112 protein-coding genes and 1 tRNA gene (1 of these 113 running past the window's edge) are annotated in these 115343 nt (G+C 31.0%); 35 read left to right on the top strand and 78 right to left on the bottom strand.

Annotated features, from left to right (window positions below; translation table 11 throughout):
* The 8 genes from GQF29_RS13140 to GQF29_RS13105 form a co-directional block, all read right to left on the bottom strand.
* Positions 1–365 carry the 5' portion of an ABC transporter permease gene (locus GQF29_RS13140; RefSeq protein ID WP_054688470.1) on the bottom strand. Its footprint begins 442 nt before the window's first position, so the window shows 365 of its 807 coding nt (coding positions 1–365); its start codon is at positions 363–365; the stop codon falls past the left edge of the window.
* Positions 366–441: 76 nt separating this feature from the next.
* Entirely contained in the window at positions 442–789 is a 348-nt protein-coding gene (locus GQF29_RS13135; RefSeq protein WP_054325259.1) for an EamA family transporter, read from the bottom strand.
* Positions 786–1148, bottom strand: a complete 363-nt coding sequence (locus GQF29_RS13130) for a DUF2304 domain-containing protein (protein WP_054688473.1) — start codon at positions 1146–1148, stop codon at positions 786–788. Before GQF29_RS13130 ends, GQF29_RS13135 begins: the two co-directional genes overlap by 4 nt.
* Before the next feature lie 3 nt (positions 1149–1151).
* A complete protein-coding gene (locus GQF29_RS13125) occupies positions 1152–1856 on the bottom strand; it encodes a glycosyltransferase family 2 protein (RefSeq protein ID WP_054688475.1) in 705 nt (234 codons plus the stop codon).
* Position 1857: 1 nt separating this feature from the next.
* The gene (locus tag GQF29_RS13120) at positions 1858–3777 is read right to left on the bottom strand and encodes a DUF6020 family protein (RefSeq protein WP_117598720.1); all 1920 of its coding nucleotides are present in this window, start codon (positions 3775–3777) and stop codon (positions 1858–1860) included.
* A 150-nt stretch (positions 3778–3927) separates the two neighbouring features.
* Entirely contained in the window at positions 3928–4560 is a 633-nt protein-coding gene (pyrE, locus tag GQF29_RS13115) for an orotate phosphoribosyltransferase (RefSeq protein ID WP_054325266.1), read from the bottom strand.
* Positions 4561–4563: 3 nt separating this feature from the next.
* Positions 4564–5274: an orotidine-5'-phosphate decarboxylase gene (pyrF, locus tag GQF29_RS13110; RefSeq protein WP_117598721.1), complete on the bottom strand. Its 711-nt coding sequence runs from the start codon at positions 5272–5274 to the stop codon at positions 4564–4566.
* A gap of 544 nt (positions 5275–5818) precedes the next feature.
* On the bottom strand, positions 5819–6835 hold the full coding sequence (locus GQF29_RS13105) for a hypothetical protein (RefSeq protein WP_117598722.1): 1017 nt from the start codon (positions 6833–6835) through the stop codon (positions 5819–5821).
* 148 nt (positions 6836–6983) lie between these two features.
* Here GQF29_RS13105 and GQF29_RS13100 point away from each other — a divergent pair, with 148 nt between their 5' ends.
* Positions 6984–8573: a putative polysaccharide biosynthesis protein gene (locus GQF29_RS13100; protein ID WP_117598723.1), complete on the top strand. Its 1590-nt coding sequence runs from the start codon at positions 6984–6986 to the stop codon at positions 8571–8573.
* Between the two features lie 32 nt (positions 8574–8605).
* Here GQF29_RS13100 and GQF29_RS13095 read toward each other — a convergent pair whose 3' ends face one another.
* The 7 genes from GQF29_RS13095 to gpr form a co-directional block, all read right to left on the bottom strand.
* Positions 8606–9463: an aminoglycoside phosphotransferase family protein gene (locus GQF29_RS13095; protein ID WP_117598724.1), complete on the bottom strand. Its 858-nt coding sequence runs from the start codon at positions 9461–9463 to the stop codon at positions 8606–8608.
* Positions 9464–9475: 12 nt separating this feature from the next.
* A complete protein-coding gene (locus GQF29_RS13090) occupies positions 9476–10330 on the bottom strand; it encodes a Cof-type HAD-IIB family hydrolase (protein ID WP_117598725.1) in 855 nt (284 codons plus the stop codon).
* 98 nt (positions 10331–10428) lie between these two features.
* Positions 10429–11730 carry a pyrimidine-nucleoside phosphorylase gene (locus tag GQF29_RS13085; RefSeq protein WP_054688486.1) on the bottom strand — a complete coding sequence of 434 codons (1302 nt, stop codon included), beginning with the start codon at positions 11728–11730 and terminating at the stop codon, positions 10429–10431.
* A 68-nt stretch (positions 11731–11798) separates the two neighbouring features.
* A complete protein-coding gene (gene fmt / locus GQF29_RS13080; RefSeq protein ID WP_054688489.1) occupies positions 11799–12752 on the bottom strand; it encodes a methionyl-tRNA formyltransferase in 954 nt (317 codons plus the stop codon).
* 22 nt (positions 12753–12774) lie between these two features.
* A complete protein-coding gene (locus tag GQF29_RS13075) occupies positions 12775–13074 on the bottom strand; it encodes a hypothetical protein (RefSeq protein WP_008787846.1) in 300 nt (99 codons plus the stop codon).
* On the bottom strand, positions 13071–13781 hold the full coding sequence (gene spoIIP, locus GQF29_RS13070) for a stage II sporulation protein P (RefSeq protein ID WP_008787845.1): 711 nt from the start codon (positions 13779–13781) through the stop codon (positions 13071–13073). Before spoIIP ends, GQF29_RS13075 begins: the two co-directional genes overlap by 4 nt.
* A gap of 62 nt (positions 13782–13843) precedes the next feature.
* Positions 13844–14812 (bottom strand): GPR endopeptidase, encoded by a 969-nt coding sequence (gpr, locus tag GQF29_RS13065; protein WP_008787844.1) that lies wholly within the window; start codon positions 14810–14812, stop codon positions 13844–13846.
* A 123-nt stretch (positions 14813–14935) separates the two neighbouring features.
* Here gpr and rpsT point away from each other — a divergent pair, with 123 nt between their 5' ends.
* From rpsT to pepF, 3 genes are all read left to right on the top strand, one after another.
* Positions 14936–15199, top strand: coding sequence for a 30S ribosomal protein S20 (rpsT, locus tag GQF29_RS13060; protein ID WP_008787843.1), 264 nt, complete (start codon positions 14936–14938; stop codon positions 15197–15199).
* A gap of 72 nt (positions 15200–15271) precedes the next feature.
* Positions 15272–15643, top strand: coding sequence for a hypothetical protein (locus GQF29_RS13055; RefSeq protein WP_054688491.1), 372 nt, complete (start codon positions 15272–15274; stop codon positions 15641–15643).
* A gap of 829 nt (positions 15644–16472) precedes the next feature.
* Positions 16473–18239, top strand: a complete 1767-nt coding sequence (pepF, locus tag GQF29_RS13050; protein WP_054688493.1) for an oligoendopeptidase F — start codon at positions 16473–16475, stop codon at positions 18237–18239.
* An 8-nt stretch (positions 18240–18247) separates the two neighbouring features.
* On the opposite strand, the gene GQF29_RS13045 is transcribed toward pepF, so the two are convergent.
* Together GQF29_RS13045 and GQF29_RS13040 are read right to left on the bottom strand one after the other, a co-directional pair.
* On the bottom strand, positions 18248–18736 hold the full coding sequence (locus tag GQF29_RS13045; RefSeq protein ID WP_054688495.1) for a DUF6512 family protein: 489 nt from the start codon (positions 18734–18736) through the stop codon (positions 18248–18250).
* Between the two features lie 66 nt (positions 18737–18802).
* The gene (locus GQF29_RS13040; protein ID WP_054688498.1) at positions 18803–19996 is read right to left on the bottom strand and encodes a hypothetical protein; all 1194 of its coding nucleotides are present in this window, start codon (positions 19994–19996) and stop codon (positions 18803–18805) included.
* Positions 19997–20140: 144 nt separating this feature from the next.
* On the opposite strand from GQF29_RS13040, the gene ispG reads away from it, so the two are divergent.
* Both ispG and GQF29_RS13030 read left to right on the top strand, forming a co-directional pair.
* Entirely contained in the window at positions 20141–21199 is a 1059-nt protein-coding gene (ispG, locus tag GQF29_RS13035) for a flavodoxin-dependent (E)-4-hydroxy-3-methylbut-2-enyl-diphosphate synthase (protein ID WP_160340820.1), read from the top strand.
* 136 nt (positions 21200–21335) lie between these two features.
* On the top strand, positions 21336–21596 hold the full coding sequence (locus GQF29_RS13030) for a hypothetical protein (RefSeq protein ID WP_117598729.1): 261 nt from the start codon (positions 21336–21338) through the stop codon (positions 21594–21596).
* Here GQF29_RS13030 and GQF29_RS13025 read toward each other — a convergent pair.
* Positions 21569–22432, bottom strand: coding sequence for a deoxyribonuclease IV (locus GQF29_RS13025; protein ID WP_054325269.1), 864 nt, complete (start codon positions 22430–22432; stop codon positions 21569–21571). The two genes, GQF29_RS13030 and GQF29_RS13025, sit on opposite strands and share 28 nt — an antisense overlap.
* Before the next feature lie 5 nt (positions 22433–22437).
* Positions 22438–23805: a DEAD/DEAH box helicase gene (locus GQF29_RS13020; RefSeq protein ID WP_160340819.1), complete on the bottom strand. Its 1368-nt coding sequence runs from the start codon at positions 23803–23805 to the stop codon at positions 22438–22440.
* 166 nt (positions 23806–23971) lie between these two features.
* Here GQF29_RS13020 and GQF29_RS13015 point away from each other — a divergent pair, with 166 nt between their 5' ends.
* From GQF29_RS13015 to GQF29_RS13000, 3 genes are read left to right on the top strand one after another with little or no spacing between them, the layout of a single operon-like run.
* Complete coding sequence (locus GQF29_RS13015) at positions 23972–25018, top strand: DUF1048 domain-containing protein (RefSeq protein ID WP_236916436.1); 1047 nt, start codon at positions 23972–23974, stop codon at positions 25016–25018.
* Between the two features lie 24 nt (positions 25019–25042).
* Positions 25043–25366, top strand: coding sequence for a PadR family transcriptional regulator (locus tag GQF29_RS13005; protein WP_054325271.1), 324 nt, complete (start codon positions 25043–25045; stop codon positions 25364–25366).
* A 54-nt stretch (positions 25367–25420) separates the two neighbouring features.
* Positions 25421–25780 (top strand): hypothetical protein, encoded by a 360-nt coding sequence (locus GQF29_RS13000; RefSeq protein ID WP_017143857.1) that lies wholly within the window; start codon positions 25421–25423, stop codon positions 25778–25780.
* Here the strand turns inward: GQF29_RS13000 and GQF29_RS12995 are convergent.
* A complete protein-coding gene (locus GQF29_RS12995; protein ID WP_160340818.1) occupies positions 25777–27342 on the bottom strand; it encodes a MutS-related protein in 1566 nt (521 codons plus the stop codon). The two genes, GQF29_RS13000 and GQF29_RS12995, sit on opposite strands and share 4 nt — an antisense overlap.
* Positions 27343–27394: 52 nt before the next feature.
* Complete coding sequence (locus GQF29_RS12990; protein WP_054688499.1) at positions 27395–27970, bottom strand: MerR family transcriptional regulator; 576 nt, start codon at positions 27968–27970, stop codon at positions 27395–27397.
* Between the two features lie 83 nt (positions 27971–28053).
* Between GQF29_RS12990 and GQF29_RS12985 the strand changes: the two genes are divergently transcribed.
* Positions 28054–28974, top strand: coding sequence for a 4-hydroxy-3-methylbut-2-enyl diphosphate reductase (locus GQF29_RS12985; RefSeq protein WP_117598731.1), 921 nt, complete (start codon positions 28054–28056; stop codon positions 28972–28974).
* A gap of 9 nt (positions 28975–28983) precedes the next feature.
* Positions 28984–30267, top strand: coding sequence for an FRG domain-containing protein (locus tag GQF29_RS12980; protein ID WP_117598732.1), 1284 nt, complete (start codon positions 28984–28986; stop codon positions 30265–30267).
* 140 nt (positions 30268–30407) lie between these two features.
* Here GQF29_RS12980 and GQF29_RS12975 read toward each other — a convergent pair whose 3' ends face one another.
* On the bottom strand, positions 30408–31757 hold the full coding sequence (locus tag GQF29_RS12975) for an MATE family efflux transporter (protein WP_054325272.1): 1350 nt from the start codon (positions 31755–31757) through the stop codon (positions 30408–30410).
* A gap of 461 nt (positions 31758–32218) precedes the next feature.
* Here GQF29_RS12975 and GQF29_RS12970 point away from each other — a divergent pair, with 461 nt between their 5' ends.
* Positions 32219–33070 carry a Cof-type HAD-IIB family hydrolase gene (locus tag GQF29_RS12970; RefSeq protein ID WP_160340817.1) on the top strand — a complete coding sequence of 284 codons (852 nt, stop codon included), beginning with the start codon at positions 32219–32221 and terminating at the stop codon, positions 33068–33070.
* Between the two features lie 58 nt (positions 33071–33128).
* On the opposite strand, the gene GQF29_RS12965 is transcribed toward GQF29_RS12970, so the two are convergent.
* From GQF29_RS12965 to GQF29_RS12870, 20 genes are all read right to left on the bottom strand, one after another.
* Complete coding sequence (locus GQF29_RS12965) at positions 33129–34745, bottom strand: GH25 family lysozyme (RefSeq protein ID WP_054325273.1); 1617 nt, start codon at positions 34743–34745, stop codon at positions 33129–33131.
* A 58-nt stretch (positions 34746–34803) separates the two neighbouring features.
* A complete protein-coding gene (locus tag GQF29_RS12960; RefSeq protein ID WP_054688502.1) occupies positions 34804–35379 on the bottom strand; it encodes a DUF6434 domain-containing protein in 576 nt (191 codons plus the stop codon).
* Positions 35380–35426: 47 nt separating this feature from the next.
* Entirely contained in the window at positions 35427–35861 is a 435-nt protein-coding gene (locus GQF29_RS12955) for an NUDIX hydrolase (RefSeq protein WP_236916435.1), read from the bottom strand.
* Between the two features lie 25 nt (positions 35862–35886).
* The gene (locus GQF29_RS12950; protein ID WP_054325274.1) at positions 35887–36633 is read right to left on the bottom strand and encodes a Nif3-like dinuclear metal center hexameric protein; all 747 of its coding nucleotides are present in this window, start codon (positions 36631–36633) and stop codon (positions 35887–35889) included.
* Positions 36623–37306 carry a tRNA (adenine(22)-N(1))-methyltransferase gene (locus tag GQF29_RS12945; RefSeq protein WP_054325275.1) on the bottom strand — a complete coding sequence of 228 codons (684 nt, stop codon included), beginning with the start codon at positions 37304–37306 and terminating at the stop codon, positions 36623–36625. The genes GQF29_RS12950 and GQF29_RS12945 overlap by 11 nt, the downstream gene beginning before the upstream one ends.
* Before the next feature lies 1 nt (position 37307).
* Positions 37308–38576 (bottom strand): RNA polymerase sigma factor RpoD, encoded by a 1269-nt coding sequence (gene rpoD, locus GQF29_RS12940; RefSeq protein WP_117598738.1) that lies wholly within the window; start codon positions 38574–38576, stop codon positions 37308–37310.
* Positions 38573–40330: a DNA primase gene (gene dnaG, locus GQF29_RS12935; protein WP_054688505.1), complete on the bottom strand. Its 1758-nt coding sequence runs from the start codon at positions 40328–40330 to the stop codon at positions 38573–38575. Before dnaG ends, rpoD begins: the two co-directional genes overlap by 4 nt.
* Positions 40331–40346: 16 nt before the next feature.
* Complete coding sequence (locus GQF29_RS12930) at positions 40347–41723, bottom strand: glycine--tRNA ligase (RefSeq protein WP_117598740.1); 1377 nt, start codon at positions 41721–41723, stop codon at positions 40347–40349.
* A gap of 150 nt (positions 41724–41873) precedes the next feature.
* Positions 41874–42791 carry an alpha/beta fold hydrolase gene (locus GQF29_RS12925; protein ID WP_017143859.1) on the bottom strand — a complete coding sequence of 306 codons (918 nt, stop codon included), beginning with the start codon at positions 42789–42791 and terminating at the stop codon, positions 41874–41876.
* A 2-nt stretch (positions 42792–42793) separates the two neighbouring features.
* On the bottom strand, positions 42794–44608 hold the full coding sequence (locus GQF29_RS12920) for a YgiQ family radical SAM protein (protein ID WP_054688507.1): 1815 nt from the start codon (positions 44606–44608) through the stop codon (positions 42794–42796).
* A gap of 72 nt (positions 44609–44680) precedes the next feature.
* Positions 44681–45418, bottom strand: coding sequence for a DNA repair protein RecO (gene recO, locus GQF29_RS12915; protein WP_054688508.1), 738 nt, complete (start codon positions 45416–45418; stop codon positions 44681–44683).
* Complete coding sequence (gene era / locus GQF29_RS12910) at positions 45402–46295, bottom strand: GTPase Era (RefSeq protein WP_054688510.1); 894 nt, start codon at positions 46293–46295, stop codon at positions 45402–45404. The genes recO and era overlap by 17 nt, the downstream gene beginning before the upstream one ends.
* Complete coding sequence (locus GQF29_RS12905) at positions 46292–46687, bottom strand: cytidine deaminase (protein ID WP_008787811.1); 396 nt, start codon at positions 46685–46687, stop codon at positions 46292–46294. The genes era and GQF29_RS12905 overlap by 4 nt, the downstream gene beginning before the upstream one ends.
* A gap of 3 nt (positions 46688–46690) precedes the next feature.
* A complete protein-coding gene (ybeY, locus tag GQF29_RS12900; RefSeq protein WP_236916434.1) occupies positions 46691–47167 on the bottom strand; it encodes an rRNA maturation RNase YbeY in 477 nt (158 codons plus the stop codon).
* Complete coding sequence (locus GQF29_RS12895) at positions 47157–49190, bottom strand: cysteine peptidase family C39 domain-containing protein (protein WP_160340816.1); 2034 nt, start codon at positions 49188–49190, stop codon at positions 47157–47159. Before GQF29_RS12895 ends, ybeY begins: the two co-directional genes overlap by 11 nt.
* 52 nt (positions 49191–49242) lie before the next feature.
* Positions 49243–50427: an aspartate aminotransferase family protein gene (locus tag GQF29_RS12890; protein WP_117598741.1), complete on the bottom strand. Its 1185-nt coding sequence runs from the start codon at positions 50425–50427 to the stop codon at positions 49243–49245.
* 2 nt (positions 50428–50429) lie between these two features.
* Positions 50430–51551, bottom strand: a complete 1122-nt coding sequence (locus tag GQF29_RS12885) for a M20 metallopeptidase family protein (RefSeq protein WP_117598742.1) — start codon at positions 51549–51551, stop codon at positions 50430–50432.
* A 10-nt stretch (positions 51552–51561) separates the two neighbouring features.
* Complete coding sequence (gene dapD, locus GQF29_RS12880; protein ID WP_054688512.1) at positions 51562–52266, bottom strand: 2,3,4,5-tetrahydropyridine-2,6-dicarboxylate N-acetyltransferase; 705 nt, start codon at positions 52264–52266, stop codon at positions 51562–51564.
* On the bottom strand, positions 52259–53101 hold the full coding sequence (dapF, locus tag GQF29_RS12875; RefSeq protein WP_008787805.1) for a diaminopimelate epimerase: 843 nt from the start codon (positions 53099–53101) through the stop codon (positions 52259–52261). Before dapF ends, dapD begins: the two co-directional genes overlap by 8 nt.
* 215 nt (positions 53102–53316) lie before the next feature.
* The gene (locus tag GQF29_RS12870; RefSeq protein WP_054325276.1) at positions 53317–54240 is read right to left on the bottom strand and encodes a zinc ribbon domain-containing protein; all 924 of its coding nucleotides are present in this window, start codon (positions 54238–54240) and stop codon (positions 53317–53319) included.
* 148 nt (positions 54241–54388) lie between these two features.
* On the opposite strand from GQF29_RS12870, the gene nrdD reads away from it, so the two are divergent.
* Positions 54389–54670, top strand: a complete 282-nt coding sequence (gene nrdD / locus GQF29_RS19100; protein WP_054325277.1) for an anaerobic ribonucleoside-triphosphate reductase — start codon at positions 54389–54391, stop codon at positions 54668–54670.
* 116 nt (positions 54671–54786) lie between these two features.
* Positions 54787–54862, top strand: a tRNA-His gene (locus tag GQF29_RS12860).
* Positions 54863–55508: 646 nt separating this feature from the next.
* Here GQF29_RS12860 and GQF29_RS12855 read toward each other — a convergent pair.
* Genes GQF29_RS12855 through GQF29_RS12845 form a run of 3 tightly spaced genes read right to left on the bottom strand, consistent with a single transcriptional unit; the run spans position 55509 to position 56657 of the window.
* The gene (locus GQF29_RS12855) at positions 55509–55964 is read right to left on the bottom strand and encodes a hypothetical protein (protein WP_054688516.1); all 456 of its coding nucleotides are present in this window, start codon (positions 55962–55964) and stop codon (positions 55509–55511) included.
* A gap of 2 nt (positions 55965–55966) precedes the next feature.
* Positions 55967–56332, bottom strand: a complete 366-nt coding sequence (locus GQF29_RS12850; protein WP_054688518.1) for a DUF6120 family protein — start codon at positions 56330–56332, stop codon at positions 55967–55969.
* Positions 56322–56657, bottom strand: a complete 336-nt coding sequence (locus tag GQF29_RS12845) for a PadR family transcriptional regulator (protein WP_054688519.1) — start codon at positions 56655–56657, stop codon at positions 56322–56324. Before GQF29_RS12845 ends, GQF29_RS12850 begins: the two co-directional genes overlap by 11 nt.
* Positions 56658–56999: 342 nt before the next feature.
* Between GQF29_RS12845 and GQF29_RS12840 the strand changes: the two genes are divergently transcribed.
* The 5 genes from GQF29_RS12840 (at position 57000) to GQF29_RS12820 (ending at position 62766) form a co-directional block, all read left to right on the top strand.
* On the top strand, positions 57000–57596 hold the full coding sequence (locus GQF29_RS12840; protein WP_054688521.1) for a hypothetical protein: 597 nt from the start codon (positions 57000–57002) through the stop codon (positions 57594–57596).
* 17 nt (positions 57597–57613) lie between these two features.
* Positions 57614–58195: a hypothetical protein gene (locus tag GQF29_RS12835; RefSeq protein WP_160340815.1), complete on the top strand. Its 582-nt coding sequence runs from the start codon at positions 57614–57616 to the stop codon at positions 58193–58195.
* Positions 58196–58888: 693 nt separating this feature from the next.
* Positions 58889–59959 (top strand): tetratricopeptide repeat-containing glycosyltransferase family 2 protein, encoded by a 1071-nt coding sequence (locus GQF29_RS12830; protein ID WP_008787802.1) that lies wholly within the window; start codon positions 58889–58891, stop codon positions 59957–59959.
* 153 nt (positions 59960–60112) lie between these two features.
* On the top strand, positions 60113–61702 hold the full coding sequence (locus GQF29_RS12825; protein ID WP_160340814.1) for an exosporium glycoprotein BclB-related protein: 1590 nt from the start codon (positions 60113–60115) through the stop codon (positions 61700–61702).
* A gap of 149 nt (positions 61703–61851) precedes the next feature.
* On the top strand, positions 61852–62766 hold the full coding sequence (locus tag GQF29_RS12820; protein WP_008787800.1) for a collagen-like triple helix repeat-containing protein: 915 nt from the start codon (positions 61852–61854) through the stop codon (positions 62764–62766).
* Between the two features lie 466 nt (positions 62767–63232).
* Here GQF29_RS12820 and GQF29_RS12815 read toward each other — a convergent pair whose 3' ends face one another.
* The 6 genes from GQF29_RS12815 to GQF29_RS12790 all read right to left on the bottom strand — a co-directional run bounded on the left by GQF29_RS12815 (position 63233) and on the right by GQF29_RS12790 (position 70602).
* A complete protein-coding gene (locus GQF29_RS12815) occupies positions 63233–64222 on the bottom strand; it encodes a Gfo/Idh/MocA family protein (RefSeq protein ID WP_008787799.1) in 990 nt (329 codons plus the stop codon).
* A gap of 2 nt (positions 64223–64224) precedes the next feature.
* Entirely contained in the window at positions 64225–65247 is a 1023-nt protein-coding gene (locus GQF29_RS12810) for a Gfo/Idh/MocA family oxidoreductase (RefSeq protein WP_008787798.1), read from the bottom strand.
* Positions 65248–65885: 638 nt separating this feature from the next.
* Positions 65886–67808: an oxidoreductase gene (locus GQF29_RS12805; protein WP_054688530.1), complete on the bottom strand. Its 1923-nt coding sequence runs from the start codon at positions 67806–67808 to the stop codon at positions 65886–65888.
* Positions 67809–67820: 12 nt separating this feature from the next.
* A complete protein-coding gene (locus tag GQF29_RS12800) occupies positions 67821–69161 on the bottom strand; it encodes a PTS transporter subunit EIIC (RefSeq protein WP_008787796.1) in 1341 nt (446 codons plus the stop codon).
* 126 nt (positions 69162–69287) lie between these two features.
* The gene (locus tag GQF29_RS12795) at positions 69288–70115 is read right to left on the bottom strand and encodes a PRD domain-containing protein (protein WP_008787795.1); all 828 of its coding nucleotides are present in this window, start codon (positions 70113–70115) and stop codon (positions 69288–69290) included.
* Between the two features lie 4 nt (positions 70116–70119).
* The gene (locus tag GQF29_RS12790) at positions 70120–70602 is read right to left on the bottom strand and encodes a PTS sugar transporter subunit IIA (RefSeq protein ID WP_017143862.1); all 483 of its coding nucleotides are present in this window, start codon (positions 70600–70602) and stop codon (positions 70120–70122) included.
* Positions 70603–71016: 414 nt separating this feature from the next.
* Here GQF29_RS12790 and GQF29_RS12785 point away from each other — a divergent pair, with 414 nt between their 5' ends.
* Complete coding sequence (locus GQF29_RS12785; RefSeq protein WP_008787793.1) at positions 71017–71802, top strand: MurR/RpiR family transcriptional regulator; 786 nt, start codon at positions 71017–71019, stop codon at positions 71800–71802.
* Positions 71803–72110: 308 nt separating this feature from the next.
* Here the strand turns inward: GQF29_RS12785 and GQF29_RS12780 are convergent, their stop codons facing one another.
* From GQF29_RS12780 to GQF29_RS12730, 11 genes are all read right to left on the bottom strand, one after another.
* Positions 72111–72620 (bottom strand): VOC family protein, encoded by a 510-nt coding sequence (locus tag GQF29_RS12780; RefSeq protein ID WP_008787792.1) that lies wholly within the window; start codon positions 72618–72620, stop codon positions 72111–72113.
* Entirely contained in the window at positions 72610–73974 is a 1365-nt protein-coding gene (locus tag GQF29_RS12775) for a glycoside hydrolase family 1 protein (RefSeq protein WP_008787791.1), read from the bottom strand. The genes GQF29_RS12780 and GQF29_RS12775 overlap by 11 nt, the downstream gene beginning before the upstream one ends.
* Positions 73967–74935 (bottom strand): Gfo/Idh/MocA family protein, encoded by a 969-nt coding sequence (locus GQF29_RS12770; RefSeq protein WP_008787790.1) that lies wholly within the window; start codon positions 74933–74935, stop codon positions 73967–73969. Before GQF29_RS12770 ends, GQF29_RS12775 begins: the two co-directional genes overlap by 8 nt.
* A complete protein-coding gene (gene deoC / locus GQF29_RS12765) occupies positions 74928–75614 on the bottom strand; it encodes a deoxyribose-phosphate aldolase (RefSeq protein ID WP_008787789.1) in 687 nt (228 codons plus the stop codon). The genes GQF29_RS12770 and deoC (GQF29_RS12765) overlap by 8 nt, the downstream gene beginning before the upstream one ends.
* 272 nt (positions 75615–75886) lie before the next feature.
* The gene (locus tag GQF29_RS12760) at positions 75887–76141 is read right to left on the bottom strand and encodes a DUF4867 family protein (protein ID WP_008787788.1); all 255 of its coding nucleotides are present in this window, start codon (positions 76139–76141) and stop codon (positions 75887–75889) included.
* The gene (gene rpiB, locus GQF29_RS12755) at positions 76138–76599 is read right to left on the bottom strand and encodes a ribose 5-phosphate isomerase B (protein WP_008787787.1); all 462 of its coding nucleotides are present in this window, start codon (positions 76597–76599) and stop codon (positions 76138–76140) included. Before rpiB ends, GQF29_RS12760 begins: the two co-directional genes overlap by 4 nt.
* A 22-nt stretch (positions 76600–76621) precedes the next feature.
* Positions 76622–77569, bottom strand: coding sequence for a DUF7916 family protein (locus tag GQF29_RS12750; RefSeq protein ID WP_008787786.1), 948 nt, complete (start codon positions 77567–77569; stop codon positions 76622–76624).
* A gap of 27 nt (positions 77570–77596) precedes the next feature.
* Positions 77597–79051: a glycoside hydrolase family 1 protein gene (locus tag GQF29_RS12745; RefSeq protein WP_008787785.1), complete on the bottom strand. Its 1455-nt coding sequence runs from the start codon at positions 79049–79051 to the stop codon at positions 77597–77599.
* A 16-nt stretch (positions 79052–79067) separates the two neighbouring features.
* Positions 79068–79367: a PTS sugar transporter subunit IIB gene (locus GQF29_RS12740; protein ID WP_008787784.1), complete on the bottom strand. Its 300-nt coding sequence runs from the start codon at positions 79365–79367 to the stop codon at positions 79068–79070.
* Positions 79368–79380: 13 nt separating this feature from the next.
* Complete coding sequence (gene rpe / locus GQF29_RS12735; protein WP_008787783.1) at positions 79381–80031, bottom strand: ribulose-phosphate 3-epimerase; 651 nt, start codon at positions 80029–80031, stop codon at positions 79381–79383.
* 56 nt (positions 80032–80087) lie between these two features.
* Positions 80088–81506 (bottom strand): glycoside hydrolase family 1 protein, encoded by a 1419-nt coding sequence (locus GQF29_RS12730; RefSeq protein ID WP_008787782.1) that lies wholly within the window; start codon positions 81504–81506, stop codon positions 80088–80090.
* 213 nt (positions 81507–81719) lie between these two features.
* On the opposite strand from GQF29_RS12730, the gene GQF29_RS12725 reads away from it, so the two are divergent.
* The gene (locus GQF29_RS12725) at positions 81720–82745 is read left to right on the top strand and encodes a LacI family DNA-binding transcriptional regulator (protein ID WP_008787781.1); all 1026 of its coding nucleotides are present in this window, start codon (positions 81720–81722) and stop codon (positions 82743–82745) included.
* Between the two features lie 44 nt (positions 82746–82789).
* Here the strand turns inward: GQF29_RS12725 and deoC (GQF29_RS12720) are convergent, their stop codons facing one another.
* From deoC (GQF29_RS12720) to GQF29_RS12695, 6 genes are all read right to left on the bottom strand, one after another.
* Entirely contained in the window at positions 82790–83473 is a 684-nt protein-coding gene (gene deoC / locus GQF29_RS12720; protein ID WP_008787780.1) for a deoxyribose-phosphate aldolase, read from the bottom strand.
* A 172-nt stretch (positions 83474–83645) separates the two neighbouring features.
* Positions 83646–85064, bottom strand: coding sequence for a glycoside hydrolase family 1 protein (locus GQF29_RS12715; RefSeq protein ID WP_008787779.1), 1419 nt, complete (start codon positions 85062–85064; stop codon positions 83646–83648).
* Positions 85065–85074: 10 nt separating this feature from the next.
* On the bottom strand, positions 85075–86001 hold the full coding sequence (locus GQF29_RS12710; RefSeq protein ID WP_008787778.1) for a type I phosphomannose isomerase catalytic subunit: 927 nt from the start codon (positions 85999–86001) through the stop codon (positions 85075–85077).
* Positions 86002–86153: 152 nt separating this feature from the next.
* Entirely contained in the window at positions 86154–86621 is a 468-nt protein-coding gene (locus tag GQF29_RS12705) for a zinc ribbon domain-containing protein (RefSeq protein WP_008787777.1), read from the bottom strand.
* Between the two features lie 12 nt (positions 86622–86633).
* Positions 86634–87101, bottom strand: coding sequence for a zinc-ribbon domain-containing protein (locus GQF29_RS12700; protein ID WP_008787776.1), 468 nt, complete (start codon positions 87099–87101; stop codon positions 86634–86636).
* Between the two features lie 58 nt (positions 87102–87159).
* Positions 87160–88506, bottom strand: a complete 1347-nt coding sequence (locus tag GQF29_RS12695; protein ID WP_008787775.1) for a PTS sugar transporter subunit IIC — start codon at positions 88504–88506, stop codon at positions 87160–87162.
* Between the two features lie 252 nt (positions 88507–88758).
* Here GQF29_RS12695 and GQF29_RS12690 point away from each other — a divergent pair, with 252 nt between their 5' ends.
* Complete coding sequence (locus GQF29_RS12690) at positions 88759–90672, top strand: BglG family transcription antiterminator (RefSeq protein WP_008787774.1); 1914 nt, start codon at positions 88759–88761, stop codon at positions 90670–90672.
* Positions 90673–90697: 25 nt separating this feature from the next.
* On the opposite strand, the gene GQF29_RS12685 is transcribed toward GQF29_RS12690, so the two are convergent.
* From GQF29_RS12685 to GQF29_RS12660, 6 genes are all read right to left on the bottom strand, one after another.
* The gene (locus tag GQF29_RS12685) at positions 90698–91342 is read right to left on the bottom strand and encodes a hypothetical protein (protein ID WP_054325683.1); all 645 of its coding nucleotides are present in this window, start codon (positions 91340–91342) and stop codon (positions 90698–90700) included.
* A 6-nt stretch (positions 91343–91348) separates the two neighbouring features.
* Positions 91349–91990 (bottom strand): hypothetical protein, encoded by a 642-nt coding sequence (locus tag GQF29_RS12680; RefSeq protein ID WP_008787772.1) that lies wholly within the window; start codon positions 91988–91990, stop codon positions 91349–91351.
* Entirely contained in the window at positions 91987–93114 is a 1128-nt protein-coding gene (locus tag GQF29_RS12675; RefSeq protein WP_008787771.1) for an SPFH domain-containing protein, read from the bottom strand. Before GQF29_RS12675 ends, GQF29_RS12680 begins: the two co-directional genes overlap by 4 nt.
* 392 nt (positions 93115–93506) lie before the next feature.
* Positions 93507–93965 (bottom strand): DUF1307 domain-containing protein, encoded by a 459-nt coding sequence (locus tag GQF29_RS12670; RefSeq protein ID WP_008787770.1) that lies wholly within the window; start codon positions 93963–93965, stop codon positions 93507–93509.
* A 654-nt stretch (positions 93966–94619) separates the two neighbouring features.
* Entirely contained in the window at positions 94620–95438 is an 819-nt protein-coding gene (locus GQF29_RS12665) for an Mrp/NBP35 family ATP-binding protein (RefSeq protein WP_017143864.1), read from the bottom strand.
* Between the two features lie 118 nt (positions 95439–95556).
* Positions 95557–96417 (bottom strand): YitT family protein, encoded by an 861-nt coding sequence (locus tag GQF29_RS12660; protein WP_008787768.1) that lies wholly within the window; start codon positions 96415–96417, stop codon positions 95557–95559.
* Positions 96418–96580: 163 nt separating this feature from the next.
* On the opposite strand from GQF29_RS12660, the gene GQF29_RS12655 reads away from it, so the two are divergent.
* Together GQF29_RS12655 and GQF29_RS12650 are read left to right on the top strand one after the other, a co-directional pair.
* Positions 96581–98347: a DUF885 domain-containing protein gene (locus GQF29_RS12655; RefSeq protein ID WP_008787767.1), complete on the top strand. Its 1767-nt coding sequence runs from the start codon at positions 96581–96583 to the stop codon at positions 98345–98347.
* Positions 98348–98446: 99 nt separating this feature from the next.
* On the top strand, positions 98447–99643 hold the full coding sequence (locus GQF29_RS12650; RefSeq protein ID WP_008787766.1) for a S8 family peptidase: 1197 nt from the start codon (positions 98447–98449) through the stop codon (positions 99641–99643).
* 102 nt (positions 99644–99745) lie between these two features.
* Here GQF29_RS12650 and GQF29_RS12645 read toward each other — a convergent pair whose 3' ends face one another.
* Entirely contained in the window at positions 99746–100714 is a 969-nt protein-coding gene (locus GQF29_RS12645; RefSeq protein ID WP_008787765.1) for an AraC family transcriptional regulator, read from the bottom strand.
* A gap of 111 nt (positions 100715–100825) precedes the next feature.
* Here GQF29_RS12645 and GQF29_RS12640 point away from each other — a divergent pair, with 111 nt between their 5' ends.
* From GQF29_RS12640 to GQF29_RS12620, 5 genes are all read left to right on the top strand, one after another.
* Positions 100826–101644, top strand: coding sequence for an HAD family hydrolase (locus tag GQF29_RS12640; protein WP_017143865.1), 819 nt, complete (start codon positions 100826–100828; stop codon positions 101642–101644).
* The gene (locus tag GQF29_RS12635) at positions 101644–102231 is read left to right on the top strand and encodes a sugar O-acetyltransferase (protein WP_008787763.1); all 588 of its coding nucleotides are present in this window, start codon (positions 101644–101646) and stop codon (positions 102229–102231) included. The genes GQF29_RS12640 and GQF29_RS12635 overlap by 1 nt, the downstream gene beginning before the upstream one ends.
* A 34-nt stretch (positions 102232–102265) precedes the next feature.
* Positions 102266–102856 carry a DUF1349 domain-containing protein gene (locus tag GQF29_RS12630; RefSeq protein ID WP_008787762.1) on the top strand — a complete coding sequence of 197 codons (591 nt, stop codon included), beginning with the start codon at positions 102266–102268 and terminating at the stop codon, positions 102854–102856.
* Positions 102857–103117: 261 nt separating this feature from the next.
* Positions 103118–104668: a sensor domain-containing diguanylate cyclase gene (locus GQF29_RS12625; protein ID WP_017143866.1), complete on the top strand. Its 1551-nt coding sequence runs from the start codon at positions 103118–103120 to the stop codon at positions 104666–104668.
* Positions 104669–104692: 24 nt separating this feature from the next.
* On the top strand, positions 104693–106375 hold the full coding sequence (locus GQF29_RS12620; protein ID WP_008787759.1) for a GGDEF domain-containing protein: 1683 nt from the start codon (positions 104693–104695) through the stop codon (positions 106373–106375).
* 355 nt (positions 106376–106730) lie between these two features.
* Here the strand turns inward: GQF29_RS12620 and GQF29_RS12615 are convergent, their stop codons facing one another.
* The 3 genes from GQF29_RS12615 to GQF29_RS12605 form a co-directional block, all read right to left on the bottom strand.
* Positions 106731–107972 (bottom strand): IS256 family transposase, encoded by a 1242-nt coding sequence (locus tag GQF29_RS12615; RefSeq protein ID WP_008789773.1) that lies wholly within the window; start codon positions 107970–107972, stop codon positions 106731–106733.
* Between the two features lie 230 nt (positions 107973–108202).
* Positions 108203–109270 (bottom strand): tyrosine-type recombinase/integrase, encoded by a 1068-nt coding sequence (locus tag GQF29_RS12610; RefSeq protein WP_054690528.1) that lies wholly within the window; start codon positions 109268–109270, stop codon positions 108203–108205.
* Positions 109271–109435: 165 nt separating this feature from the next.
* Entirely contained in the window at positions 109436–109681 is a 246-nt protein-coding gene (locus tag GQF29_RS12605; protein ID WP_054690531.1) for a hypothetical protein, read from the bottom strand.
* Between the two features lie 584 nt (positions 109682–110265).
* Here GQF29_RS12605 and GQF29_RS12600 point away from each other — a divergent pair.
* The 6 genes from GQF29_RS12600 to GQF29_RS18980 all read left to right on the top strand — a co-directional run bounded on the left by GQF29_RS12600 (position 110266) and on the right by GQF29_RS18980 (position 115237).
* Positions 110266–110586, top strand: coding sequence for a transposase (locus GQF29_RS12600; RefSeq protein WP_054690568.1), 321 nt, complete (start codon positions 110266–110268; stop codon positions 110584–110586).
* Positions 110550–111125 carry a DDE-type integrase/transposase/recombinase gene (locus GQF29_RS18985; RefSeq protein ID WP_333562973.1) on the top strand — a complete coding sequence of 192 codons (576 nt, stop codon included), beginning with the start codon at positions 110550–110552 and terminating at the stop codon, positions 111123–111125. The genes GQF29_RS12600 and GQF29_RS18985 overlap by 37 nt, the downstream gene beginning before the upstream one ends.
* A gap of 730 nt (positions 111126–111855) precedes the next feature.
* The gene (locus GQF29_RS12590; protein ID WP_236916433.1) at positions 111856–112152 is read left to right on the top strand and encodes a hypothetical protein; all 297 of its coding nucleotides are present in this window, start codon (positions 111856–111858) and stop codon (positions 112150–112152) included.
* A gap of 361 nt (positions 112153–112513) precedes the next feature.
* Entirely contained in the window at positions 112514–113656 is a 1143-nt protein-coding gene (locus GQF29_RS12585) for an ArgE/DapE family deacylase (protein ID WP_117599193.1), read from the top strand.
* A gap of 721 nt (positions 113657–114377) precedes the next feature.
* Positions 114378–114698: a transposase gene (locus GQF29_RS12580; RefSeq protein ID WP_054690568.1), complete on the top strand. Its 321-nt coding sequence runs from the start codon at positions 114378–114380 to the stop codon at positions 114696–114698.
* Positions 114662–115237, top strand: a complete 576-nt coding sequence (locus GQF29_RS18980) for a DDE-type integrase/transposase/recombinase (protein WP_333562973.1) — start codon at positions 114662–114664, stop codon at positions 115235–115237. The genes GQF29_RS12580 and GQF29_RS18980 overlap by 37 nt, the downstream gene beginning before the upstream one ends.
* Positions 115238–115343 lie beyond the last annotated feature (106 nt).

Below are 115343 nucleotides of genomic sequence, written 5' to 3'. Positions count from 1 at the left end.
AATAATTCCTTAATAACAACAGTGGCTGGAAGAATACTTACAGGAAATTTCATTTTTGTTATAACATTTACTTTTGAAAAAATAGCATTACATCCATTAGTAATACAAGGAGATATAAAAAACCAAACAACCATTCCTCCTAACATCCAGTACAGGTATGGAATATGGGAAACAGCTTTTTTTTGCATAATTAATCCAAATACAAACCAATAGGTTAAAACTTGAATAACAGGATTTGCAAAATTCCAAAACAATCCTAATTTTGAGTCTCTCATGTCAGCTACTAATTCATATTTAGAAATAGAATAAATTCTAAACAAATTTGTAAAATTCTCATGTAAGACATATTTCATACTTTTAAACATAAATTCTCCTCCAATAGAGTTACCTATTTCATTCCTATTTTACTTGTATAATCATAAAATTGCAATGTATTCATGATTATTTTTGAACAACAAGTAAAACACCAATAAAAATAATTGCCACTCCAATCCATCTCATAGCTGGAATTTGTTCATGAAACATAAACGCTGATACAATCATAACTACTGGAAATGCAAGTGCTTGAATTGGATATGCAAAGCTAATATCTACCTTACTCAATATGTATAGCCAAAGCATTGTTGTTCCAGCATATAGGCATAAAGCTACTAAAACAACTGGAGAAAACATTAATCGAACCATATCAGATATACTAGATAATGTTTTTCCCTGACTACCAACTTTAAATAATATTTGACCAGTAACCATTAAACCAGTATTTAGTAAACATAATAATGTCATTTTCATTGCGATTCTCCTCGTTCTTCTAATTGTCTTAACTTATATTCATAAATAGCCATTTTTTGAGCCATATCTCGTTGCTTTTCACTAATATCTGATAAGATTGTTGTCAAAGACATAACAATAATAATTAAAAAGAAAAATATTACTGCAAAAAGCCCGTTGGTAAACTCAACAATTCCCAACCAATGCAAAGGTGTTTCTAAAAGGGTTGGAAAAATTGCTATAAATAGCATAATAATTCCTGTAACAAACCACAAAAGTATATATTTTAAAGTTACTTTATTTTTTCTCAAAAGAGTAAATAAACAAATAAAATAAAAAGCAATTGCAATAATCATTGCGACTTGAAGTATACTATTCATTTTTTATGGCTCCTTTCGCAATGTTAATTTACGACAAATAATAGCTAATGAAACTTTTATCATATAATAAATAGATTTAAAACTATGTATAGAACTAGTTCCACCTAATCTTTCTCTCATCTCAACTGGTACTTCAATAATTTTTTGATGATGAAGAATAGCTGTTACTAATGCTTCAGGTTCAGGATAATCTTGTGCATAATCTTGCGCATAAATCTCAATTAACCCTTTATTGACAGCTCTAAACCCACTTGTAACATCATGTATTTTTTGACCATAAAATAAAGATATACAACCACTTAAAAGATTAATTCCAAATCTACGTAACCAAGAGGACTGAAAGCCCTCCTTTTCGATAAAGCGTGAACCTATGCAAGCATCAGCTTTACCATCTAATATTGGTTGAACAAGATTATGAATATATTCAGGGTTATGTTGTCCATCACCATCAATTTGTATAGCTATATCATATCCATTTTCTTTTGCAAATTTATAGCCAGCTTGGACTGCACCACCAATACCTAAATTCACTGGTAAGTCAAGATAGTTTGTACCATTCTTTTGTAAAATCTCTTTTGTATCATCTTTAGAACAATCATTGACAACAACATAATCTAAAGGCAACGGCAACTCTTTTAAACTCTTGATAACCTGAAGAATACTTTCTCTTTCATTATATGCCGGTATAATCACTAGAATTTTAGTCATTTTATTCACATCCTTTTTCAAACTGCATATGCAGAATATAGCATATTAAAATAGGTACAGATAATATCATTGGATAGATATATCTTAACATGGTGTTTGCTGGAGATAAAACACAAGTCAACAAAAGAATAAGTAATGGTGTATACATATAAATAAATTTCTTATTATGAGTATAGACAAGATATGCAATACTTAAAATAAGTAACCAAGTATAAAAGCCAATACTCTCAATTAATCCTACAATCGGTATATTTCGTACAAATTCTGGAATCGCATTAACAAATTCACGTATAGGTGTTAACAATTTTGGACTAGATACTCTATAATCCTTACCTGGAGGTGTAATTTCTGTATATGCTATCCAACTTTTTGCATCAGGATAGAAATAACCATAACAATTATTCATTGTTGCTTGAATATATACATCAGGATAAATAAACAACCATTTAGCCCAAACATTTAAGTATTGACTCATATCTTCAGACGTAGAATATTTCTTATAAGTTGCTTTAACCTTATCTGATAACTCAGGATTATATCGTTCAGCAATCTTATCATATGCAAGAACTTTATTGATTATATCTCTATCCTCTTGAGGAATTTCATCACCATGTTCCTTAACTAATCTGGCTGTCTGCTGAAAAGGAACTGAATACATTTCTCTTTTACTACCTGGAGCTATCTTCAAAGCTGGATATAGAACATTAGAAATTAATACTATAAATATAAATAAAGGAGTAAGTGTTGATATAGCAGTTTGTTTCCAGTATTTTCTATAAACAATTAATAAAACTATATCTGTTGGAATTAATATATACGACCCATTGTTTCTCAATAACATTAATAATAAATTTATCCCAGCAAAATAAAACAATTTCTTTTTTTGATTAAAAAATTCTTGAGGAGATTTTACCATCTCTAATAAACAAATCAAATATAATAAAAACACAAAGGCAAAATTAACATCTTTTAATGTTGTTACAGCATAATTCGCATTCATTGGTGCTAACCCAAAAATAAGCAATAACCCTATACGCAAATATTGGTGAACACCTATTTTTGCTAAATAATAAATAACATAAGATAGTACGAGGGCAAATAGAATAGCTTGACTATAACAAAATATAAATAATCCTATCCAAGGTAAATTAAAAAATGTTCCTATTTTCATACATCCAACGGCAAGTAAAGTTTGTAGAACTGGATTATTATTATTTAGTGTAACTGATGGATCAATGAGTGTAACAGCTCTTAAACTATATGTTTCATGTCCATAAAAACTATTTAACATATCAAAAAAATCATAATTTGTAATACCAGGAAAATTAGAAATTAATGATGGGGCCCAGAATAGCAAAATAATTGCCATAACAACTAAAATTGATTTCTTATTATCTGTAAACCATTGAAATTCCTTTGTTGATTGAATCATTTTACACTTTTTAAGGTATTTAAATAATAAACCTATAATAATTATAAACAAAACAGTATATCCAGTAAATAAAAAACATGCTTTTAAAACTGTTCTATAATTTTCAAAAATCAATCTCCAACTGTCCGTTTGTTGAAATGATTGTCCAAACACTTGAAAAAAGGCAAACAATATTGAAGGAACAATAGTACATTTTAGCAAATCTTTAGTCATAATTTGCTGATACTTTCTTACAAGAAAAACAGCAATCATAAATACACATAACATCAGTATTGATTGCCCATGAAATGACATCAAAAAGTCACCTAAAAGTATTTGTAATTTAAAACCTACATTTTGTAATAAATCTGCATCTGCTTTCACACCTAAATAATTACAAATTGATGAAAAGGAATTAATCTTTAATTGAAAAAACATAGGTGTTATCATAAAAAAAGAAGCAGTCAATATTTTTATCTTATGCCAAAAAAAGCCTTTATTATATTTCATAATATTTACCTCACTATAATTCTTATGCCATTTTACATCAATATTATACTTTATGCAATGATAAAGTATAATATATGGCTATAAGAATAGTATAATTCACATATCAATAAAATTATATTTAAAAAAGAATAAGTTTAGTCAATACTAAACTTATTTTTCCATCCAAGATTCATCATTTGGATTCTCTTTCCATGATTTCAACTTTATAAGATCGCTTTCTTGAATATATTGATTTTCAACAGCAACTTCAATAAGTGCATCATAATTTGTTAATGTATGGAAACTACACTGTTTATCATTAAAATTAGCAGTCGCTTTTGGTAAGCCATATGTAAAAATGGCAACCATTCCAATAACTTCACACCCAGCGTCTTTTAGTGCATCAACACATTCTAGAGAAGACCCTCCTGTTGAAATTAAATCTTCTACTACAATAACCTTCATTCCTGGTTTAACTAAACCCTCTATACGATTATTTCTTCCATGAGATTTGGCACCACCACGAACATACCCCATAGGTAAGCCTAAAATATTTGCAACTAACGCTGCATGAGCTATTCCGGCAGTTGCAGTTCCCATCAAACATTCACATTCTGGATAATACTCTCTAATTAGTTTTGCTAAACCTTGTTCAATATCATCTCTAACATTAGGATAAGATAATGTTAGACGATTATCACAATAAATTGGTGATTTTATACCAGAAGCCCACGTGAATGGCTCATTAGGTCTTAAAAAGACAGCTTGAATATCTAATAAATCTTTTGCAATTTTTCTTTCCATTTTCTACTCTCCTTGAAATTGTCTATATACTTCATAATAAGTCTGAACAGGATCCTTAGCACGAGTAATTGTTCTTCCTACAACAATATATGTAGAAGTTAACTCCTTTGCCATTGCTGGGGTTGTCACTCTTTTTTGATCATTAACACTATCACTAGCAAGTCTAATTCCTGGTGTTACAGTAATAAAATGCTCTCCCAGTTGTTCGTGAATAATTTTTGACTCAAGAGGTGAGCAAACAACTCCATCCAATCCAGCTATCTTTGCATTTTGTGCCCATCTTAATACGACATCAGGCAATGGATCGTGAATTAATAACTCATCATCTAAGACTTTTTGATCTAAAGAAGTTAAACATGTCACAGCTATACATAAAGGTCTTTTTCTATGAGCAGAGCCTTCTTCTAGTCCTTCCCTAGCAGCCTTCATCATAGCTATACTTCCAGAAGCATGAACATTAACCATATCCACATCCAATTTAGCCAATTGCTTCATTGCACTTTTTACAGTATTAGGAATATCATGTAGCTTAAGATCCAGGAAAATCTTATGTCCTCTTTTTTTGATAGACTTAATTATTTCAATACCTTCACCATAAAAAAGTTCCATTCCTACTTTGACATAAAGTTGTTCATTCCCAAACTGGTCCAAGAAATTCTCCACCTCATTTTTAGTTTGAAAATCTAACGCTATACAAATTTGACTTTCTTTCATAACAATCCTCCGCGATATATTTTTTTTATTATATCATATATTTTTAGAAAACAATAACCAAAATCATTATTTCTATAATGAATATCCAAAAATTAATAGTTGACTTACTGTATAATTAATAATAATGACTATAATATTTGAAAAAATTTATAAGTGTGATATTTAAAATATCTATAATGCCTATTACTAAATGTTCCCCAAAAAATTAATACTATCTTTAATTATTCTAATGATTTTTTATTTTTTTTCACTTAAATAAAATAGTCTAACTTTTGTCTCTAACTAAATAAGACTTCCAAAGATATCATTCTTCTCAAACACATTCACTTCTTTAACGCACTTAAATCCCTTAAGACTTTTAAAAGATTAAATAATAATCATTATAATTAAAAACAACTTCATTATTCAAAATATTACCTATAATTACGACTTTGAGTTAATCTAGGCGAATATACATTGACTCTAACAGATAATTATATAATTTCCCACTTTTATTTTCCTTGATATAGTGTATCAAGGAAAAATTATACTTTGTTTTTATATTTCAATTCTTAATAAGTTCTTTAATAAAATTGTCATAATCTTCATTCCAAGATGTGTATAAGGAATCATTCCTTTTATCTTTAATTTGATAGTTATTTTTTATATATTGTCCTAAGAAATGAGTCATTTTTGTTGCACCTGAATAATTTAAATGATTACCACCATCACGTGAATCAGATAACCAACTAAAACCTGTATCATATTGTTCAATATTCAAATCAATAAAGGGAATACTATATTTTTTAGCATAATCGCTTACTGTATTATGTCTTGCATAACTCCAAGAAGATTCAGATGGAAAACAGATAAATAAGATTTGACAATTATTCTCATATGCTAACTGAATAATTTTATTTAAATACTTTTTTGTATAAGATGAAACAGTTGTTCGGTTTTGACTTTTTTTCATATATGAGAAACCTGTTGTACACTTTTCAACTGTTTTATCATAGTAATAACCATATAATCTCATACGATTTTGTAAATATTCACTTTTCATATATGGTTCATCTTTAATTATGCTCCACTCCTCTTTATTTTCAAAAAGTTTATAACAATATTTTTGAGCAGTATATTGGTAGCCTTTTGAATCAATTTCTTCATACTCGCCAAAAAAAGCATCAACCTCTAATACCACCAACTTTGGTTTCTCAATTTTCAATACTTCTTTTAACATATAATAGGATAATTTTGTATTTTGTTTTGGTCCTGCTGCTACAAATGAGGTTATTCCTTGCTCATTCCATAACTGTAAAGAGTTCCATCCACTATAAAGATCACTATTTCCAATAGCCACAATATCTATAGAGGTATCCTTTGTATCTTTTACTTTATTATTCTCTGGTTTCTTTTGTGCTTGTATATATTGATTGTTTTGTTCTTCAATATTGTCATTTATATTAGTTAATATACGATATACATAATAAAAAGATATCATCAAAATAGACATTGCACAAATAGCAAAAAAAGCCATATGCATTCTATATTGTTTTTTTAAACGAAAATTCTTTTTTTTCATCTTTCTTATACTCCTAAATGTTTATGTAACAATCAGTATTATAACAAATAAATGTGTAAAACATATGAAAATAACATAAAAGTCGAAATGATTTTTGCTTTTACGTTATTTAATGTTATAATAAAATTTATAGAAAGTGAGGTCCAGTATGAATCGAACACGTTCCATTGTCAAACAAGCATCTATTTTAGCTATTGCTGGAATACTCGTACGTATCATAGGTGTTTTATATAGAAGTCCATTAAAAGCTTTAATTACCTCAGAAGGAATTGGTTATTATTCAACATCATATACCATATATGCTTTGATTTTATTAATCTCTTCATACAGTATTCCAACCGCAATATCTAAATTAATCTCTGAAAAACTTGTTTTAAACCAATATAATAATGTACAAAAAATATTAAAATGCTCTTTTATTTATATTTGTGCAATAGGGGGTGGAGCTGCAATTGTTACCTTCTTTATCGCACCATTTATTGTACAGGAAAATGCAGTGAATGCTTTAAGAGTTCTATGTCCTACCATTTTCCTATCAGGGCTATTAGGTGTATTTAGAGGTTATTTCCAAGCTCATCAAACAACCCTTTATACATCTGTATCACAAATTATTGAACAGGTTTTTAATGCTATTGTCTCTGTAGGAGCCGCTTATCTTTTTATCCAGCCATATTTAAGTACTGGTGGCAGTCCATTAGCTTCTGCTGGAGCAGCAGGTAGTGCTTTAGGTACTGGGGCAGGGGTTTTAATAGGTCTACTTTATATGACTTTCATGTATATGAAACGTAAAAATAATATAATTATCGAAAATGAACCTGATGATTACGAAGATTCTTACAAAGATATTTTTAAAATGATTTTAAGTATTGTAACACCAATTATTTTTGCAACGTGCATCTATAACCTTGTAACAACTATTGATATGTATATTTTCTATGCAGCAATGGGAACAGGTGTCAATGCAACAACATTATATGGTGTATACTCTGGTGAATATATTGTCTTACAGAACGTTCCTGTAGCTTTAGCGGCAGCTATGTCAACAGCCTCTATTCCTGCCATATCATCTTCTTGGTCTTTAAGAGATTACAGACAAACAAAAGAACATATAAGATCAGGTATTCGTATCACGATGTTAATTCTTATTCCTTCAGCGGTTGGGATGAGTGTATTGGCTTATCCAATTATTGGTATGATTTTTCCTCAAAAAGAAACAATCATAACTTCTACTATGCTTTTAGCTGTTGGAAGTCCAGGAGTTGTTTTCTTTGGATTATCTACATTAACAAATGGAATCCTACAAGCTATTGGAGAAGTGAAAGCACCATTAAAGAATTCAGCTATCGCCTTAGTTTGGCATTGTATAATTACATTTGCTTTACTCTTTTTCACACCATTAGGTCTTTATTCACTCGTAATTGGAAATTGTATTTATGGTCTTCAGGTTTGCTATTTAAATCAAAAGTCTTTACGTAAAAAAACACATTATAAACAAGAAATTAGACGTACATATGTTTTACCATTACTTGCAGCAATACTTATGGGAATTGTTGTTGGAGCCTGTTATTTTGGTTTATTTATATTAACACGAAAGGTTTTTATTCCATTAATCATTTCTGTTATCATTGGAGTGATTGTTTACTTTACTGTAATCCTTTACCTCTATGCAGACCATCCACAAGAACTCTCAGCTATTCCTTATGTGAATCGTCTCGTTTATAAATTTAAGAAACGTTAACGCGTTTCTTTTTTTTACAAAAAAAAGAAAGATCAATCATAATCCTTCTCTATTTGTGCAATTGTATATTTTGCTTGAACTCTTCTTTCCTCTTCATCACTTTCATATGTAATAAGTGCTTTCCATAAAGCCCATCCCATTGCTCGATTTCGCATTGCTTGTGATAATCCTTTTAAAAAGACTTCGCGACCTTGACTATTAAAAAATGTCCATGCCATAGCATAATCACAGGCTGGATCGCCAACCCCTAAAATACCAAAATCAATCACCGCACAAAGATGTCCGTTTTTAATCAATAGATTGCCAGGTGCTACATCACCATGTACCCACACATTCTTCATCTGCTCATTTGATGCCAATGCCAAATGCCATAAATCCAAAAGTTTGGCATTATTGATATTATTTGATAAGGTATTTAATGCCTCTACTGTTTCATGATTATAAACCTTTAAATTTCCACCACGATAAAAATTATGTTTACCAGCATCTGGTCCATTCTCACAAGGTATCTGTTGAAATTCATCTAAGAATTTTCTTAATTCTACAGCAAATATCTCTTGATTTTCAATATTATCATATGATAACGTTTCTCCTTCTAAATAACTTAAAATAGACCAAGGATATGGATAATACTCTGTCTCTTTCCCTAGATACAAAGGCTTTGAAATAGGTAAAGAGAGATGCTTTGCCAAATATAATAACCATTGGTTTTCTTTTTTTGCCTGCATCGCATAATCTTTTCCACTAGGCAATCTTATAATCATATCCTCACCTAAATGAAATGTTCTATTATCATGTCCACTTTTTTCAACTGGCTTGATATTCAACCCCATAAATTCAGGATATTGTTCATTAATTAATCTTTGTACCATTTCTATACAAATTTCCATTTTACCTCCTCATTAGAACAATTCATCAGATATCAACCCCATCTCTTTCATGACTTTATAAATGCCATCTTGATCAGGATCAGTAAAATAATATTGTCCTAATTTCTTTAAATTTTCTGGTGCATCTTCATAAACAACACCAATACTAACTTCTTCTAACATTTGATAATCATTCATGCTATCACCAAATCCTACAGTATCTTCCATATTGCCATGGAAATACTCAACAACACGTTTAATACCATCTGCTTTTGTGCAATGTTTAAGGATGATTTCACCATTCACAAAATCATCAGCATCTTTTGAAAAAATCACAACATTGAAAAATTCCTCTAAAAAAGGAATACATTGATAAAAGCGGTCTTTTTCAGGTGCAATAAAACAGACTTTTGTCACTCCTGTCGTCAATATATCAAAATCTCTAACAGGTTTTCTATTCTCACTCTGCCTTCTTATTTCAAAAAATCTTGCAAGTTCCAAATTTTCTTTACAATCTAACTGATGTCTTTGATCAAAAAATTCATTAACACCTGGTGTCTGATAAAGTGCTTTTTTCGTTTCCAATGTAAACAAAATATGATTGTTTATAAATAATGTCATCACTTCTGATAAAATATACTGATTCATAAAATTTTCAAAAATAAATTCACCATTAACAATAACAAATCCACCAGCACTACAAACAATTCCATCAAAATCAATTTCCTTCAAATCATCTGAGATGGATGTTGGTGCCCTTCCAGTACATAAAAACGCTCTATGTCCTTGTCTTTTGGCTTCTTCTATAGCCCATTTTGTTTTTTCAGTTACTTTGCGTGATGGTCCCATTAATGTTCCATCAATATCATAAAATAAATATTTTCCCATCTTCATCACCTTTTTTATTATACTGAATTCCTTATAGAAATACATAAAAAGAACAAAATATGAAAAAGAGAGTTTTACCTCAAACTCTCTTTCATCATCTAAGATAAAATTTCATCGATTAATATTGGTTTCTTTACAAAATCATTCGTAAAATGATAAGCACCTAAAATTTCATTTTTAAGTTCCTCACTTAATCCCGTATTTGTGTGTACATAAACCAAAACATCATCACGCTTAACAAAATCTCCAATTTTTTTATTTAAGACTAAGCCAACACTATGATCTATTTGGTCCTTTGTTGTTTGTCTTCCGCCACCTAGTTTCATGCTTACAAGTCCAAGCGATAAAGCCTCCAACTCTTTGACATAACCATCATGTTCAGCTCTAACAGCAATGACTTCTTTAGCTTTTTCAAACATACCAGGATGTTTAATATATTCATCATCACCACCCTGAGCTTTCACCATTGCACATAAAACATGTAATGCCTTTTTACTGGTAATAGTGTCTTCTAACATCTGTCTGGCTATTAACTCTGAATCAGTTTTCTTAGCTTGAACTAACATGTGACTGCCTGCTTGTAAACAAAGTTCTAGCAAATCCTCTGGTCCATTTCCATTTAAAGTTTCAATAGCCTCTTTAACTTCTAAACTGTTTCCAATTGCATTTCCTAATGGTTGAGACATATTTGAAATTGTTGCTCGTGTATCTTTTCCTAAAGATTCACCAATTTCAATCATTGTACGTGCTAAAACTTTAGCATCTTCAATTGTTTTCATAAAAGCTCCATCACCATATTTAACATCTAATAAAATAGCATCACTTCCAGCTGCTAATTTCTTTGACATAATTGATGAGGCAATTAATGGAATACAAGAAACCGTACCGGTGACATCACGAAGTGCGTACATCTTTTTATCAGCAGGGTCAAGATGAGCACTCTGTCCAATAATTGCCAATTGACAATCATTAACTTGTTTCACAAAAGCTTCTTCACTAATCATAATATTTAATCCTGGGATAGATTCTAACTTATCCAAAGTTCCACCAGTATGTCCAAGTCCACGTCCACTCATTTTAGCTACTGGAACACCACAGGCCGCAACAATTGGTCCTAATACTAATGACGTTTTATCACCAACTCCTCCAGTACTATGCTTATCCACCTTAATTCCCTGAATTGCACTTAAATCAATAATATCTCCACTATGCATCATTTCCAGAGTTAAAGAAGCCGTTTCACGTTTATTTAAACCTTGAAAACAAATAGCCATCATCCATGCACTCATTTGATAATCAGGAATAATATCCTTTGTATAACCATCAATAATAAAGTGAATTTCTTCATCTGTTAATTCTAAGCCATCTCTTTTCTTTTGAATTAAATCAACCATTCTCATTTTTTATCACTCCTCGTAAATATTATTATACATTGAAAAGAAAAGATAGTCATGTGAAAACGACTATCTTATTCAAACTTTGTATCAACTTCAAATATATTATGCCCATTTAAATAATCTTTGACAGACATTTTCTTCTTTCCCTCTAACTGAAATTCAGTAATCAGATAAACACCATCACAAACTTTCACACCAATTGCATCTTTAAAAATTTTAACAATCGTACCATTGTCCTGATGTGCATGATGTGTTATGGCATTCTCACATTGATGAACTTGACCAGCCCAGATTTTAACGACTTTTCCTTGATAGGTTGTATAACTTCCTGGCCAGGGATTTGTCCCTCTCACTTTGTTATAGACTTGTAAAGCACCTAAATTCCAGTCAATCCGTTCATCTTCTCTTGACAGTGTCGGTGCATATGTAACCAAACTTTCATCCTGAGGAAGACTTTGATTTGTTCCCTCAAGAATTGATGGAAGAGTGTCCTTTAAGAGTTGAGCCCCCACTTCACTTAAACGCTCATACAAATCACCAACAGTATCTTCAATATGAATTGGAATCACCTGCTGACTAATGATATTTCCAGCATCCATTTTCTTGACCATATACATAATTGTCACACCAGTTTGATCCTGACCATCAATAATGCATTGATGAACTGGTGCTCCTCCTCGATACATAGGCAATAAAGATGCATGTACATTGACACATCCTAAAGTTGGTGCATCTAATACTGCCTGAGGAACCAGTTGACCATATGCTGCTGTAATAATCAAATCAGGTTTCAAATCTAAGATAGCTTGATACTCTTCTCTAATCTTTTGAGGCTGAATAACTGGAACATCATGCTTTAAAGCTTCTATCTTTACATCAGGCATTGTTAGAATTTTCTTTCTGCCAACATATCTATCAGGTTGAGAAACAACCCCTACAACATTATAATCTTCTTCAAACAGCATTTTTAAAATTGCTAAAGAAAAAGATGCTGTTCCCATAAATACAATTCTTTTTTTGTTCATTCTTACCAACTCTCTTTCCTTATTAGTATACCATAACAGTTAATATCATACTAACAAAATTAGAGAAAATCAAAACAATATACTGAATCACCTGTACACATCCATCACTCATAGTTTTGAGGAATGATGACACATGATTATCAGAAGAATCTTGAATAGTCACATACTGATCTTTTGGCTTTTCACCTGAAGAAACTGACTCTTCAAAATCATCAATCGACCTTTGAAACATTGTCTGAGATACATTATAATCTCCAAAAAACAATGAAATAACACATATTAAAAGCAAAACCAAACATAAATCTGTCCAAAATTGTTTCATGCACTTAAATATTCATCAAGAACTAATGCTAAAATATTGAGTGAATTTTGAACTTCTTCATATGTGTTTTCATTGGCTCCAACTTCAATCAAGACCATATTTTTAGTTACACCTTGATTATAATGACTTTGTTTTAACATAACACCTCGTGATAATTTAGGTATTTTTTTATTAATCATTGATGATAATTTCTCACAACACTTATTTACAGCTGGATAATTGCCACTTCCCTTTCCTACTACAAACATTAGCTTTGCGTAATTCTTATTATCAACAGTAATTGTTGATAATGATTTTTTTATAGAATCACGATGAAAATCAATGACCAAATCATATCCTCCATGATCTTTTAAGGCATTATTCAAATATTTCTTTGAAACTGTATAAGAATATGCATAATCAATATGATTCTTCATCTTATACAATTCAAAATCTGTTGTTTCATAATCAACACTATACCCTCTTTGTTCTAATAATTGCATCAGATATTTGCTCCCTTCTTTGACCGAATTACTTGCATATTTTTCCCCTTGGTGAGTGTTATAGATATAAATCGATTTTCCATTAGACTGCTTCTTAACATCTGTTGTTGTTAAAGAAGATACGATATTCTCTACGTTTTCACTGTATACCTTTTGGAAAGGAAGATTTAATAAAATTACAACCACAACAATCACTTTCAAAACAATTTTCAAATTGTTATTCATAGTTCTTCCCCCTATTACTATACAACAGAATATATGCAAAAAAAGGTGTATTTAGTACACCTTTAATACCTTAAATGATTTATTCCTGAAGATAGTATCTTAGAAATCATTTCAATATCAAAATCAATATCTTTATCACTCATTACAAATTGACTTTCAATAGGGTTTAAAACCTCATTTAATAATTGAATACGCTTTTGTTCATCAAGTTGACCAATTTCCCCTAGGATCAATCGTCTTTGAACCTCATTGAGTCTTCCTTCATATCTCCTACGTTTCCCCACCTTCAAAGATGTTGATGGGTCCAGTGATTCTTTGAAATAACCTTCCAATAAGTTGTAAACATCACTTACCAGACTGGATACATGAATAACCGTTGGAATCCCAATTGCAACAACTGGGACACCCATCGATGATTCTGTAATACTTTTACGATGATTTCCAATACCACTACCAGGATAAATACCAACATTATTCATTTGAATAACATGACAAATTTTTTCATAACTTTGTGCACACAATGCATCAATTGCAATAATCATATCTGGATGAAATTCTTCTACTAAACATTGAACAATATCAGCAGTTTCCATACCAGTGCGCGCCATAACACCTGGAGCCACACACATACTATCATAATATTGATTCTGATGCCTTTCATCCAATGGATAATGATGTGTAGCTCGAATATGTTTTAAAGTTCTAGGCCCAATAGCATCACTTGTTAAAGTTTCATTTCCTAAACCTACAAAAAGAATTAATGGGTCAATTGTATTCGTTTTAGCTTTAATAAATGTAGAGAGTTGTTTCTCAAATTGTTCAGTTAAAGTTGAAATATCTTGATAATCAGGAAAACTAATTTCTACATATTGTCCAACTTCATGTGGATAGAGTTCACTTGTTTGTAAAATTTCAAATGTTTCAATTGTAACATTTCCTTCTTTTTTTTCACTATGTTTATAATCTTTGTCTTTAACAGCATGGGCTAATGATTCAATAGCCAAATCACTTCGTGTATAATATTTTTTCATGTTCTCACCACATTAATCATTACCATTTTAAAAAAATATAATCATTTCACAATAAAACATTGCATTTATCGTCTATTTTTGATAGAATAACATGGCGAAATACAAAAGCGAGGTGAAAGAACAATGGCAAACATGAAACAACAAATCAAACGTTATAAAAACGATAACAAAAAACGTGAATTAAACAATTCTTATAAAAGTGCTTTAAAAACTGCAATTAAGAAAGTAAAAACTGCAGTTGAAGCTGGAGATAAAGAAGCTGCAGTTGCTGCTTACAATGTCGCTGCATCTAAATTAGATGCATCTGTAAGTAAAGGTATTCATCATAAAAACTATGCTAGCAGACAAAAATCAAGATTAGCTACATTGGTTAACTCTATCGCTTAATTTGTGATAGAGTTTTTTATTTGACAAAAACTGTTTTAAAAACATGTTAAAGTATTCATTGGGGTGATACATATGATTTGTAGTTTGATAGGCTCTTTTTTATTAGTCTATGTTGCAGTTATTACTTTTATGAATATATTAGGATATCCTTTGGGAGAATTTATGATTATGAGAAAAACAACTCATTTCTCACTTAAAAAAATTTATGCTATATCTTTTATCTTACAATTGATTGCTATGTTTGTGTTACTAGAAGAAGGCCATATCACAACATTACGATTACCACAAAGTTTTGTTCAATTAATTTGTCTTCTTTTTGCTATCATACTTACTTTTATAACTTGTAAAAATTTACAATCACAATGTGAAGAAAGAAGATATTTTATGGCTCCACTTTTTTCCATCATAACACTCTGCTTTTGGTTTACACTCTTCAATGCTTAAATGAAGAGTTTTTTTATTTTAGAATATATATCTTACTTTTCAAAAATCCATTCCATCACCTTATATTTAAGAATAACTATTTTTTATAATCGAAAATGAAAATAAATTAAATCAAACATTTATCTTTCTAAAACAGAATATCAGTACAAATAAATTTTAAAACATCACAGGTTACTATTTAACCCTAATAAAATCAACATATTCATAATTGCTTATCATTAAATACTGTTGATATAATCAATGTTTTCTTGATTTTTTACTAAGTAAAAATTAGAATATTCAAAACGAATAAAATAATTAATCTTTATCTGATATATTCAATACTTTTTTAAATTTAACCATTATTTTACCTGATAAAATATATAATCAATTCATACCTGTAATCATACTACTCATTCAAAATAAGGCAAAAAAAGTCATCTTTTTGTACTACAAACCATCAGCATTCATTTAATTGAAACAAAATCGCCTAATGGAATTGATGAGTTTAAACATCAAAAATAGTACATTTCTCCTTTGAATGTCCTATATCCTAATACTTCAATCATTCAATACCAAATTCTCTCTTACCCATAAATCAATTTGCTTATGATGCTCATAACACATGAATTCACATCATCATTATACATAATCCTTAAGAAATCATTATATATATGATATTCTGTAGATTTGCAAATGTGGCAATAACCATTATTAGAACACTTGCTCTAACTTCTTTAAGGATAGTATAAGTATCCCCTCTTCTTTCTTTTTAGTATACCATACATTCGTAGGCATTGACAAAATTTTAGGAAAGACATATCATATATTCTATACAAGGAGGAAACATATGGAACGAGAAAGTATTGAAACAAAAGATACATGGAATCTCTCTTCGATTTATAAAGATGAGCAAGAGTTTTACAATGATTTAAACGAAGCAAAACAATTATTAGATCAGTTAGTTCTACAAAAAGAGCACTTTTTAAGTGATGTTGAACATTTTATCAACTTTCATGAAGAGTATATAAGAATGTCACGATATATTCAAAAACTACATTGTTTTGCACATTTACACTGTGATGTTGAACCAAATCAACAGAAATATCAAACAATGTATGCAGCCATTCTCTCATTTTATGAACAAGTCACTTCTGCATTAGATTTTTATACAGTGGAGATGATTGCTGCACATACAAAAGTTGAAAACTTCTTAAAGGATGAAAGGCTGGCGGATTATCGCTATTCTATTTCTGAGATTCTCAGACAAAAGAAACATGTCCTTTCTCAAGAAATGGAAACTCTCATTTCTAAAACATCTTCTATTTCTGATGTTTCTTCACAAGTTTTTGATGCTTTTCGTCTTGATTATGACCCTGTCCATATTAATGGAGAAGAGAAATTCTTAAACAGTGCAACTTTATCAGAGTTTCTTAAAAATCCTGATCCAAATGTCAGACAAGAAGCTTATCATAACTTTTTTAAAGAATACAAAAAATATGAAAATGTCTTTGCTGCAACTTTAGCAGGTGTTATGAAAAAAGATGCTTTCTATGCTGATGTAAAAAAATTCAATAGTCCATTAGAAGCAAGTCTTTTTGATGATAATGTACCAACATCATTATTCTTTAAAATTTTAGAAAAAGCGAATAAAGAATATAGACCTTTATTTCATCGTTACAATGCTCTTAAGAAAAAAGTTCTTAATCTTGAAACAATGTATAATTACGATTTAAATATACCACTTGTTGAATATGATACAAAAAAATACACAGTTGATGAATGTTTTGATATTATCTTAGATGTTGTCAAAGTTTTTGGAAATGATTATGTTGAAATCATTCAAAAAGCAAGAGATGAAAGATGGATTGATTATTATCCACATGCCGGCAAACGTGTTGGTGCTTATTCAAGCGGATGTTATGATACCAATCCATATATATTAATGAATTTCATTGGTGACTATAACTCATTATCAACAATGATACATGAACTTGGTCATAGTGCTCACACTTATCTTTCATGTCATCATCAATCACCTATTAATTGTGATTATCGCATTTTTGTGGCAGAAGTTGCCTCAACCGTTAATGAAACATTATTAATCAATTATATGCTTGAACATGCTTCGTCTAAAGAAGAAAAAGCCTATTTCCTTTATGAATTATTAGAAAATTGTGTTGGACTTATTTTTAGACAACCAATGTATGCTGACTTTGAACATATTCTGCATACTTGGGCTCAAGAAGGAAAACCCATGTCAGCTCAAATGATTACTGATTTATATATGAGTAAGAATGCTGAATATTTTGGACCTGATGTTACTATGGACCAATATGTGAGTCATTCATGCTTCTATATTCCTCACTTCTATTATAATTATTATGTATATAAATACACATTGGGTATGACTGTTGCCTTAGCAATTGTTTCTCGTATACTTGATGGAGATCAAAAACAGAAAGAGGCATACTTGAATTTCCTAAAATCTGGAGGTAGCAAAGATCCAGTTGATTTATTAAAGGATGCTCTTGTCAATCCATTAGAAAATCAACTCTATGATGATGCCTTCCATTATTTTGAAAATATTCTTAATCAATTTGAAGAACTCATTTAAAAGCAGTGCTATGATAGCACTGCTTTACTGTTATCTATGAAAATAGGCAAATCAGGTGGATAAAAAGTCCATACACTAAAAAGAACAATCAATGCAACAAGAATAATAAGATTAATGCGCCAATCCATATTCCAATGATGTTTATCAACAATAATCATCATTACATTTCCAAGCAGGATTCCCACAAATAATAATACAATATCTACAATAAGGCTTTCAATGCCTAAACCATAATGATAGAAGTAATAAATTAGTACCACACTTAATATACCAGTGATTATCCCCACTAACATACTTGTCAATGAATATGTTTTTTTATTTCTCAATAACAAAATAATATCAATAAATAGCATAGGATACAAAACTAACTTTAAGTGTTCAAAAATACTTTCATTGACTGGAGCTATAAGAGCAACCACAGAATAAGGAAAGATATCATATACAAAATGCAAAACTGAACCAATTAAAAATTCTATAATTGTTATAATCCATAACATATAATGATCACCACTATATATTATGATAAAAATATTAAATTATAGCAAAAAGATAAAAAATATTCTCTAGTCGTTAAATACCCATTTGCTTTTATAAACATACGCATAAAAACTTTGAGATTTGTAGTTATGCATATCACCAAAATAAGTATCTCCATATTCATAATATTTAAATTCACCAGTTATAGCAATACTCTGCTCTTCGTCATCTTCGTTATAAATTGTTGAAACAGGTGCTAGAATCTCTAATGTTACATTAAGAGTTTCATCAAATGGATTTACAAATACGCGATAGTATCTTCGTCCCGAAGATGAACTATTAAAAAACGAATCAATTTGAGTTAAATAATCAGGTATTCTCTCATCAATTTGATACGATTGTTCACCATTCGCAAAATCTATCATACCAACTTCAACATCATACTTATCATGTCCATAATTACAATATATCTCTGAATCAATCATTGCATATCTTTTATCTAATTTCTCCTGCTTATGAAATACATAAAGATTTTGATACTCATTCATATTATAAATAGTTGCACTATCCCATCCTTCAATTTGATTGGTGACATCTAAAACATCTAAATTATGATAAGTAGGTTTATAAAGATCATGGTAATTATATGAAATAAGAGGCCAGATCCAAATAATGATATAACCAACCACAAAAAGACTTATACAATATCCAATAATAATGACGCCTGTAGAAATTCTATTGTTTGATTCCATAACTAGATGACAGTCTATAGCATCTTGCTTACACTTTTTTAATTGACGATAAACTATATATATGAATAACAGTACACTTCCCCAAATGAGAAATGATACATCATCTCCACCAAGAAAAGTACCAATTAAACAAATCATATAATAAGAAAATAAAGTGATATCTAAACGCATGGAAGAAGAATTTTCTTTCATCCCTAAAAACACTAAAGTCATTTGTATAACTTTTAAAATAGCATGAGTAGTATAGTAATAACTAGGTAATGTGAGCGGTGTTTGAATATTAACAATTGTTGTTAATAAGTATGCAAACAAAAAATAGAGACTAAGATAATATGCATATTTGAATTTCCAATTGAGACCTTTAGTCATTCTTAATCCAATAAAAAACCATAAAACAGAAATAAGCCCTTCAATTTCAGGTATCCACCCTATATCAATAGTTAAACTGGCAAATAGGAAACCAGTTATAATATATTGAATAGCAGATTTCAGTTGTTGTGTTTCGCTCATACTCGTATGATTATCCATAATATCCCTCCAATTCAACACCTACCTTACTTTCATTTTAGCATATTCCCTAAATATTGACGACAAAATTATGCGTTATGACTTCTTTTATTGGCTAGATGATAAAATATGGTATAATAAGAGTAGAAACGAGGTTAGATAATTATGTTAAGACATGAAACGAAATCATTTAAAGTTGGAAATTTAACATTAGGTGGAAATCAACATGTGATTATTCAATCAATGTGCAATACAAAAACCAAAGATACAAAAAATACAATAAACCAAATTCTCAAATTGGAAGAAGCTGGTTGTGAAATGGTAAGAGTTGCTGTCTTTGATAAAGATGATGCAAAAGCAATATCTACTATCAAAAAAAGCATTCATATACCTTTAATTGCTGATATTCACTTTGATTATAAACTTGCACTGACTGCGATTGAAAATGGTATTGATAAAATCAGAATCAATCCTGGAAATATAGGTTCAATAGACAAGGTCAAAACTGTTGTAGAAGCTTGTCAAAAAAAACATATTCCCATCCGTATTGGTGTTAATAGTGGTTCATTAGAAAAAGATATTCTTCAAAAATATGGTAAACCTACAGCTCAAGGAATGATTGAAAGTGCTAAGAAACATATTGATATACTAGAATCACTAAATTTTCATGACTATGCAATCTCATTAAAATCTTCAAATACATTATTAACTATTGAAGCTTATCAATTAGCAAGTCAAACTTTTGATTGCCCTCTCCATATTGGTGTTACTGAAGCAGGGACTAAACTTGGTGGAACGATTAAATCAAGTTTGGGGATTGGAACACTTCTTTATCAAGGTATTGGAAACACTATTCGTGTCTCTTTAAGTGATGACCCTGTTGAAGAAATCAAAGTTGCGAAAACTTTATTAAAAGAATTAGAATTGATTGAAAATGTTCCTACGCTAGTCTCTTGTCCAACGTGTGGAAGAATTCAATATGATCTCATTCCCATTGCAAGTGAAATAGAAGATTTCTTAAATACTATTCATAAAGATATTACAGTTGCTATCATGGGCTGTGCAGTTAATGGTCCTGGTGAAGCAAAACATGCTGATATCGCAATTGCTGGTGGTGTAAAGGAGGGACTCCTTATTAAAAAAGGAGAAATTATTAAAAAAGTCAGACAAGAAGATATGGTTAAAGTATTAAAAGAAGAAATTATAAATATGACAAAGGTTTGAGTATTTACTTAAGCCTTTTTTCGTATTTAAAATTCATAAACTTACATAACAGGTTCTTTATTTTCAAAACTTTTTATATGGGAATAGTCATTCTTTAGAGATTTTTTACATAGTTTATATGTAGGAGGAACAAAAGATGCGAGACCAAAATAGTGAATATATATCTAAATTAAAACTTGAAGACTTTAAGATTTTATTACAAGAATTTGATATTGAATTAGATGAGGAAACTCAGGAGACAGTTTTATCAATCATTAAAAATAACCAATATGCTTTGGTTCATGATCAATATCAATTTGTACTAGAAAACTATATAAAAAAATTGACAAGTGAATTCACTTGTCAAAAGATTATTGGTTTATTAAACAATTATTTCAAACCATTATTGAAGATTTGATTTTTTAACATATCAATTTCTTCTTTATATGGAGCATGTTCATCTATGTAAGGTGTTTCTAATATCTTAGGAACATCTTTTAATTTTGGATGATGAACAATCGAATTCAATGTCTCAAATCCAATATAACCATATCCAATATTTTCATGTCTATCTTTATGAGCTCCTCTTTCATTCTTAGAATCATTCACATGAACAACAAGCAAACGATCCAAACCAATCTTTTCATCAAACTCATCAAGAATATCTTCAAATTTTGTTAAATCATAACCGCCATCATGTAAATGACATGTATCTAAACAAACCCCTAACAATTCATTATGTTCAACATGTTCAATAATATATTTTAACTGATCAAAATCACGCCCCAATTCACTGCCCTTACCTGCCATTGTTTCTAAAGCAATATGCACAGTTTGATCTTTATCAAGAACTTGATTTAAACCATTCACAATCTGTTGAAGTCCAATTTCGTCGCCAGCTTTGACATGTGCTCCTGGATGTAAAACCAATTTTGAAATACCAATAGCTTCACATCGTGCAATTTCCTGTTTTAAAAAACGAACAGCCAATTCAAAAGTTTCAGGTTTTATTGTATTTGCCAAATTAATTATATAAGGAGCATGAACAACAACATCATCTATATTAATATTGTTTTCTGCCATCAATGCCTTTGCTTCATCAATTCTCAATTGATCAATTGGTTTTCTAGCAGTGTTCTGTGGTGCTCCTGTATAAAACATAAAAGTTGTTGAACCATATGATAATGCTTCTTTTACAGAACCTAACATCATTTCTTTTCCACTCATGGAAACATGACTACCAATTTTCAACATTCATTTTATTCCTCTCTTTCACGTTTTTCCCTTTGTGCTTGTTTTGCACGTTCTTTTTTCTGTCGCTTAATATCTTGTTTAATCATTGCTCTTTTTTCTTGCTTAACCATTTTTTCAATAACTCTTTTACGCTTTTTCTTATAGCCTGGTTTCACTTTTGTTGGCTTTCTTACAATAGACGTAATTTTCTTTTCTAATTCTGTTTGATGTTTTTCACGTGATTTACGTTTTTCACGATCTTTAGTATCAACGAATTGATCACCTTTGACTTCTTTCATTTCAAAAGTAATCCCCTTCTTTTCTAATGCCTGAACAATATTCTGATTGCTTGTATCATACATACTATAACATTCACCAGTATATTTTCCACGACCACAACGACCGCTTCTATGAATATAGAAATCAAGTTCAGTTGGGAATTCCATATTAATAATATGGCTTGCACCATCAATATCAATACCTCTTGCTGCAATATCAGTAGCAACAATATATTGATAGTCCATATTTTTAATACGTCTCATCATTTGACGACGTTCTCTTGGTTCTAAGTCCCCATGAATCTCTCCAACCTTATAACCATCATTTCTTAATTTCATAGTCAAGTCAGCAGCTTCCGTTCTCTTATTACAGAAAATCAAACAAATGTAAGGATCAATAATACCCATAATTTGCTTTAAAACTTGATAACGGTCACGATGTTTTGTTGGAACTAAATAATGTGAAACATTACGAGTTGTTGTTAATTGTTCATCAATTTCAACCATTTTAGGATTTTGCATATATTTTTGTAAAAAAGGTCTTAACATTTGTGGAATTGTTGCTGAAAAAACCATCATCTGAAGATTTTCTTTCATCTTTCCTAAAACAGCATCAATATCTTCCAGATATCCAAATTCCAATGTCATATCTGCTTCATCAATGACAAAGATATCTGCTGTAGTGATTTTTAAAGCTTGTTCATCTAATGATAAATCTTTAATTCTTCCTGGTGTTCCAATAACAATATGAGGTTGAATCGTTAATTTATCAATAGCCTTTTGTTTATCACTTCCACCAATAATTAAAGAAACACGTAAATCTTGATTATACTTCATAAAAAGTTTGGCATGTTCATATATTTGTGAAGCTAATTCTCTCGTTGGTGCTGTGATAACTGCTTGCACACAGTCTGATGTGACATCAATCATATCCATAATTGGAATCAAAAAAGCATGTGTTTTCCCTGTTCCAGTTTGTGAGATTCCAATAATATCTCTTTGTTTATATACTAAAGGTATAATTTCTTTTTGAATTTTTGTAGGCGATTCAAATTTTAATTCAGTAATTGTCTCTTTGACAAATGGGTTAAATTGATATTGTTCATATAATTTCATTATAACGCCTCCTTTCAAGCCTTTTGATTATACTATAATTCAATTCAAAAAGCAAAATACTTTGCTTGAATAGTTACTTTTTTGTATTTTCACGTTACTACTTGACATAGCATAGTAGTATGTTATACTCATACTAGGTACTATGTATAAACAAGGAGTAGGAGGAATGATAAATGATATTAACTACGATGACTATGCTCAAAAGTTAACAAACGAATACAAATCAGCTTATGAGAAAATGGCTATATATATTGAAGCCATCCTATTTCCCGGTGATAATTTAAGTGTCATTATGAATGAAGTTGTAGATTTATTGTTATCTGCTCAAGAAGATTCTCGTCCACTTGAAGATGTGATCGGCTCTGATATGAAACTTTTCTGCGACCAATTGGTAAAAAGCCACACCAATACTCCTCTTCATAGAATATTTCAATTTTTAAATGCCTATCGTATATTATCCCTTATCGCATTTATATTAACAACTATAGGATTAATTGTAGATTTTTTTGATGGTGTTTATTCGCCATGGACAACTCATGTAAAGATGGGTGCCTTCTTTTGTTCCATGTTTATTTCTTTATTTATTTTCATTCTCTTTAAATTATTAACCAGAAAACTTATTTTTAAATATTCATGGTATACAAAAAAAGTTGATAATATCATCACAGTGATTCTCTTTTTTATTATTTTTATAAGCATATTTTTTATACCAGAACAAATTGATTCTTTGATTCCTTTACCACGATGGCTTTTCTTATTCCTCACATTGAGTATATATACAATATGCACCTTACACAAGAACCAGCAAAAACGTATTGATCAACAGGAAGAAAACTATTTTTCTTTTGATGATAGTGTTATGAACGAGAATATTATGCAAATGCGAAAGAAATATAATAAATATTGTGTAAAACAAAAAAAGAAGAATTTAATCCCTTTAGATGTCCAGACATGGTATGAGGAAAGATTTCAAAAAGATAAGCGCATGGATCATTATGGAAGTATATGCTTTATAATTATGGTGCTCATTATTATTATTGGCACTTTTATAACAAGTGAAACTCCTAATGCAATGCTATTTACAAGCTTACTCCTCATTATAGAAATTCCTATCTATAAGCTTCTTGACAAAGGCAGAATAGCAAGACTAAAATTATATCAAATGATACATGAAAAACAAATTGATATCTTTGATCAAAGTCTTAATCAATGAAATAATTAGAAAAGAGGGAAATGTATGGACGAAAGTCAACTACTTAAAGGGATATTAGAAGGATGTGTGCTTAAAATTATTAGTCAGGAAGAAACATATGGCTATGATATTCTATTAAAATTAAGTGATGCAGGACTTAAAAATATTATTGAAGGAACACTTTATCCCATATTATCACGTTTGGAGAAAAAAGAGTTTATTCGATGTCGTAAAGCAAAATCTCCACTTGGTCCAACTCGAAAATATTATTCGATAACACAGTTAGGAATAAACCATCTAGAAAAATATCTCACCATGTATCAAAACATAATTCAAATATCAAATCAAATCTTATTTCATAAATCATGATAAATAACTAACACCTTTATAAAATAAACATATACTAATATAGGAGGTGTTATGATGTATCCACAATTTCCAGGTAATCCTTATCCATATCCTTATATGCCACAGCAATCTATGATGTATCCTATGGGAATGATGGGGATGAAACCATCACTGCTTCAATCAATGAAATATTCACTGAATCAATTATCAATGTCTTCAACAATTAGGACTGCTCAAAAAACACTTTATACAGCCAATCAAATTATTCCTATTGTGAATCAATTAAGACCAGTCCTGCACAATGCAACAACTGCATTTAGAGTTGTAAAGGCTGTCAAGCAATTTGATTTTGATGATTTAGATGAAGAAATAGATCAAAGTATCAATCAAGAATCTGAAGTCTTTGAAAACATGTTGCCACAAGAAAAAGCCTAATAAGGCTTTTTTAACTGTTCTACAATTTTGCTATCAAAACCATATACCTCTAAAAGCTTAATAGCATTTCCAACTTTACAAACTCCTGCTTTTATTTTATAATCACTCTTCCATATCTTATCAACAATGTCATCATTAAAACAATATTGAGAGATATTGCTAAAAGCATCAACAATAGATAAATCATGTGTTGTTACAAATATCAAGGATTGACTTTCAAACATATACTTTAATACAACTTTGGAAATCGCAATTCTTTCTTTCTCATTGGTACCTCTTAAAATTTCATCAATAAGTATTAAACACTGGTGTGTTGACATCATGTTTAAAATTGTTTTCAAAGTTTTTATCTCCCTTATATAATAACTTTCACCAGTCTTTAGATTATCTTGAATATGAATTGATGTGTAAAGCTGAAATGGATAATAAACAAACTCATCAGCAAAACATGTATGATATGCTTTTGCCATAATCATATTTATACCCACGGTTTTCAAAAAAGTAGATTTACCTGATGCATTTGAACCTGTAATCATACAAGATGTATCTGTAGAAAAACTATTTTTTACAGGATTCTTAATAATTGGATGATAACAATTCTTAAATTGTACAATTGGCACAGATGAAACCTCTGGAATACATGTCTGGTACTGATGACGCAATGAAAGAATAGAAACAGCTGTTTCAACTTTTCCAACATATTCATACATCTCTAAAAAATCTTCCCCTAGTTCATTCTTATGTTTTAGTAAAAAATAACATTGATATATTGGTAAAAAAAAGATTCCTTTTATAAACTCCATAAGATAAAATATATCTATTTGACTTAGAGTTCCAATAACTCTACTCACAAGAGTATAACGATTAGCCCTATTTATCATTTTATATATTTTTTTACTTTCTTCTGTTGAAAACAAATGAAATCTTTGAAGAGACTTCAGACATTCTACAACAAAAGAATAACTCATACACTGACTCATCATATCATCTGTTTTTTTAACATAGTGTGTATAAAGACCTACTTGAATCATTAACCATAATACAACATATTTAACCATCATTATATCAAAAAAACAACTTAATATAAGACTAGATAAAATGAGTGTTGATAAAAAAATACTAATTGTATCCCTTTGTGTAAACATATTGTCTTGTTCAAAAAATTGTAGTGAAGGAGTATATCCTCTTGATAAACTATAGAGTTCATATAAAACCTTTTTTAAAAGTTTTTCATTTTTTAATTTCTCAATGATATTTTCCAAATCTTTATGACAATGGTTTGATATAAACATTTGTCCATACATATATTCTTTTCCAACATCACTATATGTCCTATTCACGATATTAAAAATCTGATCTAATTCTAAATCATTATAGACACCCTCATCAATATCAGGATTTTTAATTTTCTTAAAGTATTCTTTTGTGATTTCTTCTTCAGTATCTCTTTTATCAAGATAAAAACTTTTATAAAGCATTTTTGTCTTATAATAACGATATAGATATTTGATGAATAAAAGAATACAAATGAAGATAAAAATAATACTTATATAAATAATCATAAACCATCCCTCCTCACTCCACTATAAAGCCATTCCCTTAGGGATTGTCAAATTATTTTTCAAAGAAACGAACGATTTTAAAGAGAAATAATCTCACTCGAGACGAAGCATAGATTAAAAATGCACTTATATAAAAAGTGTATGATAAAAATTCACATAAAAAATTGACCTCTACTTTAGGAGCAAAAACCCAGGCTAATGTAAAAAGATAAATACATAATTTATCAAAATTAATCTCTGTATTCTCTTGATTAAAAGAGACTTCTAAATGATAAGTTTGATCAATTTCTTGAGAGATTTCATTGATATCATTTTCATTCATTAAAGTTTCTTTAATATCATCAATATATTGAATTGAAGTATTAATCTGGAAAAGTTTTTCTTGATATTCAGTTTTTTTCTGATCAAAAATATGATATTGTTTCTCCAATAGTACTTTTTTAATTTCTTCTAAATGAAATCCTAACCGTCTTAATTGTTTTATTTTTAATAATGTTTGTTTTTCTTTCTCTAAATAAATACGATAACCATGATCGTCTTTTTGTGGTTGAATAAGTCCTTTCTCTTCATAAAGATTAATTGCTTTTTTAGATAATTGAAGTTTTTGAGATATTTCCTGAATATACATAAGTACTCCTCCTTATAAAATATATTATAAAGACTTTTTTTAGAATCACAATATGTTATAATGCATAGGAGGTGATTTATAAAATGGAAGTCAAAGCTATTGTCCCTAGAGGATACTGTAAAGGGGTTGTCAATGCCATTAATATAGCTAAAAAAGCAAGTCAGAAACCGCCAGTATATATTTTAGGCATGATTGTACATAACCAATATATTGTCAATGCATTAGAAGAATTAGGTGTTAAAACAATTGACCACAAAGGAAAAACGAGATTGGAATTATTAGATGATATTGATGATGGTACAGTTATTATTACTGCTCATGGAGCAAGTGAGCAAGTCTTTTTAAAAGCACAAAAAAAAGGCTTGAATGTTATTGATGCATCATGCCAAGATGTTATCAAAACACATGATTTGATTAAAGATAAATTGAAACTTGGATATGAAATTTTATATATTGGAAAAGTAGGTCATCCAGAAGCAGAAGGTGCTATTTCAATCAATTCACATAAGATTCATCTAATCACTCAAAAAGAAGATATTCTTAAAATGAATCCTCAGAAAAAATACATCATTACAAATCAAACAACAATGTCTCTTTATGATGTTTATGAATTATGTGAATTTGCTAAAAATACTCTTCCTTATGTAGAAATTGCAAAAGAAACATGTACTGCGACAAAGATCAGACAAGAGGCGATTAAAAATATTGATGATGATATTGATATTGTTTTTATTGTTGGTGATCCCCATTCCCATAATACACAAAAACTTGCTTCAATTGCAGGAGAAAATAAAGATGTCTATATGATTGAAAGTATTCAAGATTTAAATATTACTAATTTAAAAGGCAAGACAAAAGCAGCAGTTTCTTCAGGAGCCTCTACTCCTACTTATTTAACAAATCAAGTTATATCATTTTTAGAACAGTTTGATGAAAATAATCCAGAAACACATGTCAAACCATCTATTGAAAAGGAAAAAATATTAGATGAACAGAAAGGATAGTGATAAATCTTGAATATAAATACATTGGCACATTTAATTGAAAGATTGATTACATATAAAGTGTCTGATGCAGATTTTTTCCATTTGGATAATTATGTTGAACAATACAAAAAAAGTGATGTCCCAAAAAAATCACGAGATATCCTCGCACAACTTCTTAAACAAATGGAAAAATACATCAAAACTCAAAAAGAATTCAAGGAATTGACAGAAAAACAATTGATTGGTTTATTTCAATCCCAGTTGTTTAAAGAATATGATTTTTCTAAAGTACAGCAAATTGAATATTTTATGATTATGCTGTCTAATAGTATCACGAAAACATCATTTCAACAGATTATTGACTTCTGGATTAAACATTTCCCAATGCATAATAATATATCATATGAAAAACCATTCTTTTTTCATATGAATAAAGTTTTAATTTATTCTTTAGGAACTCATAAAAATATGAGTGCATTTGAAGAATTCACTTCTATTCTTAAAGAAATACAAAAGAATATTGATAAAGATGCTACACAACTTTTTTATAGAGGGCATGATAATATTAACTATAAAGCCATTCCATCATTATTTCGAGAGAATTCATGGATTAATCATGAAGACTATATGTACAATCAATTGATTATGAGAAAAACGACAGAGTTTGAAAAGTGTAACACAAATTTTCAGCGTCTTTCAAAAATGCAACATTATACACTTCCTACAAGGCTTTTAGATATTACAACAAATCCACTTGTAGCATTATATTTTGCCTGTCAAAATCCTAAAAAGTTTGATGGTTCTATCATTTTATTTGAAGAACAAGAAAAACAGATAAGATATGCTCATAGTGATTCAGTTCGTATTATATCTTCTTTATGTCGCTTGAATTACTTAGAAAAAAATCAAATATTTGATAAAATATATGCTTCCCCTAGTAAAGTTCCTCAGCAATTATTTGATAAACTCGCTAGCGAAATCGCTTATGAAAAATCTGGTTTCACTAATAAAATAAATCCAAATTCTTTAAAGCAAGTCTATATTGTGAGAGCTAACTATGATAATAATGAAAGAATTGCTAGACAAGCTGGATTATTTATTATTTGTACTCACCCAAAATATCATGATCAACAAATAGATAAGATTTTTCATAAACAAAATGGATGCAAAGTCATCATACATATTCCTAAAAATCTCAAAAAAGAACTATTAGAACTTCTTGATATTTTTGACTTCAATAGAGCAACACTTTACACTGGAATGGATGATGTTAGTCAGTATATCAAAGAAATGACTCATAAAATGCTTTAATAAAAAAACAGACTCCTTGTATTATACTTACAGTGAAGTCTGCTTTTTTATATTAATCGAAAGTGTGATAACCACATTCTCTAATAGAAATACTCACAAATCAATAATAATAAAATTAACTATTTGAAAAGAACTTTTATTTATGAAACGGATTGCTGATTTAACCAATTAACCTTGTGATAATAGATAATAAACATAATTGCACAAGTTACCCAAGTGACAGGCCAGCCCATAAAAACAAAATAAACATCTGATGTCATCTGCGTCACTATTGCCAAATAAATCTGTCTTAAAATAACAAAATTAAAAACCATAATATACATTGGAACTGAAGATTTCCCTGCACCTCTTAAAACACCATTATAAATCTGTACAACTGGCAACATAATATAGAAAGGTACAAATGCTAATTGCATTGTGCGCCCTGCCTGAATAACATCTGGTTCACTATTAAAAATAGCAATAAAACTTTCTCCAAAAAAGAAGAGTGAAATAGCCATTGTTGCAATAACTGCCATAGTCATCCACAGTGCAATACGCGAACCTTTTTTGACGCGTTCATATTGCTTAGCACCAATATTTTGCCCCACAAACGTTGTCACTGCCATATTAAAACTTTGCAATGGTAAATTAACAAATCCATCAATACGTATTGTTGCTGAATATCCAGCAACAACACTTGAACCAAATGCATTAACATAAGACTGAACGATAACATTTGATAAAGATACTATACTTTGTTGAATTCCCGTAGGTAACCCCACCATAATTATTTTCTTTAAGATTGGAAAATGAAAACGAATTTGTTTCCAGAATAATTGATGTGGACCTTCACTTCTTATCAAGACAATAACAACAAGTATAGCACTTATAGCCTGCGCTATTAATGTTGCATACCCTGCCCCAGCAACTCCCATATGTAAATATTTTACAAATAGGAAATCTAAAATGATATTAACAATACAAGCAATAATTAAGAAATAAAGAGGTCGCTTAGAATCACCCATTGCTCTTAATATTCCTGATCCCATATTATAAATCAGATTAAATGAAATACCTGCAAAATATATCATTAAATATGTAGAGGAATCATGGAAGACATCAGCTGGTATTCCAATGGCATGTAGCATTGGATTTGTTCCAATAATTCCAATGACTGTTAACAATAAAGACATAACAAGTGTTAATGCTGCAGAACTATGAACAGCCTTTTTTAAACGCCCATTATCTCCTGCACCAAAATATTGTGCAATAATAACCCCTGCTCCAGTTGCGAGTCCCATAAAGAAGCCAATTAACATATTAATGATAGGTGAAGATGCTCCAACTGCTGCTAATGCTTCCTTACTCACAAAATTCCCCACAACATAAGCATCTACTGTATTATACAATTGTTGAAACAAATTCCCTATCAGCAATGGAACAGAAAACCAAAAAATTGATTTCGCAATATGCCCATGAATTAAATCTGTAGATTTACTCTTATTCATAATATCCCCCTAATAAATTATTCTTTTCTTTAACTACCTGCTTATAATTTACACCATCTATATGCATACAAAGTACAGATTTCCTTTTTGAATAAAGAAGCAATTGTGACATTTCATCTCAAGACATATGTGGTGTATTTTTAACTAAAGTCAAATCCTGATAACTTTCATTGACAATAAATTTTACAATTTGATGCAAACCTCATCAACTGAAAAAGTGTTATCTTTATGAACATGATATCCTAATCTCACCAAAAAATATTAATTCATTTATCATATCCTCCCTAGTTACTTATTATCGATTATTATCGTTTTCAAACGAATATTTATTATTGTACACCTTTTTCTATATAAATAAAGAATAATTCCATTTTTTGAAAATGATAAATTATAATTTGCAAGGTTTGAAAATAATTTTGATTATAATAAATTTTAGATATAATAACTATTGGAGGTATTATATGAATAAAAAAGTTATATTTTTTGATGTTGATGGAACGTTAGTTGACGTACGTTCGTCACAAGAGTTTATCCCTGAGTCTACTATAAAAGCAATACAAGCAACAAAGCAAAAAGGGAATCTTTGTTTTTTATGCACTGGCAGAAGTAAAGCGGAGATTTTTTCACATATTTTAGAAATTGGCTTTGATGGTATAATTGGCGCTGGTGGTGGTTTTGTAGAAATTGGAGATGAGATGTTATATCATAAACAAGTTTCTCGAAACGCTATACACCATGTTGTTGATTTTTTTGAAGAACATAACTTTGATTTTTACATCGAAAGTAATGGTGGACTTTACGCAAGTCAGCATCTTATTCCAAGATTGGAATCTATTATGTATGGAGATTTAGAAAATGATCCTGAAGCAAGAAGAAAAAAGAAAGAAGCACCAAATCATTTTATTAATTCATTAAAGATTGGTTATGATTTACATCGTGATGATGTGAATAAAATTTGTTTCCTAGAAAAAGAAGGATTTCCTTTTGAGAATATTAAAGCAGAATTCAACTTAGAATTTAACGTTATTCATTGCACAGTTCCAATGTTTGGTAATGATAGTGGTGAACTCTCTGTTCCTGGTGTCAATAAAGCATCAGCAATAGAAGCTCTCATAACACATTTAGGAATACCAAAAGATAATACATATGCTTTTGGAGATGGATTAAACGATATTGATATGCTTGAATTTTGCCAATATGGTATAGCTGTAGGAAATGCAGCTGAAGGGTTAAAGGCAATTGCTGATGAAATTACAGATGATATTATTGATGATAGTATCTATAATTCTATGAAAAAACATGGATTAATTTGAACAAAGACAAGATTTATTTTCTAAATCTTGTCTTTTCATATCAATGAAATTTCACATCTTAATTAACTAGATAAGATGATATTGCATAAACCACTTGTCCATTATACTCTAATTTTGACCAGCCATTGCTATGAGTACCAATACGTTTTACATATTCACCATTTTTAAGCGTATAAATAACTTGTCCACCATCAATTGAAGGCTTATCCCTTAAATTTGTTTCTGATTTTGCTGTTACTTGTTCATTAACTGCTGTAAATCCATCTGATTGATCAGGTTCTGTCGGTTTTGGTTTTTCGACAACATCATGGCTTAAATAACTTGTTATTGCATAAACAACCTTACCTTTATATATAAGTCTTGACCACCCCTTTTGACTTATTGCTGTACGTTCAAGAAATGTACCACTAGTTAATGTTCCAACAACTTCCCCTGACGTTGAAGGAAGTGAACGTAAATTAACCTCATCTTTTGCAGTTACTTTATCTTTCTTAGACTCGAACTTCTGACCTGAAACGATATCTTCTGATTCTGTTTTCTTAACTGATAAATCAGTTGTTAAATAACTTGTTATTGCATAAACTGTCTTATTTTTATATCGTAGTTTTGACCAGCCATTTGTTCCCACAGCAATGCGAGTCAGGGTCTCACCATTTTTTAAAGAGGCAACAATATCACTTTTTATTGTCGCAAGAGACCTCAAATTTGTTTCATCCTTTGCAGTCACCTTTTCATTAACTGCTGAATATATTTTCTCTTCTTCTGTTAATGGTACAGATGCTTTTGGTAATTCAGCTTTTTTATTTTTAGGATCAGCTTTTTTGTTTTTAAAATAACAAACAACCATATCTACATTACCATTAATCCCCTTTACCTGACCTTTATTGGTATATTGCCATGCATGACATTGATCATTATAATCTGGTTTTTGTTTTTCAGGATAAATCTTTGATGAATATTGAGCAATCCATATCTTATGCTTATTTTTGATATCACGAATATTCCAATGAGAATTAATATCACTTAATGATGTATAAAACATTGTTTCATAGTTTGCTTTTGAAATCGTATCTAAAAAGGCAAGAGCATTTTCTGTACGTTCCTTTGAACTCAATTGATATGTACGACTTGAGGAATTTTTATAACCTTCGCAATCATAGACAACTGGATAAGATATACTATATCCATCTATACATTGAAGTGTCCATTTTGCTTCTTCAATGGCTTCTTTTTGATTAAGCGCAGTAGAATAAAAATAAACACCTACAAGTAATCCTGCTTTTGTGGCTTGCTGAATATTATAATCAGCGTTATCATCTTTATATATAATACCATTTTCTCCACGATAACCAATACGGATGAAGACAAAATCGATTTGGCTTTTCTTGACTTGATTCCAATCAATTTTCCCTTGCCATTTAGATACATCAATACCATTACTCTTTCCCTGTTCTCCATTTAATTGATCAGCATCTATAGGTGTTCCTTCCTCTGTTTCATCAAAATTTTCAGGATCCACACTTGCTTCTCCTACCAAAGATGTATCAAATGTTTTATTTTTATTATCCTTTTGATCATTGTTATTAAGAAAAAAGAATAAAGATATAATAATGATAATGAAAATAATAATAAGTGATAAAATAAACCATTTCTTATTTTGCTTAATATAATTCATTTTATTATCCTCCATATAATTGATTATAACGCATTATGAAACCAAAATGTTAATCATTTTAAACATTAAGTACTCTTAAATCTGATTTCTCATAGCGGTTATGTCCAGGTATACTTTTTTTATACTTCCAGCATTGAATAGCATCCTCTAATGTTCTCCCTTTATTATCAGCAAAAAAATCCCGAATATATGTATTGTATTCAAACTGTTTATCAATCTTTGTTTTCCCTTTTTTCTTATTCTCAAGAATTTGGTAATAAGCTTCAATAGCTTCGCTATAAGTTTTACCAGTATTATTCTTTAGCCATTTTTGAAAAAGAACATTAAATGAAAAACTTGAACCTATCATCTGCTTAAAGAATGCTCGATGTTTTTCTGAACATACAAAATTGCTTTCAATACAATCTGTTTCGTGAATAACAGTGATTAGAGACTGTTTTTTTGTTTGAACAGTTGTTTTCATAATTTTTCCAGTTTCTAAAAAATAAGCTATTCTTTCTGTAAGTTCTATTTTTCCTCCACTTGTTGGTATATGATTTTGTTTACAAAAATCAACTAATTCTTCTTTGAGATAATAAAACTGTCTGAATGTCTGACTATCTAACGATGTATTTAAATCTGGTCTTTGTTCCATAATTTTCCTCTTTTCTGCAAATAAAAGGCTTGCATATCCAGCAAACCTTAATAAACATTATCTTGATATTCTATAACCTGATCATTTTCATAAACAATTTTAGCACTATGAAAACGACCATCTTTTATCCAATCAAAAAAATGATAATCTCCCTGCCACATTGGTAAAGTTAAAATCTTGTCATCATCTATCCATTTTAAAACACCTTCATCACATTCATGAATTACACCACTAAAATCATCACAAGTATAAACAAACATACCTTCATCTTGACCATAATATAGTCCTGGAAACGAAACAAAACCATGCAGTTTTAATGAATGTGCTACCAATCCTGTTTCTTCAAAGATTTCACGCTTTACACAGTCCTCAGCACTTTCACCTTCTTCAAACTTTCCACCAACACCAATCCATTTACCACCATTAATATCATCTTGTTTTTTAATACGGTGAAGCATTAATGTCTGTTGGTCTCTTTTCATATAACATACTGTTGTTAAAATCATACTATCGATACATGTAGTAATCTGGAGATGACCCCGCTATAATTTCTACATCTAACTCCTTCTCTAATAATTCTTTTAATCTGTCAACCATAATATTTTCTGCATGATGGTTAATATCAACTAATAATAAATGATGATCAATTGCTGCTTTGGCTTGATGATATTTTGTATCACCTGTTAAATAAGCGTCAGCCTTTCCATAAAATTGATCCATGAAGCCTGCTCCACTACCCCCGCATACAGCGACCTTCTTAACTATGTCTACTTTTCCAGCATATTTAAAATGATCCAAATGATATACCTGTTGTACATAATCAAGAAATGCATCCATAGTCATTGGTGTATTGAGTGTTGCTATTTGACTTATACCTGTTTGGTCACCAACTTGTAAATCATGAACTCCTAATTCTTCAATTAGCCACTTATTCATTGAAACATTGTCCAATGCAGTATGAGAACTATAAACAATTATATGATTCTCAATTGCTGTATAAATGAATTGACCCATAATTGAATCTTTATCAATATTTTTTATAGGGTCTAATAAAAAAGGATGATGAGTAATAAGCATTTGACAATTATTTGAAATGGCTTCTTTTAAACTTGGTAAATCTGCATTTAAAGAAATCATTATTTTTGTAACATCTTGATGAACATCACCAATTTGTAAGCCGCATTTATCCCAATCCTCTTGTAATGATAGTGGGTAATAACGTTCTATAATTTCAATAATGTTTTTAGCTTCCACTTATTTCACCTTCTATCATAGTTATCAGATGCATAATTTCATGATAACGTGGATGTTGTTCTTCTAAGGAATTTAATATTCCCTTTTGAATTTCTAATTGTCTATGCCATTTTTCATAAAATAATCCATTTTTATTTTTCCTTAAACAGGGCCCAAAGTAAAAATCTTCTTCTTGATAAGCAATCATATCATCTGTCTTTTCACAAACAATAATTTCATAAATATGTTGCGCATCCTTAACAATACTTTCATCTATAATTTTCATATTTTGTTTATATAAATACTCTCTTAATATTTCTAAACCTATATTGGCCTGTAAAATAAATCGATGATGAGCTAAGAATTCTCTGTGTTCGTCTAATATATCAATGGTGAGTTTTCCTCCCATTCCACAAATACTGATCATATCAACATCTTTATCAAGAATAGGATTCATACCACTTCCAAGAAGTGGTATGACTTGTTTTTCTAAATGATATAATTGAATTGTTTCAATAGATGCGTTAATAGGTCCACTTGCTATATCACATGCATATGCCTTATCAATAATATTTTCGTTAACCAAATAACATGGCAAATAAGCATGATCAGTTCCTATATCGGCAAGTATTTCCCCTTGTTTATATTTTACAATTAAATCTGCAATAGCTTGTAGTCTTTTTGATAGTTTCATATTAACGATCTAAGAAATCTTTTAAACGTTTTGAACGTGAAGGGTGTTTCAATTTTCGTAAAGCTTTGGCTTCAATTTGACGAATACGTTCACGTGTTACGTTAAATTCTTTTCCTACTTCCTCAAGAGTTCTTGTACGTCCATCATCTAATCCAAATCGTAAACGCAATACTTTTTCTTCACGATCTGTTAATTCTAATAAGACTTCATTTAATTCATCCTTTAATAATTCATTAGCAGCATAATCATCAGGTGACATAGCCCCTTCATCTTCAATAAAATCACCTAAATGAGAATCATCTTCTTCACCAATAGGTGTTTCTAAAGAAACAGGTTCTAATGAAATTTTTTGAATTTCACGAACTTTATCAGGTGTCATACCATCCATCTTTTCAGCTATTTCTTCAGCAAGTGGTTCTCTTCCTAACTCTTGGATAAGTTGTCGTTGCACTCGTGTTAACTTATTAATTGTTTCAACCATATGGACTGGAATACGAATAGTTCTCGCCTGATCAGCAATGGCACGTGTAATCGCTTGTCTAATCCACCAAGTTGCATATGTAGAGAATTTAAAACCTTTTGTGTAATCAAATTTTTCTACTGCTTTAATAAGCCCCATATTACCTTCTTGAATCAAGTCTAAGAATAACATTCCTCTTCCAACATATCGTTTTGCAATTGAAACAACAAGACGCAAGTTCGCTGCCGCAAGTTTTTTCTTTGCTTCTTCATCACCTTCAAGAATTCTTTTAGCCAAATCTATTTCTTCATCGTGACTAAGCAATTCAACACGACCAATTTCCTTCAAATACATTTTAACAGGATCATTGATTTTAACATTGCTTCCTAATTGATTTTCATCATCATCATCATTATGAGTATACATATTTGCTGTATCCCCAGTCATCATGTCAAAATCACCAACGAAATCTAAATCAGGAACATCTTCACCTAATTCATCATCTAATCCCTCAAGAGCTCCTAAATCTTCTAATCCTTCAAGATCATCTAAATCAGTTCCAACACCTTTTAACAGTTCCTCATCATCTAATTCTAAAGCATCTAATCCATCTTCAATAACAATTCCACTGTCTGTAATAAATTGCAATAATTCCTCAGCAGATTCATCATCTAAATCATACTTTGTTAAAAAAGCATCTAAATCATCTTGTGATAATGTACCACCTAATGCATCAGCAGTTTCTTTAATTAAATTCTTAAGATCCTCAAACGTTACTGGTGCTGCCTTTTTCTTTGTTTCTTTTTTCATATAGACTCCTTTTCATTCTCTAATTTCACTATTTCACTTAAAATCTGAGCCTTTTGACTCGGATCCAAACTATAATTAAATTGTTCTAATAATTGCTCTTTCTTCATTTTTCGTGCATTTGCCGCAATTGTCTTAATATAATCATCTATTGCCTTTTCCTCATAATTTAAAGGCAATGCTGATTGTGATATTTCTATAACAGTTTGTATCAATTGTTCTTTTTGTATACTATTGATTAAATCAGCAACTTCTAAATGACTATGATTGCGATAATAGTCAACAATATAAGAGGCAATGACACGATATGAATCATTATACATAAATCCAGCTTTTGCCTCATACTTTAAAGCAACATCTTTACTATTTAACATATAAAATAATAAATCATGTTCAGCTTTACGATATTTATCAATAATTTGAATTGTTTTTTTTATTTCCCTATGAACAGTTTCCTCGATACGTTGTGGTTTCATTCCAACAACTCTTTGCTGAATAATTTCATATGAGAAACCAGATTTCTTTGATAAAATATGAATATAATAATCCCGATCAATGTCATCTGTTATTTGTGTGATTTCATAACACATTTTTTCTAAATACTGTTTGCGGTCATCATAATTGAGTGGATCAACAAGCTGGTATTCAAAATCCATTTGAAATTCAATAGGTTTTACTGTTTTACGTAAGACTTCTTCTAAGCCTTCTTGTCCATGCATCTGATATATTTCATCTGGATCTTTACCATCTGGCAAGATAATAATTTGTACTTTAAACCCAGCCTCTTCTAATTCACGAGCAGCTTTACTCATAGCTGCCTGTCCGGCTTGATCACCATCAAGACATAAATGAATTGTATTTGTTAAACGGCGTAAAGCTTGAATATGGCCTTTTGTTAAAGCAGTTCCCATAATCGCCAGTGTATTTTCAATACCTGCTTTATACATTGCAATAACATCCATAAAACCTTCTAATAAATAAACAAACCCAGCCTGTTTAACGGCTTCTCGACACTGATGATAATGGTATAAAGTTTGGCCTTTGATAAAAATATCTGACTCTGGTGAGTTCATATACTTAGCATCTGTTTGTGTAGGTTTATAAATACGCCCACTAAACCCAATAACTTGTCCTTGCTGGTTAAAAAGCGGAAACATTATACGATCATTAAACCTATCAAAATTCTTTTGTGATTCAATCACTAATCCCGACTTGACCATATCAATTTCCTGAAAACCTAACTTTTCAAACGACTGATGTAAAACAGGTTCAAGAGGAGCATAACCAATTTGAAACTCTTTAATAAGCTCATCTGTGAACTGTCGATTCAATAAATATGTTTTTGCTTCTAAGCCTAGTTTTGTATTTAGATAATAACTATAAATTTTCTGTGCTTCTTGGTGCATTTGATAAAGTGCGACATGTTCTTGATGAATTGGTCTTTTCTCAACATCTAGCTGATAATCACTTAAATCAATTTGACCTATTTCAGCAACCTTTTTGACTGCTTCAATGTATGATATCTTTAAATACTCTTGTAAGAATGTAAAAACATTCCCACCAGTATGACAAACAAAACACATAAATATCTGTTTATCAGGTGATACTGACATTGAAGGATGTGTATCATCATGAAAAGGACATACAGCCATGTAATTTCTTCCCTTTTTCTCTAAGGCAAGATATTGTCCTATCACATCAACGATATCAACACTTTGTCTTATTTCATTGATTTTCTCTTGTGACAGACGTGCCATAAATGTCCTCCTTTATTTAAAATTTAATTTTTTCAGCAATATAACTCTTCAGTTCATCAATTGGTAAACGAATCTGTTCCATACTGTCTCTATCTCTTAATGTTACTGTTTGATCAGTTTCACTATCAAAATCAATAGTAATACAGAATGGTGTTCCAATGGCATCTTGACGACGATATCTTTTACCAATTTGTCCAGCAACATCAAATTCAACATTAAAATCTTGTGCTAACATCGAATAAACTTCCATTGCTTTGTCACTTTGTTTCTTAGTCAGTGGCAAAATAGCCGCCTTAATTGGTGCAACTGCAGGATGTAAATGCATCACAATTCGTGTATCATTTTCTAATTGTTCTTCATCATATGCATCAGCAAATACTGATAAAAATAAACGATCAGCTCCTACAGAAGGTTCAATAACATATGGTATATATTTTTGATTTGTTTCTGGATCTAAATATTCCAAATTCTTTTTAGAGAATTCTTGATGTCTTGATAAGTCATAATCAGTTCTATCAGCAACTCCCCATAACTCACCCCACCCAAGTGGTGCTGGATAAAGATATTCAATATCACTTGTTGCTTTAGAATAGAAAGATAATTCTTCTTGCTCATGATCTCTGAATCTTAAATTTTCTGAAGTTAAACCCAAATCTTTTAAGAATTGCATACAACCATCTTTCCAATAATGGAACCAATCTAAATCTGTATCTGGTTTACAGAAGAATTCTAATTCCATCTGTTCAAATTCTCTTGTTCTAAAGATAAAATTACCAGGTGTAATTTCATTTCTAAATGACTTACCTATTTGACCTATTCCAAATGGAACTTTCTTACGTGATGTTCTTTGTATATTTTTAAAATTAACAAAGATTCCTTGAGCAGTCTCCGGACGCAAATAAACAACATTTTTTGCATCTTTAACAACTCCCATATATGTTTTAAACATCAATTCAAATTCACGAATATCTGTAAAATCTTCACTTCCACAATCAGGACACTTAATATGATGGTCTCTAATATATTCCATCATTTTTTCTGGCTCCCAACCATCGCTGTGAACATCTGGATCATATCCTTCAATTAACTTATCTGCACGATGTCTTGTTTTACAGTTCTTACAATCAATTAATGGATCACTAAATCCACCAACATGTCCACTTGCTTCCCAAACACGAGGATTCATAAATATAGCAGAATCCAATCCAACATTATATGGTGATTCTTGAATAAATCTTTTCCACCATAACTTCTTAATATTATTTTTCATTTCCACACCTAAAGGACCATAATCCCAAGTGTTTGCTAAACCATCATAAATTTCAGAACCCTGATAAACAAATCCTGAATTCTTTGCATGAGCAACTAGCTTTTCCATATCTTTATTTGCCATATTTATACCCCTTTTCACTTATTTTATACACTTATATAAAGTACGAAAGACTCGGCATACCTTACCAAGTCATAATTATCCTTATCTTATGTGCTAATGCCATAGTTATACCCTTATAGTGGTTATTTGTCAACCAACCATAAGGGTGCACTACAAATACGTTCTTTCATTCAACCAATTTAATATGTGAAGGTAGACTTCTTTCTTACTTTTTTCAAATAATATAGCATGTCTCATCCCTTCAAATACATCAACAGTCACATCTCGTAACTGTATTTTTTTATATTTCTCTAACAATACTTTCATCTTTCTACACATTGGGTCTAATTCACCATATCCAATATATACTGATAAATAATCTGGAATTTTAGCAATGGATTCATCACTATTGACCTCTTGCATAACACTCACAATATCACGATATCCTTGAACAGTATAAGAAAAATGTGTCATAGGATCACTTAAAAATTTCTTGATTTCATCTTCATCACTTGTTAGCCAATCAACATCACTGCTGCTTTGATGGACTTTCCGATTCTTAGATTCATGATACGATTTAAAATAATGAGTTGCCTTATATAACGGTCCACGCCAGGCTCTCAATAACTTTAAATACCCCTTTTTCAAATAACTATGTTCAACAACCGGTGGCGTTCCTAATAAAATCATACCTTCTATAAAATCACCATACTCTGTTGCATATTTACGTATCAAGACAGAACCCAAATCTACTCCCAACATAAAGTATGGAACATCTGGATATGTGCGACGAATTATATTTTGTAGGCGATGCATATCTTTAACAAGATTTTGTGGACCATTTTCAGTACCAAAAAAACCTTGTTCAAAATCAATCAGTGATTTTCCATGACCAGCAAAATCACTTACCACGACAACAAATCCCTGATTCAAAAGAAAAGATGCAAAATGATCATAACGATCTGCATGTTCACCAATACCATGATGAATTTGAACAATTCCCTTAATTCTCAAAACCACTTTAGGCTCATAAACATGATAACGTACATGTGTATGCATACTAGACGTATACGTTTTTGTATATTTCATGATCACGACCTCCTCTTTGGTGGACGGAATTGTCCTTTTGGTTTAATTAAAGATTTTTTATCAAAGCCTATTAAATCCTGACGTTTGGCAGTCATAAGTGCTTCATAAACAAGATGATAGTTTTTAGGATTGCGATACTGCATTAGAGCTCTTTGCATCGCTTTTTCCTGTGGGGTTTTTGCAACATACACCAAACTCATATCACGTGGATCTATACCAGTATAGTACATTGCTGTTGAAAGTGTTCCTGGTGTGGGATAAAAATCTTGAACTTGTTCAGGAGTATGATGAATATCTCTTAAATACTCAGCCAACTCAATTGCACTATTTAAATCACTACCAGGATGTGAGGACATAAGATAAGGAACAAGATATTGTTTTTTACCCATTTCCTTATTTAGATGTTCATATTTATCCACAAATTTCTCATATAGTTGTCTTCGTGGTTTTCCCATCTTATCTAAAACTTGATCGCTAATATGTTCAGGTGCCACTTTTAATTGTCCACTAATATGATTTTTTACAAGCTCCTTAAAAAAAGTATCATCTTTATCATACATCAAATAATCATATCTAATACCCGAACGAACAAAGACTTTTTTAACTCCATCTAAATTTCTTAATTTTTTCAGTAATGACAAGTAATCACTATGATCAATTTTTAAATTCTGACATGCTTTAGGCCATAAACACTGTTTCGTCGGACAAGCTCCATGTTCTGCTTGTTTTTCACAACTTGGAGATCTGAAATTAGCAGTCGGTCCACCAACATCATGGATATAGCCTTTAAAATCAGGATCTTGAATCATTGTTTTTGCTTCTTGTACAAGTGATTCATGTGAACGTGTTTGAATAATTCTGCCTTGATGAAAATTCAAGGCACAAAAATTACATGCACCAAAACATCCACGATTACTAATCAAAGAAAAACGAACTTCTTCAATTGCAGGTATATAATCGTACATTGGATGATATGTTCTTTGATAAGGTAAAGCATATGTATCATCAAATTCTATTTGAGTTAAAGGATGATTAGGTCTGTTTTGTACAATGTAAAAACCTTCATATGGTTCTACTAACGTTTTTGCATTAAAATGATCTGTATGGCGATATTGAATACCAAATGATTTTGCATAAGTCACTTTATCTGATGATACATCTTCAAAAGATGGTAACATAATATATCCTTCTGGAAGCAATGATAAATCTTTGATTTTAAAAACTGTCCCATCTAGATATGTTAAATATTGTGCATCAATACCTGCATCCAAAGCCTCCGCAATTTCTACAATACTATTTTCTCCCATTCCGTACATTAATAAATCAGCATTTGCATCTACCAAAATTGATTTACGCACTTTATCATCCCAATAATCATAATGTGAAAGACGCCTTAAACTTGCTTCAATACCACCAATAAGAATTGTTGCATCTTTATAGGCTTCACGTACTTTTTGACTATATACAATAACTGCTCGATCTGGTCGATGACCGGCTTCACCATTGGGCGAGTAACTATCTTTTTTTCTACGCTTTTTAGAAACGCTATAATGATTAACCATTGAATCAATATTTCCACTTGAGATTAAAAAACCAAGTCGTGGTTTTCCAAAACGTTTAAAATCTTCCAAACTATGCCAATCTGGCTGTGCCAAAAAACACACTTTAAAACCTCGACTTTCAAGTGTCCTTGTAATAATTGCTGCACCAAAAGAAGGATGATCCACATAAGCATCTCCACTTATATAAACAAAGTCAGGCTGTTCCCATCCTCTTGCTAACATTTCCTCTTTTGTTGTTGGTAAAAAGTCACTCATAACATCTCTCCCTTATATATGCAATCATTATACACCAAACTTCTCTTAAGCAAAATAAAATTGTGCAGAAATCTACACAATTTGTTGAATAAACGCAGATGTCTTTAAAGAAACACCTGTATATTCCTCAATATAACCATTCATATAAGGAATAAGCTCTTTTAAAATATTTTCTTCTATATGAATATGATCTATATATTGAATAGGAATTTTATGGATATGTCGAAAAGCTTTCAAAACATTAATATCACAAGGTTGAAGATTCCCTCGATGATTTTGGCATACAAATCCACCATCTCTCAGTGATATCGCTGTAACTTTTGACGAGCCACAAACAACACAGCCTTCAACATCAATCGAAACACCATTATGATTTAAAACAAAAACATTAAATAATAGATAAACCAAAAGAGGTGAATAGCCATGATCTAAAGCTTTTAGCGAATGATATAAAATATCATATTCATCTTGATTGGGATTATTATCTTCAAGATAACGATAAAAATACTCTAAAACATAATTAGCAACAATTTCACTATCTAAGTTTTCTTTAATATGACGCAAATAATCAACTGGAGTTGCTTTCATCAAAGAACTTAATCCCTTCTTTAAATTTATGCTCATTTCACTTATCATCATCTCTTGGCATGCTCTTGCATTCTTACTCGTTATTTTCCGAATTCCTCTAGCAATAATACCAATCTTGCCATATTCTTTGGTATATATATGTAAAATCATATCATTTTCTTTATAAACAGTTTTTTTTAAAATAATTCCTTCAACAACTTCTTCATTAGTAGTCATTTTCATCGTATCCAAACTCCTTGAGATACTTTTGTTTATTACGCCAATTTTTTTCCACTTTCACAAACAATTCCAATTCGACTGGAACTTGTAAAAAGCGTTTCATCTCTTTACGAGCATTTTGCCTGACTTTTTTAATAAGACTCCCTTGTTTGCCAATAATAATTGCTTTTTGACTCTGTCTATCTACAATAATAGCAGCCATAATATGAACACCTTGCTCATCTTCAATCATTCTCTCGATAACAATAGCGACACTATGTGGGACCTCTTCATGTGTAAAATAAAGAATCTTTTCCCTAATAAATTCAGCCATAATAAATCTTTCAGGATGATCAGTTAAATGATCTTTAGGATAATACATAACCCCTTCTTGTAAATCATTTTTTATTGTATTCATAAGATCATCTATATTATCGCCATTCAATGCACTAATAGGTATGATTTCCTTGAAATCAAACAATCCTTTCCATTCATTCAATTTTTCAATCAATTGTTCCTTAGACAATAAATCAATTTTATTAAGAATTAAATAAACTGGTCCATCAGCTTCCTTAAGTCTTTCAACAATAAAACGATCACCTTTTCCAATCTTCTCATCAGCAGGAGCTAAAAACAAAACCAAATCAACACCATAAATACTATTAAGTGCATTGGTATTCATAAATGAACCAAGACCATCCTGAGGTTTATGAATACCTGGTGTATCCATAAAAATAATCTGAGCATCTTCATCCGTATATATTCCTTGAATCGTATTACGAGTTGTTTGAGCTGTTGATGAAGTAATTGCTAATTTGGTTTTTAAAATATGATTAAGCAATGTTGATTTACCGACATTTGGTCTTCCAACTATACTTACAAATCCAGATTTAAATGTCATAAACTTTCTCCTATAAAAGCACGTGGCAATAATTCTTGTATATTTGTGACTTCATAATAATCTTTACACCCTAAAACAATAGGGGTATATGGATCTAACAATTCAGCCAAAACCTGACGACATGCTCCACATGGTGAAATCAATGGTGAACAATCTCCAACAATTGCCAACGCTTCAATGTCTGACTTGCGATATCCTTGACAATAAGCTTGAAAAACAGCATTTCTTTCAGCACACATTGTAGATCCATATGCAGCATTTTCAATATTTGTGCCATGTATTATTGTACCATCTGTTAAAAGAAGGGATGCTCCAACTTTAAATGATGAATAAGGAGCATAGGCATTTTCACTTGCTATAAAAGCTTCATCAACTAATTTTTGATAATCCATAGTCTACCCTCTTTCTATTCCTAATTGATTTAATATTTCTTTTTGTAACGTAAACATCTCTTTTTCATCTTCTTCATTCATATGATCATATCCCAACAGATGCAATAGACCATGCGTGAATAAAAAACACATCTCACGCTTTAAAGTATGCTGATATTCTTCTGCTTGAATACAAGCATGATGATAAGAAATAAAAATATCTCCTAAACTTCGTGGCATTCCTGCCACATAAAACTGATCATTATCTTCTAATGCAAAGCTGATAACATCAGTAGAACGATCAATATTTCTATATTCCTTATTTATCTGATGAATTCGTTCATCATCAACAATAATACATGATAATTCCACATCATCTTCTATTTTTAAATATTGAAGTGCTGCTTCTACAATTTTTATAAATTGTTGTTCATAATTATCCTTACTCAATTTCAATTCATCTTCATATACAAAATCAATAGCCATTATATCACCTTTCATTTCTTAATCTTCCTTCTTCAATTATAGCACAAGCAACATTCTTGTTCACTAATTTTGTTTGATGATTAACCATAACATAAATCTTTCCTTCATCATTCTTGAATAAGAACCTCATCACTTTACTTGCTAATTTTGCATCCATATGTGAAAATGCTTCATCTAAAATGAGAATATCAAATTCTTGACATAAAAGTCTAATTAAAGAAACAATCTGTCTTTGCCCAAGTGACAGTGGTGCACCATCTTCACTTAAGACTATATGAAACATATTGAAAAGAGCTTCCTGTCCAAACGATTTTAAGTAATAACGTATCTTCTTTTCATCATGACATAAAAAATTTTCCAACAAAGTTAAATGTAAAAATGATGGTGTCTCATGAGCATAACCTATATGTTGATATAAAGAAGATAATTGAATAGTCCTTAACTCCTGATCATTAATATAGATATCTCCAGAATAATGAAGATCATATCCCATAAAAAGTCTTAACAACGTTGATTTACCAGATCCTGTCTTTCCCTTTAATAAAAGGTGTTGGTGAATTGTTAAATCAATATGTTCAAATAAAGGTACTTGATATCCATAGGCATAACTGACATTATCCAGAGTAATTGATGTAATTTTCTCCTTTATAGGTTCTTGTGGTAGTTGTGGTTCTATTTCAAATACTTTATATTTTTCATAAACAATCTTCATTTGTTTATATTGACTGACAAGATTGACAATGTTCATCACAGGTTGAATACAATAAGAAACCAACATATAAAACATCATTAACTGTCCTATCGTTAAATGAGATCTTTGATAATGATAAAATCCTAAAATCATAATAACACCATAGAAAATATAAATAAAGTATTGAATAAAACTTTGGAGTTGATTCATAAATAGAGCCTGTTTTTCTTTTAACATAGCTTCATCTAAGTAGATATGATAACTTCTTTCCCGTTGTTGCTGTAACAATGAAAAACGTTTAATTAAAAATTGATTTTCAATTAATTCTAGAAGATGATGCTGAAAAACAAAATGTGCTTCAAGATAATTTTTATGGATATCCTGTAAAGCCTGTAAACGATAATAGGCCATAAACATAATACATAAAAACATAATTACAACCAGAAATGTCATTGATATATTTATAAACATCATTCCAATCATAAAAACAACAAAAGACAAAGCATCTAAGAACAATCTCTCATAGCACTCTAAACTCATTTCACTTAAATCAAAGAGACTTAATAATTGACTTTGAATATACCCTTTATCTTGATAAAAGAAACTATGAGTTAATTGCAGCATTCGCATAGAGGAATCAAAAACATATTCTTCATCAACTGCTTTTCTTAAAGAGATAAAAGCTTTGGTTTTGATTCTTTCCATTCTTGTTTTGATGATTTCTATACAGCTATAAGCAATGCAGAGTACAACCATATAAAAAAATTGAGTATTGATATGAATATCATCAATAATAAACTGAAAAAAGTAACTACTCAAGTATCCTAGTAAAGAAATCCATAACCCTTTCAAAATAAGATCAATCATATGTTTTTGATATGATTGAAAAGTCTGATATAAAAAAGAAAAGTAAGATTGATAAGATAATTCAGGAACACGACCAACATGTGTTATCGCTATAACATGCATGGCATAATGTTCAGACATCTCTTCTTGATAAATAGAAATGAGCCCTCTAGCTGGATCACCAATAATATACTCATCATCATTTCTTTCATATAAGACAACAAAATGACCAATATCATTATAAGCCATATAAAGAATACATGGATATTGAATATTTTTATGAATATCATCTAATGTTGCCTGATAAGCCTTAGCTTCAATTTGATAAGTCTTTAAACACTCAATAATTCCTAAAATAGAGATACCATTTTGATTTAATCTTGCTTTCTGCTTAATTTTTTTCATTTCATCCTGATAACCATAAAATTTCAAAATCATAGAAATACAATAAGCACCACAAGCCTTTTCTTCATCTTGCAAATCAATTGGATATTTTCGCATATAAAAACCCCCTTACTTCTATATTCAATAAAAATAAGGGATTTTTCTTTTTTTATTTTGATTTTTTTAAAATATTTTTTAATTTACCAATAAATTCATCAACATGTTCTTCAGTAATAACAAATGGTGGCAACATTCTTATGACATTAGTTCCAGCAGTCACAACAATAACGCCCTCAGTTAAGAGTTCTTTGACATACGGTCTGGCATCATCTTTTAATACCAATCCTTGCATTAATCCCAATCCTCTGCGACTTTCTACAATATCAAACTCTCTAATAAGTTCATCCAGCTTTTCAGTCAAATATTTAGAAATCTCTTGAACATGTTTGAGCATATCTTCTCTTTCAATGATTTCAAAAACTGTTTTCACAGCAGCACATACAAATGGATTTCCACCATATGTACTCCCATGATCGCCTGGTTCCATAGCTTTTGCATATTTTTCATTTGCTACAAATGCGCCAACAGGTACACCACATCCTATCCCCTTGGCTAAACAAACAATATCAGGTAAGATATTGTATTGAAAATAAGTCATAATTGTTCCTGTTCTCCCCATTCCACATTGAACTTCATCTAAAATCAAGCAAATATCATGTTCATCACACAACTGTCTTAATCCAGTCATAAAGTCCTGATGACATAAATTTAATCCGCCTTCACCTTGTAATGGTTCTACAATAATAGCCGCAGTTCTTTCATTGATTAATGCCTCAACACTCTTTAAATCATTTAATGTTGCATAATGAACACCTTCAATAAGTGGTCCAAATGCCTCCTGATAGTGAGGATTTCCAGTTAATTTGACTGAACCTGTTGAACGGCCATGAAATGAATGGTGAAAAGAAATAATTTCACTATTCGCTTTTCCATGTTTCATATAGTAATATTTTCTCGCTAACTTTAAAGCTCCTTCTGTTGCTTCAGCACCAGAATTACAGAAAAAGACTCCATCCAATTGTGTTGCTTTTTTAACAGTTTCAGCAGCTTCAATTGAAACAGGTGTATAAAAGTAATTAGATACATGCATCAATGTTTCTATTTGTTTTTGCAGAGCATTAATATATGGTTTATAGCCATGACCAAATGAATTCACACCAATTCCAGAATAAAAATCTAAATATTGTTTTTTATTCGTATCATAAAGATAAACACCTTCTCCTCTTTCTAAAACAACATCATATCTACCATATGCTTTTAAAAATGCTTTTTCCCCTCGTAAATAACTATCCATATTTATTCCCCTTTCAAATTCATAACAATTTTTTCATATAAATCTATTGCTTTTTCTAAAACTTCCTCATGAAAATTAAATGTTTCTGTATGCAACCCACTTTGATATTCTTGACATTTTGTCCCCAAGAAAAAGAATATACCAGGAATTGCTTTTTGATAGAATGAAAAATCTTCTGCTAACATTAATGGTTCTTTTAACTCAATATATATATCTTCATCTACAATATTTCTAAAAACTTTATACAAATGATCATCATTAAGTACTGGTGGATACAATGGTGGACAACTCCATTCAATTGAACAGCCATAAGCCATTTCTAAACTTTTATGAATAGAATCGATGTCTTGAGTCACTTTTATAAATAAGTTCTCATCATAACAACGCAATGTTCCATGCATTGTTGTTAAACTGGCAACACTATTTCGTGCTGATCCTCCATTTATTTGACCAATATTAATGACAGCTGGTGAGAATGGAGAAATACGTCTTGAAATAATTGTTTGATACTGTTGTAATGCTTGATTTGCAATCATGATACTATCAATACTCTCTTGAGGCAAACCAGCATGAGCACCTTTTCCATATATCTTTACATCCAATTCTCCACACATTGCCATTAGCGGACCTTTCTTACAAGCAATCACGCCTTCTTCAATGAATGGCATTAAATGCATACCAAAAATAGCCTTAACATTATATTTTTCAAAAACACCTGACTCTACAACTTGCGCGGCAGCTCCTGGCGATTCTTCTGCGGGTTGAAATACCAATAAGACATTGCATGATAATGAACTATGGTTTTCTTTTAAACGCCTTGCAAATCCTAGTAAAGCACTCATATGTCCATCATGTCCACAAGCATGCATCATCCCAGGAATTTTAGAAGCAAAGTCTATATGATTTTTTTCTTGAATTGCCAAAGCATCAATATCACTACGAAAAGCTATTGTTGTGGATTGATGATAATCAATATAAACAATTGTTCCAGTTTCTACAACTGCTTCCCATTGATAACCCATTTTTTCTAATTCACGACGAATATAGGTGGCAGTTTGAAATTCCTGTAATCCTAGTTCAGGTATCTGATGTAAATCTCTTCTCCATTTTTTGAGTTGTTCCATATGTATCACCTTAGATTTTTCTTAAATCATCTATTAATTGTGTTTTTTCTTTTGTCTCTTTTGTTTTTTCTGCTTTAATCACTCTAGCCGGATTCCCAGCAACCACTGCACCAGCAGGAACATCATTCAAAACAATACTTCCTGCTCCTACAACTGCACCTTTGCCAATACGGACCCCTTCTACAACAACTGCATTTGCTCCAATAAGAACATCATCTTCTAAAATAACTGGAGATGCACTCGGTGGTTCAATAACACCAGCTAAGACTGCTCCTGCTCCTACGTGGCATCGTTTTCCAACTTCCACACGACCACCTAAAACAGCTCCCATGTCAATCATCGTTGATTCACCAATTTTAACACCTATATTAAGAATTGCTCCCATCATTATAACAGCATTATTCTCAATTGTCACATGATCCCTAATTATTGCTCCTGGCTCTATACGCGCATTAATATGTGTTATATCAAGCATTGGAATGGCACTATTTCTACGATCATGTTCCCAATATGTATCTTGTATTCTCGCTTTATTTTTTTCTAAATATATTTGGATAGGTTCTATATCACCAATAAGAATAAGACTAGAACCATCTCCAAAGATATGAAATTCATCACTTTCTGGTAAATTTTTCCCTTTCACATAAACTTTAACGGGTGTATGCTTTTTAGCATTTCCAATATATTGAATGATTTCTTCTGCTGTATTATACATTAAATACCTCCTCTTGAATAATTCCTTCAAAAACTGTTGTGGCCGGTCCACTCATCCAAATCTCTCCATTTTCATAACTAATATCAAGAATCCCACCTAAGAGTTCAACTTGAACATGGTTATCACACAAACCATTTATATAACTTGCATACATCACAGCACAAGCTCCTGTCCCACAAGCCATTGTTTCACCACTACCTCTTTCCCAAACACGCATCTTAAGATATTGACGATTAACAACCTCAACAAATTCAGTATTAACCGATTCAGGGAAAAGTATGTGTTTTTCAAATTTTATTCCAAGTTCTTGGATATTAAAATCTAAATGATTCATATATATTACTGTATGTGGATTTCCCATTGATAAAGATGTGAGATAATATACTTGACCATCTACTTCAATTGGTTCATTGATCATTTCTTCCTTATCAAATAGACAAGGAATTTCTTTTGATTTTAAGATAGGCTGACCCATATTGACTCTGACATATTGAACCTTATTATTGTCAATTATTAACCATACTTTCTTAATACCACCCAATGTCTCTATCTCCAAATAAGTTTTCTTGGTTAATTGATGGTCATAAACGAATTTAGCAAAACAACGAATACCATTACCACACATTTTTCCTTCACTACCATCTAAATTAAACATTCGCATCTTAAAATCACAGATTTCTGATTCTTGTATAACAATAACACCATCACTTCCAATACCAAAATGACGATCACTTATCTTTGTAATAAAATGAGGGTTCATAGGAACATCCTGATGAATGCCATCAATATAAATATAATCATTTCCTATTCCTTCCATTTTTGTGAATTTAAGCATAGTATCACCTCATCTTTATTTGATATATTAACATTTTTTTATTACGATGAAAAGACTTTTTTAAACAGTTTGCATAACATAATAAGAAAGGTGACTTTATGAAATATATGTTCAAGAGAATAAATCAACTATTCTCTATTCTCCTTATTACACTTGTTTTTATGATTTTACACTATCATTTATATTAACAAAAAACGGTTAAGAATTCTTAACCGTTATTTCTTTAAAGTAAAACCACAATTTGGACAAGTTTCTTCACTTCCAACTGGTGTTCCACAATTTGGACAATATGCTTTTGGTTCAGTTACAACTTCTACTTTTTCTTCATTAACAACTTCAGTAGGTGCTTCTATCTTTTCTTCAACATCTGATTCTACTACTGGTGCTTCTGTAACCACTTTTTCTTCAGTGGCTTTAGAAATTGGTGACCCATCATAAACCTCTTCATGATTTTCTTTCTTTTTCTTCATTAACATAAATGCAACAACTCCAGCAATTGCTGCAACACCTACAATAATGAAAATCATGCTCATATCCATTCCACCACCTGATAATTCAGATGATACAATAATATCATTAGATTTGCCAGTTGCCATCATATCTAATAAATCAACAGTTACAGTATTTCCATCTACAGTTCCAACATTTGATGTTGCTTTTCCTGGCATTTTAATAACAACATTCATTTCCATTCCTAATTTCTTCATTTGTTCAACTGAATATCCATATGAAGTTAATTGACTCATATCCATTTGATCACTAAAATCATCCATAGGTAAAGTTAATTCAATTCCATCTTTACCATTAACTTCTTTATCAATAATTCTAACAGATGCATCAGCAGATGCTGTTCCTTGTACAGAAACACCAACCCATTTAGAACCATCTATTGTTTTTTCAATTGGAGTTGTCTTGGCATCCTCCATACCTTCAGAAGATTTAATTTGATCTTCCATTTGTTTAACATAATCATCAGCAGACATTCCAGCACTTTTAAACATTGATTCCTCAGCTAAGATTTCCATACCCATTGCCATTGTCTTATCAGCTTTAACTTCAACATTAATGCTGAGTTTCATACACCCAGTCAGAACAAATACCATTAAAGCCATAGTTAATACTTTTAATATTTTTTTCATTGTATTTCCCCTCTCAAATATTTATATACATATTTTAACATAATTTGACACGATTTGGGAAATATTTTCTCATTTGGATAAAATAACCAGCATTCTTATTGTTATATTATCTCATTGCGATATAATAGAGATAAGGATGGTGATGATAATGAAAAGAATAGATAATGTTGATATCAAAGTTCTTAATGGTGAAATGGATGATCGAGAAATCAAGAATTATATTCAATATGTAAAAGAAAAATATAAAGATGAAACTTTAGTCAGTCTCACACTAACAATAGATGGTGATTATGTTGATATGAATTATCATCTCAAACCACAGCCAATTGAAAGAATTCGTAGAATTACTGGATATTTAGTAGGAACATTAGAGCGTTTTAATGATGCAAAAGCAGCAGAAGAAAGAGACCGTGTGAAACATCATTTCTAAGAATTATAGGAAAGACAATCCTATAGTTTTTTTGTTTCTACAACTTTTTTAAAAAATAACTTTACAAAATGTTTGAAATCTTATATAATCATATTTGCCTAATTGAGGTAGATATGGCGGTCGTGGTGAAGTGGTTAACACACCAGATTGTGGCTCTGGCATTCGTGGGTTCGATTCCCATCGACCGCCCCATATAACTAACAAAACCCTTGTATATCAAGGGTTTTTCTATATATTCAAAAATAAATCCACCAAAAAAATATGAAAAGCCTCAAATATCATTACATTATCTTGCAGAGTTAAGTGCTAACAATTATACAATAGTCATCAATCCTAATGTTCCTGATCCATTTAGAAATAAGATAATGACATTTGATGGGTACGCATATAAAAAACGCTCCAGAAATACTTTTACAGTTGTCGATTCATGGTCGCATATAAAAAATGAACATTGGAAAATGTTCAGAAAGCAGTATACTTTACCATTAAATAGAGATTCGTGGGCTGAAATTTTTATTAATGAACCTATGTATTTTGCTATATGTAGAGTACAACAAAGTGGTTTTAATAACATAAAAGAATTTGTTATTACATATAATGAAAATGATTTGGATATAAATTTTATAAAAGGGTTTACACCTATAAAAATGGGATTTTCTATCAAATTTATAAGTAAAAAAAATGTATGAACTAATAATTAGGTTCTTTCTTACTTTAGGATGTAAATAAAAAGGGAAGAATTAATTTCATTGATAAATTCAATGATTTTAAAACTTCCTTGTTTTCATTTACCCAATATCGAGTAAGAACCTAATAATTAGTTCATACATTTTTTGATTTAAGATAAGACTCCAGTAGCACTGCAAGTTAATGTTGCAGTCTCATTTCTTGTTTCTACAACAAAACCAAACATATATCTTTTTGCTGTTGCATATCCAATAGCTATATTTCCGGATTTAGATGCTGATTTAGACATGATTTTCCATGCACTATCTGTAACAGAAGTAGTAACACTAGAAGAAGTACATGTAGAACTGCTTCCAGTATATGTGAAAGTGCCACTCACTTTTATTGAAAATAATATATTACCCGAATTTTTAAAATTTAATGTTTTTGAACCACTTTTAGTTTGTGTAGAAAATAATGAGATATTTTCTTCAATAATGGTCTCTATATAAATATCATTTCCTAAATATGTATATGATGTATTTAATTCTCTTTCCACTGCATGAACATTTGTTGGCATTAATAAAATTATACATACAATACATATAACTGATATAATTTTCTTCATTTTTATTTCTCCTCAATAATATTTTCTATTTCATCTACTCTATGTTTTTTTGCTTCATCAGCCTCTTGATTAATTTTATAAAATATAAATAGGCTCAACACTAAAACACAAATAATACATGTTATAAATAATCTTTTTAATAGTTTTTTATAATTCATTTTGCTGATAACTTCGTCTTCATCTAATGATTCTATGTAGGATGCATAAATTTGATTAGGATTACCAAATATCTCCTCTAAATCATTATAGGAAACATCTCCGTATTCGTCAATTTGTTGTTTCAGATGCGTTAAATAAATTTTTTCTTGTTTTCCATTAATAGGAAACAATTTTTTTACATCTTTATAATATTTGTAACTACCCTTCATTTTCCCCTCCATGAACTACATTATTAATTTGTTCTACTAAATTATCATATTCTTCTATGATTTGTTGAAGATAAACCCTTCCTTTATCTTCAAGATGATAATAAACTCTTGCTTTATTATTTACTATAACTGTATTGCTAGTTATATATTTATCTTCAATAAGTTTATAAATAATCGGATACATGGTTCCATGTTTTGGCACAATATATCCGTTTGTCTTATCAGCTATAAGTTTAGATATTTCATATCCATATCTGTCTTGTTCCTGAAGAACACTTAAAATCAGTAAATCAAATTTAAATAAATAATTAGAATACTTTGCCATATCTCACCTCATTTATAGACTTTTGCAGATTGTATAGAAACTTATAATAAGTCTATTTCATATATTCTTAGTATATCACAAAAACATAAATAAACAATTAAGTCGTATAAAATAATATATATATTGACAAAATATTATTTATATAATACACTAAAAATGTAGAAAGCGTTTTCATTTGTATTAGAAAGGAGTTGGATATAATCAAATATAATTTTCCAGTAATTGATACAATTAAGTATTTTCATTTTAAAACAGTAATTAATTAGAAGGATGTTTCATTCTATCTGTATTTTTTTACAAGAAAATTTAGTGTACAACTATGACAAAAAAAGGAGAAATTATATGAAAAAAGTAATAAGTATTTTATTGATTAGTTTACTCACATTAAACAGTTTTGTAACTATATCTTTTGCAAAATCTAATGAGAATATTAAAATTATTGAAGACAGTACATCTGTGTCACTTGATGGAGTTAAACCAGGTGATTCTATTACTGTTTTTGAAGATCATGAAAATAATTATAAAGTGGTTATTGATGTTTTAGCAGTGAATTCTGGAGTCTCACACTATGATACTGGAAATTCTGGGTGGAGTAGTGGCACTATTCCTAGTGGAGGAGTCTTGAAATTATATCCACATATAGAAGGTGTAAGTGGCGGACATAAAGAAATGGGATTTTTCGAATATGTAGAGTATAAAAACGGGACTAGTCATATCATAAATGCGGACCAGCCAGTAGTTGAGACAGGATTTGCAATTAATATTATTGAGGACCCAATCGTAAGAGTTAAAAACCACACTGCCACAACTATCACAGCCAAAGCAAGTATGACTTGGGTTAGTTCATCAATTGCATTAGGAATAACATGTAACAATTATTTAACATCCGAATTAAATAAAACTGGTCAATCAAAATTATCATGGAAATTCCAAAGTTAATCAGAGGAGATAATAATATGAAAAAATTATTTATATTAGTTTTAACACTATCATTTTGTATTGGATATTGCACAATTAATGGTTCTTCAGTGTATGCAACAGAAAATTACAGTGTTGGTGAATCAACCTTTAACATTAAAGAAATGGAAGTTGGAAAGTCTTATGTTTTATATGAAAACAAGGAAGAACAATATAAAATTGTCGTTGATATTTTAGAAACCCAACAGATTACACTATCAGATCCACATGATTCTGGATGGAGTAGTGGAACAATTCCTGGTCCATCTAGAACTTTATATCCACACGTTGTAGGTGGGGCATTTGATGGTACAGGATTTTATGAAGACGTAAAAATAACAGGTGGAGTCGAAATTGTAGATGTTTATAATGAAGATGTAAATAATCCATCTTATTATGCAATTTCAAATGTTTCATGCAATATTATTGATGGAAAAGCTACAAGTTCTAGGCCAGCAAAAGCCTCTTTAACATTTAAAACAAAATATTTGATGATTCCAGATGGATTTAATTCATCTTGTTATTTAACTAGTGAGATTAATAAATTGGGTCAAAGTAGAGTAAGTTGGAAACTCCCATAAAAGAGGAACTATTTACATGTCAAAAAAAACAATTAATCTAATTCTATCTAGCCAAATAGTTGTATTAATTTTATCTTTTGTTTTTTTCAAATATAATATTTCGTTATTTTATTTCTTTATATATTTATTCTTTGCATTAATTGTAATCGAATTATTATATGGAATAATTATTATAATTCAGAGAAAAAAACATTAATAATATTTTGATTTTATAAAATATTCTCATAGGGATATAAAATGTTGTTTTTCATTTCATAAGGTAGATTCTACATTTTATTTCAGGAGAACGTTGAAATAGCATTTGTATTTACAAATTTAATGACTACTCTAAATACTGTACTGCTAATAACTTTATATTATATGATGAAAAAAAGAACAATGGAGAATGATTAAATTATATAAAGTTCTTTAAAATTCAATCAATTTCCCACCAAAACCTAAACAAAAGTATATCGTGTTATACATCTATATACGCTGATATACTTTTTAAATGACTTAAATACGTTGTTTACTATCTGTTATATATAAATGCTAAGTTCCCATCGACCGCCCCATATAACAAATAAAGTTCTTGCATTGTCAAGAACTTTTTTATATTCTTTAACTTTTATTTAAGTGGTTATAATGATTTCTTAATTCTCTTTTGTCTGGCACACTTTATGAATTGTCTCATATATTATATTGGTGAAATATATGATTACAATAAGTGTATGTATGATTGTTAAAGATGAAGAAGATGTTTTGGAAAGAGCTCTATCTTCAATCAAAGATATTGCTGATGAAATTATTATTGTAGATACAGGATCTACTGATATGACAAAAGAAATTGCTGCAAAATTCACAGATAAAATCTTTGATTTTGAATGGTGCGATGATTTCTCTAAAGCGAGAAACTACTCTTTCTCTAAAGCAACTCAAGATTATTGCATGTGGCTTGATGCAGACGATGATCTTTTAGAAGCAGATCAAAAAGAATTAATGAAATTAAAAGAAACACTTTCTCCAGAAACATCTGTCGTGATGATGAGATATAACACAGGTTTTGACAATGATGGAAAACCAACGTTTACTTATTATCGTGAAAGGTTACTGCGAAGAGAAGACCAATTCTATTGGGAAGGATTTGTGCATGAAGTTATTAGTCCAAGAGGTAAAATGGAATATAGTGAAATAGCTATTACTCATCGTAAAATAAAAGCAGGGAATCCTTTAAGAAATATAAGAATGTTTAAAGCAAAAGAAAAAGAAGGAATTCTATTCTCACCTAGAGAAATGTTCTACTATGCTAGAGAATTGTATTATCATAAATATTATGATGAGGCAATTACGCAATTCAAGAAATTTTTAAATACTGGAAAAGGATGGCGTGAAAACAATATTTCTGCTTGTCAATTCTTGGGATATTGTTATCATCAAAAAGGTGAAATGAGAGAAGCCGTTCTATCCTTACTCAATAGTTTATGTTATGATGTTCCACGAGCTGAAATATGTTGTGATTTAGGAAAGTATTTCTATGAATTAAAGTGTTATGAGCAAGCCATTTTTTGGTATGCAATGGCATTATCTTGTGAAAGAAATGATGAATCAGGTGCATTTATATCACCTGACTGCTATGATTATATTCCATATATTCAACTCTGTTTATGCTATGATGCTATTAAAGACTATAAAACAGCCAAATTCTACAATGATTTAGCTGGAAAATGTAAACCAAACGATTCATCTTATCTCTATAACAAGCGTTATTTTGAACGCATATCGTAAGACTCTTTCTTTATGGAAGAGTCTTTTTATTTTGTTTCTCTCATTGGACAAAAGTGGAATTTATACTTTTTATTGTAAATAGGGTATATCCTCATAGTTCAGTTTTATAACTTTGCGTATATTAAACTAGAACAAGCGAAAGGAGGTGAATTTATGAACGATAACATGTGTAATAACTCATGCAACAACAGTTGTAACAACAAATGTACTTGGTGTCCTCGCTGTCGTTGTTGTCCACCCGTTATTGTAAACTGTCCAACTGGAGTGACTGGCCCTGCAGGACCTACAGGTCCTATGGGTTGTCCTGGACCTAGAGGAGCAACCGGTCCAATGGGACCTATGGGATATCCTGGTAATACTGGAGCGACAGGACCTACTGGGGCGACTGGACCAAGAGGTTGTCCTGGACCAAGAGGTATAACAGGGGCAACTGGACCTACTGGGCCTACGGGTAATACTGGGGCGACTGGACCAAGAGGCTGTCCTGGACCAAGAGGTTGTCCTGGACCAAGAGGTATAACAGGAGCAACTGGACCTACTGGGCCTACGGGTAATACTGGGGCGACTGGAGCTACAGGTGTGACGGGGGCGACTGGACCAACTGGGGCGACTGGACCAACTGGGGCGACTGGACCGACTGGGCCTACGGGTGCGACTGGTGTTGGAATCACTGGACCTACGGGTGCTACTGGGGCTACTGGTGCCAATGGGATTACAGGGCCAACTGGGCCTACAGGTAATACTGGAGCTAATGGAGCGACTGGTAATACTGGGGCGACTGGTAATACTGGAGCCGATGGCGCTATTGGACCTACTGGAGCCACTGGAACTACTGGACCTACGGGTGCAACGGGTAATACTGGGGCTGATGGTGCGACTGGACCTACGGGGGCTACAGGAAACACTGGAGCTGATGGTGCGACTGGGCCTACTGGGGCGACTGGTAATACTGGGGCTGATGGTGTGACTGGGGCGACTGGACCTACTGGTGCAACGGGTAATACTGGAGCTGATGGTGCGACTGGACCTACGGGGGCGACTGGTAACACTGGAGCTGATGGTGCGACTGGACCTACGGGGGCGACTGGTAATACTGGGGCTGATGGTGCTATTGGACCTACAGGAGCTACTGGACCTACGGGGGCGACTGGTGCTACAGGGGCTACTGGCGCTACAGGAGCTACTGGCGCTACAGGGGCTACTGGACCTACTGGGGCGACTGGTTCTTCTGCAATTATCCCATTTGCTTCTGGAATACCTGTCAGTTTAACAACTATTGCTGGTGGATTAGTGGGAACTCCTGCCTTTGTTGGATTTGGAAGTTCTGCACCTGGTTTATCAATCGTAGGTAATACTATCGATTTAACTAACCCAAGTGGAACATTAACAAACTTTGCATTTACAATGCCACGTGATGGAACCATTACTGCAATTGATGTCTTCTTCTCTACTACTGCTGCATTATCTTTAGTTGGAAGTACAATTACAATTACAGCACAGTTATATCAATCAACTGTTCCTAACAACACAATGACTGCTATTCCAGGTACGTTAATTACTCTTACACCTTCATTAACAGGTATACTCTCAATTGGATCAATTTCTAAAGGAATATTAACTGGTTTATCTATACCAGTTCCTGCACAAACACGATTGATGTTAGTATTAACTGCTACTGCAACTGGATTAAGTTTGGTTAACACAGTAGCTGGATATGCTAGTGCTGGTGTTTCAATTGACTAAATAAAAGAGGCATAACAAATAAAGATGATTTTCTTTAAATGTTGTGCCCTTTTCTTTTAAGAAATTTATAGCTATATAACAATAGTTTAAAATAGTTATGAAATTTATTTTACAAATGAGATTTAAAATTCACAATAGGAGGTGAATTCATGGACGAAAATATGTATGATTATGATTGCAGTAGATGTTTAGATTGTGATTGTAATAGATGGTCAGATTGTGATTGTTGTCCCTCAGTCATAGTTAACTGTTCAACTGGTATAACAGGCCCAACTGGTCCGACTGGAGCCACTGGGGCGACTGGGGCGACTGGGGCGACCGGTAGCACTGGAGCAACTGGTATTACTGGTACAACAGGTCCAACTGGTCCGACTGGAGCTAATGGAGTAACTGGACCGACTGGACCAACAGGCGCTAATGGTATCACTGGTCCAACTGGTGCTACTGGTAATACAGGGCCTACAGGGGCGACTGGTATCACTGGTCCTACTGGAGCAACTGGCAATACAGGACCTACCGGTGCTAATGGAACAACCGGACCGACTGGTCCGACTGGACCTTCAAATGTTATTGAATGTGGATGTGTAGATCAAGTGCGAAATGTACTCCGTCAAATTATTGAACTATATCCTGAGAATAATATCATTGTTAGCATGGAAAGTGGTGATAATGCAAGTGGTCGAGCAGGTCAGTTACTTCCACCGCCAAATACAAATCCAAATGCTGGATTACTACAGTTAATTAATAATCAAGGACAACCACAGGAAGCTATTTCATTATGTCGAATTGCGGCATTTAGAGTCACAAGTTCAACTTATAATGATTCAATTAGTTTTTTACCAGATCCAGTACCAACACCAGAAGGTTGTGGTGCAGATTGCCAAAATGCAATTCGTTCTTACTTACCATTAGGAACAACTTCAGTAAATATTAAAGCAGGAGGACAAACGGTTGGTCAAGGAACAGTTATTAAAAATGAATTTGGAATGATTGTTTTAGTTGGTCCAAATAATAGTGATCCTTCCTTTATTTCTTTATGCAAAGCTGAAATCATAACTAAGTAATTTATAATAATATAAAGGATAAAATAAAGCTTGGCTTTTAGGTGATAATTATTTTATATTTTTATCACCTTTTCCTTTATAATTATACTTTCATAAATTAAATAGGTTTCTATGGAATGTAATTTCTTCTTAAACTGATAAATACTTTTAATCACTTGTTAAAACTCCCACCCAAGAGATAAGCAAATTTAAAGCTTCCACTTCCATGTCTTTTAAAAATATCAGTTCTTTCTTATGATAATAAAACTCTAATATAAAATGATTCTGATAAATTTTATCTTCTTTTATAATATATTTTGCAATATAAGAGAATGAATCATTTTATTAAACATTTATAACAATATTATCACTCTTATTTCAAAGTAAGTATATTGTAGTGTTTCTTTATTTTCATCTCAATAATAATCTTACTCAACAATCTTTAATTTGAATTTCAAGAATATCATTACTCCATAAAAAATTATATTTAATTAATATCAGCAGGAAATATAACATTTGCTGATTGTCTTGCTTTAGTTGCAATTGTCATTGCAATTAGACTCTTCTCCATCATATCTTGTGCTCTTTGATAATCCTTCTTATCTATAATCTTAACAAACTCTACAAATTCAAAATACATACGATGCTTTCCATCTTGTTCATTATATTGAAAAACTCTCTTATCATTTTTTAATAATTGAAAGTTAGACACATTATTAGCAGGCGTATCTAAAAGAATACATCCTTGATCTCCTTGAACACTTGTCATAATTGGTGCTTTGCAATCTTTTGCACCCACCAATACTGCTTTAAAATTTCCATAATTTAAAGTAATAATTCCTGAAGTATCAATGCCCTTTTCAATATTCGCTTGATAATAAACATCTTTTGGTTCTCCAAACAACGCTACTAAGAAATGGATATTATAAATATTCAAGTCCATCAATGCTCCGCCTGATTTTTTATAATCAAAAGCAGGTAAAATTTGACCTTCCTTAAAAGCATTATAACGAGAAGAATATTGTGAATAATTAGCTGAAACAATTTTAACATCTCCGACTTCATTTAATAATTCCTTGATTTTTAATACATTAGGTAAATATTGAGTTGAAATTGCTTCCAATAAAAGTAAATTTTCTTTTTTTGCATAAGCATTTAATTCTTCTAATTCTTTAATATGACTTGTAAAAGGTTTCTCACAAATAACATGTTTATGGGCTTTTAAAGCTTTCATGCTCATTTCATAATGAAGATGATTATTGACAGCTATATAGATAACTTCTATATCATCATTCTTCAACATTTCATCATATTCAATATATGTATTTGCAATATGATGCTCTTTAGCAAGTATTTCTATTTTATCTTGTTCCACTGGCAATGCACAAATACCAATGAGTTCTACTCCTTCAACCTCATGAATAAACGACAACATATCATGAACTATCATTCCTGCTCCTAATATTCCAACTTTCATATTTAAACCTCCTTAGCAACTTTTGTTGCTTCTTCAATAATTGTTAATACTTCAATAACTTCTTCATCTTTAATAATCTTTTCACCATGATTAAAAATAGCATCATATAAATTGTCATAAATAATACCATAATCACCTATTTCGGTTGGCACTTTCTTTGTTATATCATTTCCTTGATCATCAATATAAGATAAAGTTCCCCATTTATCTTCAGGCAATGGATCAAAACTGATTTCAATTGGTCCTGGTTTTGGTTTTAATGAACTTTGATGACCTAAAGACGGCATTAAAAAACTTCCCTTCTTACCATGAACAATAAATCTAGGATAGTCTAATTTAACATAATAACTCGTTTTGACAATAGCCTTCATACCATTTTCATAAAAGAAATCAATGTCATAATAATCATCAGCAAATCCAGGATTATCAATACTTCTACAATCATAAACAACTTTCTTAGGTTGACCAAATTGTCCAATTATCTGATCAATTGGATGAACAGCCAAACCATAAAGAATACCATATCCCTTATGTTCAGCAATACTAGGACGATAATAATCATAATGCGATTCAACTTCTACAATATCCCCTAAAACACCTGATTCAATAACCTTACGAACAGTACGCATATCAGCGTCATAACGCCTGTTCTGATTAGACATAGCAACCAATCCCTTAGATTTTGCATAATCAAAAACCTCTTTTGCTTCCTTTGCTGTCATCGCAAACGGTTTTTCACATAAGACATTCTTACCATGTTCTAAAGCTTGCATAGTATATGAAACATGGAAAGCATCTGGCGTATTGACAACAATCAAGTTCACTTCTGAGTCATTCATAACATCCTCAATATCTGATGTAAAGGTAATATTTGGATACCATGTTTCTCTTTCTTCATCCCCTACTCTATCTTCTTTTCTTCGATAGATGTACTTCACCTTAATTATGTCTTTTCTTCTTTCTACATATGGTAAATGATAACGACACACACTATTCCCAAATCCAATATAAGCAACAACTAACATATTTAATTCCTCCTTTTTCTACTTATATTTTATACAATTTGAGAAAACGTTTACACCTTAGAAATATATTTTGTAATTGAATTTCATAAAAACAAAAAGTTAATGTAATTCAATTTCATTAACTCATATTTTTATAAATTTATTATGGAATTATGAGTATTTTTTCTAATTATCATATGCCATTCATTTTCAGATTTCCATTTTCTTTATTAAGTTCATATTCTTGAGTATAAATTATGAGTTTCCTATTTTTCATTCTTTTTTGATTTCAGAGTAGAAATAATATTATCAATATTATTTTCATGAATCACAACCAGAATAATTCTTTTCAAAATTTAATAAGACCTCTCGTACTTATTTTTCATTACTTTGATAGACATGATAAAGATTTTCGTGTTTTTGCTCCTTTAATCAAATCCCAGAAATATCTATTAAATGATTCAATAACAGGATATCATCAAAAATAATATTTCGTTTTGAGCGATAAAACATACTATATTTGCCAAGTTAACCTGTAAAATACAAAGCTATTTATACACAAAAAGAAAAACCTATAAAACAGAATACGTATCAGGAATACATTAACTAAGTATATTCTTTTACTAACTGTTTTATAAGTTTAAAATCAATAACTATCTTTACAAAGAAACTCCTGCATAATATCCATCATGTGTCGCCTGTGCAACTGTTCCAGGACGTTTTGCATCACCAATAACATTGATATCTGGTACAAGACCATAAAATTGATTAACAATATCGCATCTTGACTGCATTCCTACAGCAACAATAACACTTTGTGCTTCAATCACTTGTAGATCAGTATTATTTTGAATGACAACACTTTGATTTTGGATAGAAAGACATTGAGAATTGAGAAATATTTTGAGATTTTGACACTCAGATAATTTCTCCAGTAATCCTGTTTGAATATGTTCATTAACATTTGAACATAATTGCTCACTCTTTTCAACAATTGTGACGTCTTTCCCTAAATGACATAATAATTTTGCAAGTTCAGAACCAATCGAACCACCACCAATAATGACAACTTTTTGGTTTATTTCATTCTGATGTCCGTAAGCATATAAGGCATCCATAACATGCTTTTGCTGAATACCTGCAATCTCTAAAGAGATGGGTTTTGCTCCAACTGCAACGATTAAACTATCACCTGTCTTTATTTCATCAATATCTTCAAGAGCATCACATTGTAATCTGACTTCAATACTTGATTTATGAATCTGTGTAATCAGATAATCCTTGTATCTCTTTAAATCCTGTTTACTTTTATCAAATTCAGAACAAGACAATTGACCACCTAAAACATCAGTTTTTTCAAAAAGGATGACTTGATGACCTCGCTCATAAGCTGTTAAAGCTGCTTTACAGCCAGCTGGTCCACCACCAATCACATAGACTTTTTTGATAGTTTTTGCTTTGGAGAGTTCAGCGGGAACACTTTGTTCATGCAAATATCTAGGATTGACTGAACAACATGTGATACTTTTCATACCATAATGTCTATCTTTATTTCTAGCATATTGATTATAACAATTCATACATCTTAAACAAGGAACAATATCTTCACTCTTTTCCTCTATTGCTTTACTCGTCCAAAATGGGTCTGCAATGATTTGTCTTCCTATCACAACAGCATCAGCCTGATGATTTGCTAAAATCTCTTCTGCTTCTTCAGGTGTCATAATAGCTCCCACAACAGCGACTGGAATATGAACATATTCTTTGACTTTTTGTGACCATTGAACATTGATCTTATGATCAAAATAAGGTGTAGATGACATCTTTGTCATGGCTTTGATTTCTCTTTCTAAACCACATGAAATATGTACCATATCTATCTTATCCTCAATCAGTTGAATAAATCGAATAATTTCATCTATAGGTGTTCCATCCTCGATATATTCAAAACCACTAATACGCATATCTAAAGGATAATCTGGACCCACTGCCTGTCTGACTCTCTCCACAATTTGAATAGGAAATTTCACACGATTTTCAAAACAACCACCATAACCATCTGTACGCTTGTTATAATGCGGTGAAAGAAATTGAGTTGGTAACCAGCCATGTCCAAAATGCAACATCACCATATCAAAGCCATACTCTTTTGCATCAACTGCTCCTTTAGCGAATGCATCAGCAACTTCATTCATCATGTTTTCATCCATTGCTTTCACTTCAATACCATCTTCACGTACAAAACCAACTGGCCCAATAGCATAGTCTCCAGGCTGAACATAAGCATATTGACCAACATGACAAAGTTCAAATTCTGCTTTTGCACCACGTTGCTGAATCGTTACAACTTGTTCTCTTACTTTTTGACTTTCTTGCATATTCGCAAAACAATAAGAACCAGGTGCCATTCTTGATCGAGGACCTGGGACTGAACCGCTTGTCCCACGAATAATCATCCCAATTCCGCTCACTGATTTATCAGTCAGACTACCTAAAGGAGCAGAGATAATACGATTAGGTATCATCATTTGATTGACTTGCAATGGTTCAAAAAGATGTGGATATTTTTTAGAAAAACTCATTTTATTTTCCCCCTACTCTGGTATATCATCAAAACCAATTATATATGTAATTGTGGCTGCTCCTAAATAAGCAACAACCATTAAAATACACCAAATGAGAAATGTTTCACCTAAAAATAATGGTATACCTCCTAATCCACATAATCCTAGTCCCATTGCTTTCACAACAAAAGTTAGTGACAATGCACCACAAATTCCTGACATAATACCTGGCGCAATTAAAGATTTCTTTGTTGGCAGCAAGACACCATATAGAGCGGGCTCTGTAATCCCAATCACACCAATAATAGTAGAACTCAATGCTTCACTTTTTAATTCTTTATTTTTTGTTTTTAAGGCAACACCTAAAGCCGAACCAGCTACTGCAGCATTCCCAAATCCTAAAATTGGAAAAACAACGGAATATCCAACAGATGCTAATTCATTCAAAACAATTGGAATAGCGGTTGCCTGGTGGATACCTGTTAAAACGAAATATGGGCATGTTGCCCCAATAATCAATCCTCCTAAAATAGCAAAATGACTATAAATATATTGAATACCTTGACCTAACACTTCGGAAATCATTTGGGCTATAGGTGCAGTCACAACAATCATAAGTGGTAAACTCCCAATAATTGTAATGGCTGGAATAAGCACCGATTTCAAAAGTGTAGGAGATATCTTTTTCGCTATTTTTTCAATCCAATAGACAACTGGCATTGTCAAAAGAATAGGCGTCATTGTCGATGAATAAGTCACCAACTTCACTGGCAACCCATAGAAAGATGCACTTGTTCCCTGACTTGCAAATTCAAGAACAGCAGGATAAACAAGAATACCTCCTAAAGTCGCTCCAATATAAGGATTCACACCTAATTTTTTAGCTGAACTAAACCCTAATAGTATTGGCAAGAAATAATATCCTGCATTTCCTGTGGCACTGATCATTTGATAGCCATAGGTTGTTGCATCAATATTCACATATGACATCAAAGCAATAATCCCTTGAATTAAACCACATCCAATCAAAACAGGAATAATCGGTTGGATTGATCCTGTAATATAATCAAAAGCTGTCTTCCAGCCAAAATTTTCATTGTTTTGAACTGCTTCCACATTATCCTTAATCTTCACAATTTTTGATAACGCATCATAGACATCATTGCATTTTCCACCAAAAACAATCTGATAAGTCTTATTGAAAAATGTTGCTCCTTTAACTCCTTCTAATGTTTTGATGACATCTTCATTAACTCTCTCTTTTTCTTTGACTTCAATACGAACACGTGTAAAACAACTCATAATACTCACAATATTTTCATTTCCACCTACATTCTCTAAAATACGTCTTGCTATTTCATCATTATTCATTTTCTTCTCCTCCTTTTTTAGCAAGTTTCACTTTTTCTTCACACATCTCCTCCTTTAAAAATAAAAACTCAAGACAATCTGTGCACTGATTCTCCTGAGTTTAGCCTAATTTAATAGTGACTACCCCTATTCTTTTAATTCACAACAGTTTCTTAAATGTAGAATTAAATAATTCTTTTCTGATTCACTCATTTCTTTCCCAAATTCATCTTTTAAATGCAAAGATAAACGATTAATACATTTCTGTTCTTTTTGAAAAACACCTTGAATTGTTTCCTTTAACAAACGATTTTGTGATTGATTTTCATGACCTTCTACGTATCTTTTTGCAAAGTATTTTACATGATTGACCAATCTGGTATAAGCTAAAGAACTTTCCTTCACATCTTTTAAATAATACTTTCTAATAAAACAAACACTCTCATTCACAACTTTAAATATCTTATCAAAATCCTGTCTCTTTTGCTGAAATTCATTTTCAATAATATGCATTGCAATATATCCAACTTCATCATCTGAAATCTGAATATGAAACATGCGATGAATCATTTCTTTTGCATACAAACCAATCTTATATTCCTGCTGATAAAAGTGTTGAATATCAATCAGAAATGGATTATCTAAATCTATATTTTCCTGTAATCTTTGCAATGCAAAATAAATATGATCTGTTAATCCCAAGTAAATATTCTGATTGAGTTCCAAGTGATATTTTCTTCTCGCATATTGTACTATTTTTTCAGTCAGTTCAATATATACTCCAGGAATCTGTGAAATTAGTTCAGCTAATTTATTATTGTCAGCAACAGAAAACACTTTCTGTATTTTCCGTTCATCAATCACGTCACCTGCTTTTTTATGAAAACCAATTCCTGTCCCTACAACAATCACTTCCTCTTGCTTGTTATTTTTGGCCATCACAACATTATTATTCAATGGCTTAGTTATTATCATACGCTCACCTTCTTACCTTCATCAATTCTCCTGCCGCTTGAATGTCTTTATGATCAGTCTTGAATAACTGATAGTCTTCATCATTTTCAATTACAATCATTGTTGTTGGATGATATCTTTTTTTAATATTTTTTAAATCAATAGACATCAGCATATCACCAGCTTTGACTTTATCTCCTACTTTCACATAGGGATGAAAATATGTACCTTTTAATTCAACCGTATCAATACCAACATGAATAATAACATCAATTCCTTCCATAGAAGTGATTGCAATCACATGCTTAGTCGGAAAGACAACAGTAATGATTCCTGAAACTGGTGCATACAGTTTTCCTTCAGTTGGTTCAATAGCAAGACCATCTCCCATCATCTTTTGACAAAACACTTCATCATGAACATCTTCTATTGGTATAACACTTCCACTTACTGGTGCATAAATTGTTTGTCCATCATCTTCTACTTTTATATTTTTTCTAAGTAACATTTTAAAACCCCCTATAAATATAAAAACCAAAACTAACAATGTTAATTTTGGTTTAGCCTGCATTACCAGTGACATTTCCTATTCAATTTCTTTATCAAATAAATCGTACCACTCATTTTTCAAGATGTCAATCATTTTTTACTTTACAATGATTTTTAAAATATTCTTGAAAGCTATCATCAATTCATACTATATAATAACTATTTCAAGCAAATAGTAAATAGAAAGATCATCAGCAATTTGCAAGGGTAAAAGATGTAACTTAGGATATAGCGAATTTATCTCTATAACAACCGCTATACTAACCATTTCTATTTATATATTTAACAATGAGTTATAAATATATTTTCTTATCTTGAAATTTGATTTCATTGGTAGTTTTATTTTGATAAAATAAGAGTAGGAAGTGATCATATGATAAAAGAATTGTTTGAAACAATAACATTAACCCCACAAGAAAAAAATGTTGTTCAATATATCCAGGAACATCCAGAATGTCTACTCAATATAAATGCTAAAGAATTAGCTAAATTGACTTATGTCAGTTCACCAACCATTATTAGATTATCTAAAAAACTCGGATTTACTGGGTATCATGATTTCCAACTCACTTATGTTCAAGAATATATGTTACATCAAAAAAATTTATCTTCACGTTTAACAAAAGAAAGTTCAATTGATGATGTGATTCAAATTCTTCCTCAGATTTATGATCAAGTCTTTCATGAAACAAAAAATATGATTCAAAAAGAAGCCTTTGTCAGAACAATAAACTATATGTTGCAAGCAAAACAAATTGATTTTTATGCAAATGATAATAATTATTCAGAAGTCCAGTCTGCCTGCCTAAAATTAAATACCTTAGGCATCCGCGCTCAAGCTTTTAATACTCTAAGTCAACATTATGTAGATACATTCCAACCACAAGATGTTTTATCCTTTGTTGTGAGTCATTCAGGAAAAAATCAAACAATGGTAGATGCAGCTTATTATTTAAGAAAAAAAAGATCTCGTGTCATTGCGATTACAGGAATTCTGGATCCAACATTAGAATTAATCTGTAATGAAAGCCTGTATATTGATTCTTCACTTCATCATTTACCAATTCCAGTGATGTTATATGGCTTATCTATCCATTATATTTTAGATATATTAATCTCTATTTTGACAATCAAGAAAGATAAGTTAGAAAAAGCATAGATTTCAAAAACTATGCTTTTAATTTATTATGAGAAAAACTTGAGTCGCATAATGTTTCATTGAAGCAATTGTTTCACTTATCATCTCCATTCTATCAGGGTTTCTTTTATACTTTCTCTGTAAATATCTTGATAGTAGAAACTACTGATAAAAATTCTAAAAGAAAATTCAGGAGGCAAATATCCTGAATTTTTACTGTTGAATAACATGTTCTTAACAATGATTTCATTGCATATGTATGTATAATATATTTCTAGTTATTCTGCAGGAATTATAAGAAATATTGATAAAACTAAAAATCTATATTCTTATTTACTTTTACCATACTTTTTTTCATCTTCTTCAATATTCCCTTTATGCTGTAAAGACTTTTCTGTATATTGCATAATTTCAAACTTATTGCCATCAGGATCATGAACCCACATTTGCCATGTTTCAGACTGTCCTTTATTTGGTTCAATATCAATCTCGACACCTGCTTTAACCAGTTCTTCTCTTGCAACATGTATATCATCAACCATTAATGCAAAATGTGAATACCCTAATCTTGTATCAGGTATCTCATGTTCTAACTGACCATCACCTTTAGGAAAAAGTTCTAGATATTGACCTGGTGCCAGTTCAATAAAAATATAGGCAATATCATGAGGACGTGTTTTGGCTCTTTGCGCCCATGCTCCTCTTTCTTTTTGACCTTTATAAGCTTCATAACGCATAATAATCTTGGCTTTTAAACCTAACTTATTTTCATAAAAATCTCTCATTACATCTAATTGCTCTGTATAAAAAGATAAATGCATCACTTCATTAAACTTCATCTTGACTCTCCTCTCGTATTAATTTTTGATACCAATAAAACGAATCTTTAGGAATACGTTTCAATGTACCTGACCCATCATCATTCCTATCTACATAAATAAAGCCATAACGCTTAGACATCAATCCTTCACTTGTTGAAACAACATCCATTGCAGACCATGTTAAATATCCAATCACATTAACACCATCTTGAATGGCTAATTTCATCTGTTCAATATGTTCTTTTAAATAATTGATACGATAATTATCATGTATTTGACCCTCTTCTACCTTGTCATAAGTTCCTAATCCATTTTCAACAACCATAATAGGAATTTCATAACGTTCATACATTTGATTTAACATCAAACGAAATCCTAATGGATCAATTGTCCATCCAAAAGCTGTTTTATCTAAACAAGGATTATCCTTCATACCAGTATGTGTTGCTAAAGAACTCTTATAATATGACACTGCAATAAAGTCGAGAGGATTTTCCTTTAAGATTTTTAGATCATCTTCAAACATCTTAATACCATAGTCAAGCATTTCCTTTTGAAAATAATAAGGATAGATTCCTTTGACCATGACATCAGTATAACGATTATTTTTTCTTTCATTTTCCATCATTAATTGATAATCAAGTGGTGAAGATGTGAAAGGGTAACAGGGAGTCCCTGCAACTTCACAGCCAACCCTTAAAGATGTATCTATCTCATGACAAGTCTTGACGAATAAAGCATTGGCTAATAGTTTATGATATGCACATTGATGTAAAACAGCTTCTCTATCCTGATGTGGCTGAAGAACCGTTCCTCCTACCATATACAACGCACTATTCATGACATTGATTTCACAAAAAGATATCCAATATTTGACACGGTCATGATATCTATAAACGATTGTTTGAATATATCTTTGGTAGAGTTCAACAACTTTTCTATTTGAAAAACCATTATATTTTTGAACAATCCATAAGGGCATATCAAAATGTATTGTTGTAATAATAGGCTCTATGTGATATTTCAATAATTCATTAATAACATTGTCGTAAAACTGTAAACCAGCCTCATGTGGTTCATCTGTATCATCAAGATAAATCCGTGACCAAAGTATTGAAAACCTTAACGCTTTAAGACCCATTTTAGCAAATAATGCAATATCTTCCTGATAGTTTTCATAAAATTCAACACCCTTTTGAGATGGATAAAAATCTATAGGTCTTTCTAGATAGTGATCAGGCTCATTTAAATATTGAAATCTTGTTTCCTTACCTTGAGGAATAATATCAACAACTGTTTCACTACGACTTTCAAAGCCTCCTTCACATTGTCCTCCACTTATAGAACTTCCCCATAAAAAATTCTTATTCATAATTTAGTTCTTCCCTTTGACTTAAATAAATTATATTCTCTAATAATTGAATACATCTTAAAGAATCATAATGAGACATTTGAGAATGCTGATACTGGTGATTTTTCAAAGCATCATGAACAGCAGCAATCTCAGTATAAAAATCATCATAAATATAATCTCTTTCCAGCATGTAAGATTGATCACCTATAGTTACTGTTGCCTGTGTTGGTCGATAAAATGGTGTACATTCTATCTTTCCTTTTGTCCCGATAATCATCATTTTCTTTTCTTTATTTCTATCAAATGCACATTCAATCCTTGCTGTTTGGTGAGATTGGAAAGTGATTTCTATCTCATTATAAACATCAACACTATGTTGACGAACTTGATTGATGTGAATGTTTTGAAACTGTGATGATATAAAGTCTAAAATAGCAGCAATATTATAAATCGCAACATCATAAAGTGCACCACCCTGTTCTGTCTCATAGAAGTAACTCTTTTTATCATAGGGAACTTCATTACAAAATGATGTTTCAATTCTTAAAATATCACCTATTCCATCTCTTTGTATTAGATTCTTAATATCATCTCTTAATGGAATAAAGCGACTCTTCATGGCCTCCATAAAGAAGATTTGATTCTCCTGAGATAGATGTACAAGATCAGCAGTCTGATGATAAAACAATGTCGCTGGCTTTTCACATAGAACTGCAATATGTTTTAATAAAGCTTTTCTTGACCATTCATAATGGTCTTTATGTCTTAATGCAATATAAACAACATCAATCAAAGAATCATCTAAGAGTTCTCCATAATCAGCATAAACTTTTACATCTGGATAATCTTGCAAAAACTGCTTTCTGGTATTAGGGGTTCTAGAAGCAACAGCATAAAGAACTGCATCATCAAAATAACTTAATCCTTTTAAAAAACGCTGTGAAATTCTCCCTAATCCAATGATTCCCCATCTAATCATAAGAAACACCTAGAATCTTTTCTGTTGAAGAACATCCAACCCCAGCACGATCAATCCCTAATTCTATAAGCTCAACCAGTCTTTCACGACTACGAACACATCCTGAGCCTTTCACTTTTATTCTTCCTTGTGCAGTCTCTACAATCAGTCGTATGACATCTGGTGATGCTCCTTCAAGATGTTCACTTTTCAAATATCCTGTTGAGGTTTTGATAAAATCAGCTTCTCCTTTTATACAGCATTCAACCGCTGCCTTGATTTCTTCTTTTGTAAGAGCATCTGTTTCAACAATCACTTTGAGTCCAACATGATGCTGATGACATAAATGACTCATTAATGTGATTTCATGAATGACTTTTTCATATTCATGACTTTTTAAAAGACCATAATTCATCACCATATCAATTTCATAAATATCACCTTTATCAATAATGGCTTGAGCTTGCATTAATTTCGATTCTATATGACTACATCCAAAAGGAAAATCACAGACAACGCATAGTAATGTCTTTGATCCCTGAATACAATCTTTGGCAATATCAATAGCTGAAGGATTGACACAAACACTCTTACATCCATAATTGACACCAATTATTATCTTTTCTTTCAATTGTTCAACAGTCATCTGTGGATCCAATACTGCATGATCAATATAACTTGCTAAAATATTCTTTTCCATTGTTTTGACCTCATTATTTCTATTTAATATCAATCAATTTTCCATGATTCACTAGAAAATATCCTGACTGTATTTTGTCTTCATTTTGAACATACGCAACAAACTATCTATTTCTCTTTTTCAATAGACCTTCTCTTTGAGAGAGTTCATCACCTGTTTTCTTCACTAACAAACAAATTGTTTTAAATTCTTCATCATTCACACAAATAGATGTGTAATGAAGGGGTGGACTATAACACTCAACAATAGACCCCTAGAGAACATAGAAAATCTTACATAAAAATGACCAGCAACCAAAATATCATAAAACACATGATATGGCCAGAAATAACTCCGGCCATAACCTCCATATATCCATAAACCTTTTGTACTGATGAAAATTGCTCAACTGCTGGGACGCTTGAATAATAACGATTTCCAAGTTTGGGAGGATGGACATTTGTTGCAACATAAGCAATCACATCACTGATATCTTCATCAATAATATTTCCAAAAGTTTGGAAGCTTTCATCGTTTATACTTTTCATTCATATAATTTCTTTTGTTTTTCTTCAATATCTTTCAACATATCAATACGTACCTGATGTCTACCACCTTCATATTCACCTGTTAACCAGGCATCAACTATCATCTTTGCCAGTTCTATACCAACAACTCTTGCTCCAAAGGCTAACATATTGGTATTGTTATGTTCTCTTGATAGCTTTGCTGAATAGGGTTCACTGCAAGTGACACAACGAATGCCATTGACTTTATTAGCGGCTAATGAAATCCCTACACCCGTTCCACAAATGACAATCCCTTTATCCACTTCCCCTGATATCACCGCATTTGCAACGGCTTCACCAGCAACAGGATAATTAAACCTTTTGGTACTATCTGTTCCAAAATTAATCACTTCATAACCATATTTGTCTTGAATATACTGTGTAATTTCTTTTTTATATTCAACTGCAACATGATCATTTCCAATTCCTATTTTCATTATAAGCTCCCTCTCTCTTTATTTATCTTAATGGTGTTGCCATTTTTGCCCAGGTATAGGCTTTGCCTTTCATCGTGATGGCTAACTGATAAATGTTTTCTGGCCACGTTCCACCACCAAAACCACCATCACCAATCGCATGTATGTCTGCACCTGTCTGTTTCATTAAAATAGCAATTTGTCTAATCGTATCCTGATCAGCAATTTCGACATTGCTATCTAAGAAACACATCACTAAAGTTCCTGGTTTATAACGATGTGTGTATTCTGTTAATTCTCTAATCATTTCTACTGTTATTCCATGTCTAGAACCAGGTGCAGGCAAATCAATGACATCAGCTCCTGAATCAATTAATTCTTTAATGACAGCTTTGGCATCATATTCAGCTAAAGAATCACCTAAGACTTTTTCAACAATACCATCTTCCCATTTACCTGCAAAGATAAGCATGTCTTCTCCTAATGTTTCTCGGGCTTCCTTGGTTGCACGAATGACATCATAGATGGATGTTCCACTACCTGGATTTCCACCTAAGACAATAAATGAAGCACCAAGTTCTTTAGCTTTGAAAGCATTTTCTTTGGAATACATCATGCTTCTCATTTCAACCTTTTTAGGATCCAATGCTAATTCCTCATCATCTGCTTTTGGACATCCCATATAAATACCAACTGGTTTTTGAGAGACCAACGCTTTTAATTCTTTGAGAGATAGTCCCTGCATACCATTAGCTTCCTTTGGATTTTCAAAGTGAAAACCATTGAGCATCACCATATCACCACCAAAAGCAAACATTAATTCTGTACTTGTACATCCATTAATTAAAATAGGATTATTCAGATAAGTCTGCCCCATAATGACACGACCTTCAGATTTTAAAATAGCTTCTTTTAACTGCATTGGTGTATATTTTGCCACTTCACTAGACTTAGCTGTAATTAATCTTGTAATGTTATAATTCAGTTCCATATGTTTCTCCTTATTTTCATTGGTATTCTAATCTAAACCTTCACCGTGAGATTGAATCACTTTCTGATACCAGTAGAATGAATCTTTTTTCATTCTACATAAATTTCCAACACCATTATCATTCATATCTACATAGATAAATCCATATCTTTTATCCATTTGACCTGTTGTAAAGGAAACCAAATCAATTGGTCCCCATGTTGTATAACCAAAAATATTGACACCTTCTTCTCTGGCTTTCATGAGACTTTGAATATGACTTCTTAAATAATTAATTCTATAATCATCATGAATAGAACCATCTTCCTCTACTTTATCATAAGCACCTAAACCATTTTCAACATCAAACAAAGGAACCTGATAACGATCATTTAAAACATGTAAAAAGTATTCATAGCCAGTTGGATCAATTTGCCATCCCCATTCACTTGCTTCAAGATATGGGTTTTTCACCTGACCTTGTCCACCTGCGGTTGTTAAAGCATCACCCTGATTTTGATGAGTTGTGATAACATTTGACATATAATAGGAGTAAGCTAAGAAATCTGATTTTCCTTCCATAAGATCTTGTTTATCTTCCTTTGTAATATCTAATTTCACATTGTTTTCTTTCCAAATACGCACTGCATATGATGGGTAATATCCTCTTACCATTGTATCCGCACAATAGGCAAACTTGTTTTGGAATTCTTTGTATGAAGCAATCACATCTTGAGGATCACATGTCATTGGATAACAGCAAAATCCTGCAACCATACAGCCGACTTTGATTTCTGGATCTATGTCATGGGCAACTTTGACAGCCTGTGCTGCAGCAACCATTTGATGATGAAGTTCTGTAAAAGCAACCTGTTTTCCTTCTTTGACATCAAAATGAAGTAAAATATTAATTTCATTAAATGTTAACCATTTATCAACCAAATCTTTATACTCGGTGAAACAGACTCTTGCAAATTCAACAAATTGATGAATCATCTCCCTGTTTGTCCATCCTCCATATGTTTCCTCTAAATAGACAGGTTCATCATACTTATATAATGTAATCACTGGATCCATACCATATTTTCTACATTCCTTAAAAACATTTCTATAAAATTCAACACCTGCCTGATTCACTCCACCTTCTACTCCATATGGAAAAATTCTCGCCCAGGATATTGTTGTATTCAATGTTGTAAATCCCATTTCAGCAAACAAGGCAATATCTTCTTTATATCTATGGTAGAAGTCAATACCCACATGATTGGTATATCTCACATCATCAAAAAGAGTATATTTTGCACCTTGAGGCAAATGATCAAACTGCCTCATTTTCCCTCTTGTCCCATCGGCGTTTAAATAATGTATATAACGATTATCAGTTGTTGTTCCTGGATCTCCAAAATCAACCTGGACAGGACTTTTTCCATCTTCATCCCAAGCTCCTTCACATTGGGCAGCACTGATAGAACCACCCCATAAAAACTTTTTAGGAAAACTCATTTTACTTCCTCACTTTCTATTTATTTAATAATTCAATTGCGTGATCCAAGACCTTTTGACCATTCATCATACCATAATCCTGCATATTAATAACTTCTACAGGTTTATCAGGGTACATTCCTTGTATTTTCTTTAACTCATAACGAACTTGTGGTCCAAGTAGAATCACATCTGATTGATCAGCATACGATGTCACAGACCCAACAGGATGTGCTTCAATATGCACTTCAATACCTTTTTCTTGAGCAGCGTCATTCATTCGGTTGACTAGTAAACTTGTTGACATACCAGCTGCACACACTAATAAAATATTCATTATTTTTTTCCTCCTATAATTGTCTTAATTCAGGTATAATTTCCTGATAATTTTTTTCTTTTCCAAATAATGCACTTGTACCTAAAATGAAGCCATCAACTCCTATTTTTGATAAAGTTTCAATACGTTCTGGTGAACAAGCGCCATCTAACATGACTTTGTATCCATACTGCTTTTTCTTCTCACATAACTGTTTTAATTTTTCATCTACAAAACTCAGATACTTTTGTCCAGAAAATCCTGGATTGACACTCATAACCAAAACATAATCCACTAAAGTTAACACCTCTTTGATAGATTCAAAAGATGTTCCCGGATTGATTGCAAGTCCTGAACAAATCCCTGTATCTTTAATCATTTGTAAAGTCCTTGTAATATGACAATCATTTTCTGAATGTACATAAATAATTTGAACACCCATTTCAGCAAATTTTGAAATATAATCACTCGCTTTATTTACCATCAAATGCACATCACAGGGCACTGTTGCCTGCTTTACTATAAATTCAATATCCTGTAGTCCCATTCCAAAATTTGGAACAAAATTACCATCCATCACATCAAGATGAAAGATATCTATTCCCGCTTCTTCTAAGTCTTTGACTTCTTTTTCTAAGTTTCCAAACTGTGCACACATCATGGATGGGCATAATAATTTCTCCATATTTCCTCCTCAGTAAAACGTTTACTCATCTCGTGAAGAAATAAAGGTTTTCACCTTTATTTCTCATATTCAATATTATTGGCTAAGTCTTCACCATGACTGGCAATGACTTTTTTATACCAATAGAATGATTTCTTTGGATAGCGCTTCATAGACTTGATTGTATGTTCGTATCTATCAACATAAATAAATCCATAACGTTTGACAAAGCCCTCTCTTGTAGAATGCAAATCATGAGCTGACCATGTTAAATAGCCTAAAAGATCAACGCCATCAGCAACTGCTTCTTTCATACATTCAATATGTCTGGCAAGATAATCAATACGATAATCATCATGGATTTGATTGTTTTCATCTAACTCTTCAGTAGCACCCATACCATTTTCCAAAATGAGAATTGGTAATTGATAACGATGATAAATTTCCATGAGTTGATAGTAGAAACCATCTGGATCAATAATCCATCCCCATTCCGTTTCATCACAATAAGGATTTAAATCACCAGTTCGATACTGAACAAGGGCTTCTTGAACTTCTTTTGGGGCTGGTGCCATTTTTAATGGAGCACCACTCTCACCAGCTCTTGCTACACTGGTTGAATAATAAGTTGTTGAAATCAAATCTGGTTTTACTGAAGCTATTAATTCTTCATCACCAGGTTCCATATGTGGTAAACAATTTAATTCTTCTAAATAATTGATAAAATACTGTGGATATTTACCACGACAATAAACATCTAAATAAGCCCAGTTTGTCATATACATTTGTTTTAAGGCCATGCGTACATCTTGAGGATTGCAAGTTGCTGGATAAACAACTCCTGTTGCACAGTTAGGACCAATCTTTGCATCAGGGTCAATCTCATGGCAGGTATGAACACATCTTGCATAAGCCAATGTAAGATGATGTTCTATTTGCCAGGTCTCCTGTTCTGTCAAATCATTATTTCCCATGATATATTCCTGATCAAGATGGAATAAATTAGGTTCATTAAATGGTGTATAATATTTAATTCTGCCTTTAAAATGTTTAAATATTGTTGAAACATACTTGATGTATAAATCAATCACACGACGGTCTAAAAATCCACGATATTTATCAAGCAAAGTTTGTGGTAAATCATAAGCATAAAGTGTTGCAACTGGTGTAATCCCACGCTTGATTAAACCATCAACCATGCAATCATAAAATGCCAATCCTTTTTCATTTGGCTGTTCTTCTTCACCAGTAGGATAAATTCTTGTCCAAGCAATTGAAAAACGATAAATAGTGAATCCCATTTCCTGATATAAATCTAAATCTTCTTCTAAATGATGATAATGATCACTAGCAATATGAAAGTTTGAATAACCATTTTTTAAGACTCTTGTATCACTGATAGAAACACCTTTTCCATCTTCATTCCATGCTCCTTCAAATTGTTGAGCATTTGTAGAACTTCCCCACATAAATGTCTCTGGTAACTTCTTTGTCATAATCCATTCCCTCTACTTTCCTTATCTTATAATCCTATTTTAGTGCCATTGAGTAAACGTTTCCACACATCTTAATGGCACACTTTGTGCCATTATCAAAAATAGCCTTGATTGATTCTCTATTATAAGATATGATTGAATGAGTAATCGTTTTCATAAAATCATTTGTAAATATTTGTAAAAACCTATATAATAGAATAAGGAGTGAAACTTATGGATAAAAAAAGAAGCATCTCAATAAAAGAAATTGCCAAACTTGCAAATGTTTCAGTTGCAACTGTTTCAAGGGTTATTAATAATAATGGGCGATTTTCTGAAGATACGAGAAAAAAGGTTCAATACATTATAGACAAATATGGTTATACAACCAACATGGCTGCAAAGAGTTTAAGAATGTCAAAATCTAAAACAGTAGGACTGATTGTTCCTAATATTGATAATGAATGGTTTTCTCATCTGGTATTAGAAATAGAAAAATACTTTTTTGAAAAAAATTATTCAGTTTTTATATGCAATACTTCTCAAGATGAAAAAAAAGAAATTGCTTATTTTAAATCTCTAGATTCTAAATTGGTTGATGGTATTATGTGTATTTCTGGTATTGAAGAGATACCAACTGATGTCATTACACGTAATATTCCCATCGTTTGTATTGATAGAAAACCTAAAGATCATAATAATGTTTATTATGTTGAATCTAATCATTATAGTGGTGGCTATTTAGCAACCGAAGAACTGATAAAAAAAGGTTGTCAAAGAATTGCAATCGTGTCAAGAAACAAAACACTTTCTGTAAATAAACAGCGGCTAGAAGGATATCGTCAAGCATTAAAAGATTATGGATTACAAGAATACAAAGAATTACAATTATTGCTTGATCTTTCTTCTGCAAATTATGAAGGCGCTAGAGAAGCCATGAACAAGCTCATTAAATCAGGTATTCCTTTTGATGGTGTTTTTGCAACAAATGACTGGCGTGCTTATGGTGTTATGGTTGCTTTAGCTGAGAATCATATAAAAGTTCCTGATGATGTAAAAGTGATAGGCTTTGATGATATTTCCATTTCTCATTCATGTCATCCCTCATTATCTACAATTCGTCAAGATACGAAAGGATTAGCCCAAAAAGCATCTAGTCTATTGTTAAACTTAATGAATGATAAAGAAGTACAGTTAGAAGAAAGACGTTTTATCTTACCTGTTGAAGTCATTCAACGTGATTCAACCCATATAAAATAAATGTATATAAAAAGTATCATTTTGAAATGATACTTTTTATATTTTTAAACTTGATGTTTATAAATTGATTCATATTCTTTTAAAATATTCAAAGAATGACTTGTTCCAATTCGTGTTGCTCCTGCTTCTATCATAGCAAGACAGGTTTGCCAGTCACGAATTCCACCAGCAGCTTTTACCTGAACCTCTTGACCGACTATCTCTTTCATAAGACGAACATCTTCAATAGTCGCACCACCAGTCCCAAAGCCTGTACTTGTCTTAATAAAATCTGGCTTTATCTCTTTTGCAATTTCTGATAGTTTCTTAATTTCACATTGATCTAAATAGCAATTTTCAAAAATAACTTTACAAATAACATTATTCTCATGGCATAAGGTCACAATCTCTTGCATTTCTTTTTTAAGATATTCCCAATCATGCATTTTTGCCTTCCCTATATTGATGACATAATCAATCTCATCGGCACCATCAAGAATAGCTTGTTTTGTTTCTGCTAACTTAACAGACAAAGTTGTTTGACCTAGAGGAAAGGAAATAGCAGCACCAACATGAACTTGACTCTCTTTCAATAATTCTTTACACAAACGAACTGGCTCACTATTAATTGCAACCATTGCTGCTCCCATCGACTTCGCCTCATTACATAATTTTTTAAAATCATCTTTTGTCGCATAGGGTTTTAAAAAAGTATGATCAAACATATGAGCTAAATCTTCTGTTGTCATAATATCACCTCTCTTTAAGTATACACCTATCATTGTATATGTCTATTCAATTCAATCAAAGTATCTCAACATCGACTATCCTAAAATTAAGACAGATCATCTTCATGCTTATCATTATCAACTTCACATAGATATTGTATCCGTGCCAACACCCAATAAAATTCTTAATGATTTAGTATTCAATATCATTTTGAAGATTCTCACCATTTGTAGCAATGACTTTTTTATACCAGTAGAATGATTTCTTTTTATAACGTGCTAAATCCAATAAATCTTCAAATCCTCTATTAACATAAACAAATCCATATCTTTTTCTCATTTCTTTATGACTACTTAAAAAATCAATTGGGCTCCAAGCAAGATATCCCATTAAATCAACACCGTCATGTTCAACAGCACATTTAAGACTTGTAATATGTTTTTGATAATATTCAATTCTTTCATCGTCATAGACTTTGCCATTATCTAACTTTTCATCAATTCCAATACCATTTTCAACAATAAATAATGGTTTATGATAACGATGATATAAATCAATTAAAGAATATCTTAAACCTTCAGCATCAATTTGCCAACCCCATTCATTTGCTGTATAGTTTGGATTTTTTAAATTTCTATGATCAAATAAAATCGCATCCTCTAAATCAATAAAATCTTCAATATGATCAAAGGAACTCTGAACACCACTACGATAATATGAAAAAGCAAGATAATCTAATTTTTGTGAAGATTCTAATACAACTTTCTGTTCTCGTTCCTTATAATCAATATGAATATGTCTTTGTTTAATAAAATTTAAAAAATAATCAGGAAGTTCACCAGAAGTCATAATATCAAACGGTAAATAATTATGCATTTTATTCTTGAAATCAGCTGCAATAATATCTTCACTTTTACAAGTTAATGGATAAAAAGGTGCATGTCCAATCATTCCCCCAACCCAAGCATTTGAATCAATGCGTTTAATCACTTCAACAGCTCGTGCATGTGCTATTGCAGTATTAATAGATAATTGTGCAAACATTTCAGTCATACTCATATCTTCAGGTCGGTATGCTCCAGCAACCAAATCACTTTGATAAGGTGCAAGATTAATTTCATTATATGTCAGCCAATATTTCACTTTTCCTTTCAATCTATTCACAACAACCTCTACATGCTTAGCATAAAAATCAATAACCTTTTTATTTAAAAAACCATTGTATTCTCTTAAAAGATAATCTGGCATATCAAAATGCACCAATGAAACAACAGGTTCAATACCTTTTTCTAAAAGATAATCTACCATGGATTCATAGAAATCCAAACCCTTTTCATTCGCTTTCTCATCATCCCCCAAAGGGTGAATACGTGACCATACAACAGAAAAACGGTAGGCCTTAAAACCCATTTCAGCCATCAAATCAATATCTTCCTTATAATGATGATAATGATCAGCCGCAACAGCCGTATCACAGAACATTGGAACTATCCCTTTTTCAGGTGTCACTACCAAAGTATCATATACATTTAATCCTTTTCCATCTTCTAAATAAGCTCCTTCAGCTTGTACATTACTGAGGGCAGCCCCCCATAAGAAATCTCTTTTCATATTCTTTTCCTCACTTTGTTGTCATCATAATTGTCATTTGCCCATTCAATTGGATATGTGTATGTGTTGGAATGAGAAAATTATCTCCAACTTTTATATCTTGATTATTCACTTTGCCCTGTCCTTTCACAACTGTTGCTAATTGGTAATTTGTATGAATGTACTCAACTTCCCCTGTTACTTCCAATTTTGTCACTGTAAATGAATCATTTGCAATAAAAACTGTCTGTATACAATTTTGATAATATGTTTCAACTGGATGAATTTGATTTTTCATATCTTCAGGATTGTATGATAAACAATCGATTGCTTCTTCCATGTGCAGTTCACGTTCATGACCATATTCGTCCTTACGATGATAATCATAAAAACGATATGTGATATCAGTTGCCTGCTGAATTTCATAGACAATGCTTCCCTTTCTTAATGCATGTAATAAACCTGCTGGCAAATAAACAAAATCTCCAGAATGAACATCCAAATGTTGAATCAAATCATCCCAGCGATTTTCTTGTATACATTGCCTTAACTCTGTTTCATTAGCAGCATGATGTCCATAAACAATATTTGCGCCTGATTCAGCCTCAATAAAATACCATCCTTCATTTTTACCTGTTGGAAATCCTAATTTTTTAGCATGCTCAGCATTAGGATGAACCTGAATACTTAAATCATCTTCTGGTCCAACAAGCGAAATAATGACAGGGAAATCTTCATGAGGATGACCAAATAATTCCTGATGATTTTTCCATAAATCCAAGAGTGTCTGCCCTTGATAAGGATCACTTAAACAAACAGTTGATGCACCTTCTTGAGCACTAAATGACCATGACTGGCCAATTCCAAGTGGAAAATCATCATATCCAAAATACTCTTTAACCAATGTATGCCCCCAAATCGCTGGACGAGGAATTGGTTTAAAAAATAAAACACTCATATCAACACCTCCATGTTTCATTTTATAAGAATAGTCTTGCTTATCAATAGAGTAAACAGTCATAAATTATGACAAAAGACTCATTGAAAATCAAAAACCTTTTATTAAAAAAATAGCACCAACACAAGTGCTATCAAATTTATAAAAATATTTTACATGTTAATTAATGCAAATAATGATACAGCTGTGGTAAATGTTGCAAGAACTGTAGCTATTGTAACCATTCGAGGTTGAACCCGATAATGATATTGGATATTGTATAAATTATTCACTTGCCTTGATTTCGTACAATGATAATCTGATAATAACGCAACGCATAAAATAAGAATTCGCATCCATAAACTTGTGCCAATCCTCCATGAAATAGGCCATGGAAATATTGCCAATCCAAAGGCTAAAATTGCTGTTCCCAAAGCCGGTATAACATAAGGATTCTTTAATTCCTCTAATGCCTTTTCATGTTTGGATTTTTTACTTTTAGATTGTTTAGCATCCTCAATTTTACGTTCTTCATATTTTTGAGTATCACTACGTTGTCTTACTTTTTTGACTTCTTCACCACAGCTATCACAAAAGCGAGCTGTGTCACTCATTTTAGCACCACATTTTCGACAATACATTGTTCTTCTCCTTTATTTTAAGATAACTGTTGATAAATTTAACAAAGCAATATAAACACTCATCACAACTGCAACCATTGCGAATTTACTATTTCCGTTAGGTTGATAACCTTTTTTCTTATCTTGATAATCAATAATAAAAGACATGACAGAACATCCAATAGCACATATATATCCAATAAGACTGATTATGAAAATAAACTTCGAATTCATTCCTAAGCCATTTACAATTGTAGCAACAATAAAATCTAAACCAATTAAAGAAATAAGGAAAATCATCAACCCAAGTTTACTCCAACTATTTTCACGAGGATTATGTTTTAAAGAAGGATCATTTTTTTCCATTTCTCTTTGTTTTGAAATCTTCTCTTTTGCTTTTTCTAAATCCTTCATACTGACTTTTTTCAACGGTTTCCCGCAATATATACAAAAAGTAGAATCATCAGGCAAATCTTTATGACAATGTGGACAAACTTTCATTTCCTTTTCCTCCTATTTTTTTCAATAAAGGAGACTTTTACAAGTCTCCTCATACATCTTAAGCATTTGCAGCAACAGTAGCAGCAGCCTCGTCTTCTAATCTTTTCACTTCTGATTTTTCATAAGCCTTCCAGAATGGGTAGAAAATAACCATTCCAATGGCTAGGTTAATAAATACAATAATAAATCCACCAATAGAACCACCAGGAGCTAAATATCCTAAAATAGGAGATGGTGTTGCCCAAGGTAAAGCTAAATACATTTTCCCAATAAATCCAACACTTGTTAACATATAAGTTAATGCCCCAGTAATTGTATGTGTCACAACAAATGGAATAATTAAGAATGGATTTAAAACAACAGGTAATCCAAACATAATTGGTTCTACAATACAGAAGATGGCAGGTGGGAAACAGATAGCAGCCAATGGTTTTAAATGTGGTAATTTCTTACTTGACATAAACATATAGATTAAAATTGGCCAGCAGCTTGATACCCATTGAGATAATCTACATAAGTTTGGAGTCCATACATATGGTAAATCTTTAACAGCAGTTCCTGCTAAGAAAGCAGTATTATTTTCACCAATCCAAGTATTTAAGAATGCATTTGTAACAGCACCTGTGATATTATCTCCATGAAGACCACAAGTCCACAACAATGCAGATAAGAATTGCTGTAATGAGTAGACAACAACATTGTCAGCAGCAGATAAGACAGGCAATAACATTTGTCCAATCATTTCAGGAATATTCAATCCTCCAATTGTTCTAATACCCCAACAAATAATCGCAATAAAGAAATAAGGAATAATCGCTGAGAAACTATCAGAGATTGCAGGTGGAACTGAATCTGGTAATTTGATACGAATATGATACTTATAGCATAAATGAATGACATTGATCGCAATTGCACCTGCAACCATTGCTGTGATGACCCCTGCACCACCCCAATAAGTAATTTCTAAAGCACCAGGTAAAGCATCAGTAGCAACACCTTCAATAAATAATTTACCAACAGCATTGTAGTTAAGTAAGATAAATGCAAAGAATGCACCTACAGCACCCGTTGTTTTGTTGAAACCTTTGATTTCAGCATATTCAGCTCCCATTGCAATAACAATGTAAACTGCCATCATACCCATAGACAAGCTATTGATTAATGCAAGATCCCCTGCCCAAGGTTTCATGAATGGTAGTAAAGCCGTTTCTGTTAAACCACCATCAGAACATAAAAGATAAATAATTAAGAAAATTGAACCAACCATCGTAACCCCAATTGATCCAACCATCCCATTTACAACAGCTTTAATAAATGGAATTTGACCAAATTTTGTCATTGGTCCAGCGATGACATCAACTTTTGACATCAATTTGTCCATAAAAGACGTGTTTTCAGTAGACATTTAAATTCTTCTCCCTTCTATAAATGTCGAGAATGCGAGTAAACGTTTTCTCTTTACATCTTCATTTTATCACGTCGTTTATTTTTTTCTACTTAATCAATCGGCATAATAAATGCCAAGTCATTCACTTTTTTTATCAAAAGGCTTATGTAGTAAGGATTTAGAGAGAATTTGCGAAAACAGATTTTTAGAGAAAACGTTTACATATTTGTCGGATTTTGTTATAATGGTACTGCATTAAGGAGGAATATTATGAATTTAAAGAAAAATGAAATTGAAATTATTAAATTGCTTATTGCCTCAACAAATTATATTTCTTCTTATGACATAGCAACTGCAACTGGTATCAATAGAAGACTGGTACGAGATGAAATGCTGAATGTCAAAATCATTTTAAAATCACTTGGTTATGAGTTAGTATCTAAGACTTCCAAAGGATATATTATTGAAGGAAAATCATCACATTCATTACAAGGTTTGTTTCACATCATTGAAGATGCTGAACGTCAAAGAGAATATGTTTTTCCAACATTACCACAAGAAAGACAGAGTTATATTTTAAAAAGATTAGTGGAAAATAATACATATATGAAAATAGATGATCTTGCTGATGAACTTTTGATTAGCCGTTCTACAATCTCCAGTGACTTAAAAAAAGCTCGTCAGGATATTAAAAAATATGGTCTTATAATGAAACAAAAACCGAATTATGGTATCTGTATTGTTGGTGATGAAGTGAATAAAAGAAAACCTCTATGTGACTCTCTATTTACGAATCTTAGACAATCTGAGATGTTTTATGATTATTTAAACTCATATATTACAAATCCAGATTCATTAGAAAATGGAATCATTAAAATAATCAAACATCATCATGTAGAAATGTCTGATATCGCATTATGTGATTTTCTTTTAAGTCTGTCTGTCAGTATTACTCGTATTCTTGCTGGTCATACCATTGCCAAATCTCCTGATTTAAAACCAATTCTTGGGCGTAATGAATTCGAATGTGCAAAGGATATTGCTCATTTTATTGAAGATAGAAATGAATGTCAAATGAATGAACATGAAATCAACCAAATCGCAATTGAACTTATTTGTAAAAGATCTTCCAAAGGTGTGACACCACAAAATTCACCTGAAATTCATCATCTTGTCAATGAAATATTATCTGAAATCTATCAACAGACATTACTCCAATTTAATGACTCACATTTCTATAAAACTTTTACTTTATATGTAGAAGCTGCTATAATTCGCTTAACTTATAAAGAGAAAATTAGAAACCCACTTTTTGATGAATTAAAAACAACTTATCCACTTGCATATGAACTGGCTGAAATCACTTCATCAATTATTAAAAAATATACACATCAGGCTTTATCAATGAGTGAACTTGCATTTTTTGCAATTATCTTTAACACTGTTATCCATAATCACAAAACAAATAAAAAAAGAGTTCTACTTCTTTGTGGACTTGGTGGCGGTGCTGAACAATTAAATGCTAAACAAATTATAGAACGTTTTGAAAATGAAATTGATATTGTGAAAACTTCTCAATACTATAAATTACCTGATGAAGATTTAAATCAATATGATTTTATCATTTCTACTGTACCAATTCATAAAGATTTACTCATTCCACATATCAATATTTCACAAATCATTAATCAAGATGACCTTAATAAAATTGATAATTATCTCTCCTATCTCTTCAATAAAAATAGAATAGAAACCCTTTTTCACCCTAAACTTTATAAAACAAACGTCAAAGCACGTAATAAAACAGATGTTGTCAATGAATTTTTTAAAATGTTAAAAGCTCAGTATCCTCATATAAAAGAATCATTTAAAAATAATCTGATGATTAAAGATCAAAATACATTTATTCCCTATAAAAATAAAATAGCAATTATACGCTTAAATAAACCTTTAAATCAAAATAATATACTTGCTGTATTAATTCTTCAAAAACCTATAATCTGGCATAAAAAAGAAGTTCAAATGATTATTCTATTCTCTTGCAGTGATAGTAATAATTACATTTATAATACCTTAACCAATATCCTCACTAATCTTTCAATTAAAGAAAAAGGGAACTGGAATCTTATTGAAGATACCAGTTACCCAATGTTTTTAAAAATGATGATTAGAAATCAGTTCTAAGAAATAACAAGATGTTATTTCTTTTTTAATGGAGAATTGTACCACAATATTCACATTGACTTCCATCCCCTATAACAATATTATGTGCTCCACACCCTGGACAAACAGCCATATGTGAAGCATGATTAAGTTCCTGACCTGTTGAAACATTCTCGTAAGTTCCCAAGACAATACATTGTTTTGTTTTATCTATATAAGCATTTTGAAAATAACCTTTATCAATCATGACCTGTAAATCGTGTGCTACCTGCGTTGATGAAACTGCTCGAGCAGATGAAATTTGTGGTATAGATATTATATTCGAATTAACAATGAGTGAAATATAATCACGATAACGTTTTCTCTCTTCCTCAATTGATAAACATTTTTTAAATAGCAGCAATCCTCCTGCGATAAATAGAAGACTAACAACAATATAGAAAAGCATATCACTGCCAGTGACAACAGTTTTTACGCCATCTACAGTCTGTGTCATTTGGCCTGTTAAAGTCATAAAAATAGAAATAACACCAAAACCCATTAAAGCGAATGATATATATTTCAATGTTGATGATTTTTCAAAGACTGCTGTTTTATCATCTCTTAATTTTTGAATCAAGAAAAAGAGTCCGACTGGCCATACAAAGATTAATAAAACAATAATAAGTGTCCAGGATTTTGATTTTTTCATAAATAGTTAAACCTTTCCATATTTAGCTTGTTGAGATAGAATTTGATATTGTTCAATTTGAATTTCAATATGTTGGAATTCTTGATTGATTTCAAAATCTTCATCTTGATAATGATTTTGAAAATAAAGCAATGCATTGGCAAGCGAATTCAAATCTATATCTCTTGAAACATCTAATGATTTCAAAGACTGAATTAATGAAGGTATTTGATTTAGACATTTTTCATCAATATCTAACCCCTTAAATTGTTGGAGTATATCTAAACAAGTCTGTAATTGACTTAATTGACTGTTTAGCTGATGAGATTGCATATACATACGTTTTGCAAAATAAAGAACAAGTGTATATCCTATCAAAGCCCCTCCATAGATAAGTACAATCAATCCAATTGTAATATAACCTAGCAAAGAGACAACTGCCATGACTACAACCATCATCAATGAAATAACAAGTAGTCCAGGAATGAGAAATGCTCTTTCAATCTTTTGTAATGATAAAGCACGATAAAGTGTAAAGGTTGCTAACAATTCAGTACAAACAATATTCACAATAATATATGAGTTAACTCCCATAAAAAATAAAGCAAGTGCTGTAACAATTGTTATAATCATTCCCAGAACTGAAAAAAGCTTATTCGCTTTCATCATAATTTTTCACCACATTCAGGACAGAACTTTATATTCGACCCAACTTCCAGACCACATTTTGGACAATTCTTTTGAAGAGGTTTTCCGCATTCAGGGCAGAACTTTGCATGTGCTGGTATATTGACATGACAGTGTGGACATTCTTTAACATCAGTGATTCTTGTATCAGCACCACACATTGGACAGAACTTCACATTTTCTGCAATTTTTTGATGACATTTTGGACATTCTTTCATTTTTGTAGATGTATCAATCTGACTTGTTAAACCACCAACTTGCTGTCCCATTGGTCCACCAATACCAACGCCCATACCAAGACCAATTCCAGCCCCCATCATTCCTCCAGCACCACCTTCATTTTTAGCAGCACCTTCTAATGTATCAAATGATCTTTCTTGTTGATAACTATAACCAATAATATCCATTTCAGCACGTTTAGCTAAAGCATCTTTCAATTTTTTAACTGCCGAATCATCTTCTGGTACACTAATATCATTAATATTAAAATTCACAATCTTAATACCATATTCAGCCATTTCAGGCACCATTTTTTCTTGAATATAATCTGATAACTCTTCTAAAGAAGCATTAATTTCTAAAACACTAATACCATTTTTAATAATATATGAAGAAATGGCATCTTTGACTTTTGTTAGATAAACTCCTTTAAAATAACTTGTAACCTGCTCTTTATCAAAATAAGGCAATGTCCCAACCAACTCAGTTAAAAATTTTCTTGAATCTTCTATTCGTATTGCAAATTGCCCATAAGAACGAACTGGTAAAAAAACTTTATACTTTGGATCTTGCAATTGAATAGGAGACGGTGTTCCCCACTTAATATCCATAGATACTGTTTTATTGACAAACCAAACCTCAGCAGTAAATGGTGATTTTCCTCCAAAAGGTAAACCAATCAATTTTGTTAACAAAGGTATATTCGCTGTTTCTAAAACATGACGTCCTGGACTAAATAAATCCAAGGCTTTTCCACCTTTATATAACAATGCTTCTTGTGATTCATTCACAATTAATTGTGTCCACGTACTCAATTCCTGATCAGGATATTTCCATGCAAACACATCAGGTGAAGCATCATATTTTACCAAATCAATAATAGCCATAATCTTTCCCTCCATCATTTTATACTATATCTATTTTAACAAATTTTAGATTAAACAACAATCAAATATAAACTAGTAATAATTGGTTATTTTTATGAAACACTTAATCTCACTAATTTATCATCTTGATACATTGTTGTTTTCACTTAAATATTTCTCTGGCAATAATCACAATAAGTTGTCTGTGATAGATCTAATAGAGCACCACAATAAAGGCAAACTTCTTCTAACATATCCTACTTCCATATTATGAAGTTGTTGTTGATGCTGCATAAATAAACTATTAAATTCATATTCATCTCCCTAAACGATGTCAAATACCTATGATTGTGAATAATAAAAGTCTCATAACCTACAGGTTATGAGAACGGTATAGTTATTTTATATAAACTCTATTTTTTTGTTAATCCAGTACTTTCTAAATTTTTCACTGTCTGTTCATAACTTACATACAGTATTTTACCATCTTTTTTTGCACCAGTAATGATTTTAGCTGCTTTTAAATCATAGAAATCTGCTGTTTCATAATCTATTATTGTTGTTTCAGTTATTTTATCACCAGTTATATCAGCTCTATAATTGACCCCTTTTATATCATAAAGCTTTTTATACTGTTCAACTGTTTGTTCCATTTCATCTTTTGTAATTCCTAAATCTGCAAAGTTCATTACAGAGACAGTTTTCTGTTTTAAAACACGATCTCCTAAATAATTAATTGTGCTTGAAATCTTAGTTCCATTAATCTCACCTTCGTATACTACTGTTTCAATTTTAGAATCTCCTCCTCCACAACCATTTAATACAACTGCTGCTATCATTATACACATTCCTAATTTTAATAATCTTTTCATAATTTACCTCTTCTTTTGATCATATCAAAAACAATCAAATTATTTATTAATGTTACACAAGATAATTTACAGACCCACTCCAGTCTTATAACTGCCTTTATGAGCAATATTGAACATATATACTCCCCTTTGCTCTATCTATATATCCAATATCATAGCATCTTTATTCATACAGTCCCTAAATTTTACTTTCTCTGCATGGACACTCTACTTTCCCAAGAATTCTATCCTTCAGCTTAAATTCTACTTTTGTTTCATACTTCAGATTTATAGAAATCATCGCTGTTTTTTCCTTAATTGTCATTCTTTCTATATCTAATCCTTAAATGATAAGAATCTGTCTTCATCAATGTCCATCTTCTTAGCTATATTTGAATTGTACAGATAGAAGACATAATCTCTCTCCCCCTTCCTTGGTTCATTAAAGTTCACACAAAAAAACCATGCAATTTCCTTAGAAAAAGCATGGTAAATCAACAAAATATATGCTATTTTTATCAGTTCGTAAAAGTGAACATTTACGAACTTTTATACACGATAAATTATATCATAATTTATCTATTTTCTACAAGCGTTTACAAATAACTCATGTTTCTATTTATGAAAATCGAATGATCCATAACATATTATTCATAAAAAATACTCTCATTTCTTTTAAAACTCCCTAACTTTTGTATTCAATTCAGTTAGCCAATCTGATTCATATTCTTCAATCATTCCCATATCGCTTAACTTTGTTAATTCACTATCTAATGGTATCTGTCCTAAAACATTCAAATCATACTTATGTATAACATCTTCTAAATGACTTTTTCCAAATACAAAAATTTTCTTTCCACAATCAGGACATTTCACATAACTCATATTTTCAACAATCCCTAAGATTGGAATATTCATTTGTCTAGCCATATTCACCGCTTTACCAACAATCATACTCACAAGTTCTTGGGGACTTGTGACAATGACAATTCCGTCAAGAGGTAATGATTGGAATATAGTTAATGGAACATCACCTGTTCCTGGTGGCATATCAACGAACATATAATCAATTTCACCCCATTTGACATCAGTCCAAAACTGTTTAATCATTCCAGCTAAGATTGGACCACGCCAAACAACAGGATCTTCAGGATGCTCCAATAAAAGATTAGTTGACATGATTTTCATTCCATGTGCAGTTTGGGCTGGAATAATCTCTTTTCCATTAGAATAAATTTCTGTATCATCGACACCAAATGTTTTACCAATTGATGGACCTGTAATATCGCCATCTAATATAGCAACATTGTGACCTTCTCTTTGTTTTAAAACAGCTAATAAAGATGTAATAGAAGACTTACCAACACCACCTTTCCCACTGACAATACCAATAACTTTCTTAACATGAGAGTGAGCATTCATTGGTGCTAGAAAACTTTTTTCATCACACTCTTCTTGACACGCTCCACAATCATGATTACATTCATTACTCATTATCTTCACTCCTTTATGATTATTATTCTACTACAAATTCAAGACTTATTCAAAAGATTCACATTATCTATTAAGATATATAGATCAAAATAACAAAAAAGGTCTCAAAGATAAGACCCTATGATTCAATATATTCTTTTTTAAAAGTAAAGCCTCTACCACGAACCTCATTGACCTTACTTACAACCATAAATGCATGTTCATCAATATTCAATATTAAGTCATTAAGTTTTGGTAATTCCCTGTTAGATACAACAGTCATAACAACTGGATATTCGTTTTTCATATAACCAGAAATAGACTTTAACATCGTTGTTCCTCTATCTAACTCTTGTATAATAACATTATTAATCTTTTCATATTCTTTAGAAACAATCATAACTTCAGTTTGTGCTTTTCCAAATACTAGAACTTTATCCAATACTAATGTATATGTCGCTACTAAGACAATCCCATATAAAACCATTTCTTTATCAGTATAAAAGACTTGCATTAACAAAATGATAAAATCAAAAACATACATAGAAACAGAAACAGGTATTCCCATTTTCTTATTAATGACAAGTGGTGGAATATCCATTCCTCCAGTTGAAGCATTACACTTAATAACAAGTCCAATAGCTGTTCCTATCATAACTCCACCAAACAAGGCAGCTAACAATGGGTCACTTGTCATCTTTGTATATCCAATTGTTTGTTCAAAGACACTTAAAATGAGTGGAAAATAAAATGTACTGATTAAAGTTGTCAATGCAAATGTTTTTCCTAAAACAAAAAAACCTATTGCAAACATACCTATATTAAAGATGGAAACAAATAATGTTATTGGTATTTGAAAAACATGATGAGCAGCAATCGCTAAACCAGTAGAACCACCTGTTATGAGACCACTTGGAACAATAAATAAAACAACTGCTAAAGCATATAACGTATTTCCTAAAAGAATACCAATAATATTCTTCACTGTTTTTAGAGTCATACTCTCCCTCCTATTCAATAAACCAAAAGTTATTATAACACGACTTATGTCAATTATAATCATTATTTTTATAATATGACAAAAATAAGTCATTTGATTTATTCCATTTACATTGCTGATATATAAAAAACAAGTTATACTTATAAACAAGGAGGAGAGATTTATGAAATATTTAAAAAGACTTTCAATAGTTATATTATCTGCTTTCATGGCTATTTCATTAATAGGGTGTCAGCCGCAAACAAAAAACAATGAAGAAGTTCAAAAACAATTTGATGAATTCATTCAAACACAATTTGTGAATACAATGGAAAGTGACTATACAACTGCTCATACATTTATGGTCAATCCTAAAGATTTTGGTGTTGATATGAGTCAAGTTGATGTCAATTTAGGAATTCGTATTACAGATGAAAATTTGAAAAAAAGCAAAGAAGATCAAGCTTCTGTACTTAAAGAATTCAAAACATTTAATCGCGACGATTTAACAGATGAACAAAAAGATACATATGATATTTTTAAATTCCAAGCTGAATTAGATGAAAAACTGAATGATGATAAATTTGATTATTATCAACAAATCTTTGAAAGCATGACTGGTATTCATTATCAATTACCAACAATGTTAGCAGACTGGCAGTTACGTAACGAACAAGATGTAAAAGATTTAATTTCTGTTGTCAATGATATTCAACCCTATATGGATAGTGCTTTGGATTATACAAAGAAACAGGAAGAAAAAGGTTTGTTGATGGCTGATCTTAATGAAGTGATTGCATACTGTGATAAGGTAATTAAAAAAGGAGATCAGAGTGCAGTTTTAGAAGCTATGAAAAAAAGTATTGATAATCTTTCACTAGAGAAAGGAACTGAGTACAAAAAACAACTCAGTCAGGCATTTAAAGATTCATTTATTCCTGCTTATGAAGATATTAGAGACACAATGAAATCTTTCAAATCAGGAACAAATAATACTGAAGGATATGCTAAGTTTAAAAATGGAAAAGAATATTATGAGTTATTACTACAGAAAAACATTGGTTCAAATAAATCAGTATCTGATATTCAATCAATGATGACAAAAGCATACAATAGCCATTTGAAGAATTTAATGGCAGTTGCTACAAAGGATCCAAATATTATAAATAAGTCAGAACCAAAAACAAATTATAAGAATTACACAGAAATGTTAGACGATATTCAAAAGAATTTATTTAATGATTTCCCTGAAGTTAAAAATAGAAGTTATCATATTGAAGATATCAATAAAGAAATTGCCTCATCTTCAGGTGTTGCTGCTTATTTTAATATTCCTCCACTTGATGGAACTGATAAGAAACAATTGCGTGTCAATCCAAATTCAGCAGATGTTTCAACTGTTTCAACTTATCATACTGTTGCACATGAAGGATTTCCTGGACATATGTATCAATATGCCTATATGTATGAAAACATATCTTCTCCTTATCGCAAAGCATTAGCGAATAGTTCTGCTTATTCTGAAGGTTATGCTGTTTATGCACAATACTATGCCTTTAAATATTTAACAGATATTGATCAAAACTATTTGGAACTGACAAAAGAAAATGAATTGGCAACTTATTGTATTATTATTTTAGCAGATATTGGCATTCATTATGAAGGTTGGTCATTTGAACAATTTAAAGATTTCTTAAATACTAAAGGTTTAACTTTAGAAGATGATGAACAGTTCAAAAGTCAATACTACCAACTACAAGCAAACCCATCTGCATTCCAGCCTTACTATGTTGGATATGAAGAAATAAATGCTTTAAAAGAAAATGCTGAAAATAAACTCGGATCAAAATTCAAAGATAAAGATTTCCATACGGCACTTTTAAAAAGTGGAACTGCTCCATTTAATGTTGTTGAACGCAATATAGATAAATATATTGAAGAGAATAAATAAATTCAAGGCAATGAAAATTGCCTTTTTTCTTTATTATAATGATCACTTAATCATTATTTTTTCATAATCTATAATGAATACACGCAAGGAGGAAATGCTATGTATAATGATTATAAGAATCAGTTTGTTGCAGGGAAAGTCATCGTTGCATTAGATAGAAGCATTGATTCTATGAATAATCCAGAATATGATCTTAGTCTTATTCTCAGTCAAATCAATTATGAAAAAGTAGAAATTATTTTTCACTCTAAAAATAATTTAGGTGATATTATTCTTATTCACCTTAAAGATAAAACTCATTTGGCAGTGATTGATGCTATTGAAACACTTTCTACCAATCCTTTTGTTGTTTATGCAGAACCAGATTATATTGAGGAAATTTTTAAACTTTCTAATGATCCACTCTATCGTGAACTTTGGGGAACACAAAAAGTCAAAGCTTCATCTGCTTGGGACTATACGACAGGAAGTTCTGATATTGTTGTTGGAGTTATAGATACAGGGATAGATTATAATCATCCTGACATAAGAGAAAATATGTGGATTTCTCCAAATAGAGAAATCTATTATGGATGGAATTTTGCTGATAATAATGAAAATTCTATAGATTTAGATGGACATGGAACACATGTTGCAGGAACAATTGGAGCGGTAGGTAATAATGGAATTGGAATAACAGGTATCTGTTGGGATGTCAAAGTTGTGTCGATGAAATTTGGTCTTGATGTCGCCTCTGCAATTGCATCGATTGATTTTGCAAATGAATTTCATATTCCTATTCTTAATGCCAGTTGGGGTGGTCGTGCATATTCCCAGGCTTTAAAGTATGCAATTGAGCAATATGAAGGTTTATTCATAGCTGCTGCTGGAAATGATGGCACAAACAATGATTACAATCCTGTCTACCCTGCTTCTTATGATTGTCAGAATATTATCTCTGTTGCAGCAACAACCCCTTATGATAATCTTGCACGCTTCTCCAACTATGGTGTTAGAAATGTCGATATTGCTGCTCCTGGAACAGGCATCTTAAGCCTTGATTTATATGGTGATTATAGTCCTCTCAATGGGACTTCTATGGCAGCACCTCACGTTGCTGGTGCAGCAGCACTTTTGAAATCATATATGCCAAATATATCTTCCTTAGAGTTAAAAAATATTATATTGTCTACAGCAACTCCAATACCTCAATTCATCGGTAAAGTCTTGACAGGAGGTATTCTAGATGTAAAGACAATGTTTGCATTTGCATCTACCTTTAAACAAACCAATGACTATAACTTCAAAACACAATGATAATTCATCATATAGAAAAAGTTATCTCTTTATACTTTAACATTTTAAGATATATCTCTTAAAGAGAGTTAAAGGTATCATCAGATAACCTTTTTGATTTTTTTATTTATGATTTTTAAATCTATATTCAGTTGCTGTCATACCCATTTCCCGATGAAAGATTTTTCCAAAATAACTAGCTGATTGAAATCCACACTTTTCAGCAATTTCTACAATAGGATCCTCACTCTTTTGCAAAGCCTGTTTTGCCTGTTTTAAACGATAGTTCAATAGATAATGAACTGGTGAATCATGTAAATAAGATTGAAAACAGCGTGCAGCTTCACTTTTGCTAATATCAGCTGCACAAGCAATATCTTGTAAAGATATAGGTAATGAATAATGATCATGTATGAATTGCAACATCTTTTGTGTTCTCACTTGTAAAATATGTTTATTGTGCTTTATAGAAACTTTTGGAATATCTTCTAAATGAAGATAAATTAACTGCCAGATTTTATTCAGAATACTCTGTATTTCCATTTCGTAACAAACGATTTCAATGTCTTCATTTTGAAATGGTAAAGTAGGATATTCACCATAATAGCTTGGCACTAAGCCATATTTTTGTAATATTGAGAAAAGTTTATCCAACATTAAAAGTATGTCCTGTTGCCACTGACAATCCTGATGCAAAACAAAATAAGGTAATTCTGTATTCAGAATAATACATTGAATAAATTTTTTATAGATAATACTGTAGGATGGAGCAATCATTTCATGTGAAAATACTATATTTGGACATTGACACTTATCTTGAAAATTGATTTGTTGAAATGAATGAAGAACATTGGCATTTATAAATATAGCATCTCCTTCTATTAAATCAATAATAGTTTTTCCAATTTGAATTTGTATTGGGCCTCCATAAGCTAAATAAAATTCCAAATCTGAATGCCAATGAAGTGGAATCATCTGCTTTGAATAACAATATAATTCATCTACATAATATTGGATGGGGAATTCTTCACTACCATGTTCAACAGTATCTTTTAAATTATAATCTGTAATTGTTAACTCAGTTTGTTTCATAATATCTCCATATATTTACGACTTGAGAATATTGTAATACATTTAGACAATAAATTCCATTGTTAGTAGATATAAAAGGAATATAATAATATTATCATGGAGGATAATAAGATGAATGAAATAAAAATAATTATTTGTGATTTAGATGGAACATTATTAAATGAAGAAGAAATGATGAGCGAATTAACTATAAATACAATTAAGAAATTAAAAGAAAATGGTTATCTTTTTGGCTATGCCACAGGTAGACCAATCTGTTCTATTGAAAATCTTATGGAAAAGTGGCAAATGAATAAGGATATTGTAGATATCGTGATTGGATTAAATGGCGGACATATTAAAGACTACAGATTGAATAGAGAGGAAAAATGTTTTCAAATAGATGGCAAACTGATTGAAAAGATTATCACACATTTTCAAGGTTTCCCAGTTAATTTTGGTGTATATAAAGATGATTATTTGGCAGTTTTTAAAGATGATGATCTTGCCAAACGATTAGCAACAAGTGATAATATTCCATATATAGTAGAAAACTTTCAAGATATTTATAAGTCAAAACAAAGCAAACTTATTGTCATCACTCATCCATCAGATATGAAATATATTAGAGAACATGGTCAAAAATTGAATCATCCCCATCTCAAATCTTTGCAAGCAGGCCAAATTGAATATGAATATATGGATCCTCAATTATCCAAAAGTTTAGGTTTAGAGCTCGTATGTTCATGGCATGATTTGTCACTTAAAAATTTACTTGCTTTTGGAGATGCTGATAATGATGCTGAAATGATTCGTGATGCTGGAATAGGTGTGGCAATGGAAAATGCAAGTACACTTACGAAATCTTATGCAAATTATATAACAGGAAGCCATCAAAATGATGGTGTTGCTTATTTCTTATTAGAAAAAATATTAGGAGGAAACATTTAATGACAGAAAAAGAAAAAATGTTAGCTGGTGAAATTTATGACTGTGGAGATCCAGAGTTGTTAGAACTTTGGTATTTAGGGAAAAATTTAGCGAGAGATTATAATCTCGCAGATGCAAACAATATAGAGGATAAAAAGAAAATATTAAAACAACTACTAGGTGGCTTTGGTGAAAATTTATGGATTACTGCACCATTTTATGTTGATTATGGTTGTCATATTTATCTTGGTGATAATTGTGAGATCAATATGAATTGTACCTTTTTAGATGATAATCAAATTATTATTGGTAATCATGCTTTGATTGCACCAAATGTTCAAATATATACTGCTTTTCACCCTACTCATTATTTAGACCGCTTTGGAGATAGTGTTGATACTCAATTTAATTTTTGTAAAACAATGACTGCTCCTGTTATTATAGGTGATAATGTATGGATTGGTGGTGGCGCTATTATTATGCCAGGAGTCACAATTGGTGATAATGTTGTCATTGGAGCAGGTAGCGTTGTCACAAAAGATATTCCTTCAAATGTTATTGCTTATGGAAATCCTTGCCAAGTGAAACGTGAAAACAAACGTCGATAGTTTATGTCAGAAAAATGAAAGTGAGGAAATACAAATGATATACAAAAATTTAAAGTGGTTAAATGAAAGTCAATATCATGAAATAGATAATGGAATTGAAATCTACGCACCTGAACATACTGATTATTTTGTTAATCCAGTTAATCATGACGTCATAACATCTGCTCCTTTTCTTTATCAAGAAGTGACAGGTGATTTCATCTTGCGAGCAAAAGTAAGTCATGACTTTTTATCAACATATGATGCTTGCGTTCTACTCGCCCAAGACCATGATAGATTATGGGCAAAAGCATGTTTCGAGTTGACTGATATAGGGACTCATTCAATCGTAACTGTTATGACAAATGAACATTCAGATGATGCAAATGGCGTTATTGTAGACACTCAAGAGATATGGCTGCAACTGGCAAGAAAAGACAATATGTTTGCTATTCATTATTCTCTAGATGGAAGAATATTCTCTATGGCAAGACTAACCTATTTACCAATGAGAAAAACAATTAAAGTTGGTTTTTCTGCTCAATCCCCATTAGGAGACGGTGGAATGAGATGTTTTACAAATATTTTGTTTAAAAAGAAAAGATTAACAGATATTCGAAATGGCAATGATTTGCCATTGATATAAAAGCCCAGAATAAAATCTGGACTTTTTTATTTATAAAAAGGTTTAAGACATCTATTTAATTGTTCTGATACTTTCATAATATCTATATACAACAATAAAAAAGAGATTTATATAATAACATATAATTATGTAAAATATAAAATATTTTATCTTTTTTATAGATTTTTAAACACTATAAGTAATATAATAATTATATATAGAAACCGCTTTCAAAAGATATAGCGATAATCTATAAGAAAAGGCAGAAAGGAAAAGATAATTATGTATCATAAAATAAAAACAATTACTATTTTTTCTATGAACTTTGACATACAAAATGCCTTAACCCAAATGTTAGAAACTAAAAAACATATCAATTATAATATTGAGACATTATCAAATTATAATGAAAATTATCAAAATAGTGATATAATTATATGTGATTTACCAGTATTATGCCTTTTGAACTATCGTAATCAGATGAAAGAAAATACTTATCTTTTTTATATTAGTGATTATAAAAATGATTTATGCAATGACTATTATGAAGTTGCAGATGAAGTACTTATACGTCCTATTCAACTCGAGTATTTAAATAAACGTGTTCATCAAATTTATCAAAATATGAAACAGGGTGAAGACCTTTGGCTCAACAACACATATTTAAATGTATTAATTGATAGTATGCCTGATTTGGTTTGGTTTAAAGATATCAATGGTATTCATATGAAAGTTAATGATGTTTTTTGTCAAACAGTAGGAAAAAAGAAAAAAGAGATCGAAGGAAAAGATCATTGTTCAGTATGGGATGTTAAAATTGATGATTGTGCCAAAACTGAAGATATTGTGAAAAAAGAAAAAAAGACATGTCAATTTAATGAACTCGTTAAAAGCCGAAATGGTTTGCGTCAATTTAGAACCTATAAATCACCATTATTTAATCCGGATGGTGAGCTGATAGGAACAGTAGGAATTGGTCATGATATTACAGATTTAGAGAACATGAGTACAGAAATGGAAATTCTTTTTAATAGTATGCCTTATGCAGTATTATTGAGAAATCAAGATGGAGTCATTCTGAATATCAACAAAAAGTTTGAAGAATATTTTCATACTGTTAAAAATAAAATTATAGGTAAAACGTATGATGATTGGTATCATAGTCTCTTGATTCAACAAAAGTATATGAAAAGAGAAGATAATGGGAAAATTTTTCTATCTTATGAAGATGAAGAGCGTATTCTAGATATGAGTTATGAAAAAGTATATGATATCTTTAAGAATCATATTGGTGAACTCTGTATATATCGAGATACTACTGAAGCATTCTTATTAGAACAACAGTTAAGTAATAATTCTCATACTGATTTTTTAACTGGTTTATATAATAGAAGATATTTTTATGAATATTATTCAGAGCATCACTCGTTTGACCAGATTTCTATTCTTTATGTAGATTTAGACCATTTTAAAATAGTTAATGATACATATGGTCACCAAATTGGTGATGAAGTCCTTAAAATAAGTGCTCAAATACTACATAAGCTTTTCCCAAATGATACAATTACTCGTTTAGGAGGAGACGAATTTCTTGTTTTAAAATATGGTATTATAAGTAAACAGGAATTAATTGAACAAGGTAATAATTTAATTATAGCTTTGCAAGAACAATTTAAAAAAAGTAGATATTATTATAATTTATCTGCGAGTGTTGGAATTTCTTATACAACTGATAACCAAAAAATAGTTGATGAACTTATTAAAGAAAGTGATACAGCATTATATGAGGCTAAGCAAACAGGAAGATCAAAATGTTGTATATTTCATAAATAATTTATAGATAGGAAGTGAAAAGAGATGAATAAAAATTTACATATTCCAGAGTCATTTCAAGTTGATATCAATGACTTTTATAATGCTGTCGTTAAGAGTACTGAAAATTATATATATATTGTTGACATGAAACAAAATATCTCATTGATTTCGGATAATATGTATGAAGATTTTGATTTACCAGGGAGAATTGTTGAAGATCTTATTTCTGTTTGGGGAAAATTGGTTCATGAAAAAGATCAAAAACGATATCAGGATTCTATTTCAGATATGCTCTCTTGTCGTACCAATGAACATAATTTAGAGTATCAAGTCTTAAATCGGAAAAAGGAATATATCTGGGTTGTATGCCGTGGCTTGTTAACACGTGATGAAGATCAAAATCCTATAATGTTTGCAGGCGTTGTGACACCTATTGGCGGTCGTGGAAAGGTTGATCGAACAACTGGCTTATTAACTCAAGAAGAATGCAAAAATACAATTGACTTATTTCAAAATCAAGGTTATGAAAAAGGTGGTTTTTTGCTTCTTGGATTAGATAATTTTAGTCGTTTAAATAATTTAAAAAATCATATTTTTGGTGATACTGTGCTCCGTAATATTGCTCAGATGATAGTTAGTACTGTACCACATGAATCTAGTGTTTATCGATTTGATGGAGATGAAATAGCTATTTTTTATCCTCAAGCAACAATATCTGATATGAAAAATATATATCAAAAAATACAGTTTTACACAAATCATGAGCATGAAATTGATGGAAGTTCATATTTTTGTACTGTTTCTGGTGGTATTGCTATGCTTGGTGAAGATGCTTATGATTATTTAGAATTGATAAAATGTGCTATGAGCGCTTTGGATGCTTCAAAAAAAGGAGGAAAAAACCGATGTACAGTTTATTCTCCTGAACTCTTGAAGAGTAATCTCTATACAATGGAAATAATTAATCAATTACAACGAAGTGTATTAGCAGGTATGAAAGATTTTTCACTTGTCTATCAACCTTTCGTAAGTTCAAATGGACTTGAATTAAAAGGTGTAGAAGTCTTGCTTAGATGGACATCAGAAACTCATGGAAAAATTGGACCAGCTGAGTTTATTCCACTTTTAGAATCAGATAATAGTATTATACCGGTTGGTAAATGGATCATGGAACAGGCTTTTATAACATGTAAAGAATGGTTAAATTTCTATCCTGAATTTGTTATGAATATCAATGTATCATATTTGCAAATTATTGATAAAGACTTTATTATGTTTGTAAAACATTTACTTAGTAAATACAATTTATCACCTCGTCATATTGTTTTAGAACTTACTGAAAGTTATTTTGTGACTGAAATGTTAATCTTAAAAGATGCTTTTAAAAGTTTACGAGATATTGGTATTCGTTTTGCAATGGATGATTTTGGAACAGGTTATTCTTCTTTAGGATTACTCTCACAATCTCCTGCTGATATTATTAAAATAGATAGATTATTTATTTCTTTTATAAATGATAAGGATCATAGTTTTAATCGTTCATTTATTGAGGCTGTTATTAAACTTTGTCATAGTGTTGGCATATCTGTTTGTGTAGAAGGCGTTGAATATATTGATGAATTAAATACTGTCTGTGACATGAATGTTGATAGTATCCAAGGCTATTATATTTCAAAACCTATGACTAAAGAAGAATTTGAAAAGAAATATTGCCAGAAAAATTAGTTAATTATATATATTTTATTGATGAAATGTTTTTAAATGGATTAGTAACTGATTTTCATGTTACAGAACTCTCTCTTTTTCCTATTTGAGACGACAAAATGAATCAGGCGAAAGGAAAATTTTATTAATTAAACTATTTGTAAATAGCTAGGTAACTTTATTAAGCAAAAAATATTAAAATACAATTCTACTATAAAAAATTGAATGTTGTACAAATCTGCTTAATTTCTATTATAAATATTTTAAGAATAATTGAAGATAAAATGATTTTATTAAACTTTTAAAACAAACAAAGATAGATAGAAAATAAAAAAACTCTAAATTCGGGAGTGTCAAGAAAACTGTGTAAGTTCTTTTAATAAATCAAATATTTATTAACTCTTTCGGTGAACTTATCATTGATCAGAAGTTGGTTCATGACCATTGACCAATTAGGCACATGACCTGATACCCACTTTTGATCAAGTTCCTTCACTCGTAAATACAGTAATTTAAGAAGTGCGTTTTCATTTGGGAAAGCGCCTTTTTTTGTCACTTTTCTAAAACTGGAATGAATAGCCTCTACTGCATTAGTCGTATACATAATCTTTCTAATAGCTGCGCCATAATCAAATAACTGTTCCACATGGTTGAAGTTTCTAACCCAAACATCTACTGCCCCTGGATATTGTGACCACTGCTGTCGAAAGGATTCAAAGGCACTTTTACAGGCTTTTAATGTAGGAGCACCATATACTTTTTTCAATGAACTCGTAAATACTTTATAATCTTTACTTGGTACATATTTAATAGAATTTCTTATTAAATGAACAATACATCTTTGTACCACTACATTTGGAAATATCGATTTAGCTCCCTGTTCTAAACCAGATACTCCATCCATAGAAATAAAGAATACATCTTCCACTCCTCTAGATTTAATCTCATCAAATATCTGCATCCACTTATGTTTACTCTCGCTTTCATTTAACCATAATCCTAACACCTCCTTATGCCCCTTTAAATTGTAACCAAGAATTGTATATACTGCGTATTCTTTAGTCTCATAATCGCTCCTAATAGTTACGTACATACAATCTACAAACATAAATGCATAACACTTCTCTAATGGCCTAGTCTGCCAGTTTTCTAGTTCTGGTAGAATAGAATCCGTTATATCAGAGATGGTATCTGCAGAGATTGAAAACCCATATATATCATCAATGGTATTGGAAATATCTCGTTGGGACATTCCTCTAGCGTACATAGCAAGTACTTTGTTTTCTATCGCAGATACATCTCTAGAACGTTTAGGAATTAACTTAGGTTCAAATGTTGCATCTCTATCTCTAGGAACCTCGATATCAATTTCACCTCTAGTAGTTATCAATGATTTATTACCATAACCATTTCTTCGATTGGTTGTACTTTTAGATTCTTTAGAATGAGGACTATATCCTAAGTGATTGTTCAATTCTCCTTGAAGCATACTTTCGAATAAAGGACCAAATATTTCTTTTAGTGCTTCATCCATATCTTCTACCGATTCAGGATTATAATGATCTACTATTTCTTGTGCTAAAGCAACAGCTTTAGGATCTCTTTTTATTTTCGCCATAAATATGTATCTCCTTTTTCTTTTATTGTATCAATATTTAAAAAAGTGTGCAGTAGTTTATCTATTTACACACTTTATATTACACTCCCCTAAATTCTTGTATATCAAGAACTTAGAGTATATTTTTTCTTGGTGCGGGTGACAGGGTCTGCACCACTTATCAACCGCACTATCTCTGCTTTTTTGCTAATTATATTATATCATACTTTCATTATATTTCAAGTTTTATTTTAACTTATTATCTCCTCCTTTCGTACATAATCATACATATGTATAATTCGATCTAATTCAGAACTTGTATAATCGCTTGAACCTATTGCTCCAACCAAAAGTCTTTCAATTGCATTTTTCAAAACTTCAAACTGTCCTTTATTTTCTGCTTGTATTTTATCCTCAATTATTCTTGCTAATCTTTCTTGTGATTTATTAGATGAATGATAATATATATCAACAGTTGTTTCTATGCTTTCATGTCCCAAATGCTTGCTTACGCTTTTTATATCTGTTGTTAATTCTGCAAGCATAGTCGCATGACTATGTCTAAACCCATGTAAGGTTATTTTTGGTAAATCAACCATTTTTTGATATTTATCTAATAATCTTTGTAATACACTGAAACTCATCATCTTAACATTACCTACTACAAACAGTTCATCAATATTGCCATATCTTTTTCTCAATGACATATAATAATCAAATAATAAATTATATAAGCTGTCATTCATTATTAATGTTCTATTTCCATTTAACGTTTTTGGTGGTGTTATAACCTGACCGATTTTCTTTTTTCTGCTTGCTGTTGAAAGTATTCTAATTTTTTTATTATAGAAATCTATTTCACTCCATTTTAACGAAAGCAACTCACCCTTTCTTAATCCTAAATAATAAAGCATATCAAATATGACTTTATCTCTTATCACATTAATATTAGATCTAAAATCATTATATTGTTTTAAGTTCCAAACATTTTTTTCTTCTACTATTTTAACTTGTTTTTTTATTGTCGGTATACTAGCTATACGATTGCATTCAATAATTCCCATTTCTTTTGCAAATTTAAATATTTGTTTCAACAATCCGACTATATGATTTGTGTGACTTACACTATAATTACAATCTTTTAATAAATATTTTTGAAACTCTCTCACTACATTTTTATTATTAACACTTTCTATATCAATTTTATGAAAGTATTTATCTATAATTTTATATCTATTTTCTATTGTCTCTATTGTAGAATCAACAACATCAATTATCTTATCATTTATAAATTCATTAAAAACCATTTCTAAAAACATAATTACACTCCCTTTTAAAATTCTATTATTATTTTAAAAGACGTCTTCCATATTTTTCCACCGGTTTTCTTATTATATCTTATTTTCGACAATTTTTTATTATATTCATCATTTTATGCATATTCTTACTTTTATTATTTACAATTATTGGTAATAAAGATATTATTAATATTTATTGTTTTCTTTCTTACCTAAAATTTCATATTCCTGATATATCAGTTCCCTTAAAATTCGTATCATTTTTTCATCAATCATACGAATTCCATTTATTTCTACAACTGGAACGGTTGAAACTGTTTCCCAGCCTAAATCAGCTTGATCGGTTTTTAAGATGGTATATTTTTCAATAACTTTATTTTTTGTATGTGGCATTATTTCAGCATACTTCTTATTTTTCTTATAATAAAACACTTTTTTTTCACACCCTTTCATTTCTCATGTTTGTTTTTAAAATATTCTTTTAAAAACAAATGCAATATATAACAACGATATCTTTATTTTTTCTAATAAAGATGTCTCAAAATAATAATGTGGCAGATTGTCATAATTATTAAATGTAGGAATTTGATGTTCTTCTTTTTCTTCTTTTGGGACTGGTTCATTTTCAACTTGTTCATCTGGCTTTTCACGTTTCCTTTGTAATTCTAATTCTTTTGCTTTCCTTTCACGCTCTTCGTTCTCTTTTTGCCAAAATGCCGTTTCTATATGATAAGTTTGAATTACAAAATTATCATTACCTAAATGCTGTTTTTCTATTTTTTTAGCATTTCATCATAATTTTTTTGTCCATACTCTTTATAAGAATCTACCATTCTTAATGCTGTCTCTAGTACAGATATTTCTTTATTAAAATATTTTTTTCTTACATCATCTACTTTTAATAACTAGTGCTAGTATAAATTTAGTACCAGTTAAATAGAAATAATGTCTAAAAAAATGAATTGAAAAATTTTGAAAAGAATACTAATCTAAAATAAGAAAAAGAGGTACTAAATATGGCAAGGAAAAAAGTGATAGATAAACAATTTAAATTGGATGCAGTTCAATATAGAAAAGATCATCCTGAATTAACTTTTGAACAAGTAGCTAAAAACTTGGGAATTTCCAACAGCTCAATTCATAGATGGTGTAAACAGTTTAGTGACACAAAAGTCAAAAATGAAAGTAAAGATGAAAATAGAGATTTATTTAGAGGATCAGGAAACTTTTCGAGTGATGACGCAAAAGAACTTGCTCGTTTAAAAAAAGAAAACAGAGATCTGAAAGATGCCGTTGAAATATTAAAAAAAGCTATGAGCATAGTAAGCAGCCAGTAAACGTACTTTATGAGGCAATCAAAGAATACATAGAAGAGACTGCTGGTATTAAAAGTGTTTCTTTAAGAGCTGTAACTCAAATACTTGGTGTTTCAGGTTTTGTTTATTTGACAAGTGTAATGGACCTGTTTTCAAGGAAAATAGTATCATGGGTACTTACAAAAGATATGACAGCAGAATCAGTGCTTGAAGCAATAAAAATAGCACAGGAGCGAAGAAACATTGAAAAACCAGTAATAATACATAGTGATAGAGGAATACAGTTTACAAGTGAATTATATAAAGAAATAACAGAAAAAATGAAACGAAGCTATTCAAAAAAAGCATGTCCATGGGACAATGCATGTATAGAATCGTTTCACTCATTAATAAAGAGGGAGTGGTTAAACCAGTACAAAATCCAAAATTATGATGATACATATAAGCTGATATTTGAATATATAGAGACATTTTATAATACAGTGAGAACGCATAGTCACTGTAATTATCAAAGTCCAAATCAGTATGAAAGAAGTTATGCAAAAAAACAGTTAAGCTAGATGAAATATTTCAGTTTAACTGGTACTTTTTCTTGACGTAGTACCAGTAACAGAAGCATGATGACGGGTTAATTCACGAGCTTGTTTCATATCGAGCTTACGCTGAGCGACTCTAGTATAATCTCTATCAAAGAATACTGAACAAATAAGAAAAGTCTCTTTTTTATCATTGTTAGTCTTTCTTATTTTGCTTTTGCGCTTGGCATCAGTTATTTATCAACTTGAAAAATTTGGTCGCTCGCATATCAAAGCATCTTAGGTTCTTTTCTATAAATATCTTCTTTTTGAGCACATGTATAGATGCTCTATTTGTCATACAATTTTAAAGGTTCAAATATATCTGAAATGCAATTATGTGATTCATTCAATAATTAGCATTTTTAGACTTTACTTTTAATAGTTATTGAAACTGGAATAAACATTAAATATGTTTGTATCCCAGCTACCCTTATCGCATTAGACTGTTCTCGAAAAGTGGGCTGTCACGATTCTTTGAAGAGATTGATTCTTATCAACAAATATATTCGGAAATTCAGCAATAGTATCAAAAACAAGAGAATTCTTAAGCAATCATTAGTTTGCGTATAACTGGAGAGAGTGCGGCTATTCAAATAAAAAATTATATTGAGTCACATTCGTATTTAGAAAATACGGATATAATTCTATTAGTGATTTCTGATCATGAATACTTGCTAAGAAAAGTAAATCAAATACAAAAAAACAAAGGATTGTGTGTGAGGTAGGGACTTATAATCAAGAATTATATGGTATACCATACATTCCAATTTCAAAACTATTTGATATTTCATCAGATAAACTAGATATTTTGTTATCTTTAGAAACTTTAGAATCTGTCATGTCAGTAAATTATGATGCGATATATGCTTACTTGGAAGAACAGTTGGAAGGTTTTGACCTTCAGTTATTAAAGAAAATTTTGCCAAAGACTATTCTTAGAATAAAGAAAGTATTGCATGGCTTATCATCTGATCAGGAAGTTGGGTTATTTATGCATATTACATGTTAAATCTATCGATTACAAAAAGAGAATAAATCAATAAGAAATGAAACAAGCCTTTATATAATGATTTGAAAGAAAATTTACAACTGTTTGAAAAAGAATTTTTTATAAAATTTGATGATGACGAGTTAGCTAATATAATCCAAATTAAAAAATGTTAAATCATTACTTTTTTATTAAAATTAGTGTATGAAGTTACAGTAATTGGCTAAAAGAACTCTTTAATTATAAAAATGAAATAAAAGATTTGAATAATGATGTTGGCTTATGCATCTTTCTAATCGTTTTTCATTTATACTAGTTTATTATTCTAAATTCTGAGCTAAACTAATAGTAGCAGATTATAATGATATTGGAGGTATAAGATATGAATGATCAAAAAAAAATTCAAGTATTACAAGATGTTATTCGAATTCCATCAGTAAACGGGAAAGAAGCAGAAGTAGCATCCTATCTTTCTAAACTATTTATAGATTACAGTATTGAAAGTGAAAGAGTGCCTTATTGTCCAGGACGAGATAACTTGGTTGTAACTATTTCTACAGGGCACGGCAAAGTCTTAGGGCTTTCTGGGCATATGGATGTTGTGTCTGCTGGAAATGAAAGCATGTGGAATTATCCACCTTTTGAGGCGCATATTGAAGGTAATCGTCTCTATGGACGCGGATCGACAGATATGAAGGCCGGATTAATGGCGATGGTCATTGCTATGATTGAATTAAAAGAAGAAGGATGTCCATTTAATGGGACAATCAAATTGTTGGCGACTGTTGGGGAAGAGGTTGGAGAACTAGGAGCTGAACAATTGACAAAAGAAGGTTATACAGATGATTTGGATGCACTTATTATTGGGGAACCTACTGGATATGTTTTAGGCTATGCTCATAAAGGATCTATTAACTATACGGTAGTGTCTAATGGTAAAGAAGCACATAGTTCAATGCCACAGGAGGGATATAATGCTATTAGACGTTTAAATGATTGCATTATGGTATTCAATCAAAAAATGGACAAGATATCAAACGATTATATCAATGAAGAATTGGGAAAAACAATACATAATGTCACAATTATTCGCGGTGGAACCCAAATAAATAGTATTCCAAATAAGGCTATTGCACAAGGAAATATACGGACTATACCAGAATTTGATAATGGTAAAGTGATTGCTCTATTAAAGGAAACAGTTGCACAATTAAATCAAGATAATTTATTTCCATTGGAGTTAACTATTAATTACAACAAAATTCCCGTTGAAGCCAACAAAAACTCCACATTGATTCAAGCTATTCAAAAACAGTTTGATACACCGTTACCAGTTTTAGGAGGCCCTGCTACTACAGATGCTGCAGAGTTTATAAAGTCACAGAAACAATTTGATATAGTGGTTTTTGGACCTGGTGTTACTACAGTTCCTCACCAAATCAATGAATATGTGGAAATTAGTAATTATTTTGAACAAATTGACATCTATAAAAAGATAATTACTACCTACTTAAGTGATGAATAATTAATGAACTTTATAGAGAAAAATAGTAATTAGATTTTTTCGCTGATTAGGTATTGTACAGTGTATGAAGCACTGGTACTATGTCAAGATTTCGGACAAGTTAAATACAAGAATTTAGTTTGTCTCGTCTAACATTTTATATTTTTTCTCAAATTGGTCCGGCAACATATATTCACAATGCGAACGTATTCTCATTGTGTTTAAAAATTTTTCCAACTATTCAAATATTAGTTTTCATAACCCTGGATTTTAAATCTGTTTATCCACTCACGTTTTATTGATGCATGAAATGTTTCTATACATGCATTATTTCGCAGGTAGCTTTTTTGAATAGCTTTTTATCATATTTTCTGTCAATTCTTTATATATGAGAGATAGAGTTGGATAAAATACACTAAATTGGACAGTTTTTAAGAAAATTATTATATGAAAAAAACAAGAAATGAGGTAATCTGAAATGGTAATCGACAGGATTGTGAGAAAATTAAGCAAGAACTTACATAATTTATAAGTATCACACTAGAGATGGAATTTAGTAAAGAAAAAACTCTGATTACACATAGTAATACTTTTGCTCGTTTTCTCGGATATAATGTCAGAGTACGCTGTGATAGTGCTAGTATAAATTTAGTACCAGTTAAATAGAAATAATGTCTAAAAAAATGAATTGAAAAATTTTGAAAAGAATACTAATCTAAAATAAGAAAAAGAGGTACTAAATATGGCAAGGAAAAAAGTGATAGATAAACAATTTAAATTGGATGCAGTTCAATATAGAAAAGATCATCCTGAATTAACTTTTGAACAAGTAGCTAAAAACTTGGGAATTTCCAACAGCTCAATTCATAGATGGTGTAAACAGTTTAGTGACACAAAAGTCAAAAATGAAAGTAAAGATGAAAATAGAGATTTATTTAGAGGATCAGGAAACTTTTCGAGTGATGACGCAAAAGAACTTGCTCGTTTAAAAAAAGAAAACAGAGATCTGAAAGATGCCGTTGAAATATTAAAAAAAGCTATGAGCATAGTAAGCAGCCAGTAAACGTACTTTATGAGGCAATCAAAGAATACATAGAAGAGACTGCTGGTATTAAAAGTGTTTCTTTAAGAGCTGTAACTCAAATACTTGGTGTTTCAGGTTTTGTTTATTTGACAAGTGTAATGGACCTGTTTTCAAGGAAAATAGTATCATGGGTACTTACAAAAGATATGACAGCAGAATCAGTGCTTGAAGCAATAAAAATAGCACAGGAGCGAAGAAACATTGAAAAACCAGTAATAATACATAGTGATAGAGGAATACAGTTTACAAGTGAATTATATAAAGAAATAACAGAAAAAATGAAACGAAGCTATTCAAAAAAAGCATGTCCATGGGACAATGCATGTATAGAATCGTTTCACTCATTAATAAAGAGGGAGTGGTTAAACCAGTACAAAATCCAAAATTATGATGATACATATAAGCTGATATTTGAATATATAGAGACATTTTATAATACAGTGAGAACGCATAGTCACTGTAATTATCAAAGTCCAAATCAGTATGAAAGAAGTTATGCAAAAAAACAGTTAAGCTAGAGGGAGTGTAATATAAAGTGTGTAAATAGATAAACTACTGCACACTTTTTTAAATATTGATACAATAAAAGAAAAAGGAGATACATATTTATGGCGAAAATAAAAA

The organism is Coprobacillus cateniformis (genome assembly GCF_009767585.1).
Classification (GTDB): Bacteria; Bacillota_I; Bacilli_A; order Erysipelotrichales; family Coprobacillaceae; genus Coprobacillus; species Coprobacillus cateniformis.
Note: the sequence above shows the minus strand (reverse complement) of the source record. Positions and strands in the feature narration are given on the sequence as shown.

Excerpts from the sequence above, each read along its gene's own strand:
- GQF29_RS13135 (WP_054325259.1), bottom strand. The coding sequence starts at position 789 with ATGAAAATGACATTATTATGTTTACTAAATACTGGTTTAATGGTTACT.
- GQF29_RS13130 (WP_054688473.1), bottom strand. The coding sequence starts at position 1,148 with ATGAATAGTATACTTCAAGTCGCAATGATTATTGCAATTGCTTTTTAT.
- GQF29_RS13125 (WP_054688475.1), bottom strand. The coding sequence starts at position 1,856 with ATGACTAAAATTCTAGTGATTATACCGGCATATAATGAAAGAGAAAGT.
- GQF29_RS13120 (WP_117598720.1), bottom strand. The coding sequence starts at position 3,777 with ATGAAATATAATAAAGGCTTTTTTTGGCATAAGATAAAAATATTGACT.
- pyrE (WP_054325266.1), bottom strand. The coding sequence starts at position 4,560 with ATGGAAAGAAAAATTGCAAAAGATTTATTAGATATTCAAGCTGTCTTT.
- pyrF (WP_117598721.1), bottom strand. The coding sequence starts at position 5,274 with ATGAAAGAAAGTCAAATTTGTATAGCGTTAGATTTTCAAACTAAAAAT.
- GQF29_RS13105 (WP_117598722.1), bottom strand. The coding sequence starts at position 6,835 with ATGAAAAAAAAGAATTTTCGTTTAAAAAAACAATATAGAATGCATATG.
- GQF29_RS13100 (WP_117598723.1), top strand. The coding sequence starts at position 6,984 with ATGAATCGAACACGTTCCATTGTCAAACAAGCATCTATTTTAGCTATT.
- GQF29_RS13095 (WP_117598724.1), bottom strand. The coding sequence starts at position 9,463 with ATGGAAATTTGTATAGAAATGGTACAAAGATTAATTAATGAACAATAT.
- GQF29_RS13090 (WP_117598725.1), bottom strand. The coding sequence starts at position 10,330 with ATGGGAAAATATTTATTTTATGATATTGATGGAACATTAATGGGACCA.
- GQF29_RS13085 (WP_054688486.1), bottom strand. The coding sequence starts at position 11,730 with ATGAGAATGGTTGATTTAATTCAAAAGAAAAGAGATGGCTTAGAATTA.
- fmt (WP_054688489.1), bottom strand. The coding sequence starts at position 12,752 with ATGAACAAAAAAAGAATTGTATTTATGGGAACAGCATCTTTTTCTTTA.
- GQF29_RS13075 (WP_008787846.1), bottom strand. The coding sequence starts at position 13,074 with ATGAAACAATTTTGGACAGATTTATGTTTGGTTTTGCTTTTAATATGT.
- spoIIP (WP_008787845.1), bottom strand. The coding sequence starts at position 13,781 with ATGAATAACAATTTGAAAATTGTTTTGAAAGTGATTGTTGTGGTTGTA.
- gpr (WP_008787844.1), bottom strand. The coding sequence starts at position 14,812 with ATGAAAAAATATTATACACGAAGTGATTTGGCTATTGAATCATTAGCC.
- rpsT (WP_008787843.1), top strand. The coding sequence starts at position 14,936 with ATGGCAAACATGAAACAACAAATCAAACGTTATAAAAACGATAACAAA.
- GQF29_RS13055 (WP_054688491.1), top strand. The coding sequence starts at position 15,272 with ATGATTTGTAGTTTGATAGGCTCTTTTTTATTAGTCTATGTTGCAGTT.
- pepF (WP_054688493.1), top strand. The coding sequence starts at position 16,473 with ATGGAACGAGAAAGTATTGAAACAAAAGATACATGGAATCTCTCTTCG.
- GQF29_RS13045 (WP_054688495.1), bottom strand. The coding sequence starts at position 18,736 with ATGTTATGGATTATAACAATTATAGAATTTTTAATTGGTTCAGTTTTG.
- GQF29_RS13040 (WP_054688498.1), bottom strand. The coding sequence starts at position 19,996 with ATGGATAATCATACGAGTATGAGCGAAACACAACAACTGAAATCTGCT.
- ispG (WP_160340820.1), top strand. The coding sequence starts at position 20,141 with ATGTTAAGACATGAAACGAAATCATTTAAAGTTGGAAATTTAACATTA.
- GQF29_RS13030 (WP_117598729.1), top strand. The coding sequence starts at position 21,336 with ATGCGAGACCAAAATAGTGAATATATATCTAAATTAAAACTTGAAGAC.
- GQF29_RS13025 (WP_054325269.1), bottom strand. The coding sequence starts at position 22,432 with ATGTTGAAAATTGGTAGTCATGTTTCCATGAGTGGAAAAGAAATGATG.
- GQF29_RS13020 (WP_160340819.1), bottom strand. The coding sequence starts at position 23,805 with ATGAAATTATATGAACAATATCAATTTAACCCATTTGTCAAAGAGACA.
- GQF29_RS13015 (WP_236916436.1), top strand. The coding sequence starts at position 23,972 with ATGATAAATGATATTAACTACGATGACTATGCTCAAAAGTTAACAAAC.
- GQF29_RS13005 (WP_054325271.1), top strand. The coding sequence starts at position 25,043 with ATGGACGAAAGTCAACTACTTAAAGGGATATTAGAAGGATGTGTGCTT.
- GQF29_RS13000 (WP_017143857.1), top strand. The coding sequence starts at position 25,421 with ATGTATCCACAATTTCCAGGTAATCCTTATCCATATCCTTATATGCCA.
- GQF29_RS12995 (WP_160340818.1), bottom strand. The coding sequence starts at position 27,342 with ATGATTATTTATATAAGTATTATTTTTATCTTCATTTGTATTCTTTTA.
- GQF29_RS12990 (WP_054688499.1), bottom strand. The coding sequence starts at position 27,970 with ATGTATATTCAGGAAATATCTCAAAAACTTCAATTATCTAAAAAAGCA.
- GQF29_RS12985 (WP_117598731.1), top strand. The coding sequence starts at position 28,054 with ATGGAAGTCAAAGCTATTGTCCCTAGAGGATACTGTAAAGGGGTTGTC.
- GQF29_RS12975 (WP_054325272.1), bottom strand. The coding sequence starts at position 31,757 with ATGAATAAGAGTAAATCTACAGATTTAATTCATGGGCATATTGCGAAA.
- GQF29_RS12970 (WP_160340817.1), top strand. The coding sequence starts at position 32,219 with ATGAATAAAAAAGTTATATTTTTTGATGTTGATGGAACGTTAGTTGAC.
- GQF29_RS12965 (WP_054325273.1), bottom strand. The coding sequence starts at position 34,745 with ATGAATTATATTAAGCAAAATAAGAAATGGTTTATTTTATCACTTATT.
- GQF29_RS12960 (WP_054688502.1), bottom strand. The coding sequence starts at position 35,379 with ATGGAACAAAGACCAGATTTAAATACATCGTTAGATAGTCAGACATTC.
- GQF29_RS12955 (WP_236916435.1), bottom strand. The coding sequence starts at position 35,861 with ATGAAAAGAGACCAACAGACATTAATGCTTCACCGTATTAAAAAACAA.
- GQF29_RS12945 (WP_054325275.1), bottom strand. The coding sequence starts at position 37,306 with ATGAAACTATCAAAAAGACTACAAGCTATTGCAGATTTAATTGTAAAA.
- rpoD (WP_117598738.1), bottom strand. The coding sequence starts at position 38,576 with ATGAAAAAAGAAACAAAGAAAAAGGCAGCACCAGTAACGTTTGAGGAT.
- dnaG (WP_054688505.1), bottom strand. The coding sequence starts at position 40,330 with ATGGCACGTCTGTCACAAGAGAAAATCAATGAAATAAGACAAAGTGTT.
- GQF29_RS12930 (WP_117598740.1), bottom strand. The coding sequence starts at position 41,723 with ATGGCAAATAAAGATATGGAAAAGCTAGTTGCTCATGCAAAGAATTCA.
- GQF29_RS12925 (WP_017143859.1), bottom strand. The coding sequence starts at position 42,791 with ATGAAATATACAAAAACGTATACGTCTAGTATGCATACACATGTACGT.
- GQF29_RS12920 (WP_054688507.1), bottom strand. The coding sequence starts at position 44,608 with ATGAGTGACTTTTTACCAACAACAAAAGAGGAAATGTTAGCAAGAGGA.
- recO (WP_054688508.1), bottom strand. The coding sequence starts at position 45,418 with ATGAAAATGACTACTAATGAAGAAGTTGTTGAAGGAATTATTTTAAAA.
- era (WP_054688510.1), bottom strand. The coding sequence starts at position 46,295 with ATGACATTTAAATCTGGATTTGTAAGTATAGTTGGAAGACCAAATGTC.
- GQF29_RS12905 (WP_008787811.1), bottom strand. The coding sequence starts at position 46,687 with ATGGATTATCAAAAATTAGTTGATGAAGCTTTTATAGCAAGTGAAAAT.
- ybeY (WP_236916434.1), bottom strand. The coding sequence starts at position 47,167 with ATGAAAGGTGATATAATGGCTATTGATTTTGTATATGAAGATGAATTG.
- GQF29_RS12895 (WP_160340816.1), bottom strand. The coding sequence starts at position 49,190 with ATGCGAAAATATCCAATTGATTTGCAAGATGAAGAAAAGGCTTGTGGT.
- GQF29_RS12890 (WP_117598741.1), bottom strand. The coding sequence starts at position 50,427 with ATGGATAGTTATTTACGAGGGGAAAAAGCATTTTTAAAAGCATATGGT.
- GQF29_RS12885 (WP_117598742.1), bottom strand. The coding sequence starts at position 51,551 with ATGGAACAACTCAAAAAATGGAGAAGAGATTTACATCAGATACCTGAA.
- dapD (WP_054688512.1), bottom strand. The coding sequence starts at position 52,266 with ATGTATAATACAGCAGAAGAAATCATTCAATATATTGGAAATGCTAAA.
- dapF (WP_008787805.1), bottom strand. The coding sequence starts at position 53,101 with ATGCTTAAATTCACAAAAATGGAAGGAATAGGAAATGATTATATTTAT.
- GQF29_RS12870 (WP_054325276.1), bottom strand. The coding sequence starts at position 54,240 with ATGAAAAAAATATTAAAAGTATTAACTATGGCTTTAATGGTATTTGTT.
- nrdD (WP_054325277.1), top strand. The coding sequence starts at position 54,389 with ATGAAAAGAATAGATAATGTTGATATCAAAGTTCTTAATGGTGAAATG.
- GQF29_RS12855 (WP_054688516.1), bottom strand. The coding sequence starts at position 55,964 with ATGAAGAAAATTATATCAGTTATATGTATTGTATGTATAATTTTATTA.
- GQF29_RS12850 (WP_054688518.1), bottom strand. The coding sequence starts at position 56,332 with ATGAAGGGTAGTTACAAATATTATAAAGATGTAAAAAAATTGTTTCCT.
- GQF29_RS12845 (WP_054688519.1), bottom strand. The coding sequence starts at position 56,657 with ATGGCAAAGTATTCTAATTATTTATTTAAATTTGATTTACTGATTTTA.
- GQF29_RS12840 (WP_054688521.1), top strand. The coding sequence starts at position 57,000 with ATGAAAAAAGTAATAAGTATTTTATTGATTAGTTTACTCACATTAAAC.
- GQF29_RS12835 (WP_160340815.1), top strand. The coding sequence starts at position 57,614 with ATGAAAAAATTATTTATATTAGTTTTAACACTATCATTTTGTATTGGA.
- GQF29_RS12830 (WP_008787802.1), top strand. The coding sequence starts at position 58,889 with ATGATTACAATAAGTGTATGTATGATTGTTAAAGATGAAGAAGATGTT.
- GQF29_RS12825 (WP_160340814.1), top strand. The coding sequence starts at position 60,113 with ATGAACGATAACATGTGTAATAACTCATGCAACAACAGTTGTAACAAC.
- GQF29_RS12820 (WP_008787800.1), top strand. The coding sequence starts at position 61,852 with ATGGACGAAAATATGTATGATTATGATTGCAGTAGATGTTTAGATTGT.
- GQF29_RS12815 (WP_008787799.1), bottom strand. The coding sequence starts at position 64,222 with ATGAAAGTTGGAATATTAGGAGCAGGAATGATAGTTCATGATATGTTG.
- GQF29_RS12810 (WP_008787798.1), bottom strand. The coding sequence starts at position 65,247 with ATGTTAGTTGTTGCTTATATTGGATTTGGGAATAGTGTGTGTCGTTAT.
- GQF29_RS12805 (WP_054688530.1), bottom strand. The coding sequence starts at position 67,808 with ATGAGTTTTTCTAAAAAATATCCACATCTTTTTGAACCATTGCAAGTC.
- GQF29_RS12800 (WP_008787796.1), bottom strand. The coding sequence starts at position 69,161 with ATGAATAATGATGAAATAGCAAGACGTATTTTAGAGAATGTAGGTGGA.
- GQF29_RS12795 (WP_008787795.1), bottom strand. The coding sequence starts at position 70,115 with ATGATAATAACTAAGCCATTGAATAATAATGTTGTGATGGCCAAAAAT.
- GQF29_RS12790 (WP_017143862.1), bottom strand. The coding sequence starts at position 70,602 with ATGTTACTTAGAAAAAATATAAAAGTAGAAGATGATGGACAAACAATT.
- GQF29_RS12785 (WP_008787793.1), top strand. The coding sequence starts at position 71,017 with ATGATAAAAGAATTGTTTGAAACAATAACATTAACCCCACAAGAAAAA.
- GQF29_RS12780 (WP_008787792.1), bottom strand. The coding sequence starts at position 72,620 with ATGAAGTTTAATGAAGTGATGCATTTATCTTTTTATACAGAGCAATTA.
- GQF29_RS12775 (WP_008787791.1), bottom strand. The coding sequence starts at position 73,974 with ATGAATAAGAATTTTTTATGGGGAAGTTCTATAAGTGGAGGACAATGT.
- GQF29_RS12770 (WP_008787790.1), bottom strand. The coding sequence starts at position 74,935 with ATGATTAGATGGGGAATCATTGGATTAGGGAGAATTTCACAGCGTTTT.
- deoC (WP_008787789.1), bottom strand. The coding sequence starts at position 75,614 with ATGGAAAAGAATATTTTAGCAAGTTATATTGATCATGCAGTATTGGAT.
- GQF29_RS12760 (WP_008787788.1), bottom strand. The coding sequence starts at position 76,141 with ATGAAAAGTATAAACGATGAAAGCTTCCAAACTTTTGGAAATATTATT.
- rpiB (WP_008787787.1), bottom strand. The coding sequence starts at position 76,599 with ATGAAAATAGGAATTGGAAATGATCATGTTGCAGTTGAATATAAAAAA.
- GQF29_RS12750 (WP_008787786.1), bottom strand. The coding sequence starts at position 77,569 with ATGGAACTGAATTATAACATTACAAGATTAATTACAGCTAAGTCTAGT.
- GQF29_RS12745 (WP_008787785.1), bottom strand. The coding sequence starts at position 79,051 with ATGAGTTTTCCTAAAAAGTTTTTATGGGGTGGTTCTATCAGTGCTGCC.
- GQF29_RS12740 (WP_008787784.1), bottom strand. The coding sequence starts at position 79,367 with ATGAATATTTTATTAGTGTGTGCAGCTGGTATGTCAACAAGTTTACTA.
- rpe (WP_008787783.1), bottom strand. The coding sequence starts at position 80,031 with ATGGAGAAATTATTATGCCCATCCATGATGTGTGCACAGTTTGGAAAC.
- GQF29_RS12730 (WP_008787782.1), bottom strand. The coding sequence starts at position 81,506 with ATGACAAAGAAGTTACCAGAGACATTTATGTGGGGAAGTTCTACAAAT.
- GQF29_RS12725 (WP_008787781.1), top strand. The coding sequence starts at position 81,720 with ATGGATAAAAAAAGAAGCATCTCAATAAAAGAAATTGCCAAACTTGCA.
- deoC (WP_008787780.1), bottom strand. The coding sequence starts at position 83,473 with ATGACAACAGAAGATTTAGCTCATATGTTTGATCATACTTTTTTAAAA.
- GQF29_RS12715 (WP_008787779.1), bottom strand. The coding sequence starts at position 85,064 with ATGAAAAGAGATTTCTTATGGGGGGCTGCCCTCAGTAATGTACAAGCT.
- GQF29_RS12710 (WP_008787778.1), bottom strand. The coding sequence starts at position 86,001 with ATGAGTGTTTTATTTTTTAAACCAATTCCTCGTCCAGCGATTTGGGGG.
- GQF29_RS12705 (WP_008787777.1), bottom strand. The coding sequence starts at position 86,621 with ATGTATTGTCGAAAATGTGGTGCTAAAATGAGTGACACAGCTCGCTTT.
- GQF29_RS12700 (WP_008787776.1), bottom strand. The coding sequence starts at position 87,101 with ATGAAAGTTTGTCCACATTGTCATAAAGATTTGCCTGATGATTCTACT.
- GQF29_RS12695 (WP_008787775.1), bottom strand. The coding sequence starts at position 88,506 with ATGTCTACTGAAAACACGTCTTTTATGGACAAATTGATGTCAAAAGTT.
- GQF29_RS12690 (WP_008787774.1), top strand. The coding sequence starts at position 88,759 with ATGAATTTAAAGAAAAATGAAATTGAAATTATTAAATTGCTTATTGCC.
- GQF29_RS12685 (WP_054325683.1), bottom strand. The coding sequence starts at position 91,342 with ATGAAAAAATCAAAATCCTGGACACTTATTATTGTTTTATTAATCTTT.
- GQF29_RS12680 (WP_008787772.1), bottom strand. The coding sequence starts at position 91,990 with ATGATGAAAGCGAATAAGCTTTTTTCAGTTCTGGGAATGATTATAACA.
- GQF29_RS12675 (WP_008787771.1), bottom strand. The coding sequence starts at position 93,114 with ATGGCTATTATTGATTTGGTAAAATATGATGCTTCACCTGATGTGTTT.
- GQF29_RS12670 (WP_008787770.1), bottom strand. The coding sequence starts at position 93,965 with ATGAAAAGATTATTAAAATTAGGAATGTGTATAATGATAGCAGCAGTT.
- GQF29_RS12665 (WP_017143864.1), bottom strand. The coding sequence starts at position 95,438 with ATGAGTAATGAATGTAATCATGATTGTGGAGCGTGTCAAGAAGAGTGT.
- GQF29_RS12660 (WP_008787768.1), bottom strand. The coding sequence starts at position 96,417 with ATGACTCTAAAAACAGTGAAGAATATTATTGGTATTCTTTTAGGAAAT.
- GQF29_RS12655 (WP_008787767.1), top strand. The coding sequence starts at position 96,581 with ATGAAATATTTAAAAAGACTTTCAATAGTTATATTATCTGCTTTCATG.
- GQF29_RS12650 (WP_008787766.1), top strand. The coding sequence starts at position 98,447 with ATGTATAATGATTATAAGAATCAGTTTGTTGCAGGGAAAGTCATCGTT.
- GQF29_RS12645 (WP_008787765.1), bottom strand. The coding sequence starts at position 100,714 with ATGAAACAAACTGAGTTAACAATTACAGATTATAATTTAAAAGATACT.
- GQF29_RS12640 (WP_017143865.1), top strand. The coding sequence starts at position 100,826 with ATGAATGAAATAAAAATAATTATTTGTGATTTAGATGGAACATTATTA.
- GQF29_RS12635 (WP_008787763.1), top strand. The coding sequence starts at position 101,644 with ATGACAGAAAAAGAAAAAATGTTAGCTGGTGAAATTTATGACTGTGGA.
- GQF29_RS12630 (WP_008787762.1), top strand. The coding sequence starts at position 102,266 with ATGATATACAAAAATTTAAAGTGGTTAAATGAAAGTCAATATCATGAA.
- GQF29_RS12625 (WP_017143866.1), top strand. The coding sequence starts at position 103,118 with ATGTATCATAAAATAAAAACAATTACTATTTTTTCTATGAACTTTGAC.
- GQF29_RS12620 (WP_008787759.1), top strand. The coding sequence starts at position 104,693 with ATGAATAAAAATTTACATATTCCAGAGTCATTTCAAGTTGATATCAAT.
- GQF29_RS12615 (WP_008789773.1), bottom strand. The coding sequence starts at position 107,972 with ATGGCGAAAATAAAAAGAGATCCTAAAGCTGTTGCTTTAGCACAAGAA.
- GQF29_RS12610 (WP_054690528.1), bottom strand. The coding sequence starts at position 109,270 with ATGTTTTTAGAAATGGTTTTTAATGAATTTATAAATGATAAGATAATT.
- GQF29_RS12600 (WP_054690568.1), top strand. The coding sequence starts at position 110,266 with ATGGCAAGGAAAAAAGTGATAGATAAACAATTTAAATTGGATGCAGTT.
- GQF29_RS12585 (WP_117599193.1), top strand. The coding sequence starts at position 112,514 with ATGAATGATCAAAAAAAAATTCAAGTATTACAAGATGTTATTCGAATT.
- GQF29_RS12580 (WP_054690568.1), top strand. The coding sequence starts at position 114,378 with ATGGCAAGGAAAAAAGTGATAGATAAACAATTTAAATTGGATGCAGTT.